We start from the raw sequence: 115,343 nt of genomic DNA on the forward strand, positions 1-115,343 counted from the left end.
TTAATCAAAGCGATTTATTGGCGCGACCTTTGGCCCGCTGGCTAGGCTGCGATTATCATCCTGACAGCCTAAAACGTCTGTCTGCCACGCCACCGCAGCGGCAGTTGACCGCCAGCGCGCGCCGAAAGAATCTAAGGGGAATATTTCGCCTTACCGAAGATTTTTGCGGTCAGCACGTCGTATTACTGGATGATGTTGTGACGACGGGCAGCACGGTTGCCGAGATAAGCGCTATGCTGCGGGAACAGAAGGTAAGCTCATTGCAGGTCTGGTGTATTTGCCGCACCTTGTAGTCACGGCGTCAATGGGCGTATTATAACCGACAAGAGCAGTCAACTATTGAGCTAATGCCATGATCAAAATAACAGATGCAGCACAATCTCATTTTGCCAAATTGCTGGCAAATCAAGAAGAAGGCACCCAAATCCGCGTATTTGTGATCAACCCAGGAACTCCAACGGCGGAATGCGGCGTGTCCTATTGTCCGCCGGATGCGGTTGAGGCCACAGATACCGAGCTGAAATTCGAGCAATTATCCGCCTATGTGGATGAATTGAGCATACCTTATCTGCAGGATGCAGAAATCGACTTCGTTACCGATCAGTTAGGCTCGCAGTTAACCCTGAAAGCGCCTAATGCCAAAATGCGAAAAGTGGATGATTCTGCACCGCTGATGGAGCGGGTAGAGTACGTTTTACAGTCGCAAATTAACCCACAGCTAGCTGGCCACGGTGGTCGCGTTACGCTGATGGAGATCACCGATGACGGGCTGGCAATTCTTCAGTTCGGCGGCGGTTGTAACGGATGTTCGATGGTCGATGTGACCCTGAAAGAAGGCATCGAAAAAGAACTGTTACAGAAATTCCCTGAATTGAAAGGGGTAAGAGACCTAACCGAGCATCAGCGCGGCGAGCATTCTTACTACTGATTCCGTTGTCTTAAACTAGCAATGGCAACTCTCACTGCCGTTGTGCTCATTGAGTAACGCAGGGAAATAAAGGGGAGTCGACTCATCATCGGCTCCCCTTTTTAATTTCTATCCTTCAACCAATGGCATCGGATAAACGCGGATGATTAACTTGCAGAGACATTCTTACGCCGCTTATCCAAATCCTTCAAAAGACGGTTAACCCGCTGATCGGCAAACATCTCCTCTAAAGAATGAGTCAGTTTACGACGCCAGTTCGGATACTCGTCGCTGGTACCGGGAATATTGACCGGCGCTGCCATATCCAGCCAGTCTTCTGGCTGTAATCCTAACAACGCGCTGGCACTATCTGCCACATAGCGTTGCAGACCTCGATTTAACGTTGGACTCATCGCTAATAGCGCCGCCTTGCGGCCAACTTTCTTCGGTACGCAGCCATAATGGTGCAAACCTTCCAGCAGGCCTTGCTTGGCTCTTTCCCGATCCGCATACAACTGTTTGAGAATCTGCTGGTCTGGGTACAAACCCAGCTTATTGCCCAAAGTCAGATCGTCACTTTGCCAGTAGCCACGCAGCGTCGGTAAATCATGAGTAGTAATAGTCGCCATCGCCTGCACCGGATAAGACTGAGGCGCACGGAAAGTGTTTTCGCTATCTCTTTCAAAGTAGAGCACTTTGTAAGAATAAACACCGCTATCCCGCAGCTTGCTGACAATCTCCACCGGCACCGTCCCCAAATCCTCTCCGATCACCATACAGCGATGACGCTGGCTTTCCAGCGCCAGTACTGCCAAAAGATCGTCAACCGGATACTTCACATAAGCGCCCTGATCTGCGGTTTCACCATAAGGAATCCACCACAGGCGCAGCAGTGCCATAACGTGGTCAATCCGCAATGCACCACAACTGGTCATATTGGCGCGCAGCAAATCAATAAATGGCTGATAGGCTCTGGCTACCATCACGTGAGGATCCATCGGCGGCAACCCCCAGTTTTGACCCAAAGGGCCAAGAATATCTGGCGGCGCACCAACGGAGGCTTTCAGGCAATACAGTTCGCGATCGCACCAAGTTTCCGCGCCGCCTTCGGCTACGCCAACCGCCAAATCCCGATACAAACCTATCGGCATTTTTTGCTGCTGACTGTGGCGGAAACACTGGGAAAACTGGCTGGCTGCCAACCACTGCAACCACAGGTAGAAAGTTACCTCATCACTATGCTGCTGGCAAAACTCCGCCACACCTTCGCCCTGCCCATCGCGGTATTTTTGTGGCCACACCGGCCAGCCCCACAGAGCAGAATCCTGTTGGCTTAAATGAGCATGTAAGGCATCGAAAGCCGCCTGCTGCTGCAAACTTTTACCGCCCTGTTCCACAAACTGCCGAAAGTCCTGCATTTGCTTATCATTGGCTGAGCGCGCCAAAAACAGCGGAAAAGACAGGCGTAAACCGGCCAGTTTCAGCGCCGTCACTTTGGCGTAATCGACCCATTCGGCAGTGCGAATCGCAGCCAGCGTGCTTTGGGTTTGTGGCAGATGCCACCAGCGCTGAGCCGCTTCACTCTGCTGAAACTCCTCCACGCTGTTCACGTCGATATAAATCACATTCAGCCAACGGCGGGACGAAGGGCTATATGGGCTGGCACTATTGGGATTGGCTGGATACAGCGCATGAATCGGATTTAAGCCGATAAATGCACCGCCACGCTCACCGACCTGCTCAACCATTCGGTCTAAATCGCCAAAATCACCGATGCCCCAATTACGTTCCGAACGTAAAGTGTAGAGCTGTACGCAGGCACCCCACAGTTTTTTGCCGGTCAACAACGCGTCTGGCTCATAGCAACGTTTCGGCGCTACAATGATTGAACATCGCCATTGCTGCGTACCTTGCTCCAACGCTAGGTGATGGTAACCAAGGGGTAACGATGCCGGCAACGTCAGGGTTTTTTGGGCGCTAACGCGCCCTTGATGTGAGACTCCCTCTTCTGTCACCAGTTGCCAGTGATAATCACCTTCGCCACCGATAGCCAGAGTCATCGGGTTTGCGTGGGTAAAGACTTTCACCACCGGTAATGGCGTTTTCTCACCCCGCGAAGGCTGAACAGAATCCGGGCTTCGTCCCATGGCTACCAGCAGTTTTTGCTTGGTTTCCATTGGTATAGCCTGCTGTTTACCGTGGGCATTGATGTAGCTGGCGGCTATCCCTGCCAGCGTAGCTGCCTGATCGAGCGATTTACGATCCATGCAGTCTCCTTAACGTTTGGCTTGCCAAATTCGCTGCTGATAATCGCGAATCGAACGATCGGAACTAAACATTCCTACCCGAGCGGTATTAAGAATGGTGCGACGAGTCCATTCATCTTTATCACGATACAGCGCATCAATCTGCTGCTGTGCCTCACAATATGAAGCAAAATCAGCCAGTACCAGATAAGGATCGCCCCCTTGACGCAGGCTATGCAGCATCATATCGAAAGCGTGTTTATCACCGTTGCTGAAGGCACCGCTGGCCAGTTCGTCCAAAATACTCTTCAGATGCGCATCGGCTTTCAACACTTTCAGTGGCTGGTAGCCCTTCGCCAAAATAGCTTTAACCTGCTCGACGGTGTTACCAAAGATAAAGATATTCCCATCACCGACCTGCTCGGCAATTTCCACGTTAGCGCCGTCCAGCGTGCCCACGGTTAAAGCACCGTTCAACGCCAGCTTCATGTTACCGGTACCCGATGCCTCTTTACCGGCAGTGGAAATCTGTTCAGAAACGTCTGCCGCCGGAATCATCAACTCGGCTACGGAGACTTTATAGTCAGGTATAAATACAACTTTCAGACGATCTTTGACGATCGGATCGTTATTGATCTTCTCCGCCGCCTGGTTAATGGCGTAAATGATATTTTTCGCCAGGTAATAGCCCGGAGCCGCTTTCGCACCAAACAGGAATACCCGCGGGGCGATATCCAGATTAGGATTATCGCGAATCTGGCGATACAGCGACAGAATATGCAGTAAATTCAAATGCTGCCGTTTGTACTCGTGCAGGCGCTTAATCTGCACGTCAAAGATAGCATCTGGGTTCAGCGTAATTCCCATAGTGCGATGGACGTATTCGGCAAGTTTTACCTTGTTGTCGTACTTAATCTGCTGATAGCGCGCACGGAATTTTTTATCCTCGGCGTAAGACTCCAACCCTTCCAACACATCCAGATTATTCGCCCATTCCACTTTTAACGTTTCGTCGATCAGCGAAGAAAGCGCCGGATTACACTGTTTTAGCCAGCGGCGTGGCGTAATACCGTTAGTCACGTTATGGAATTTTTCTGGCCACAGCTGGAAATATTCCGGGAACAAATCTTTCACCACCAAATCCGAATGTAGCTGGGCCACGCCGTTAACCGCGAAACCGCTGACCACACACAGGTTTGCCATACGTACTTGTTTATCATGATGTACGGCCAGTTTTGCCCACACCGTTTTATCTCCAGGCCATTGTTTTTCGACCTGTTTTTTAAACTGAGCGTTGATTTGCTTGATGATGGCAAAGTGGCGCGGCAACAGACTACGCACCAATTTTTCATCCCAACATTCAAGGGCTTCCGGCATCAGCGTATGGTTGGTGTAAGCGAAGGTTTTACTGGTAATAGCCCAGGCAGCATCCCAACTCAGCTGATGTTCATCCAACAGCACTCGCAGCATTTCAGGAATAGCGATGGTTGGGTGAGTATCATTCAGCTGAATCACTTCATATTCAGGCAGATCGGCCAGCGCACGTCCAGCGGTGTGATGTTTGCGTAAAATATCCGCCACGGAACAGGCGCACTGGAAATATTGCTGCATCAGACGCAGGCGCTTTCCAGCCTGGTGGTTATCGTTGGGATACAGAACCTTAGTCAGTTTTTCCGCATCAATGCCGTTTTGTTCGGCTAGCAAGAATTTACCGTCGTTAAATTTAGTCAGATCAAACGGATGAACGTGAGTTGCCTGCCATAAACGCAGGGGCTGAGTCACCCCATTGCGGAAGCCCAATACCGGTAAATCCCAGGCTTCACCGCGCAGCGTAAAATCTGGACGCCAGAGCTGACGACCATCGGCCTGTTTTTCCAGCTTGCCACCAAAACTCACGTCCACCGCCAGCGCCGCATTATGACGGAACCACGGGTAGCTCTCGCGCTCCCAGTTGTCTGGCGCTTCCTGCTGCTTTCCTTCGCTAAATGACTGACGGAACAGCCCATATTGATAGTTTAGGCCATAGCCAGTCGCCGGTTGCTCCACCGTTGCCATCGAATCAAGGAAACAGGCCGCCAGACGTCCCAGACCACCGTTACCCAATGCCGGATCGGTTTCCTGCTCCAGCAAGTCGGCCAGATTGACCTGTTGCTCTGCCAGTAGTTTTTCAACGGTTTCATACCAGCCGAGGTTGATAAGATTATTTGCCGTCAAGCGACCAATCAGGAATTCCATTGAGATGTAATTCACATGGCGCTGCGTCTTTTTCACTTTAGTCGGCGCCGACTGAGCCGCCAACTGTTCGGCCAACGCCGCGCTGACCGCCTGCCACCATTGGTGCGGGGTCATCTGCTGGGCCGAACTGAGGCCAAAGCGCTGCCACTGACGGGTCAGTGCTGCCAGAAAATCATCCTTCTTTAGCATGGGCTGTGACATAGGGAAGTCTCTATCCTGTGAGTGGGGTAATTTTACCCTTATCCTGCCGAGGAGAACCGGCAAGAGCATCATCCCGGTAAGGGATTAGCTGGGGATGAGTCGCAGGGCGTAGCTAAAAATGTGATCAGGTGCAACTTACGACCATAGGAAGTATTAACGTTATTGCAATAATTTGGCCGTTATCAGACCTTAACAGGGCTGATTAATTACGAGGCTTAAAATAATTGTCCTTATGAATCCGCCGGTCTGTCGTTGCCATTTGAGTCTGGAATAATATGCTGATCCCTTCAAAACTGAGCCGCCCGGTACGGCTGCAAAATACCGTTGTGCGCGATCGCCTATTGGCCAAACTTTCTGCGGCGGCGAACTATCGCCTGACGCTGGTTAATTGCCCTGCGGGATACGGTAAAACTACGCTGGTTGCCCAATGGGCGGCGGGGCAATCCAACCTCGGCTGGTATTCACTGGATGAAAGCGACAATCAGCCTGAACGTTTCGCTACCTATCTGGTCGCGGCGGTGCAACAGGCTACCGGTGGACATTGCAGCAAGAGCGAAGCCCTCAGCCAAAAACATCAATATGCTAATCTTTCGGCGCTATTCGCCCAATTATTTGTGGAACTGTCCGACTGGGACGGGCCGCTGTATCTGGTGATTGATGACTATCATCTGATCACCAACGACGCCATTCATGAAGCCATGCGCTTCTTCCTGCGCCATCAGCCTGAAAACCTCACGCTGCTGATTTTATCCCGCACGCTGCCGCCTCTGGGCATCGCCAATCTGCGGGTGCGCGATCAGTTATTGGAATTGGGTATCCAACAGCTGGCGTTTAATCATCAGGAAGCGCAGCAATTCTTTGATTGCCGCTTGCCGGTACCATTAGATCAAGGAGATAGCAGCCGCCTGTGTGACGAAGTGGAAGGCTGGGCCACGGCCTTGCAGCTTATCGCCCTTTCCTCTCGTCAACCCAATTCATCGGCGCAGAAATCCGCTAAACGTCTGGCTGGGTTAAATGCCAGCCATCTATCCGATTATCTGGTAGATGAAGTATTGGATCAGGTTGATGCCAATGCTCGTGCATTTTTGCTGCGCTGTTCGGTGTTGCGTTCAATGAACGATGCGCTGATTGTGCGTCTGACCGGCGAAGACAACGGCCAGCAACGACTGGAAGAATTGGAACGACAAGGACTATTCATCCACCGAATGGATGACACTGGCGAATGGTTCTGTTTCCATCCACTATTTGCCACTTTTCTGCGTCAGCGCTGCCAGTGGGAACTGGCGTTGGAGCTACCGGACCTTCACCACGCCGCGGCTGAGGGCTGGATGGCGCTAGGTTATCCCGCTGAAGCCATTCACCATGCGCTGGCGGCTGGCGATGTGGGGATGCTGCGGGATATTCTGCTACAACACGCCTGGTCACTTTTCAATCACAGCGAGTTGGCGCTGTTAGAACAATGTCTTAGCGCACTACCTTATTCTTTACTGATACAAAATCCTGAACTGGCGCTACTGCAAGCCTGGCTGGCGCAAAGTCAGCATCGCTATAGCGAAGTTAACACTCTGCTCGGTCAAGCCGAAACCGCGATGCTGGAACGTAAAATTCCGATTGATGCAGCCCTCAGCGCCGAATTTGACGCACTGCGAGCGCAGGTGGCTATTAACGCAGGCAAGCCGGATGAAGCGGAAAAACTGGCAACCGATGCGCTGAAATATCTGCCGATGGCCAGTTACTACAGCCGCATTGTGGCAACCTCCGTCACAGGTGAAGTGCATCATTGCAAAGGTGAACTGACTCGCGCACTGCCAATGATGCAGCAAACTGAGCAAATGGCGCGCCGCCACCAGGCCTATCACTACGCGTTATGGGCGCTACTGCAACAAAGTGAAATTCTGATTGCCCAAGGCTTCTTGCAGGCCGCGTTTGAAACTCAGGAAAAAGCCTTCGAGTTGATACGTGAACAACACCTTGAGCAATTGCCGATGCATGAATTCTTACTACGTATTCGCGCGCAGGTACTGTGGTCGTGGTCGCGGCTGGATGAAGCAGAGGAAGCCGCACGTCAGGGCATAGCTATTCTCGCCAACTATCAGCCACAGCAGCAGTTGCAATGTCTGGCCATGCTCTCCAAATGCTCGCTGGCACGGGGCGATTTAGATAACGCCCATATGTATATTCAACGCTGCGAAGCCTTGATTCACGGCACTCAATACCATCGCGACTGGGTAACCAATGCGGATAAACCCAGAGTGATTTACTGGCAAATGACCGGTGATAAAACGGCTGCGGCTAACTGGCTGCGTCAGGCAGAAAAGCCGGGCATGGCCGATAACCATTTCCTGCAAGGCCAGTGGCGTAATATTGCCAGAGTGCAGATTATGCTCGGTTATTTCGATGAGGCCGAAGTGGTTCTTGATGAACTCAACGAAAATGCCCGTCGCCTGCGACTGACCAGCGATCTCAACCGTAACCTGCTGTTAAGTAATATTCTTTACTGGCAAACCGAACGGAAAGGCGAAGCACAAAAAGCGCTGATAGAATCTCTGACGCTGGCAAACCGTACCGGTTTTATCAGCCACTTTGTGATCGAAGGAGAAGCAATGGCACAGCAGTTACGTCAGCTTATCCAACTGAACGCGCTGCCGGAACTGGAACAACATCGTGCTCAACGCATCCTGAAGGACATCAACCAGCATCATCGCCATAAATTTGCTCATTTTGACGAACGCTTTGTCGATAAGTTACTGACTCACCCGCAGGTGCCTGAATTGATTCGTACCAGTCCGCTGACTCAACGGGAATGGCAGGTTCTAGGGTTGATTTACTCCGGTTACAGTAATGAGCAAATAGCCGGTGAGCTGGACGTAGCCGCCACCACAATCAAAACCCATATTCGTAATTTGTATCAAAAATTGGGCGTGGCTCACCGTCAGGAAGCGGTTCAACAAGCGCAGCGATTGCTGCAAATGATGGGATACGGCGTTTAACCAACCGCTGATTTTATCTGGCGGAAATTTATCCATACCAACCAATGGGTCTTTATTGGCATAAAATTGATTACAATAGCGGCATAACCAGTTTAATCGCCAATAAAAGGGTGTCAGCAGTATGGAACAATTTGAAGCAATTGACGTTGAGCAAGCCTACTCCCGCTGGAAAGAGGGGCAGGCGGTTCTCGTGGATATTCGCGATCCGCAGAGCTATGAATCCGGTCATGCGCCGGGCGCATTTCATTTGACCAACGGCAGTTTGCAGACTTTTATGCAACAAACCGATTTTGACCAGCCGGTGATGGTGATGTGTTACCACGGCAACAGTAGCCGCGGTGCCGCTCAATATCTACTGGAGCAAGGTTTTGACGCAGTTTATAGCATTAATGGTGGTTTCGAAGCCTGGGCCAGAAGTTACCCGCAAGATGTTGCCACAGACAAAGCCTGATTTACCCTTTTTCCAATGCAAGAGGCCACCCTTGGCCTCTGCCTTGCGCCATATTACATCATCCACAAGAATGATATTAAGCCGCCATATTCACCAGTATCGGCGGTTTTCGTTGTTGTGGACTCTGGCTTTTTTTAAACAACAGATGACATCCCTACAGCGAAAAGGGAGAATCAGTTTGCTAACATGCTCAATTGCTACGATAAAGTTTAAGATGTTTTATAAATCATAACGTTAGACGGTAAATTATAAATATGATTCGTGTGATAGTAATTTCTAACCTACGTCTGGCGCAGGCCTTTGTGGACTATATGGCCACGCAAAAGGTGACTTTGGAACTCCGACACCACAGTCAAGATGCAGAAATCTGGCTAAATGAGGATGAAAAACTTCCTCAGGTTCAGCATGAGCTAGAACAATTTTTACTAGACCCGCTCAACCCGCGCTATCAGGCGGCGAGCTGGCAATCGGGCAATCTTCACACCGATATGCCTTATCAGCGTGTTTCGCTGTTGCAGAATTTACGTAGTCAGGCTGGCCCACTCACCCTCAGCCTGATGGTGGTATGTATTGCAGTCTATATTCTGATGCAAATCGTCGGTGATAATGCCGTCATGAGCTGGCTGGCCTGGCCGGTAAACAGCAGCCAGTATCTGGAAATCTGGCGTTGGGTCAGCCACGCTGTTCTACACTTTTCGCTGATGCATATCCTGTTTAACCTACTGTGGTGGTGGTATTTGGGCGGCCAAATGGAAAAACGCCTCGGCACGGGAAAACTCGTGGTATTAACCATTGTTTCCGCCGTATTTAGCGGCTGGGGGCAATCCTTATTCAGCGGCTCAAACTTTGGTGGCTTGTCCGGCGTAGTCTACGCCCTGATGGGTTACGTTTGGCTGACAGGCCAACGAGCACCGGAGCGGGGAATCTCTCTACCTAACGGGTTGATGGCTTTCTCTGTTCTGTGGTTAATCGCCGGATATTTCGATATTTTAGGTCTGTCGATCGCCAATGCCGCTCACGTTTCTGGTCTGGTCATTGGATTACTGATGGCATTTTGGGATACGCGTAATAGCACCCGAACCACACAATAACGGTCCGTAAACCGGGCAAATTAGGGGATTATCGTGAAGCAAACGCAGCGACATGATGCGATTATTGAACTGGTACGCCTTCAGGGTTATGTCAGCACTGAAGAACTGGTAGAACACTTTGCCGTTAGTCCGCAAACCATTCGGCGTGACCTGAATGATTTGGCCGATCAAAATAAAATTCATCGCCATCACGGCGGCGCCGCGCTGCCCTCCAGTTCGGTCAATGCGGCCTATAACGATAGAAAGGTCATGTGGTCTGAGGAAAAAGCTCGTATTGCCCAACGAGTTGCCAGCCAGATTCCCGATGGTGCAACGCTGTTTATCGATATCGGCACCACGCCAGAAGCCGTGGCTCACGCACTGCTCAATCATAAAAATCTGCGCGTCGTGACCAATAATCTAAACGTTGCGACCTTACTCACCGCCAAAGAAGATTTCCGCCTGATTCTGGCCGGTGGCGAAGTGCGAACCCGTGACGGCGGCATTATTGGCGAGGCCACGCTGGATTTCATCTCCCAGTTCCGTCTGGATTACGGCATTTTAGGTATCAGTGGTATCGATATGGACGGCTCTTTGCTGGAGTTCGATTATCACGAAGTACGCACCAAACGCGCGATTATCGAAAACTCCCGCTGCGTGATGTTGGTCACAGACCACTCCAAATTTGGTCGTAATGCGATGGTAAATCTGGGAAATATGAATTTAATCGACTATCTGTTTACCGATCAGCTGCCTCCTGCCAGCGTGATGAAAATTATTGAGCAGCATGATGTTCAGCTAGAACTGTGTTAATTCCCGCGCTCTGGCTCACCCAATAAGACTCGATCTACAATCGGGGGCTTCGGCCCCTATTTACGATATTTACCCACACTTTTACCGCTGTTCCTCGCCATTTTTCTCAAGTTATAAACTTGACACTCTGCCTATAAGACGGCAAAGAATCTTCCCGCAGAGGAAGTTTGCTTCGCTGTATTGATTACATCTCTAAAATGAATCCGCAACAAAACTGTTACCTTCATCACGCATAAATGTTTTTCTTTGGTTAACTCTTGGCTTGTTTGTTTGTTTTTGATTACAATCATGAGCGAAAACGAACATTAAAGAGCTGTTTCGAACATCTGGAGGAAGGTTACATGGAAACCAAAGACTTGATCGTGATCGGTGGCGGCATTAACGGTGCCGGTATCGCTGCGGATGCTGCCGGACGTGGCCTGTCAGTACTGCTGCTGGAAGCGCAAGACTTGGCCTGTGCTACGTCTTCCGCCAGCTCCAAACTTATCCACGGTGGCCTGCGCTATCTGGAACACTACGAATTCCGTCTGGTTAGCGAAGCTTTGGCCGAGCGTGAAGTGCTGCTGAAGATGGCACCGCATATCGCCTTCCCAATGCGTTTTCGCCTACCACATCAGCCCCATCTGCGCCCAGCTTGGATGATTCGCGCCGGTTTGTTCCTGTACGATCACTTAGGTAAACGTACCACTTTGCCTGCCAGTAAAGGCCTGCGTTTTGGCGCAGATTCCGTGCTAAAACCTGAACTGGTGCGCGGTTTCGAATATTCCGACTGCTGGGTAGATGATGCTCGTCTGGTGGTGCTTAACGCTCAGGAAGTGGTTGAACGCGGTGGCGAAGTACGTACTCGCACCAAAGTGACCCGCGCCTGGCGTGAAAACGGCCTGTGGATGGTAGAAGCGACCGACGTCAATACCGGTAAAACCTTCACTTGGCGTGCCAAAGGTCTGGTTAACGCCACAGGTCCTTGGGTAAAGCAGTTCTTTGACGATGGTCTGAAACTGAAATCTCCTTACGGTATCCGCCTGATTAAAGGCAGCCATATCGTTGTTCCTCGCGTACATAACCAGCCGCAGGCTTACATTCTGCAAAATGAAGATCACCGTATCGTGTTCGTCATTCCTTGGCTGGATGATTACTCCATCATTGGTACCACCGACGTGGAATACCACGGCGATCCTAAAGATGTGAAGATCGACGATCAGGAAATCGATTATTTGCTGAAAGTGTATAACGACCACTTTAAGAAACAGCTTGGCCGTGACGATATCGTCTGGACATACTCTGGCGTGCGTCCGCTGTGTGACGATGAATCCGACTCTCCGCAGGCCGTTACCCGCGATTACACGCTGGACGTGGCTGATGAACAGGGCAAGGCCCCATTGCTATCGGTATTCGGCGGCAAACTGACCACTTATCGTAAACTGGCAGAACATGCGCTGGAAAAACTGACTCAATACTACCCGAAAGTCGGCCCAGCTTGGACTAAGAACGGTTCGCTGCCGGGCGGCGATATCGGCGGCGATCGCGACAGTTATACCGTTAAACTGCGCCATCACTATAATTGGCTGCCGGAAGCGCTGGCGCGCCGTTATACCCGCACTTACGGTAGCCATAGCGAGATTATTCTGGCCAATGCCACCAGCCTTAACGATTTGGGCGAAGATTTCGGTCACGGCCTGTACGAAGCCGAGTTGCGCTATTTGGTTGAGAAAGAGTGGGTTGTCGAGTTAGACGATGCCATCTGGCGCCGAACCAAACTGGGTATGTGGCTGGATGAGGCGCAGAAACAGCGCATTGCCGAATGGCTGGCGGCGGTTCATGCCGAGAAAATGGATACGCTGTCACTGGTTTCTTGATGAAATAGACGCGCCACAATGAAAAATAACCGCCAGCTTCCTGATAGAAGCGGCGGTTTTTTCTTAGAGTTTTATCGGTTTAATATGCCAAATCTCATCGGCATATTCCTGAATCGTCCTGTCAGACGAGAAATACCCCATATTGGCGATATTTAATACCGTACGACGAGTCCATTCATCCGGTTGCAGATATAGCTCATCCACCGCGTCCTGCGTATCCACATAGCTACGATAGTCAGCCAATAACTGATAATAATCGCCCAAATTAACCAACGAATCGAACAGGTTGGTATAGCGATTGGGTTCTTCCGGGCTGAAAGTTCCGGTGGCGATCTGCGTCAACACTTGATGAAGCTCAGGGTCTTCATCATAGTATTTCCGTGGGTTATAACCACTGCGGCGTAATGCTTCAACCTGCTCAGCGGTATTACCAAATATGAAAATATTTTCCTTACCGACGTGCTCTCGAATTTCCACGTTAGCGCCATCAAGCGTGCCAATCGTCAGCGCACCGTTCAGGGCAAATTTCATATTACTGGTACCAGAGGCTTCGGTTCCGGCTAGTGAAATCTGCTCGGATAAATCCGCCGCCGGGATAATCATCTGCGCCAGACTAACGCCATAGTTCGGAATAAACACTACTTTCAACAAGTTGTTCACTCTAGGATCGTTGTTGATCACTTTAGCGACATCATTGATCAAGCGAATAATCTGTTTAGCATTGTAATAGGCCGATGCCGCTTTACCGGCAAAGATCATCACTCTTGGTACCCATTTCGCGTCTGGATCCTGCAAAATACGGTTATAGCGTGTGATCACATGTAAAACATTCAGCAGTTGCCGTTTGTATTCATGAATTCGCTTTATCTGCACATCAAACAGCGCCGCCGGATTGAGCACAATATTCAGGTTTTGTGCGACATAAATTGCCAGCCGCTTTTTATTTTCCAGCTTGGCTTTCTGTATCGCCTGTAAAAAACTCGGATAATCAATATTGGGTTTGATATCGCTCAGTTGGCTAAGATCGGTACGCCAGTTATGGCCAATGCTGTCATCCAGCACCGCCGCCAGCGGACGATTCGCCAGCCCAAGCCAGCGACGCGGCGTCACTCCGTTGGTTTTATTACAGAAGCGCGTCGGGAAAATGCGGGCAAAATCAGCAAACAGAGACTGAACCATCAGCTCAGAATGCAACGCCGATACGCCGTTCACTTTATGGCTGGCAATCACGGCCAACCACGCCATGCGCACCCGCCGCCCATGCCCTTCATCGATAATTGACACTCTGGACGGTAATTCATTATCGTCTGGGAAAGCTTCCTGCACCTGTTTGAGGAAGTGATCGTTAATATCGAAAATAATTTGCAGATGGCGCGGCAAAATCTTACCAATCATATCGATCGGCCAGGTTTCCAGTGCTTCAGCCATCAAAGTATGGTTAGTGTAAGAGAAAATGGTTTCCACCATTCCCCAGGCTTTGATCCAAGTAAATTTATGCTCATCAATCAGTAAACGCATTAATTCAGGGATAGACAGTACCGGGTGCGTATCATTTAGATGAATGGCAATCTTCTCTGCCAGATTATCGAAGGTATGATGGAGCGCCCAGTGGCGGGCTAAAATGTCCTGAACGGTGGCTGAAACCAGGAAATACTCCTGCCGTAGACGCAGTTCTCGTCCCGAATAGGTCGAATCATCGGGATACAGCACTCGCGATACGTTTTCCGAATGGTTCTTATCCTCTACCGCCGCAAAATAATCCCCCTGATTGAATTTACCCAAATTGATTTCATTACTGGCGCGCGCCGACCATAAACGCAATGTATTAGTCGCGTCGGTATCAAAGCCGGGAATGATTTGATCATAGGCGCAGGCCAGAATCTCCTCAGTTTCCAGCCAGCGGGTTTTTGTCCCTTCCTGCTGGATACGACCACCAAAACGCACTTTATAACGTGTGTTATGACGCGGGAATTCCCAAGCATTACCGTATTCCAACCAGTTATCTGGGGATTCTGCCTGCTGCCCATTGACGATTTTCTGGCTAAACATGCCATATTCGTAGCGAATGCCGTAGCCGCGCCCCGGCATGCCTAAAGTCGCCAGTGAATCCAGAAAACACGCTGCCAGGCGCCCTAAACCACCGTTTCCCAGCCCTGGGTCACTCTCTTCGGCTAGCAACTCATTGAAATCGATACCCATTTCATCCAACGCGGCTTTGATATCATCATAAATACCCATCGACAACAGCGCATTGGACAATGTACGACCTAGCAGAAACTCCATCGACAGGTAATAAACCTGCCGCACATCTTGAGATAATTGTGCCCGATTGGAGCGCAGCCAGCGTTCTACCATACGGTCACGCACCGCGAACAGCGTGGCGTTCAGCCAATCGTGTTCTGTGGCGATTGAAGGATCTTTACCGACAATAAACATCAGCTTATAAGCAATAGAATGTTTCAGTGCATCCACACTGACTACGGGTGAGGTGTAGCTAAAGGGTGACGTCATTAGCGATATTTCCCTAATTTGTGGTTACAACAAGTGTTGATAAAGCGACCGGTAGTCTGCTGCAGCTACCTGCCAACCAAAATCAAGCTCCATCCCATGACGCTGTACGTGGCGCCAATGTTTTGGACGAACCCAGAGCACAAAGGCACGGCGAATTGCCCGCTCCAGTTCCGTTGCTTCACATTCATCAAACACAAACCCCGATGCGCTACCATCGGCCAGATTTTCTAAAGCACAATCTACTACCGTATCCGCCAGCCCACCGGTATGGCGCACTAATGGCAGAGTTCCGTATTTCAAACCGTATAACTGCGTCAGGCCGCAAGGCTCAAAGCGGCTGGGAACCAGTATCACATCGGCACCGGCAATAATCCGGTGCGAGAATGCCTCATGATAACCAATCTGAACGCCAACCTGATCTGGATAATCCGCCGATGCGGCCAGAAAAGCTTCTTGTAGCACCGCATCCCCCGCGCCTAGCACCACTAACTGGCCACCCAGCCTAAGTAACTCGGGTAATGCCTGTAGTACCAGATCCAGACCTTTTTGCGCCGTTAAGCGGCTAACTACCGCGAAAACCGGCTTTTTATCAGTAACCTGTAGCCCCATGGCTTTCTGCAAATGGGCTTTGTTGACCGCTTTGCCTCGCAAATCTTCAGAATCATAGCGCTCAGCCAACAGAGCATCGGTGGTCGGATCCCAAATGTCGTCATCCACACCGTTGAGAATGCCGCTCAATCGCCCTTCCCGCGCTCGCTGTTGCAGCAATCCCTCCATTCCGTATCCAAAGGCAGGCTGGGTAATCTCTTTAGCGTAGGTCGGGCTAACGGTTGTCACATGATCGGCGTAAAACAAACCGGCTTTAAGGAATGAAATTTGACCGTAAAATTCCAAACCGTAGATATTAAAGAAGGACGGCGGAAGCTGTAGCTCAGCCATATGGTGAGCGGAGAATAGCCCTTGGTAGGCCAGATTATGTACCGTAAAGACCGAGCGGGCTGGACGTCCGCGCGCCGCCAAATAGGCGCAGGCCAGACCCGCGTGCCAATCGTGAGCATGCACAATATTGGGACGCCAGTAGCTATCCAGCCCGCAGGCCAGTTCGCAAGCCATCCAACCCAGTAGCGCAAAGCGCCGATGATTATCACCGTAAGCATTCAGCCATTGATCGTGGTAAGGGCTACCAGGGCGATCGTATAAACCAGGCGCATCAATCAGGTAGACCCCAACGCCATTGTAAGTGCCATAACTCAACTCCACCCGCCCGGCGAAGGTATCAATTTCTTTGACTAATATTCTACGGGGAATGCCATTTTTCAGGTCGGGGAACGCCGGTAAAATCACCCGAACGTCAGTGCCATCGGCAATTTGAGCCGCAGGTAAAGCGCCGACAACGTCCGCTAATCCTCCGGTCTTCAGTAAAGGAAACATCTCAGAACAGACATGTAAAACCCGCATCATTACTCCTGGTATCTCATCAGCTACCAATAGGTTTACAGACAACAGACGGCTTCGGCTAGCGTCAGGCTGACGTTAAATTACAACTGAGCCAACATCTCCCTTGTGACGAGTACAATTCCGCCTTCCGAACGGTAGAAACGGGCGCTATCCTCTTCCGCATTCTCACCGATCACCATCCCCTCTGGAATTTGGCAGGCGCGGTCAATAATGCAGCGCCGTAAACGGCACGATCGGCCCACATTAACGTCTGGCAGCAGTACCGCTGAATCTATCGTACAGAACGAGTTAACCCGCACCCGAGGGAATAGCACCGAATGCACCACCACGGAACCAGAAACAATACAGCCGCCAGAAACCAGTGAGTTCATGGTCATACCGTGGCTACCAGAGCGATCCTGCACAAATTTTGCAGGCGGCAACGGTTCCATATGCGTGCGAATCGGCCAAGAGCGGTCGTACATATCCAGCTCCGGCGTTACCGAGGCTAAATCCAGGTTAGCGCGCCAATAGGCATCCAGTGTCCCAACATCACGCCAATAAGGTGGTAAGTCGCCGTTGGAAGTCACGCAAGACAGGGTAAACGGATGCGCCCAAGCCTCTCCCCGCTCGGTAATTTTAGGTATCAAGTCTTTCCCAAAATCATGGCAGGAACCCAGAGTATTCATATCCTCGAGCAATAATTTATACAGATAATCCGCATTAAAAATATAGATCCCCATGCTGGCTAGCGCCATATCGGGATTTCCAGGCATTGATATCGGAACTTCCGGCTTTTCTGTAAACGACTTTATCTGATAGTCCGGAGACACTTCCATAACACCGAATCCCGAGGCTTCGCTCAGCGGCACCGGAATACAAGCCACGCTACATTTCGCCCCTTTTTCAACGTGGTCAATCAGCATGCGTGAGTAATCCATTTTATAAATGTGATCACCCGCTAGAATGACGATATATTCCGCATTATATCTGTGAATGATATCCAGATTCTGATACACCGCATCCGCAGTTCCTTTGTACCATTCTTCAGTGCTAAAACGCTGCTGAGCCGGCAGCAAATCAACAAACTCGTTCATTTCTTCGTTGAGAAACGACCAACCGCGCTGGATATGCTGAACCAGAGAATGGGACTGATATTGGGTAATGACGCCGATCCGGCGAATGCCCGAGTTTAGACAGTTAGACAGGGCAAAATCGATAATGCGAAACTTACCGCCAAAATGTACCGCCGGCTTGGCACGAGCTGCCGTCAGGTCTTTCAAGCGCGAACCGCGCCCTCCGGCTAGAATCAGAGCTACCGATTTAAGCGGCAGCAGTCTGGCTAACATCAATGGATCTCTATTTTCGAATTTAACCATGGCGAATTCCTTAGATTTTTTGTTCAAACACACGCACTGAAAATGCGGCGCTATGCCCCGTAAGTAATTCTGTCTGTTGCAGCTCAGCGATATCGCGCGAAGCAAAAGGAGGTACAGACAGCCATTTTCCTGCGGGTAAAGTAAATTCACAGGCTTGGTCGGAAGCATTAATCACCACCAGCCAACGTTGAGATAAACGAATCTGGAGCCTTCTTTGATCGCCCTGCTCCCAGGCTAAGGCAGTCATTTCCTGCCCCTGCATGTTCAACCATTGCACACTGCCATCGCCTTCCTGCCACCAGCGGTCTTGCGTAAGCGCCGGTATTTTTTGCCGCAGGCGGATAAGTTCGGCAGTAAAGTTCGCCAGATCGCTATCTGCCTGTGTCCAATCCAACCAGGTCATAGCGTTATTCTGACAGTAGGCGTTATTGTTGCCTTGCTGACTGTGACCGTGCTCATCACCGGCCAGCAGCATTGGCGTACCTAGCGAAAGCAGTAACGTGCTGAGTAATGCCCGCTGGCAGGCCTTGCGCCTATGCCACACCGCTTCATCCGCCGTTAATCCTTCATTTCCGAAGTTATTGCTGTAATTACTATCCGTACCGTCGCGGTTGTCCTCACCATTAGCCAGATTATGTTTTTGGTTGAAACACAGAAGATCCAGTAAGGTAAAACCATCGTGTGAAGTGATCATATTGATACTGGCGGAAGGCAAACGCTCCCGCTGAGCATAGATATCAGCAGAACCGGAAAAACGTTGGGCAAATTGCCCCAAAGAGAATTGATTGTGTAGCCAGAAACGCCGCATTCCATCACGATATTGGTCATTCCATTCGCTAAAATCGCGAGGGAAATGACCTACCTGATAACCGCCCCAGCCGATATCCCAAGGCTCTGCAATCATTTTGCAGTGAGCCAGCCGCGGCTCCGCCTGTAACGCTTGGAAAAAGGGTGCGTCCTGATGAAATTCAGGCGTGCGCCCCAATATCGCGCCGAGATCGAAGCGAAAACCGTCGACGTGGCAACTCTCAACCCAATAACACAGGCAGTCGATTACCCAACGAACCACTTCTGGATGATCTAGCTTGAGTGCGTTACCGCAGCCGGTTTGATTCTCATACTCACCCTGCGAGTTCAGCCAGTAATAGCTGGCATTATCGATCCCTCGCAGCGATAGCGTTGGCCCTTCAGCGTCCAATTCGGCGCTGTGGTTAAACACCACGTCCAGAATGACTTCAATACCTGCGCGATGCAGGGCTTTAACCGCATCCCGCAGTTCCCGCAGCGGTGAAAAACCTTCCCGCCCAGAGGCATAATCCGGCTCTACCGCATAGGGCGCTAATACGTTGTAGCCCCAATAGTTGGTTAGCCCCAGTTTCTGTACTCGAGGTTCATCCACATGATGCTGAATCGGCAGCAATTCCAACGCGGTAATACCGAGCTTTTTCAGGTAATCAATCATCACCGGATGAGCCAAAGCGCCATAACTGCCGCGTAGCGTCTCGGGAATGTCGGGGTGTAGTTGAGTTAATCCGCGAACGTGAGCTTCATAAATCACCGTATTGCCCCAAGGCACCACCGGCGGGCAATCGTCCTGCCAGTCATATTCCTCATGTACCACCACGGATTTTGGCATCGCATCGGCGCTATCCTGCTGATCGGCATGCTCCCTTCCGCCGAACAGGCGCGGATCGTCATCAACACGTCCCTCCACCGCACGCGCACAGGGATCGAGTAAGAGTTTCTGCGCATTAAAACGATGTCCCGCCTGGGGATCAAACGGCCCGCTAACGCGAAATCCGTAACGCTGACCAGGCTGACCGCCGGGCAAATATCCATGCCAGATATCGCCGCTGCGAGCGGGCAACGGTAGGCGAACCTCACGCCCCACTTCGTCAAACAGGCACAGTTCTACGTCATAGGCATGAGCCGAAAACAGGGTGAAATTAATCCCTGAACCGTCAAAGTGCGCGCCAAGAGGAGTAGGAGAACCAGTCTGTAGCGTGGTCATGCTATCTCTCCCGCAGCAGATAAAGGGTGGCGAGCGGCGGTAGAGTCAGCAATAAAGATTGACCGTGGTTATGGCTGCCAATCTGTTGAGTATCAATCGCGCCCTGGTTACCCAAATTACTGCCGCAATAATAGGTTGAATCGGTATTCAGCACTTCGCGATACCGTCCGGCACGGGGCACGCCTACTCGATAGTTATGGCGCGGCACCGGGGTGAAGTTACTGATAGCGATCAGTTCATTACCTGCCGCATCACGGCGAAGGAAAGCAAAAACTGAGTTTTCATGATCATCCACCACCAGCCATTCAAAACCTTCCGGCTGATAATCCAGCTCGTACAGCGGCGCATTATCTTGATAACAATGGTTAAGATCTCGAACCAAACGTTGAACGCCGCTGTGCCAGCCGTTTTCGTCATCGAGCAAGTGCCAGTCCAGACTGGTGTCAAAATTCCACTCCCGCCCTTGAGCAAACTCGCATCCCATAAACAGCAGTTTTTTGCCGGGATGCGCCCACATAAAGCCGTAATAAGCGCGGAGGTTAGCGAATTTCTGCCAGGCATCGCCGGGCATCCGATCCAGAATCGAGCGTTTGCCGTGTACCACTTCATCATGGGAAAGCGGCAACACGAAATTCTCGGTATAGGCATACAACATGCCAAAAGTCATTAGATTATGGTGGTATTTGCGGTGAACCGGATCGAGCTGCATGTAATTAAGCGTGTCGTGCATCCAGCCCAGATTCCATTTGTAATTGAAACCTAAACCATTGGCTTCTGGCGGCAAGGTTACACCGGGATAGTCGGTGGATTCTTCCGCTAACGTCACCGCGCCGGGTCGTTCTACGCCGAGGGTATGATTGGTGTAACGCAGGAAAGAGATAGCTTCCAGATTGTCTCTGCCGCCATATTGGTTAGGCACCCACTCGCCTTCGGCCCGGCTGTAATCTCGATAAATCATCGAGGCAACCGCATCTATTCGCAGACCATCAATACCAAAACGCTCCAGCCAGTAAAAAGCGTTTCCTGCTAAATAGTTGCGAACTTCATTACGTCCGTAGTTATAAATCAGGGTATTCCAATCCTGATGATAACCTTCACGCGGATCGGCATATTCGTACAGCGCGGTACCGTCAAACTGAGCCAGACCGTATTCATCACTAGGGAAATGACCCGGAACCCAATCCAGAATCACGTTTAGCCCTGCCTGATGGGCTTTCTCAATGAACTGCCTGAAATCCTGTGGCGTTCCAAAGCGGCGGGTCGGTGCATACATGCCCAACGGTTGGTAGCCCCAACTGCCGTCAAACGGATGCTCACTAATTGGGAGTAATTCGATATGGGTAAAACCCATGTATTTGACGTAATTAACCAGTTGCTCAGCTAGTTCGCCGTAGCTCAGCCAGAAATTGTTTTCGGTATGTCGCCGCCAAGATCCCAGATGAACTTCATAAATAGAAACTGGCGCATTGAGCGCATTGGCTTTTTGTCGAATGGGAGAGTTTTCAACAATATCTGGCAGTGGGCTAATCAGAGAGGCCGTTTCTGGTCTCATTTGCGCCTCAAAAGCGTAGGGGTCTGCTTTTAGGCGAATATTTCCATTACTATCGATAATCTCATATTTATATAGCTGTCCTGCCTGTACACCCGGTAAAAAAACTTCCCAAATACCGTTTTCTTTTCTAAGCCTCATCGGGTGACGGCGCCCATCCCAGAAGTTAAATGCGCCAACAACCGATACTCGCTTGGCATTAGGTGCCCAAACCGCAAAACTGACGCCTTCGACCCCGTCTAAAGACATCAAATGAGCACCTAAACGTTCATACGGGCGCAAATGTGTACCTTCTGCCAATAACCAGCTGTCTATATCCTGCAATAAGGGGCCAAATCGATAAGGATCATCGATAATTTGGGCACTATCTACCCAAATAACAGCTAACTGGTAGCGAAATGGATTTTTACGACGAGGAATGACAGCGGCAAAGAAGCCTCTGGAATCGATACATTCGAGCCGAGTGACTTTCTTATTGGTCTTGCAGTCAACGACCCATACTTCTTTAGCATCGGGCAACAGCGCACGCACTTGCAGCGTATCTGCAACTCTATGCATACCAAGAATGGAGAAAGGGTCTGAATAATTACCACAAATAACCTGATTAATCACATTCTGCTCTGGAAGTGCTGACATTTTATTCTTCCTATGACTAATAGCATGATTTATAAGAATCAATTATTAAGACAAATAAAAATTCAACTTATCTATCATGCAATCCATTTACCGTATAAATCATGACGACGATCAAAATGACGATTTTTTTAGCTTAAAATCACAAAAAACCACCCTAATTAATTTCAATCCCGACGCAGAGTTACCCCTGTGACAATGCCCGCCCCAAGGTATAAGCATAGTCAAAGGTGAGTAAAAAAATGGTTAAGCAAACAAGGAAATCCCTTTACAGCACTAAAAGGTATAATCCGGTTACTTTTTCTCGGGTTAGCGGGAGTTATTCACCCCAATTGGCACTTTGGTAGCAGATCTCACGGTCTGTGTTTTTTTATATTTAGTTGTTCGAGTTAAAATTTTCTCACTCATGCCTTAGTTATAATGGCTTCGGAAATAACGGAGGCAATACAGCATGGGCGTTAGCCAGACCGAATTGATTTTTTCATTACTGCAACAAATGTGTGTTTATCTGGTTATCGCATACCTGCTCAGTAAAACACCGCTTTTCATCCCATTGATGCAAGTCACCATCCGCTTACCGCACAAGCTGGTGTGCTATCTCACCTTTTCCATGTTTTGCATCATGGGAACTTATTTCGGCCTGCATATTGATGATTCCATTGCCAATACACGTGCTATTGGTGCGGTCTTAGGCGGCGTGCTGGGTGGGCCATCCGTCGGTTTTCTGGTCGGTTTAACCGGTGGATTACACCGTTATTCTATGGGAGGGATGACCGCGACCGCGTGTATGCTCTCCACGGTCGCGGAGGGTCTGATCGGCGGCTTCCTTCATAACTACCTCATTCGTAGGAATCGGCTGGATTTACTGTTCCAACCTTTAGTGATTGCTGGCATGACATTAGTGGCGGAAGTGCTACAAATGCTGATTATTCTGGCGGTTTCGCGCCCCTTTTCCGAAGCGGTGGAACTGGTTGAAAATATTGCATTGCCGATGATGATCACCAACACCATTGGCGCAGCTATGTTCATGCGCATCCTGCTGGATCGGCGGGCTATTTTCGAAAAATACACCACGGCATTTTCGGCTAAAGCCTTACAGATCGCCGCCAGAGCAGAAGGACTACTGCGACACGGATTTGATCAGCAAAACAGTATGCGAGTAGCGCGGATTCTGTATGAGGAATTAGGCGTTGGGGCGGTGGCGATTACCGATAGAGAAAAGCTTCTGGCCTTTATCGGCACCGGCTCAGATCATCATATTGTCGGCTCTGCAATTACTTCACACCACACTCATCGAGCCATCGGAATGGATCAGGTGGTTTATGCCGACGGCAACGCGGTGCCCTATACCTGTTCGATTTCACCCACTTGTAAACTAGGTTCTACGCTGGTTATTCCTCTGCGAGGAGAAGAGCATCGCGTCATCGGCAGCATTAAACTGTATGAACCGAAAACCAAGCTGTTTTCCAGTATCAACCGCACGCTGGGGGAAGGCATTGCTCATCTACTATCGGCACAAATTATGGCGGGCAGATTTGAGCAGCAAAAACAATTATTAGCCCAGTCTGAGATCAAACTCCTTCACGCACAGGTCAATCCACATTTTCTATTCAATGCCCTCAATACCTTATCGGTTGTCATTCATCGCGATCCCAATCACGCTCGCAAACTGGTGCTTTCGCTTTCCACCTTCTTCCGTAAAAACCTGAAGCGCAGCCACGATGTAGTGACTCTGAGCGATGAAATTGAACATGTGAATGCTTACCTTGAAATTGAAAAAGCGCGCTTTGCCGATCGATTGAACGTCACTATCGCCCTGCCAGATAACATTCTGGATGCTCGCCTGCCGGCGTTCTCTTTGCAGCCAGTGGTAGAAAATGCCATTAAACACGGAATTTCTCAGATGTTCAGCAATGGAAAGATTACCCTGCGCGGCAATATGCAGGATGGAATCCTGACGTTGGAAGTAGAAGATAATGCGGGATTGTATGAACCCAAGCCCGATGGAGACGGATTGGGCATGAATCTGGTCGACAGACGAATCAAGGTGCGTTATGGCCAGCAGTACGGCGTGACCGTGACCTGTGAGACGGAAATATTTACCCGTATCTCGATTAAATTACCGTTCCATACCGCAGAGGAAGGTTAAATTAATCCTTTGATATTTAGCAATAAAAAAGGTTGCCGGCATCGCAACCTTTTTTATTTTAGCGAGTTCAGAACGACAGCGATTACGCCAGAATCCGCAACATACGGCGTAACGGTTCTGCCGCGCCCCAAAGCAACTGGTCGCCAACGGTGAAGGCGGATAAATACTCCGGCCCCATATTCAGCTTACGCAAACGGCCTACCGGCGTATTCAACGTGCCGGTCACGGCGGCTGGCGTCAACTCGCGCATCGTCAGCTCGCGATCGTTAGGAATGACTCGCACCCAATCATTGTGGGTTGCCAGCAATTGCTCGATTTCAGGTAGCGGAACGTCTTTTTTCAGTTTCAGAGTAAATGCCTGACTATGGCAGCGCAGAGCACCAACACGCACACATAATCCATCTACCGGAATAACGCTGTTGGTATTCAGAATTTTGTTCGTTTCCGCCTGACCTTTCCACTCTTCCCGGCTCTGACCGTTATCCAAGGCTTTATCAATCCATGGAATCAGGCTGCCAGCCAATGGTACACCGAAGTTATCGGTTGGCAACGCGCCGCTGCGGGTCGCCGCCGTCACTTTACGCTCAATATCCAAAATGGCAGAAGCCGGGTCCTGTAGCTCTTTGGCTACGCCAGCGTGCAACATACCCATTTGAGTCAGTAATTCACGCATATGACGAGCGCCGCCGCCGGATGCAGCCTGATAAGTGGCGACAGACGCCCACTCGACCAAGTGATTGGCAAACAGGCCACCCAGTGACATCAGCATCAGGCTAACGGTGCAGTTACCGCCAACAAACGTTTTGATTCCCTGATTCAATCCTTGCTGAATCACATCATTATTTACCGGATCCAAAATAATAATGGCATCGTCTTTCATGCGCAGAGAAGAAGCCGCATCGATCCAATATCCCTGCCAGCCGCTGGCGCGCAGCTTAGGATATATTTCGTTGGTATAATCCCCGCCCTGACAACTAATGATAATATCCAGCGCACGCAGCGCGTCGATATCATAAGCGTCTTGCAAGGTGCCCTGCTGACCGGTAAAGGTAGGCGCAGCCTGACCATGCTGTGAAGTAGAGAAAAAGACCGGGCGGATGCCGTCAAAATCGCGTTCTTCGATCATGCGCTGCATGAGCACAGAGCCGACCATACCGCGCCAGCCGATAAAACCAACGTTTTTCATGTTTACTGTCCTGCCTTGGAAGAGGTGACAACCGATTAAGGGATGCCTGTCTTGTGGCGCTGCGCCGCCGAAAATGGCATGGCAGACTGACTCTAAGAGAGACCTAATACCACCTTACAAAATATGTAAAAAGTGGCAAGTTAATTTAATCGATGCCGGAGGAATTCACAGTAATCCTCCTAATACCCGAGTGTCTCTGGTTTGATATACCGGAAACTTTTAGCCCGTTGAGGTCACAATGACAGAAATGATTGCGGCAACCGTGTTGCTGTTTTTGATAATGGATCCTTTAGGCAATTTGCCCATTTTCATGTCGGTGCTCAAGCATCTGGAGCCGAAGCGGCGACGGGTAGTGCTGATTCGTGAGCTGCTTATTTCGCTGATCTTAATGCTGATTTTTTTGTTCGCGGGCGAAAATATTTTGGCGTTTTTGAATTTACGCACTGAAACCGTTTCGATTTCCGGCGGTATTATTCTGTTCTTAATCGCCATCAAAATGATTTTCCCTTCCCGTGAAGGTAACTCGACCGATTTACCTGCTGGAGAAGAACCATTCCTAGTACCGCTGGCAATTCCGCTAATGGCTGGCCCATCAATATTGGCTACGTTGATGCTTCTTTCTCATCAATATCCAAATCGCATGAGTCATTTGGTGTTGGCGCTGCTGATTGCTTGGGGTTTATCCGCAGTTATTTTGTTGATGTCAGGCTTATTTTTACGTCTGCTGGGAGATAAAGGCGTCAGCGCATTGGAACGACTGATGGGATTAATTCTGGTGATGTTATCTACCCAGATGTTTTTAGATGGCGTCAGAGCCTATCTCACCACCTAATCTATTGGCCGGGCGACAATAAAAACACACTAAGGGCCGCGATTGGCCCCCGATTGCCAAGCGGTGCCGAAGCTAGATTTTATGGCTCAGCGCCGCCACGCAGCGACGTACCACTTCATCAATATCGGCATCGATATCCACGCAAATCACGTCTTTCTCGTCTGCCAAAGGCTCTTCTAGGGTTTCAAACTGGCTTTTCAGTAGATCGGTGGGCATAAAATGACCCGAACGAGCTTTTAAGCGCTCCATAATTACGTCGAAGCTGCCTTTCAGATAGAGAAAAACCATATCTTTATTGCCTTCCCGCAGGCGATCGCGGTAACGACGTTTTAAAGCAGAACAGACAATAATACCGATTTCGTTTTTATGATTCAGGCTGTAGGCCGCGTCGCTCAAACGTTCCAGCCACGGCATTCTGTCGTCATCATTTAACGGATGCCCGCTGGCCATTTTTTGAATATTGGCGCGCGGATGCAGATCATCACCGTCAATAAATTTAGCGTGAATTTCATGAGCAACGGCTTCACCCACCGTCGTTTTTCCGCTGCCCGATACGCCCATCACAATGATGCTATGTCCTGCCATAAGTTTGATCTCTATCTCAGAATGGGAATTTTACCCTGTTCGACGGTTCCGTATTTTAACATGTTACCGGTATCATGATACCGGTAACAAATGGAGATGTGACTTTTATCACAAAGGGAAGAACATCGGGTTTTGTACTCAATCGCGCAATCACGCCGGCCTGTTTAAAGACTGAGCGTAATAATAAAACGAAGGTTCTTATCCCGTTACCTGTCCTGGATAAGCACCATACCCTACTCATTTCGAGCTGCAGCAAAGTGAGCAATATCAATACCTATAGCTTTCAGATTACAGCCAAACGGCAATTGGCCTAAATCCGAGGAACTTAACCCGTTAAGTGAATCGGGATAGCCAAAACAGCCGATGTCGCTGCAACGGGAAAAGAGACAAGGTACAAAGTCAGAAAACGCCGCGGCGGCGAGAAAAAAGCAGGGTAAATAAATCATAACGAAAAGCGATAAATAGGTTGGAGAAATGCTATGCCATTAGTCATTGTCGCGGTTGGCGTTGCCATGCTGCTGTTACTGATGATCCGTTTCAAACTGAACGGGTTTATCTCGCTGATTCTGGTCGCTCTGGCGGTCGGAATTATGCAGGGAATGCCGGTTGATAAAGTGGTCGGCTCGATTAAAGCCGGGGTTGGCGGCACGCTTGGCAGTCTGGCGCTCATTATGGGCTTTGGCGCCATGCTGGGTAAATTGTTGGCGGACTGCGGTGGTGCTCAACGCATCGCTACCACGCTGATTGATAAATTCGGTAGACAACATATCCAATGGGCCGTGGTACTGACAGGTTTTACCGTCGGTTTCGCCCTGTTTTATGAGGTCGGTTTCGTACTATTGCTACCGCTGGTATTCAGCATTGCGGCTTCTGCGCGCATTCCTTTGCTGTATATCGGTGTGCCAATGGCTGCTGCACTCTCGGTCACTCACGGCTTTCTGCCTCCTCATCCCGGCCCAACGGCGATTGCGACCATTTTCCACGCCGATATGGGTAAAACCTTGCTGTACGGTACCTTGCTGGCCATTCCAACGGTCATTTTAGCTGGCCCGGTTTATGCTCGATTCCTGAAAGGCATTGATAAGCCGGTTCCTGAAGGTTTATATAACCCGAAAACCTTTACCGATGAAGAAATGCCGAGCTTTGGCGTCAGTGTTGCGACCGCTCTGGTACCGGTTATTCTGATGGCGCTACGTGCCGTAGCCGAGATGATTTTGCCAAAAGGCCATCCGGTTCTGGCTTATGCCGAGTTCTTCGGCGATCCGGTTATTGCGACCCTTATCGCTGTATTAATCGCCATTTTTACCTTTGGGTTAAACCGCGGACGCTCCATGGAATCGGTAATGGAGACCGTTACCGACTCCATTAAAATCATCGCTATGATGTTGTTGGTTATTGGTGGTGGCGGCGCATTCAAGCAGGTGTTGGTGGACAGTGGCGTTGAACAATATATTGCCGGCATGATGAGTGGCAGCGGCGTATCACCAATTCTGATGGCTTGGTCTATCGCGGCGCTGTTGCGTATCGCACTGGGTTCCGCCACGGTCGCGGCCATTACCGCAGGTGGTATTGTTGCCCCATTGATTGCCACCACCGGCGCCAGCCCAGAGCTGATGGTTATTGCCGTCGGTTCCGGCAGCGTGATTTTTTCTCACGTTAACGATCCGGGCTTCTGGCTGTTTAAGGAATATTTCAATCTGACCATTATGGAAACCATTAAATCCTGGTCAGTGCTGGAAACCATCATTTCAGTATGTGGATTAGTCGGCTGCCTATTATTGGCGATGGTGATTTAATTCGCTGAGTTTGAAGATAAGTGCATACAAAAAAGGCCTGCTGCCGAAAGATAGCGGGCCTTTTCTTTAACGCCATCATGCGTCACGCCATTATTCAGATGCTGCCACCGGGCAAAATAGTGAAGCCGACATCGACCATTGTGGGTGACACCGGTTCGCCACGCAGTCTGGCAATCAGGCGTTCTGCACCTATTTGCCCCATTTTTTCGCGGGGAGTCAGTACGCTAGCCAAACGAGGCACCATCGACTGCCCAATATCATGGCCGTGGAAACCGGCAATCGCCATATCCTGCGGGATAGATAATCCCTGACGTTGGCATTCGAAAAACGCGCCAATAGCCAAATCATCATTGGTACAGAAAATACTGTCGATCTGCGGATAACTAGCCTGTGCTTCACGCAACAGCTCACCACCGGCAGAATAGGAAGACGAGCGGCTGGTCATAATACTGACCGGCTCCAAACCTGATTCTCTCATCGCCTGTTCGTAACCCTGCTGCTTAATCACCGTTCGCTCATCCTGACGCGCACCGAAATAGACTACGTGACGGTGACCCTGAGCGATAATTTGCTGAGTCATCTGGCGAGCGGCTTCAAAATTGTTAAATCCAACCGCCAGATCGATGCAGGGGGAAATACAATCCATCAATTCAATCACCGGAATACCGGCCACCTGAATCATTTTTAAGGTACGGGGAGTGTGATCCCGTTCGGAGAGAATCAGACCGTCGATGTTATAAGACAGCAGCGAGGTCAGGCGCTGTTCTTCCCGCTCTTTCTGATAGCCATAGTGAGCCAGCATGGTTTGATAGCCGTGAACGTCCGTGACGCTCTCAATTCCGCGTAAAACCTCGGCAAATACCTGATTAGTTAATGACGGTAATAATACGCCAATCGCCCGACTGGTGGCGTTTGACAGAATATCCGGTGCACGGTTGGGGATATAGCCCAACTCATCCAATGCCACCGCAATTTTCCCCTGTAGCACGGCGGAAACCTGCTGCGGATTACGCAAATAGCGGCTAACCGTCATTTTCGTGACGCCAACCATATCAGCTACATCTTGAAGCACTGGCCTTTTTTTCTTCATTATCAATGAACTGGCGCAAGAGAGACGGGCGGGGATTTTAACAAAAAAAAGGGTATAACGCGATGCGCATACCCTTTTTAGCCAATAAATGCAGGTTAAACCGGCGGCAGATCAAATAACAATATCTCACTGTCTTCATCGGCATGAATCGACAATGCGGTTTCATCCCAAATAGCCAAGGCATCGCTGGTGCCTGCGTGATGACCATTGATAGCAACCTTGCCACGGACTACCTGAATCCAGATTCGGCGCTCTGCCTGAATCTGATAAACAGATTGTTCATCTTTCTTCAGCGCCCAGCGCGACAGCGTCATATCCTGGAAAACTTTCAGAGAACCGTCGCGAGCATCCGGAGACAGCACCAACTGGCGCCCCTGTGGATTATCAAAGCGCTTTTGTTCATAGCGCGGTGGCAAGCCATTGGTCTCAGGAATAATCCAGATTTGATAAAGGTGCAACGGCTGGTCACCACGACCATTGTATTCAGAATGGCGCACACCGGTACCGGCACTCATAATCTGGAACTCACCCGCATGAATCTGCTCTTTATTTCCCATGCTGTCCTGATGTTCCACGGTACCCGACAGTACATAGGTTAGAATTTCCATATCCTTATGGGGATGAGTACCGAAACCCTGCCCTGCGTCGATCACATCTTCGTTAATCACCCGCAGCGCCGAGAATCCCATAAAGTTAGCATCATAGTAATCGGCGAATGAGAAGGTATGCCAGCTATCTAACCAGCCGTGATTAGCGTGACCACGTTCTTCTGCTTTGCGTAGATAAATCATATTCAATTCTCCTCAACGTTTTCTTTAGTCTAGATGTCGCAGGAAAATATGAAAGCGCAAAAAACTCATCCCTCTGTTCAAATAATTCGACAAAGAAAAAAGCATAAAAATAACTAGTTTGCAGATGAAGAAAATACGGAAATGAAACAGGTCGTTGCGACTATTCCATCTAGAAAAGGCAAAAAAAAAGCCAGCACCCGGCTGGCTAAGTAAACACTGGAAGCAATGTGAGCAATGTCGTGCCTTCGTCATGTGAACACCTAAACTTTGATGGTCTCACTTGAAAGCATGGCAATGATAATCATTATCACTCTCAACTGTAAAGCATTATTTTTAATCAATGCGAATATAATTGACTGTGATGAATAAACCGATAGTTTGTTAGGTTATTCAAACACTAATCAATAGGAAAGGCCCTATGTCTCTTGTGCAAATACGTCCAGTAGAACCTTCTGATTATTTGGCTCTGCAACAGCTATATGCACATCCGAAGGTGTATCGCGACACCTTACAGCTTCCGCTACCTGCCCAAGATTTGTGGGCAAAGAGGCTGGAGACTCTCGCACCAGGTATCTATAAATACGTTGCCTGTATCGACGGACAAGTCGCTGGTCAACTCAGCCTTGAGACAATACAAAGACCGCGCCGCAATCACGTTGCCACCTTCGGCATTGCTGTAGACGCAGGTTTTTTTGGTCAGGGCGTTGGCAGTGCGTTGATGAAAGCCATGATTGATTTATGTGATAACTGGTTGAACATCAACAGAATTGAACTTACGGTATTCGTTGATAATGATATTGCCATCGCGCTATACCAGAAATTTGGTTTTGAAATCGAGGGAACCAGTAAACGCTATGCCTTACGCGATGGTAAATATATCGACGCTTATCATATGGCCAGGATAATAGATCCAAAATAAATCACCTGAACACCGAATTAGCGGAATTTTCTTCTCATGTAACCTTACATTAGCCCGAAGATCGTGACCGATCGCGTCACGATCTGTTTCCATCTTCCCCCGAAATAAAACACGACAGAGATCACACTCCGCTGCCATAAATCAGAGAAACAGCGTAGAATACGCTCGCTTTTAATGGACAGATTTCCGACAGAATAGTCGCTCACAGCGTGAATTGATGATGAGGTTGTTGTGTTTGAGAGTTATGGAGTACTCAATCTTTGGACGTATGTCCTGGGTGCCATTTTCATTATTATCGTGCCGGGGCCAAACACCCTGTTCGTTCTGAAAACAGGCATTACCCGCGGTGTTAAAGAAGGCTACAAGGCTGCACTGGCAGTGTTTATTGGCGATGCGGTACTGATATTTTGCGCCTATGTGGGAATTGCTTCCCTGATCCGCTCTTCGCCTTTCCTGTTTACGCTGGTCAAAATGCTCGGTGCCATATACCTCTTGTATTTAGGGCTTAAAATCCTCTATACCACTTTGGTGAAACAAGGCCAGAGCGAAGCAACCGAAGTCGTGGAACACACTTTCCGCAAAGCGCTGACCCTGAGCCTGACCAATCCCAAAGCCATTTTGTTCTACGTTTCGTTTTTTGTGCAGTTTATCGATCAAAGTTATGCCCACACCGGCCTGTCCTTCGTGATACTGGCGGTGATTCTGGAGATGATTAGCTTTGTCTATATGTCGCTGCTGATTTTTGCCGGCGCGGCACTAACCCACTTCCTGAGTGAGAAAAAACGTCTCGCCAAGCTGGGTAATTCGATGGTTGGGCTGCTTTTCCTCGGTTTTGCCACCAAACTGGCTACCGCAGCCTAAAAACTGCCGATATAACGTTATAAATAGAAATGGCACCATCTTCAGGTGCCATTTTTGTTTTTATCCATCGGTACTTTTAGATGCGCATCTAGCGGGCTATTTGCTCGCCAGTGCCTGTGCGCACGCCCAAGCGGAGCTCCATGCCCACTGGAAGTTGTAACCTCCCAGCCAGCCAGTCACGTCCACCACTTCTCCGATAAAATACAGCCCCGGAACTTTATGAGCTTCCATAGTTTTTGAAGACAGCTCCTGCGTATCTACACCACCGATGGTAACTTCTGCGGTGCGATAGCCCTCAGTACCATTAGGTTGCACCTGCCATTCCTGCAAAATCACCGCCAGCGCTGCTTGCTGAGGCACATTAAGCTGTTTTAAGGTGACATCAGGTATCTGACCTAGCAGCTGTAAGCACTCCACCAAACGTTTCGGAAGCAGCTGCGCCAGCGTATTCTTCAAACTTTGATTCGGATGTACCTGACGCTCGCTATTCAGGAAAGCGTCCAAATCAGTATCAGGAAGTAAGTTAATGCTCACATATTCGCCAGGCTGCCAATAGCTGGAAAGCTGAAGAATTGCCGGGCCAGACAGACCACGATGAGTAAACAGAATGCTTTCGCGGAAACTGATGCCATTTTCAGCCGTCACTACCGCGGGCACTGAAACGCCGGACAGGGTTTGTAAATGCTCCAGCAGAGGTTTATGCAGTGTAAAAGGCACCAACGCGGCGCGGGTTGGCAAAATCTTCAGGCCAAACTGTTCGGCGATTTTATAACCGAAAGGCGTCGCGCCCAGCCCCGGCATCGACAAGCCGCCAGAAGCGATAACCAGTGAGGAAGTGCTCACTTTATGTTCATTTATCTGTAATTCAAAGCCCGCATCGATTTTCTCGACCGCCAGAATTTCGCTGCGTAAACGGATAGTGACCTGACCGGATTCGCACTCTTTCAGCAACAGTTCCACCACATGCTGCGCGGAATCATCACAAAACAGCTGGCCGAGGGTTTTCTCATGATAGGCAATGCCGTGGCGATTGATCAGATCAATGAAATCCCATTGGGTGTAGCGCGCCAGCGCAGATTTACAGAAATGAGGGTTTTGCGAAAGATAAGCCGCAGGTTCCACGTAAAGATTGGTGAAATTACAGCGCCCGCCACCAGACATCAGGATTTTACGCCCAGCCTTTTTGCCGTTATCCACCAGCAATACCCGACGCCCTAATTGCCCTGCCTGAGCCGCGCAAAATAGTCCTGCGGCACCCGCGCCCACCACCACTACGTCAAACTGTTCCACTTTCGGCCTCTCTCTGTAAAATCATTATCGCCGCAAAATTACTCATATTTCGCAATTTTACCGCAGTGTTCACCACAAATAACCGAATAATCAGCGGCGGAGGATTGTAAGGCCCTAACCGAAAGATCGCTATAGTAAGAAAATGTTAGATTCAGTAAACCAGAGTAACTTGCTGATATCTCATGGTTATGTTCATGGTTATGATGCATCTATCCGCATTTATATCAAAGAAAGGTCATTTTTTCCTTTTCCCCAACCCCTATTGTCACCGATAATGCGCCGCGTTCATGTCCACAAACTGGCGTAACGCTTATGCTACATCTTTTCGCTGGCCTGGATTTCCATACCGGCCTTATGTTAGTTCTTGCTCTTTTGTTCGTGCTGTTTTACGAAGCCATTAATGGTTTTCATGATACAGCCAATGCGGTTGCTACCGTAATTTACACCCGTGCCATGCGTTCACAGATCGCTGTGGTTATGGCGGGGGTATTCAACTTTCTTGGCGTGATGCTGGGCGGTTTGAGTGTGGCCTATGCCATCGTTCATTTATTGCCTACAGATCTCCTGTTGAATGTCAGTTCGGCTCATGGGTTGGCGATGGTCTTCTCCATGTTGTTGGCGGCAATCATCTGGAATCTGGGAACCTGGTACTTCGGTATTCCGGCTTCCAGCTCACATACGCTGATTGGTGCCATCATTGGGATCGGCCTAACCAACGCGCTGATGACTAGTACATCCGTGGTGGATGCACTGAATATTCCGAAGATGATACAAATCTTCCTGTCACTGATTTTGTCGCCGTTAGTGGGCTTAATCATTGCAGGGTTGATGGTATTCCTGCTGCGTCGTTACTGGAGCGGGACCAAAAAGCGGGCTCGTATTCACTTAACGCCTGCTGAGCGTGAAAAGAAAGACGGTAAACGCAAGCCACCGTTCTGGACCCGTACAGCTCTGATTTTATCGGCTATCGGCGTGAGTTTCTCTCACGGCGCTAACGATGGTCAGAAAGGTATCGGCCTGATTATGTTGGTGCTGATTGGCGTCGCACCGGCCGGTTTTGTCGTTAATATGAACGCGACTGGTTACGATATTGCCCGTACGCGGGATGCCGTAACTCATTTGCAGCAATATTATCAACAACACAGTGAAGCCTTGCCGCACGCTATCGCGTTGAAACCTTTGGTCCCTGCACCAGAGATGCTGCCTGATACACCGGCACAGTTCCATTGTGACAGCTCTCGCGCCATGATTGCTATCGACCATGCGCAAGCACTGTTGGCTAACCTGCAAAGCTACGACGACCTAAATGTGGAGCAACGCAGCCATATGCGTCGCTTGCTGATGTGTGTTGCCGAAACTGCTGGCACGGTTGCCAAGTTACCGGAAACCAGTTCTGCAGACAGCCGTTTCCTGAACAACCTGCGTAAAGATTTGCTGGAAACCGTGGAATACGCACCGACCTGGATTATCGTTGCCGTTGCTTTGGCGCTCTCTCTGGGCACCATGGTTGGCTGGAAACGTGTTGCAGTGACCATTGGTGAGAAGATTGGTAAGAAAGGAATGACCTACGCACAAGGGGTTTCGGCCCAGATGACCGCGGCGGTTTCTATCGGTATTGCCAGCTACACTGGTATGCCGGTTTCCACGACCCAGGTTCTCTCCTCAGCCGTTGCCGGTACTATGCTGGTCGATGGCGGTGGTGTACAGGGTAAAACCATTAAGAGCATCATGCTGGCTTGGATTCTTACCCTGCCAGTATCGATTCTTCTTTCCGGTTCACTGTACTGGATAGCGTTGAAATTCATCTAAGCCTAGCTGGATGACTCCACGTTACCGCAAATAAAAAGGCGACCTCATCGGGGTCGCCTTTTTTAGTTGGCTATCATCAAAAATCATCTTAGTACCATAGAGCCAGCGCCATCAGGCTGACAACGACCAAGCCGCACAGGGCGCTGGTGAGAATGAACTGACCGCGCAGTCTTTCACAGCGACGGATAAATTCCGGATCGTGGTGGTCGGTATAACGCTGGGCGTAGATATAACGCACCAGCCGAATTTGTTTACTGGGTTGTCCGTGAGAAGTGAAAAAGCCGCCCCCATCCACATATTGATACAGCAATGGATCACAGCCGCGTAACACCACTAATAGCGCACGTAGAGACGAATAATAACGCGCCATATTCACCATGCATACCACACATAAAGCCCAGAAAAGCGCGACGGTACTGATCATGATTTCCCCCTCCAGCGATATTTCGCGTTAACGACACCTTGATTCACCGTTACGCCATCGCCCGCTCTAGCCATTACAACCATCCCCGAGGCTCAGAAACATGCCTCTCTATCACCCTTTTTTATATATGAGCCGACGCTACCGCTAAAATTTTGCCTAACCCATTTACCAGTGTAGGAAATGAAATCAGAAATAGCCTGATAATCTCTGATTTATCCGGTCACATTTTGTACGCAACTGAAGCTTTTAGGTGTGAATTTCAGTGAAAAATCGCCAGAAATAGCTCAAAATAGTTAGTCTCTCTTAACTTAAATGCAGAGATAAAACCTAGCCAACCGGCGATTTTGGTCAATACTCACCGCTTTATCAGTACTATAATTATGGATATAGCGAGCTAAATCATGGTCGGATAATCAGCCAAATATTTGACAACAGCGGTCTGAGCAATAGGATTAAGCCGTCTGTTGGTGTAAAACAGTGACTTAAGCTTTAAAGCGTAAAATTAAAAGCCTGCGTTGTGATCGGTGAATCACTTCGCTTATGGATCATAGTGATAGTATCTAGACATAGCCTTAGCGCCCGTTCAGTTACCTGAATGATTGCTTACCCATTAATTAGCATTATGGAAGGAGTTTACTTATGGCTTACAAACACATTCTGATTGCGGTAGACCTGTCTCCGGAAAGCAAGGTGTTGGTTGAGAAAGCGGTCTCTATGGCCAAACCATACAATGCCAAAGTGTCCCTGATCCATGTGGATGTTAACTATTCGGATCTCTATACCGGCCTGATCGATGTTAATTTGGGCGACATGCAGAAACGTATTTCTGAAGAAACCCACAGCGCGTTGACCGAGCTATCCCAAAATGCAGGTTATCCAATCACTGAAACCTTAAGCGGTAGCGGCGATTTGGGTCAGGTTCTGGTCGATGCGATTAAAAAATACGATATCGATCTGGTGCTGTGTGGCCACCATCAGGACTTCTGGAGCAAGCTGATGTCCTCTGCTCGCCAGCTGATTAATACTGTTCACGTCGACATGTTGATCGTTCCGTTGAAAGACGAAGATGACGACGAATAAACCAAGATTGAATTAATATACACTTAAAACGCCTGCCTATGCAGGCGTTTTTCATGATATAACCCCAAAACCCTTTGTCCCCCACCCAAATAACTTCGTTATATTTCAGTGAGAAAACCCTTGCGGTATAAATAGAAAGCGGTGATATAGTCAAGAAAGACACAACATCGCCCTCTCACTATTTCGCCATACTCATTCCAATAAGAAGTCGTTAGCGGGGCTCTACCATGTACAAAGGAATCTTTTTTGATGAATGATTTAGCCTCTCTGGAGTCGTTTCTAGAATCTTTACAACAACGTGACACCCATCAACCGGAATTCCTTCAGGCAGTCCGTGAAGTTTTCACCTCCCTATGGCCATTCCTGGAACAGAATCCGCGTTATCGCGAGCAAAGCCTGCTGGAGCGTCTGGTTGAACCTGAGCGCGTAATCCAGTTCCGCGTATCATGGGTTGATGATAAAGGTCAGGTACAGGTTAACCGCGCGTGGCGGGTGCAGTTTAGCTCCGCAATCGGTTCTTACAAAGGCGGGATGCGCTTCCATCCCTCGGTCAACCTTTCGATTCTGAAATTCCTCGGCTTTGAACAAACCTTCAAAAACGCGCTCACCACTCTGCCAATGGGTGGCGGCAAAGGCGGCGCCGACTTCAACCCTAAAGGGAAAAGTCAGGCTGAAGTCATGCGTTTCTGTCAGGCATTGATGACCGAACTCTATCGTCATCTTGGCCCAGACACCGACGTGCCAGCCGGTGATATCGGCGTTGGCGGTCGTGAAGTTGGCTTTATGACGGGCATGATGAAAAAGCTGTCCAACAACACCGCCTGCGTGTTCACAGGCAAAGGTTTGTCTTTCGGTGGCAGTCTGATTCGCCCAGAAGCTACCGGCTACGGTCTGGTTTATTTCACCGACGCTATGCTGAAACGCCACGGTTTGGGCTTTGAAGGCATGAAAGTAGCAGTATCCGGCGCGGGTAACGTAGCGCAGTACACCATTGAGAAAGCGATGGAATTGGGCGCGCGCGTGATTACCGTTTCCGATTCTGGCGGCACTCTGGTGGATGAGGCTGGCTTTACGCCAGAAAAACTGGCTCACCTATCTGAAATCAAAAACCAACGTTATGGCCGCGTGGAAGATTATGCCCGCGAGCGCAATCTGACCTATCTGGCGGGTGAGCAGCCTTGGAACGTGCCGGTCGACATCGCTCTGCCTTGCGCTACCCAAAATGAATTGGATCTGCCCGCCGCTCGTCAGCTTATCGCCAACGGCGTGAAAGCCGTCGCGGAAGGCGCAAATATGCCCACGACCATTCAGGCCACTGATGCTTTTATCGAGGCTGGCGTGCTGTTTGCTCCGGGTAAGGCTGCCAATGCTGGCGGCGTTGCCACGTCTGGTTTGGAAATGGCGCAGAATGCGGCTCGCCTGAGCTGGAAATCAGAGAAAGTGGATGTACGTTTACGTCACATCATGCTGGATATTCATCAGTCTTGCGTGGAATTCGGCGGAGAAGGGAAACAGACGCAATACGTTCATGGTGCCAATATCGCAGGCTTTGTGAAAGTGGCCGATGCTATGCTGGCGCAGGGCGTACTTTAAGTTAAGGCCGGATAATAAAACCCCATTCTGGCAAAAACGTCGTGCTGGAATGGGGAGTTTAGGCAACGAATTTAAACGATATTGCCTAGGGCAAATAAAGATCGAAGCGGTGACTTTTCGTCGTAATGGCTGCCTGAGCGGGCACGCCAGCCAAAGGTTCAGCGTAGTCAGGCCGCTTCACTACCACTCTTTTGGTTGCCAGTGCGCGCGCCGGTGCCAATAGTCCATCAGCATCCTCATCCGCGCCAACCAATGACTGAAACACTCGCATTTCTTTCTTCACCAGCGCGCTTTTCTGCCGGTGCGGATACATAGGATCAAGATAAACCACTTCCGGACGCGGATCGATATCGGCCAACGCCGTCAGGCTGGAAGCATGTAGCAAAGTCATACGTTCTTGTAACCAGCCACCGATTTCAGGGTCCTGATAACCCCGCCGTAGGCCATCATCCAACAACGCAGCCACTACCGGGTTCCGCTCCAGCATCCGGACTTTGCAGCCCAAAGCCGCCAAAACAAAAGCGTCGCGCCCCAAACCGGCGGTTGCATCTACCACGTTCGGCAAATAGCCTTTTTTGATCCCAACGGCTTTCGCCACCGCCTCACCGCGTCCGCCGCCAAAACGACGGCGATGAGCCAGAGTACCGGAAACAAAATCGACAAAAATCCCGCCGAGCTTGGGTTCATCCAACTTACGCAGCTCCAATTGCGTTGGCGTTAACACCAGCGCCATTGTCGCCTGCTCGTCAGAAATCAAACCCCAGCGTTCAGCCAGAATAGATAAGGTGCCGGGATCGGCACCTTCTTCACAAATTAAACGAATACTCACGCGGGATAATGCCCTTCAAACTTAACCTTTAATACCGTAGTGGCGCAGCATAGCATCCAACTGCGGCTCGCGCCCACGGAAGCGTTTGAACAACGTCATCGGCTCCTCGGAACCACCGCGAGATAAAATATTGTCGAGGAAGGACTGGCCTGTTTCTGCGTTGAAAATCCCTTCTTCTTCAAAGCGGGAGAACGCATCCGCCGACAACACTTCAGCCCACAGGTAGCTGTAATAACCCGCCGCATAACCACCAGCAAAAATATGGCTGAAAGCATGCGGGAATCGACCCCAGCTTGGTGATGGTACTACGGCAACCTGTTTCTTCACTTCCTGTAAGGTTGACAGAATCTGCGCGCCTTTAACCGGATCAAACTCGTAATGCATACGGAAATCAAACAGTCCGAATTCGAGCTGACGCAGGATAAACAGCGCCGCCTGATAGTTCTTCGCCGCCAGCATCTTATCCAGCATTTCCTGCGGTAAAGGCTCATTGGTTTGATAATGACCAGAGATAAACGCCAGCGCCTCCGGCTCCCAGCACCAGTTTTCCATAAACTGGCTCGGTAGCTCGACCGCATCCCAAGGCACACCGCTGATACCGGAAACACCGGCGGTATCAATTTGGGTCAACATATGGTGCAAACCGTGGCCAAATTCATGGAATAGAGTAGTGACTTCATTGTGGGTAAACAGCGCCGGTTTATCACCGACCGGGCCATTGAAGTTACACACCAGATAAGCCACCGGTTTTTGCAGCTCACCGTTAGCCAGACGCAGACTGTCGATACAATCGCCCATCCACGCACCGCCACGTTTGTGTTCGCGAGCGTACAAGTCCAGATAGAAACTGCCGCGCAGTTCGCCCTGAGCATCAAACAGATCGAAGAAACGCACGTCCGGATGCCAAGTATCCACGCCCTGCCGCTCTTTGGCGGTAATGCCGTAAATACGTTTCACTACCTCGAACAAACCTTCAACCACCCGCTGTTCCGGGAAGTAAGGGCGAAGTTGCTCGTCGCTAATGGAGAATAAATGCTGCTTTTGTTTCTCGGAATAGTAAGGAATATCCCACGCAGCTAACTCGTTGACGCCGAAGTGTTGCTTGGCAAAGGCACGCAGCTGCGCCAGTTCTTCCTCTGCCTGCGGGCGCGCTCGTTTAGCCAGATCATTCAGGAAATTTAGCACCTGCTGCGGATCTTCAGCCATTTTGGTCGCCAATGAATGATCGGCATAGCTTTCAAAACCTAATAACTGAGCCAGTTCGTGGCGCAGAGTCAGGATTTCAGCCATGATTTCGCTGTTATCCCATTTACCGGCGTTCGGCCCCTGATCGGAGGCTCGGGTGACAAACGCGCGATACATTTCTTCACGTAGCGCGGCGTTATCAGCGTAAGTCATCACCGGTAGATAGCTCGGCATATCCAACGTCAGCAGCCAGCCATCCAGCTCTTTGGCTTCGGCCATCGCGCGAGCGGCAGCCAGAGCGCTTTCCGGCAAACCAGCCAGCTCTTTCTCATCGGTAATCAGTTTGGTCCAGCCCATAGTGGCGTCCAGCACATTATTGCTGTAGGTCGAACCCAGCTCGGACAGACGCGCCACAATTTCACCGTAACGTTTTTGCTGTTCTTCCGGTAAACCAATACCGGACAGTTGGAAATCACGCAGCGCATTCTCCACCGCTTTACGCTGCGGCGGAGTCAATTCGGCAAAGCCCGGACCTTCTTTCAGACTGACGTAAGCCTGATATAAACCTTTATGCTGGCCAACCCAGGTGCCGTATTCAGACAGCAGCGGCAGACTTTGCTCGTAGGCGGTGCGCAGTTCCGGGCTATTTTTTACCGCGTTTAAATGGCCGACAGGCGACCAGATGCGAGAGAGACGGCCATCGGATTCTGCCAGCGGCTGGCACAGATTATCCCAGGTGAAAGGACCCGGTTGGGCCACAACCCGTTCCACCGATTGACGACATTCATCTAAAGCGGATTGCACCGCAGGCACGATATCTTCAGGGCGAATAGCCGAAAACGGCGGCAGGGAGAACGGAGTCAACAGCGGATTTGTCATAGGGTGTCCTGATTATAGTTGTCGTCCTGACGATGGTTTACTCATGATTTTCCTACCGTCAGGCGATAAATGCGGATGAACATTTAACATGAGGTCTGTCGCGCGGAAAATCAATGGCTGGCGGCATCATTCCCTTTGATAGATAATGCTGCCTAAGCCGCAGGAGAAGCCGCAAATGTTAAGTTATCGCCACAGTTTTCACGCAGGCAACCATGCCGACGTACTCAAACATACTGTTCAAAGCCTGATTATTGAGTCTTTGAAAGAAAAAGAAAAACCTTTCCTTTATCTGGACACCCACGCTGGCGCAGGTCGCTATCAGCTAAGCGGCGAGCACGCCGAACGCACTGGGGAATATCTGGAAGGTATCGCCAAAATTTGGCAACGAGATGATTTACCCGCTGATTTAGCCCCGTATATGAGCGCCATTAATGCGTTGAATCACGGTGGGCAGCTACGTTATTACCCTGGTTCGCCGCTGATCGCGCGTCATTTACTGCGTGAATATGACAAAATCAGCCTGACCGAGCTACATCCCAGCGATTACCCGATGCTGCGTAAAGAATTTGCCAAAGACGAACGGGCCAAAGTGCAACGGGCCGACGGTTACCTGCAGCTGAAAGCTCAGTTACCACCGCAGTCTCGCCGCGGTTTTGTACTAATGGACCCGCCCTATGAAATGAAAACCGATTATCAGGACGTGGTAAAAGGAATTCAGGAAGGTTATAAACGCTTTGCGACCGGTACTTACGCTTTATGGTATCCAGTCGTATTACGCCAGCAAATCAAACGATTACTGCGTGAACTAGAAGCCACGGGCATCCGCCGGATTCTGCAAATCGAACTGGCAGTCCGTCCGGATAGCGATCAACACGGTATGACGGCCTCTGGCATGATCGTAATTAACCCGCCGTGGAAGCTGGAAAAACAAATGACCGATCTGCTACCTTGGCTGCATAAAGCGCTGGTACCCTCGGGTCACGGTCACACCTTAGTAAAATGGGTCGTACCGGAATAACCGCCACGCCTTTCGCTCTTGGCCGGGCTGCATTCCATGCTGTCCGGCGCATTCCGTATTACTCCTCATTTTTATCACCGTTTAGCGCAAAATTTCTCTCGTCTTCCAACACCTATCACAGCCATTGATGCAATCTTTGCGACAAAGTGGGATCTGGCGTTAAACTCTTTGCTTCTATAAAACTACACTCATGGAAATGACCCTGATGACCAAACATTACGATTATCTGGCAATTGGCGGCGGCAGTGGCGGGATCGCATCGATCAACCGGGCAGCCATGTACGGTAAAAAATGTGCGCTGATCGAAGCGAAACAGCTCGGTGGCACCTGCGTCAACGTCGGCTGTGTGCCGAAGAAAGTGATGTGGCACGCGGCACAAATCGCCGAAGCGATTCGCATGTACGGCCCGGACTACGGTTTTGATACCACGGTGAATCGCTTCGACTGGAAAACCCTGATCGCCAACCGTACCGCCTACATTGATCGTATTCATCAGTCCTACGAGCGTGGTTTAGGCAATAACAAAGTTGATGTGATTCAGGGCTTCGCTCGCTTTGTCGATGCTCATACCGTTGAAGTCAACGGCGAGAAGATCACTGCGGATCACATCCTGATCGCCACCGGCGGTCGCCCTAGCCATCCGAATATTCCCGGCGCGGAATACGGTATCGATTCCGACGGTTTCTTTGACTTAGATGAAATGCCAAAACGCGTTGCCGTCGTTGGCGCGGGTTATATCGCCGTCGAAATCGCTGGCGTACTGAACGGATTAGGCACCGAAACTCACCTATTTGTACGTAAACACGCGCCGCTGCGCAGTTTCGATCCGCTGATCGTGGAAACCCTGGTGGAAGTCATGAACACCGAAGGGCCAAAACTGCATACCGAATCCGTGCCAAAAGCCGTGATTAAAAATGCTGACGGCAGTCTGACGCTGCAACTAGAAAACGGCACAGAAGTGACCGTTGACCATCTGATCTGGGCGATTGGCCGCGAGCCTGCAACCGACAATTTGAATCTGGCTGCCTGCGGTGTGAAAACCAATGAAAAAGGCTATATCGTCGTCGATAAATTCCAAAATACCAATGTAAAAGGTATTTATGCCGTTGGTGACAACACAGGTGCAGTGGAGCTGACTCCGGTTGCCGTGGCTGCAGGTCGCCGCCTGTCCGAGCGCCTGTTTAACAACAAACCGGACGAGCATCTGGATTACAGTAATATTCCTACCGTGGTATTCAGCCACCCACCAATTGGCACTATCGGTTTAACCGAGCCGCAGGCGCGTGAGCAGTTTGGTGACGATCAGGTAAAGGTCTATAAATCCTCCTTTACTGCGATGTACAGCGCCGTCACTCAACATCGCCAACCGTGCCGTATGAAGCTGGTGTGCGTGGGTGCAGAAGAGAAAATCGTCGGTATCCACGGAATCGGCTTTGGTATGGATGAAATTCTGCAAGGTTTCGCCGTAGCAGTAAAAATGGGCGCAACCAAAAAAGACTTCGACAATACCGTAGCTATCCACCCGACCGCCGCGGAAGAATTTGTCACTATGAGATAATCATTTAGAGATTAGTTTCTCTATTTGAATCATGGAACCTGAAGCCGAAATGCAAATTTCGGCTTTTTTTCTAGGTACTCAGCCTCGCTACGCTCCCTTTCCTTCTTAGTGCTATATCACCAGCGTCTATATCCCGCGATTAAATAGATATGATGATAAAAAAGAAGCGTTGAGTCACTTACCGAGTCTAAAAATCACTGAAAATTATTACATGTTACAAAGTAAAAATTTGATGAATACATAAAGACAGCGTATAAAAATTGACATGTAAGAATTATCAATACTTACTGATGCGCCAATCAAATTGCATTTATTCTTATTTGTTATATTTAGCTGGCTTTAAGACATTAAACAGGCCAAAAAATAAAATTAAATATCCTTTAAAATCATCATCATAAAGAAGCAAGCCTTAGGAAATCAACAAGCTTAAAGAAACTGTCACTTATATAAAATAATATGAAAATAAAAAAATAATTAAGCTAATCATCATTCACAAGATTAATTGATTGATGCAATACTTTATTTCTAAATTTATCCAACGCGAATCCGATAACTTTATTTTCTTTTTATTTCCATGCTCAATGTGAATAAATAGCACATGAAAACACATTCACCATTCGCAGCGGTTAATTTAGAACCTACATTCATTTAAAATATAAAAAGGAACATCTATGAAACCTATCAATTGCAAAAAAAATCTGATTACGATTCTGACGCTATGCACTCTGTTTGGTTTTTCTCATTCGTCCGCGTTTGCCGCTCCGGTTGTTAATGATGACGCGTCCGTTATGCCAAGCTTGGTAAATAAAAAAATCATGGCGGGTTTCTGGCATAACTGGGACAGCCAAGAAAGTATTGGCTACCAAGGTGGTTATCCAAAGAATATAAAAATAAATGAAACGCCCGCGGCCTTTAACGTTGTAATTGCCTCCTTTATGAAAGGTAGCGGTATTCCAACCTTTAAGCCGTACAACGCAACGGACGCAGAGTTTCGTGCACAAATCGGTGAGTTAAACAAACAAGGCCGTGCTGTACTCATTTCATTGGGCGGCGCTGACGCACACGTGGCATTGAATAACGGTCAGGAACAGGCTTTCGCAGACGAGATTATTCGTTTGGTTGAAACCTATGGTTTTGACGGGCTGGATATCGATCTGGAACAAACGGCTATTAATGCGGCTAATAACACCACCGTTATTCCCGCCGCATTGAAAATTGTTCGGGCACATTACGAACAACAAGGTAAACACTTTATCATCAGCATGGCGCCGGAATTCCCTTATCTGACAACCGGCAGACCATACACTACCTATATCAACGCCTTGGATGGTGTGTATGACTTTATTGCCCCTCAGCTCTACAATCAGGGCGGTGACGGCGTATGGGTCGAAGAAGTAAACCTGTGGTTGGCGCAAAACAATGACGCCAAGAAATATGAATTCCTGTATTACATGGCCGATTCAATTGTTAATGGCAAACGCGGCTTCATTAAAATCCCAGCCGATAAATTAGTATTGGGTTTACCAAGTAACGTTGACGCTGCGGCATCGGGCACGGTAAAAAATCCGCAGGATGTTTATCGCGCCTTTGCTGATTTAGAAAAAGCGGGAACGCCAATCAAAGGCCTGATGACCTGGTCGGTCAACTGGGATCAGGGTAAAGATAAAGCAGGGAATGCTTATAATCAGGCATTCGCTAAGGCTTATACCGACTTGATTCACGGTCAATAATATTAACCGCTAATAAAGTTATTCCGTAAGGCAGTTTTATTAACCTGAGGGGACAAATCTACAGCCGGAGCTCTGGTTCCGGCTGCTTTATATCAATAATCTTCAATTTGCCTGAATACGCAAATAAATATCAGCCAATTAATCGATTGAAGCCGGCGTCCAAATCGGCAATTAAATCATCGACATTTTCCAGTCCAATATGGACACGTACCAGAGTGCCCTCAAAACCTACGCCGCCTACCGGACGAATTGCGTCCAGTTCTTCCGGCTGATTAGCCAGAATCAGAGACTCAAATCCACCCCATGAATACGCCATGCTGAAGTGCTCAAAATTATCCAGATAATTAGCCACTTGCTCATCGCTGAGACGAGATTTCAACACAAAGGAGAACAACCCGCAGCTCCCAGTGAAATCACGTAAATAAAATTCATGGCCGGAGCAAGATGGCAGTGCCGGATGGTTAACCTGCGCCACTTCCGGACGAGCGGCCAGCCATTTGGCGATCTGAATACTGCTGGTTTCATGCTGCTTCAGCCGTACGCCTAAGGTGCGCAGGCCGCGGCTAGCTACGTAAGCGGTGTCTGCATCAACCATTTGTCCCAGCAAATACGAATGTTCCCGCAATTGATCCCAACAGCGCGCATTAGATACCGCTGTGCCCAACATTGCGTCTGAGTGACCGACGATATATTTGGTTCCTGCCTGAATGGAAATATCGACACCAAACTCCAAGGCGTTAAATAGCACTCCGGCAGCCCAGGTATTATCGATCATAATCACGATATCCGGGTTAACTGCCCGAATAGCCTGCACCATGCCGGTAACATCCTGAACTTCCATTGTGATGGAGCTGGGAGATTCTAAAAATACCACTTTGGTATTTGGCTGAATAAGCTCCGTAATGCCAGCGCCGATCAGTGGAGAATAATAAGTGGTGGAGACGCCCAGTTTGGACAGCACTTTATTGCAAAAATCCTGCGTTGGCTCATAAGCCGCCCCAGTCATTAATATATGATCGCCGGTGGCAACAAAAGACAGAATGGCATTAGTCACCGCCGCTGCGCCGCAAGGATAAAGCGCACAACCTGTGCCACCTTCCAATTCCACCATCGCTTCCTGGAATGAAAAGTGGGTCAGCGTACCACGGCGACCATAAAACAATTCGCCTTTTGCCCGGTTTGCTGTGGCAAATTTTTTCGCCTTTACGGAATCAAACACTAAGGAAGAAGCTCGTTGAATGATGGTGTTAACCGATCCTTGGGTAAATTTTTTCGCCCGACCGGCAGTCACTAGCGCTGTTTCTAATTTTTTAGATGTCATTATTTTTTCCTTTTCTGGTGCTGGCATACTCAAATATTCACAGCGACTTACGGGCAATCCGCCACGCTGCGTCGTTATGTTTTAACAAGTAGGTTCATTCACCGCAGGAAGCTCAACCTGCCGCTCGGAGGATTTCTTACCGGTAAATCTTTCGATAATTTGGGCTGCATTAAGGTCATGAATGACGTTAATTAGCGTTGCAGGTGCATCGGTAATGGTGCCAATAACTACCAGCATTGGAATAGTTTCAACTGGCAGCCCCAGCGTGGTGACAATAAATATTTCGCCGAGGAAAGCGCCGCCCGGAACGCCGCCGACAATAATGGCGGAGAGCACCGAAATCAGCATGGTCAGGAAGAAAGTTTCGGTGGTGAAATCCAATCCCAGCACCGAGAAAATAAAGACGATTTTCAGTGCGGCAATCATCGCCACGCCGCCTTTATTTAGATTGACCAACAGCGGTAGAGAAATATCTACGATTTCCGGATTAATGCCCATCGCTTTGGCCGCTCGAATCGTCACTGGCAGCGATCCTAATGAAGAGCAGGTGCCTAATGCGGTAGCAGAAGGTTCAATAGCATGTTGCCAGAAAGCCCGAACCGCTTTCATGCCGCCGCCAATCCAAGAATAAAAGATAGAGCCGAAGACGTAATACAGTAGCGAGGCGATAAAGAATAAGCCGATGGCTCTGGCGAAAGTCATCAGTAATTGTGGGTCCTGACTGGCCATCGTCGCAGCGAAATAACTGCCTAAACCAATGGGTGCCGCTTTCATAATGATTGAGACAATCTTCATAATTACGGTATTTAAGCCCAACAAAGACTGGGCAATTTGTTTACCCTGGTCGCCCGATTGCCCAATCGCAATGCCGGCGATAACTGACATAATAATCAGCGCCAGAATATTGGATTTTGACAATAAGCCAACAAAATCATTTGTGGTAACCATATTCACAAAGTTCATTTCGCCACTGCCGGCCTTGAACTCCTGGGTTAATTCAATAGTGACGCCCTGAGCCGGATCAAATAAGGTCGCTAGCCCAACGATTCCTGCCGCCGGAATGAGCGCCATAATGATAGAGACTGCGAAAATTAGCCCCATTATGCGCCCCAGTTTTTTCAAATCCGTCATACCGGCAATGGACGACATAACGCTTACGCTCACCAATGGAACGATAATCATGAACAGCAAATTCAGGAAAATTTTTCCGATAGGTTGTAATTTGAGAGCCAAAGAAGGGGCATAAATACCTATAACCCCACCGAGAGTCAGTGCAAATAAAAGAATAATAGAGGACTTGTAGGGTTCCAGACGTTTCCACATAGGATTTTCCTTGGTGTGTTATTTAAATTTCATGTGACTTCAGTCACCTTTTATTTTTCTTTCGGTAAGCAAATATCTTATTTGTGATTAAGCTCACCTTTTTTATTTCTTATTCTTAATACGAATAACATATCGCTACTGGTAATAAATGATTACATTTGTAGTCAGCAAATGAAATACGACATTGATGCCATTTACTAAAATCACTAATGAGCTGAAGGAAAGAATGAGTAATATCGCATCGCTAAAACAGCTGGAAATACTGGTGAAAATCGTGGAGTGTGGCGGGCTGTCTGAAGCCGCAGCTCAGCTGAACATCTCGCCTTCTGCGGTCAGCAAGAGTCTGTCTCACCTGGAATCACAGCTAGGCACTATGTTGCTAAAAAGAACGACACGTAGCCTGACGTTAACCGACGCGGGGAAATATCTTTATCATCGGGCAACTAAATTATTATTAGATTTTGACGAATCTCTTAATACTACCGCAGGATTTTATAACCACCCGCAGGGTGAATTGCGTCTTACCTGCTCAATTGCCTTTGGTTATTCTCACCTCATCACTTTGGTTAATAAATATCGAGAGCGTTATCCTGATGTTGATTTATATATAGATCTAAACGATAACTTTGTTAATTTAAATGAGAGTAACTTTGATATCGCTATTCGCGTCGCATCGACTCCTCCAGATAATTATGCATTAAGGAAACTGTCGACTATCCACTGGGCTTATTGCGCTAGCCCCACCTATCTGGAAAAAATGGGGACACCAACTTCCGTCCAACAATTATCAGACCATCAGTGTTTGTTATATCCTGGGTTGACACCGGTATTAAAAGATACCGACGAAAGCGGCAGCGCTCATTTACTTAAGTTACGCTCACCGATTCAGGCAAATAGCAGCCTGGTATTGCTGAAAGCTGTGCTGGAACATCAGGGTATTGCCTATTTGCCTACTTATTTGCTCGGTGACGCGATTCAACGAGGTGAAATTACTCCGCTGGCGCTTGATGGGGAAATAACCCACGCGACTCATGGCCTGTACGCCTTGTATTTCCCCAGCCGTTATAGCAATCCCAAGGTTCGTTCTTTTATTGATTATCTGGTGGAAACTTTGCAGCCCGTACCGGTATGGGATAATTGGATCACCCGAAAGCCCTGATATTCATTACACATTAATGATGCAATCAGGATGAATTAGGCTGGCGGCAAGCCCGCTTGTCGCTCACTTTATCTGCCTTAGCCGCCGTTTGTGATAAGCCATGACTCTGCTATCATCAACAGAGTTAGCCGTCTTTGTAGGATATTCTGTAGGATAATCATCTGCATAAGGCATGAATTTAGGCCATGAGGAATATTATGCCGAACTCATTCAAGGATAATCAGACATCATCCAGCGCAGATACTGATTCGCAGCAGAGCAAAGCCACGCCGTTAAGTGCAGGAATTGAAAACGGAAAAAAAGCGCTTTCCGTCTTAACCCATCTGAGCAACCGGATTAAAAACTATCCCAGTATTGCGCATATTATTCGCGCTACCGATCGCTTTAACGATCGATTAGGCAGCCAGTTTGGCGCAGCTATCACTTATTTTTCATTTTTATCGCTTATTCCCATTTTGATGGTTTCTTTCGCCGCCGTGGGTTTTGTATTGGCATCCAATCCAGATTTGCTGGCCAAGTTGATCAATAAGATCGTTAATAGCATTAGCGACCCCAGCCTAGCAGCTACCTTAAAAAATACGGTGAATACCGCTATTCAGCAGCGTACTACCGTTGGATTAACCGGCTTGGCTATTGCGCTATATTCCGGCATCAGTTGGATGGGAAATTTACGAGAAGCAATTCGCGCTCAATCCAGAGACGTTTGGGAGCGTAATCCGCAGGATCAGGAGAAATTTTATGTGCGCTACACCCGCGATTTTATTTCGCTTACCGGTTTGGTGCTGGCGCTGATTATTACTCTCTCTCTCACATCAATTGCTGGTTCTGCGCAGTCTGTGATTGTGAATGCGTTAGGGTTGGGCGATATTGAATGGCTACGACCAGCCATGACGCTAATTGCGCTGTCTATTTCCATCGCAGCGAACTATTTATTGTTCCTATGGATATTCTGGATTTTGCCGCGTCATAAACCAAAGAAGAAAGCTTTGCTGCGGGGAACTCTTATTGCCGCTATCGGCTTCGAAATCATTAAATTCATTATGACCATGATGCTTCCACGTCTTGCCAGCTCGCCTTCGGGCGCGGCTTTCGGTTCTGTCATCGGGCTCATGGCCTTCTTCTATTTCTTCGCGCGTTTAACCTTATTTTGCGCCGCCTGGATCGCCACGGCGAAATATAAGAATGACGAAACTTTACCTGAACGCCACGCCTAATCTGCGGTCAGATATACCCGCCGTCAACGTGCGGTAAGTTATTCACCCATCGGTGATGAAGCCTTTGCCGTGCGCTGGAATTTAACCCTATACTGCTGGCGACTTAATCGATCATGGAGGGTCAGTTAATGCCATTTTTATCTTATCGTCGATGGATTACTTTGGGTGTATTGGTACTGATCGCCGCCATTACGGCGTATGCACTGCAACCCAAAATCCGGAATCCAGATGCTCTGTGGCAAATTGTTAGCCAGCAGTGCGTTCCCCATCAGCGCCAGCTGAATTCCCCTAAACCTTGCGTCGAAGTGAATACTCAGGCTGGTTTTGTGGTGTACAAAGACCGTAACGGAACGCTGCAATACTTGTTAATGCCAACTGAAAAAATTACCGGTATCGAAAGTCCCGAGTTGTTATCCGCTGCAACGCCTAACTATTTTGCTCAGGCATGGCAAGCCAGGCATTACATGGCGCTAAAATACGGTCATCCGATTGATAACCAAAATATCTCTCTGGCGGTGAATTCAGAATTGGGTCGCAGTCAAAATCAACTGCATATTCATATTTCCTGCCTATCGGCAAAAGTGAAAAAAGCGCTCGCAGATCAAAGCGATTCGTTCCGCCCAAGCTGGCAGCCGTTGCCAAAAGGATTACTCGGTCATGATTACCTAGCAAGACAAATCACCCCCAGTGAACTCACGGAACAAGGTGCGTTCCGCCTGCTAGCCAATGGCGTACAGGGCGCTGCGGAAAATATGGGCAAATACGGCTTGGCCATGACCTCTCTGCCCAACGGCGATTTCTTACTATTAGCCACTAAACGCGATCTGACCGACCTGAATCTTGCCTCAATCGAGAGTATCCAGGACCACAGTTGCAGTGTGCTGCCCGCGCCGCCTTACTGAAACTTACTTCTGCTTCATACTTTTCAGCAGCGGCGCGCATTGGTTTTCTTCACCTTCACTCGGCGAAATCAATGCCAGTAAGGCCGCCGCTGGCGTTAAAGCCACGCCCAACACAGCCGCAACCGCACCGCGAGCAATTAACGGCCCGGTCTTCACACCTGCATCCGGATTTTTAAACGAGCCCTTAACGTACAGGGGCGAACGTAACGTCAGAATACGTAACCCTTTGCTTTCCGGATCAATTGAGAGATCCAGTCGTTCGGTGGCGAAATTAACATTACCGGTAATATTGATGATGGCATTTTCCGTATCGAAGACGAACAGCCGCGGCGTAGCCAGACCGTTACGCATCACGATATCTGCGGCGGCACAGTTAATTTTTACTTCGTCATCACCGAAGAGTTTTGCCACGATGTAGTTACCCACGTTCAGCCCCAATAATTCCATCAGGCTGCGGCTGATTAGCCCCTGATTCAGCAATATACGTAGGCTACCGTTACTGGTTCCCAACAGCGCCGACACCGAGTTACCCCGAGCAGTGAAGGAAGCATCGCCATTAAGCTGCCCCAGACTATTACGCATCGACTCGACTTCCGGCAGCAGCTGTTTTAACTGAAATCGACGCGCGTGAAGGTCGATACGCCCTTGCATCGGATTTTTATTACCATTCAGGCGTAAAGTGGCGTTTAGATTGCCACCGGCAATACCAAAGCGCAGCGGATCGAGTAATAACTCACCGTTTTTCATCACCATATGAGTAGAAAGATCGCTGATAGGTAAGGCTTTATCACGCTCAATACGCTTGGCGGCGTAGGTCACATCTGCATCCATAACGTTCCAGCTTTTGGTTTCAAAAGCCTCTACCGGCAGAACTTTATCGGATGGCTGGCGACTTTTCTCACCGCGCCCTTTTTTTTGTTGATTAGAATCAGCGCCGATTAAAGGAGCCAGATCGGCAAAACGTAGTTGATTGGAGACAATCTTTCCTTGCAGTTTGGGCCTTGGCTCACTGGCGGTATAGGTGAGATCGCCATGAATGTCGCTATCTCCGATTTTACCGTTGAATTTTTGATACTGATAAACCGCGCCGCCCGATTGACGCAACCGAGCAATCAAATGCCCATCGGTGGCATAAGGTGGTGTATTCGGTAAAAGTACCCCAATCAACGGATATAAATTCCCCAGACTATCCCCGGAAAATTTCAGCCGTAGGTCGATATCCGCCAGATGGCTCGGGTCATTGAGCGTACCGACGATAGCCACTCGCGTAGAGCCGGAGCGTACGTCTGCCTGAATGGGGAAAGGAATATCAGCGTTAGTCAGAGAAAGCATACCCCCGATTTTTCCGCTGCCGCTCAGCGGTTGCCCTTGGTATTTCCCTTCTACCTGCCAGCCGAAAATATAATCCACCGACGTATTTTGAACCTGACTGTCCTTCACCTCACCCTTTTCGCCAATCACTTCGGAAAAAGGAAGAGGCTTGCCCAAAGGGTCGATTTTCGCCCGTAGATCCGCTTTCAATAACGAATCTTTAAGCGAAATCTGGCCGCGATCGAACACAATATCGCTGATATTCACCGACCAATCGGAAGACGCTTCACCCGTAGCTTTGTCGCTATTGGCTAGAGTAAAGGTCCAGTTGTTTCTACCATTGGCTAGGCGCTGTAAATTAGCATCGGGTTCCGTCAGCCAAATTCGGGGAATGCGAACCTGCTTACCCAGCAATGCCAGCGGAGACAAATTGGCCTCAACTCGCTTTAGGGTAATCATATTATCTCCAGGAATATCTGGCGGGTTACCGAGAACCAAATCTTCTGCATGAATCTGCGGCCAGGGAATCCAGGCACGCCAGCCGCGATCGTCCGTTTTGCGCGACCAGTCAACGCCCAGATCACCACGAATGGAAAAGGGGCGCTGTAATTCATCACTAACTTTTTGGTTTATTGTGGGTTTTATGCGATTCCAATCGAATGTAAGAACGAAAATCACTAAAACAGCCAGCAATGCCAGCACAATTCCGGCCATCCAAAGCAGTACCTTCCCGGTTTTTGTCATAATCGCTCCACAAAATTGATCAGAAGCTAAATCCGGTTCGGCAATAAACAAAACGGCTATGGGTACTACCGCTCAGCCTGTCAAGGTAGACAAAAAAGAGTTAATCGATGGGGAACACGGACTTAGACGCTTGTATTAACCATAGTTGAGGATCAAGTAACGTCCATTATTATTGGCCTGATGAAAAGCAGCCAATAGATATAAACGTCAATTTATCTGACGGTTAATAATCAAACAACTCATCGGTTTTGACGATTATTTCACCTAGGCATTACCCGGCGAATAACAGGGGAAGTGACTGTAAAGTATCAAAATGTGCGGGTCTGGAAAGGTAGTAACCTTGCGCAGCACAGGCATCAGATCGTTTAACCAGCGCCCATTCCTTGTCGGTTTCCACGCCTTCTACAATCACGCCTTTACTGTAGCGGCTCATCAAGGTTACCAGCGTAAAGAACAGCTGCTGCCCGACCTCACTTTGCTGTAACAGAATAAATAAATCGCGAGCTATTTTGATGTATTCATAGCGCCAACTGACAAAAGACGAGAAGTTAGCCACGCCGCTGCCAAAATCATCCAGCCATAATCGATCGGCCTCAGCGATTTGAGCAAACGGAGTAATGCAGGCGGTATCCATATGTTCGACCAGTTCAAAACGCACATAAGGCATAGAATCAATAAGCTGCCGCGCTTCGGGATCGTTTTGCATCTCCATCAATGCCTGACCGTCGATATTGATCGATACCAGCATCGAGCGATGGGTAAAAATACCGTGCCATTGCTTCACTAATTCCAACTGTTCTAACACCACGTTCAGGCGTGCCCGAATACTGATAGAGGAAAAATAATCCTCTGGTGAGAGTCGGGTTTCCGGCGAGGAGGGATGATAAACAGCCGTCAATAATTCTATCGCCAGTAACTTCCCTGAAGTGCGATAAATCGGTTGGAAAGTATACCTACGCTGACATTGCCGCCAAAAGCTGAATCCCTTATTACAATCTTGAGCGGCAAGGGATGGCGCAAGTAAATCTGATATTTTGTTAGTTAGCATCAGTTTTGTCGCCATATGTCGGGGTATCAGGCAGTCAAAGCTCATACTATGCTTACTGCCATAAAGACGCTCCCCAATGAGAGCGTTCCTCCTTCTGGAGATGTTATCGACTCGTTCGACCAGAACTTTATATGTGAGCCAGGCAGATTCTCAAAACTGCGAAATCGCATTTAACTGAGCGAGGAACGACAAACCAGCAAACGTGATTGAGTTAACGCTAACATTAAGATAAATGGAGAGAATAATGCCATATGTAAATATTAAAATTACCCGTGAAGGTGCCACCGCCGAACAAAAGAAACGGCTGATTGCCGGTGTGACGCAACTGTTAGTCGATACCTTGGGCAAAAACCCGGCGACCACCGTCGTGGTCATTGATGAAGTTGATACCGATAACTGGGGTATTGGCGGGAAATGCGTAACCGAACTGCGAAAAGCCCCCTAATTTCGACGGAACAAACGGGAAACCTGTCAGTTTCCCGACCTAGGTCATAAAAAATATAAAACACCATTTTAATTCTATTGACTCACGCAGAACCAGCAGAGAGACTAAGCCTATATCCCTCATATCGAGTTTTCTTTAGAAATAGGCCGCTTTCCATGACCAGCAAAAAGATTGCCGTTATCGGCGAATGCATGATTGAACTGTCGCAAAAAGGTAACGATTTGAACCGAGGCTTTGGCGGCGATACGCTAAATACTGCGGTTTATATTGCCCGTCAGGTTGCCGAAGAGGCACTGGAAGTCCACTACGTTACTGCCTTAGGTACTGACAGCTTCAGCGAAGAAATGCTGGCGGCATGGCAGAAAGAAAAAGTTAAAACCGATTTGATTCAGCGTATGGATAATAAGTTGCCAGGCCTTTATTTTATCGAAACCGATGATACCGGTGAGCGTACTTTCTATTACTGGCGCAATGATGCCGCCGCCCGCTTTTGGCTCACGGGGCCGCAAGCCGATAAAATTTGCCAGAAGCTGGAAAACTTCGATTATCTCTACCTCAGTGGTATTAGCCTAGCCATTCTGGACGCCTCCAGCCGCCTGCGCCTGTTGAAACTACTGCAAGCCTGTCGTGCCAATGGAGGTAAAGTTATCTTTGATAACAACTACCGCCCGCGCCTGTGGCAAAACAAAGAAGAAACACGGGAAGCCTATCGCGCTATGCTGTCCTGCACTGACACCGCGTTTCTGACGCTGGATGATGAAGATATGCTGTGGGGTGACATGACACTGGAACAGGTTATCGATCGTACTCAAGCTTTGGGCGTTAACGAAATCGTGATCAAACGAGGTGCAGATTCCTGCATTGTCTGGAATCGAGAGCCCGGTAGCCAACAGCCCGCGGATCAACATGTGGTGCCCGCCGTAGCCTTGCCAAAGGAAAAAGTAGTCGATACCACCGCTGCGGGGGATTCATTTAGTGCAGGTTATCTGGCCGTTCGCTTAACGGGAGGCACACCTCAGCAAGCCGCAGCGCGTGGCCATTTGACGGCCAGTACTGTGATTCAGTATCGGGGAGCTATTATTCCCATAGCGGCAATGCCAAAAGTCTAAGCCAAACGAGCTGCATTGACGGTATAGATAGAAACAATATTCGGGACCAGAGCGGCCCCGAATATTTGATTTGAATACACGGTTTTACTGAGCGGCCGAACCTTCCGGCGGCGTCCCTTCTGGCGTGGTGCCTTCTGGAGTCGTTCCTTCTGACGCAACACCTGGCGCCGCTTCCGGTTTCACTTCTTCCGGCGCGGCCATTGGCGTACTCGGTGTCATAATGCTGTTATAACTTTTCTGCAATGACTGCACACTGACTTCAGGCTCGCCCTTCGGTTGAACCAGAACCAAAGTGGTATCTTGCGAAAGCTGTTGTTTTAGCTCCTGATTCAGATCGGCTAACGTTAAGCCAGACAGGAAGGTTTGACGCAGCTTCTGATATTGCTCAGGCGCGATATCCACCACACCGCTCTGCTGAGAACGCAGGCGCTGACTCATCAACACATCGGTATCAGTACGGGCATAAGTCGCGAACAGCTTACTTAACTGATCGTTTTTCTGCGCCATCAGCCCATCAAATTCAGCCTGACTCAGCCCATTAGTACGAATACTAGCTAATTCATTGGCAATAAACGTCATGCCGGAATTCAAATTTTCCGTCGGCGTATTCAGATGAATCGCACACTGAGCACGCTGATATTGCACTCGGCAATCAAAGCCCAGCTTCATATTCTTCTGACTGCTTTTTTCCAACGCCTGCTGCATATGCCAGAACAGCGCCTCTCGCGCTAGATCACTGCGCCAATAGCGGCTAAGCGCCCGAGAGTCCTGTATCGGATGCCATGGGGTATCCCACATCAGCGACAAGGTATCCTGCGTCGCCTGCTCGCTCATCAGGCTCACCGGCTGAGGCGGTAAAGGAGCCAGCATCGCGATAGAAGACGGGGTCTGTCGCTTACTTTCCAACGAAGAGAAGGTTTTACTGATTTGCGCCACCAAACTACGGCTATCGACATTGCCCACGACATACAGCGTCATGGCATCTGGCGTGTACCACTGTTTGTAGAATTGCTTCAGTTTTTCCGCATCAACCGGACGGTTTACCGGCTGCCCAGGATCGTGACCCAGCAGCGAAGACCCTTTTAGGCGGTAGCGCCACCAAGTGTCCTGTACATTTTGCGGGAAAGTCGCAATGGGATCATTAGGAAGATTCAGCGCGGCATTCACCGTTTGCTCGCTGATGGCCAGCTTACCGCTGGTATCAGATAGCCAGGCAAAAGCCTCTTTAATCAAATCAGGGCGATTGTTTGGCAGACTCAGGCTGTATAGCGTGAAATCATAAGAAGTAATCGCTGGTGGTAAAGGGCGCTCGTTATCGACTCCTTGCTGCCACAGCGATTGGAGTTGCGCAGGCGTAAAACTCTGGCTCCGAATAAGCGCCAAACGAGGTAACAGATGGGCAAAACCAACCTGCTGTGCGCTTTCCGAAAGCGATCCGGTATTGACCACCAGCCGCATCTCGACTCTATCGCTTGGGCGCTGCGGCGTTGCCAGCAGCTGCCATGTAAACCCGTTGTCTAACTTTCCCTGCTGCCAGGCAGGGTCGGGTTGTAGTGCTTCAGCCTGCACATTGCCGCTGGCCGCCGCCAACAACAATCCACCAACCATAAGACGAATTCTGGTGCCCTGCATGTGAACCCCTACTTAATAACTATCCAATTTAAAACTATCCAACTTTCAAAGAAATTACACGCTCAAAACAGCCCAATGATACGAAATCCATCGGCGTGTGCTTATGTTGGATAAAAAACTACGCTCATCACAGTTATGACAGCGGAAAAAGGAAGTGTACCATTCTGTTAGACCGCATGCTTTTGCCGATATCACCCATCACTGCGAAAAATAATGTTCAACGGGCAATACGAGCGAAAAATGGTAGTGATTTACTATGCAGAAACCACCGGTAACGATGAGCTACCGGTGGTTGATTGACTGATCTGGCGACCGAAAAGAATCAGGAAGAGGAAATCTGCCCTTCTGATTTACCTGCCGGGCTCTTGTTCGACAATGTCGCCTGCAGTTGATCGTTATCCAACTGGTTACACCATTTCGCAACCACAATGGTCGCTACGCCGTTACCGACCAGATTGGTCAGCGCCCGCGCCTCGGACATAAAGCGGTCAATCCCCAGAATCAGCGCCAAACCGGCCAATGGTAAATGTCCAACAGCGGAAATAGTCGCAGCCAGAACGATAAAGCCGCTACCGGTCACGCCAGCCGCGCCTTTCGAGGACAGCAGCAATACCACCAGCAGCGTCACCTGATGCATGATATCCATGTGAGTATTGGTCGCCTGAGCAATAAATACCGCCGCCATGGTGAGGTAAATGGAAGTCCCATCGAGGTTAAATGAATAACCTGTCGGAATAACCAAACCCACTACGGATTTTTTACAGCCCGCACGTTCCATTTTCTCCAGCATTCGCGGCAATACAGATTCTGAGGAAGAGGTTCCCAGAACAATCAGCAATTCTTCTTTGATATAGCGAATAAATTTGAAGATATTGAAGCCGTTAGCACGCGCAATGGAGCCCAGCACCACTACCACAAACAAAATACAGGTAACGTAGAAGCAGACAATCAACTGACCCAGTTGCAGCAACGTACCCACGCCATATTTACCAATAGTAAACGCCATCGCACCGAAAGCACCCAGTGGAGCCAAGCGCATAATCATGTTGATGATACCGAAGATTACGCGGGAGAAGCTTTCAATCACGTTAAAGATAAGCTGACCTTTTTCGCCTAAACGATGTAAGGCAAAACCAAACAGTACAGCAAATAACAAGACTTGCAGAATATTACCGCTGGCAAAGGCACCAATCACGCTTCCGGGAATAATATCCAACAGGAATGGAATGATTCCTTGCTGAGAAGCCTGATCCGCGTACATGGCAACCGCTTTAGCATCCAAAGAGGCTGGATCGATATTCATCCCTGCCCCAGGCTGCACCACGTTCACAATAACCAGGCCAATCAGCAGTGCTATCGTACTAACAATTTCAAAGTAAAGTAGAGCAATAGCACCCGTTCGCCCGACCGCTTTCATACTTTCCATGCCGGCAATACCGGTCACGACGGTACAAAAGATAACCGGAGCAATAATCATTTTAATTAATTTAACAAATCCATCGCCCAGAGGTTTCATCTGAGCACCGATGTCAGGATAAAAATGGCCTAACAGGATACCTAACGTGATTGCCGTTAGGACCTGAAAGTAAAGGCTTTTAAAGATGCTGGTTTTCATATCAATGTCCTTTTGGAGAATGCACGGCAATGTGTCGTTATGGTCTCCGCAAATGAAAGGGACGCTTCATTTTTCTATCCGCGCTAGCGCGAAAAATAACACCCCCATAACAATATGTAAGTCATTTATTATCGTAAATTGTCCCATTAACACGAAACTAAGAACTGAAACGCTTCAAGAAAAGGTAACTGACGTAGCGCAGCGAAATATTCTTTGCTGCCGAGCCGGTCTGAGAGACCGGATAAGGGAAAGGATAAAGAGGAAAAGGTGGGGATATTGCGAACAAACGTTGACCGGACAAACCCGATCAACGTGGCAGAAAACTGGCCTCAAACTCTTCGCGCGGTACCGGACGGGAGAACAGGAAACCCTGCCCGCTAGTAACACCGTGGTCTAGCAGCCATTGACGCTGAGCTTCATTTTCTACGCCTTCGGCCATCACGCGTAGTTTGAGCACGTTGGAGATACTGCCGATAATTCGTGCCATCGCATCGTCCTGCGGTAGCGTATGGACGAAACTTTTATCGATCTTAATCATATCGATGGGCAGGCATTTCAGGCGATTGAGATAATGTAGGCTGGAATAACCCATACCGAAATCATCCATTGCTATGGAAACGCCGAGTTCATGCAGCTCACGCAACAATAGCAGTGCCTCATCCAGATCGGGAATACGTGCGGTTTCCGTAATTTCCAGCATTAACTGGCTAGCATCAATTTTGTAATGACTGAGGATAGTTTTGAGATGTGGTAGAAACGTCTCATGCTGCACCTGCAAACCGGAAATATTCACCGCCAGTGGCAATTTAATGCCCTGTCGCTGCCAGTCTGCCAGTATTCGGCAGGACTCTTCCAATACCCAATTCCCCAGCGGTACCATGATGCCTTTTTCTTCCACCAGCGGAAGAAAATTCACTGGCGAGAGGTAAGTACCATCGGCCTGATTCCAACGCAGCAGCGCCTCCGCGCCGATGACTTTTTCAGTGCGCATGTTCCACTGCGGCTGCAGGTGCAATATAAAATCACGTTTTTCAATGGCTCGAAGAATGTCATTTTCGTAAGTCAGATGCTTTTGCGTTTCTTCTGACAAATGCTCTTCGTAATAGAGAATTTGATTTTTACCCTGATGGTGGGCAGCCACCATGGCAGAGCTAGCACTACGCATTAAATCTTCAGCGCTTTCATGCTGATTAAGATATTGCACGATGCCAATACTGGCTTTCGGACGCAACTGCATGTTTTCAAAGGTCAGAGGAGCGGTAATCTGCGCCATAATACGCCGGGCAAGCTGCATCGCAGGGAAAGATCGCGATATCTCTTTCGCCATAACGGCGAACTCGGTTTTACTCAAATGGCCAAGCAAGCAGTTCTGGTCAATGCACTGCTCCAGCTCCTGCACTATGGTCAGCAACAGTTGCTCATGCTGCTGTTCCGTCATCACGCCGGACGCTTCATGCAGCGTTTCTATGCCAATAACCAAGAGGTGAAATTTTTCTGGTCGAACGGGGGAATCAATGTGCTCATTCAGCATGGCTAAAAACAGCCTGCGATTCGGCAATTCAGTCACCGGATGGCGGGTGCTGATACGGCTCATTTCCGCATAGGCTTTCGCTAACAAATGCTGGTTACGATTATAATTTCGCGCCAATACCCCTAATTCATCATCAAGATGACGAGCGGGCATGGAAAGCTGATGATCTAACACCTGATCCTGAGAGATATTCTCCAGTTCACGAGCCATTGAACGCAATGGATGCACGATTAACCGGTTAATACACCATGTAATTGAAACGGAAAGAATCAATGCTAACAACAGATAGGTTGAAAGCATGGTGGATAAGGTATTAAGAATAAACTGATAAATGCGGTAAGAATCAGCCTGTAGCACCAAATAAGCCAGGGGCTTAGGGTTGGCGGGGACTCTTTCTAATGAATAGAGCGGAACGGTAATTTGCACCGGCAGATTAAATACCCGGTTAACCCAATGGGGTACCGGCTGCTCTGGCTTAAAATTAGCGTGTAATACCTGTAGTTCATTAGGCAATACCACATCTGCCCGACTCAAAATCCCAATCGGCAATGTGCTATCCAACACCCGTTTAGCGCCGGGAATATCAACGCTGAGTATGGCGGAAGAAAGGGGGTTTTTAATGGAGTACGCGATACTCTCCAACTGTTTGGCGTAGTCATCTTTGCGCTGCTGCACAAAATGGAACAGTTGAATGACGATAAAGATACAAATCGTCACCAGCGCCACACCGGACACCGTTGCCATTTGCTTTATCGTTAACGAATGCCTAACCCGCAAACTTATTCTCCGCCTATCGAACCTGTAAAAAAGCGGCTTAATCATCAAGCTAACCGCCAACTCAGTCTGAGTATACTCGATCGTCTGCCGATTTTATCTTGCGAGACCAAACTGATGGGCAAGAATATCGCGGGTTCTGGCGTTTTCCTATCAGGATCCTGCTTTTTATAGCGCAAAAATCATTTTTAGAGCAGTTTTTAACCCGTTAAACCGCCCCGAAAGATTATTTAAAATCAGCGTAAGGCACCAACGGCTGCGGCGGCATATCCAAATCGCCCTGCCAGCCCGCCATTGAGTAACGAAGATACACCAGTGCATGACTTGGGGTGTAGTCTTTCGCCTGCTGAATATCAATACCGGCACCCAGCGTCCAGTGAGAACTGAGTCGCCGCTCAATCAGCGCTCGCAGGGTATAACCGACGCCGCTGCTGCTGCTCCCGAACTCGGTATCGTTACGATCTCTGATTTCCTGCAAGCTTGGCGACAATAAACCTTTCAGCGGATAACGCGGCTCATCGCTGGTTGCCGAATGAGAAAGAGAAATCGAGCCACCCAGTTCCCATGACCAGTTTTCCGTGCGCTGGCGATAATTCACCGGAATAGCCACAGACAGGTATTTTTGTGGACTGTAATAGCCTCCTTGTCCCAAGGTGTAGCCGCTGAGATCTTTTTGATAGTGCCACCACATTCCGTTCAGACCCACGGAGAGGCGGCGGTTATCTTCGTTAATCAGCTTGTAGTAGTAGCCGGTCATCAAACGCAGGCGTTGGTTATCCGCAACGTTCTGACCCGTCAGATAGTGGTAACTGACATCGCTCCAGACTCCGTGCGCTTCGCCACGATCGTAGCTGGTACCCAAACTGACGCCGTTGGCGCGAACGCCGCCCCAGGTCACATTGGTATTGGGGTCTTTTGTTCCGGCAAACGCCAGTAATGAACTGGAAATCGGGCGGCGAGATGCCGTTGCTGTCCAGCCAATATGGTTCCAATCGCTGCTATAGCTGACGCCACCGACCACATCAACCACATCAAAACCCATCGGAGTGGTACCGATATCCGTTTCCCAGCGATCGTTTTCCCAACCGGCGGCAATACTGGTACCGGTTGCCCGCTGGTGCATGTTAGCTACACAAGGATTTTCAACGTCATAGCAGGTACCAGCCTTATAGCGTTCATTGGCATGGAAAGTACCAGCATCCATTTGAATAGTATCAGCGCGGAAGAACGCCCGACCGTCAGACAGCGACGTATCCACCTGTAGCATGGTGTTATGGGCATTCAGATCGGAAATACCTTCTGTTCCGCTGGAACGAACATAATCATGATCCAGCGTGACTCGCGTATCTTGTTGACGATACAAATCGGCGGCATCGGAACGAATACCGCGTTTCAGCCAGTCATCCGTAGCCTGATTACGCGTAAGGAGCGTGTAGCTGTCGTTATCCGCTGGCAGCGTTGGCGTAATGCCGCTACCAACCATGGCGCGCTTATAATCCTCTTGCGCCAACTGTGGATCGCCCAGTTTTTGCGAAAGACGCGCCGAATCACGGAACAGTAACGCGTTAGCCTGAGATGGGCCTTCTTTCTCAGCCTGTGGTTTAAGCTGCTGGAAGATGGCCGATGCCTTTTGTGGATCGCCCACACCGCTCCAGGCATTGGCTACGCGCCGCTGGGTATTCAACGTTGCATCCTTCGCCACCAGAGAATTGCCTTGCAGAAGCTGGCGCGCATCGTCGGTTTTCCCCTGAGCCACCAGCGTTTCGATTTCACCCAAACGAGCGTCTGGATTATTGGGTTCACGAACGCGAATACCGCGATAACCGGCCAGCGCCTGCGCGTAGTCGTTACGCTCCAGCGCCCAGTCCGCCAGCGTCATATCAATACGCGTACTCGGCGGCTGCTGACGTAATAAAGCTATCGCCGACGGTTCATCCCCGCCAGCGCGTAGCCGTTGGGCATTTTCCAATACTCTGTCGAATTGCAGTCGTTGATCCAATTCGCGAATATCATCATTCCATTGGCCCTTAGGAAGCGTGGCCAAGTGGCTAAGTGGCTAAGTGCCTGATTGTCTCGATCGGTGCTAGAAAGATATAGTGCATAAGCATAAACCTGCTGGGGATCGGCCGGTTTGCGTGCCGTCAGCCCGGCGAATTCCCTGTCAGCCTGCTGCGACTGCCCGCTTTGATACAGCGCCTGCGCCAAACGATAAGTCAGCCAGACATCGTCCGGCGCCATTTTCTGAGCCTGTCGGTATTTTTCCGCCGCCTGATGCCACTGTTGCCGTGCCGCAAGTTGCTCGGCCTGCTGTTTCAGCATATCCAGCTTCAGCCCATTCAGCGTGTCGCGCATTTTCGCCTGTTGCCCCGGCGGTAAACCGTTGAGGTAAGCCAGCGCACTTTCCGGAGACTGCCGCTGGTAGATTTTTGTCAGACCGCGCACCGCACTGCCGTTACCGGGTTCCAAACGCAACGCCTGCTGGTAAAGCTGTTCAGCCGTTTTATCATCATGGCGCGCTATGGCCACGTCGGCTAAACCCAGTACCGCATAGCTGTCGCTGCTATCAATCTGGCGCGCCTGCTGATATTTCTGCTGTGCCAACTCCGGGTTACCCGCTTTCAGGGCTTTATCTCCCTCATCCGCGAGTAACCAATAACTGTTGGTTTTAATCAGACTGGTCCATTTAGCGCTGTTCAGTCCATTTTTATCGGCTTTCTGCGCCTGTTCAAACAAACTAGCGGCCTTTTGCCGATCTCCGGCTCGCGCATAGGCGATACCTAATGCGCCCAAAACGTCGGCGTCATTGGGTTCGGTAGAAAGCGCCTGTTTCAAATCCGGAATGGCATTGCGACTCTCGCCACCATCCACTTGGGATAATCCGGCCAAGCGTGCCTGATAGCTAGGATCGGCTAGCATTTTTTCCTGCCGAGCCAATTCAATGCGCGCTTTATCACTCGCAGTACCGGTGGAGAAAACATCGAGAAAACGATTTAACAGAGATACACTCTGCGAGCTAACAGGCAACGCTTTGATTTGATCCATCCACAAATCGGCAGCCGGTGAGTTACCCGCAGGATCCGCAGCCATTTGTTGAAGTAAAACATAGGCCTGATCATCCTGCTTTTGACTAAACAGCATTCTGGCTAACGCCATACGCAGCGGAATATTACCGGGGAATTGCTGATCCAAGCGCTGCAACTGCTTCATCGCAGTCGGTTCTTGCCCCGGCAAACGCGCCACCAGCCGCCAGTATTCCACCGCTAAATCCAGCGTTGGCAGCTCACCTTTCAGCAGCAGATCATATTGGACTTTCGCTTCCTGAACGCGACCAGCGGCGGCAAGCAATCGCGCCTGCTGTAATTTCTGCATAACTTCTGGCTGTGTAAGCGCCAGCGCCATTTTTGACTGGCGATAAATATCAGAATTCGGGGCAAGCTGTTGCAACCTATCCAGCTGTTTTTTCGCCTCTTCCGTGTTCCCTTGTCGCAGTGCCTGACGTATTCCCGCCGCCGCAACTTCCGGGTTATTTGGATCCATCAGGCTTAGGCGATACAAAGATTGGCGCACCAGTTCATCTTTATGGGTCGCTTCCCCCAGACGAACCTGTTCCAGAAGAAATTGAGCGGGAGCAACGGCCTCTGCGCCTTTAGCCTGCGGCAATAACGCCAGACTAAAAGGAAATACGCTTAGCCAGTTTAATTTGAAGTTACGCATTGACTGCCCCAAGAGGGTAATAGCTCACCCTGCCGATTAAAACGATAACGATTCTGTGCCCACCCCTGACCATAAAGCGTCAAAACGGAACTGTAATAAGCATCGGATCCGAGAGGAGATTCTTCCACCCGCTGCGTCTGTTTTTTCAATATTTCTGAGCCACTTGCCGTTGCGCTAGCGCTTAACAGTGGCAATAGGGCGGCCGAGAAACCTACAGGCCCGTTGCCAGTAGTTTTGCCACTGGCAGTATCGGTTTTCTCCGGTGGAAGTCCTTGCTGCTGCGTCACTTCAACCATCGGCTGAAAACGTTCGATTAACGCCGCTTTCTGCGGGCTGTCGTCCGCTAACATACCGGCCCAGAGATAAACCCGAATGGCATCGTAGCTGCCGATATTGGGTTTGACCTTATCCGGCTGCCAGCCGTTGGTTTTGTGCCACACCACCCAATCCGGCGAGAATCCTTTCGGTGCCGTTTGCAGCCAGAGTCGCTGATTTACCGACTCCATTGCCTGCCACGGCCTTTTTTTAATACTGGCAAACCGCGCCAATAACTGCGGCGGTTGATAGCTGGGATTCAGGCGCCAAGTATCTTCGTGAACAAAACCGACTTTTCCCGGTAAAAGTATTCGGCCTAAACCGGGAATATGCGCCACCTCTTCTTTGGCAATTCGCTGTAATAGCAAAGTCCCCATTGTCGTGTAGCGGCGGCTATTCCACAGCCGCCCGGCTTCCAGCAGATCGTAGGCAATCCACAGATCTGCATCGGAAGCGGAATTGCTATCCAGTACGCCCCAAGTTTTGTCCTTTTTCTGCCCCCAAGACCAAGCCGGCAGGCGAGCGGTTAAATCTCCCGCCGCCAGATTGTTTTCCGTCCAGTCCAACAACAGGTTGAAAGTCGGGCGATCGTTAGCCACTAGCGCAAAAAATAGTGCATAGCTTTGGCCTTCCGAAGTGGTCAGCATTTCGGGGACGCTAGCATCAATAACGCGTCCCCCTTGGCTTATATAGTGTTGTTTGAACTGCTGCCATGCGAGCCAATGACATTCTGCCGCTGTTGCCCCGCTACAGGCCAACAGCAACAGGCTGCATATCAGTCGGTTAAACATCACAACCATAGAACCTAGTCCCTCTCATCCGGAGATAAACGACGGCGGCTCACTACGCGCAGGACCCGCCACAACATCATGGCAATCAGCACGACAACCAGCACTGCAACCCCCGCCAACAGCACTGGATGGGTCGATAAGGCGTACCAGATGCGTTCCCACCACGGCAGATGACCGACGCTGTAGGTATCGCCAACCCGCAGGCTATTAACGCCGGAATCACGAATAACCGCCACTGAACCGAACACTGCCGCACGTTTGCCAGTATCCAGTAAAGCATCGTTCAGCAATTCATAACCCTGCGGGCTATCAGCCAGTAATGCGACGATGCTGCGTTGCTCGTGATAAGGAGATTGGACTCCGATAATCGCCGACATGGCACCTTCGGAGCTGATAGTCGTTTTACTATCAGGCACAGAATCCATTGGATCGATGGTTGCCGCCGCGACAATCGACTGGCGATTCGGCATTTTCACCCAACTTTGAGTCGCATCGACCAACAGGTTGATTTTCTTATCATCCCGTAGTTCTGGCGGAATAGAGCCAATCATCAGAATATCGGTATCTTTGTTCTTCGCCTGGCTCCAATCATCGGTAATGCTGATGCCCACCGCAGGATAACCGACCTGCGCACCGATATTCCCCACCGTATTCAACAGCGCGGTAACCTGGGCTGGCTGCGGCTTAGGCTGTACCAAAACCAAGGTTTGGGATAAATCGGCCAGACGGCTGAATGGGAAGCCCGCATTGGCAAATGAACGCAGATCCGGCATTTCCATAAAGTGGCGATAACCGGAGAAGTCGATAGTGGAGTTTCCGTCGATCACCACATGGTTAAGCCCGGTGGTGAAGGTTTCACAACGCCCTCCGGCATTGCTGGCAATAAGCGTGCTGTAATCGAAATCAAAGCGCAGTTGATTGGTCATACCCAATTTCAGCGCAGGGATCGTCACCGCTCGCGTGCCGTCTTGCAGACCCTGAATCAACGGTAAACGCAGAATTTTGGTGCTTTCCTGACGATTAGGCACTAACGGATAATCGGTAAAGAACTGATCATTCAGGCTAACGCTCAGGCGTGAACCGTCTTTTAGGATTGGCGCGGTATAACGATATTTCAGCTGCATATCGATACCGGCACTGCGCAGCAAGAACAGATCCGGCGGCAGATTCATGGAAAGCAAGATCGGCGGCGGCAGCAATCCATTGCTTTGTAACTGTTCAGGATATTGCTGTAGCTCGGCAAAGGTCATCGGCCTTTCGGTACGCACCCAGTTTGGCGCATCGTAAGGCACACGAGGAGCCAACTGCTCAACTTTGTCTACGGTCACATTTTGACCGCGGAACAGAATATTGCCTTGAGCAATACCCGTTGCCGCCACAATCAGATCCTTGTCATCCCGCCCGAGCACCAGCAGTAGCTTCACGTAAGGATTATTCGGGTGACTGATCATTTCCACCGTTGGTGCATTGACCGCCGGATAGTCTTTCAGGAAATCAGGCCGTTTGTCATTAGTCGCAAAAATCACCCCGTGACGATCGGGGATCTGATTGAAAACGGCCGGGAAGTGTTGACCTCGCCATTGGGCTTGTTCACCAAACCAAGAGGCCAGAATTGCGGCCGCTTTTTGCTGAGCCACGTCAGGAGGCGCAGCAAAAACAATTGGCAATGTTAGCGGGCGATTATCTCGCGCATCGAAGAAAGGCTCAGGGAAATGAGACAAATCATTCTTCAGCGGCAGTGACTGATAGCGTAAGTCCAGCGAGCTATTCTTCCCGATATTCAGCCACAGCGTACTGTTTGCTGGATTTTCACAGGCATTCGGATAATGCCCGATAAATACCAGCCGCAGACGGTTGAAGTCGGTAATGTAACGAGGATCGATCGATAGCTGGATGCGATTCGGTTTACCCAATTGTTCGCGGGTAATAGCCGTCACGTTCATTAGCTCATCGTTCAGATAGACTTTGAGCTGCGATTCGATCGGCGTTAGCGACGGTGACGGGGTAAACTCCAGATTCAACGTTGCCTGTGTCACCACTTCATCGCTACGTACGCCAAATTCTAACTGACCGTCCGGCTTAACTCCCCCTAGGGAGAAATTGCCCGGCGGCGGAGCCAATTTGGCAAAAGGATGCACCACATCCCGTACCGGTGCGGGCTGCGGTATAGCCGTATCCGCAGGCGTAACAGCCAACGAAGGATCGACAGCCGCGGGAGAGACCAACGTCGGCTGTTCGGACACCGTACCGGTTGGGGTCGTTTCGGCATGAGACAGTGTCGTTAGCCCCAAAGCCATTGCTGTAAACCAGGTTATTTTTCTAATCATCATATCATCATCAATGTTGAGCCACTGTCTGGTCCTGACTCCGCAGAGTCTGGCCCTGTCCTACGCCATGAGGAACAAATGACGCTACCCACGCAAGCAAAGAGGTAAATCCAACCAGTACATTACGAATAAGCGGTGGCGCGTAATTCGCCATACGAACATAACCCCGGAAACCCAGCGCCAGAACATCGCGCAGACTTTCGATAGGCTTATCTTCAGGGAAACTGTCTTGCCACAGCGCCCAAGTATCGGCGCGGGCAAAAGTACACTGGATAAAGTCAATGTGCTGAGCCACGCTCAGGTCGTCCATACGCATCCCGACTTTTCTGCCAAATGCCCGAGTGACCTTGCACGGGAAAATGTACTCCTGCTGACCGCGTTTCAGCAGCAAATTGACCGCCTCGCCGTCCTGCAATAGCCCTTCATCACGCATTTCAATCCCTACGCCACCGTCGGAATAGTCACGCAAAGTACAGGCAAACAGGTGACCGTCTTTCCGCTCAACCGCCGCTGGCAGAGCAATTTCCACCCGGTGTGCCTGACGAACCTGTTTAGCTTCAACCGCAACGGCCACGGCCCCCCCCAGAATCGTCATGTTGTAAATAACCCACACCAGACTGATTATCACCGTCATGATTTCGTTGGTCGGTCCATTCCCCAAACGCCACAACCCGGCAATCAATCCCGCTAGATTGAGCAGCACCAGTGCGATATAAGGACGAGTAATAACCCAATCCACATGTTGCTCTTCTACCAAACCGCCTTTGGCCGTTACGTTAAACTTCCCTTTATGCGGACTCAGCAGCGCGACCGTGGTTGGCCGGGCGATATACCATGCCAATACGGTTTCGTAGATTTCGCTCCAGAACGAGTGGCGATATTTGCCCTGCAAGCGAGAGTTCGTCAGGCTGGCGTGAATCATGTGTGGCAAGACGTACAACGCAATCGCCAGCGCCGGCGCAAAAATGATGTACGCATGCATCAGCAAGAAGGCCAGCGGTGCGGTCAGGAAGATCAGGCGTGGAATACCGGCCAAAAAGTGCAACATGGCGTTGGCATAACACAACCGCTGAACAAACTTCAGCCCCTTGCCCAACAACGGGTTATCCAGCCGGAAGATCTGCACCATGCCTCGCGCCCAACGAATACGCTGGCCGATATGCGCCGAGAGGCTTTCGGTCGCCAACCCCGCCGCCTGCGGAATACGGATATAAGCCGAAGTATAGCCCTTACGGTGAAGTCGCAATGAGGTGTGGGCATCTTCAGTGACGGTTTCAACGGCAATGCCGCCCACCTCATCCAGCGCGCTGCGGCGCAAAACGGCGCAAGAACCGCAGAAGAAGGTCGCGTCCCACATGTCATTCCCGTCCTGCACCAAACCGTAGAACAGCGTGCCTTCGTTTGGCGTCTGACGGAAACGTCCGAGGTTGCGTTCAAAAGGATCCGGTGAGAAGAAATGGTGCGGCGTCTGCAACATACCCAGCTTCGGATCTTTGTAGAACCAGCCCAGCGTTAGCTGTAGGAAAGAGCGTGTTGGAACGTGGTCGCAGTCGAAAATCGCCACAAACTCGCCTTTAGCCTGTTTCAACGCATGGTTGATATTACCGGCCTTGGCGTGCTCGTGGGTTGGGCGAGCGATATAATTTACGCCAACCTGATCGGCAAAGGCTTTAAACTCCGGTCGATTACCATCATCCAGAAGATAGATATTCACCTTATCTTTCGGCCAATCTATGCCTAACGCCGCGTAAATCGTTGGTTTGACGACGCCCAGATCTTCGTTGTAGGTCGGCACCATAAGATCGATAGTCGGCCAGGTCGAAATATCCTCCGGCATCGGTACCGGCTGGCGATTAAGCGGCCAGATAGTCTGGAAGTAACCCAGAATCAACACCACCCAAGCGTAGGTTTCTGCCAATAACAGCAGTAAACCGCAGATCAGGCTCACCGGGTCGTCCCAATTTAGTGTTTCGGTATAGCGCCACCACAGATAACGGCAGGAAACGGTAAGCGATAGCACAATCAGCATTAGGGTAGGTAAACGCCCTGGAATACGCCGAACCACCATGGCGATCGCCCATAGCAGCAGAACAAACACAAACTGCGCCATCAACCCAAAAGGCTGGGAAATACAAATCAGCGCCAGAATTCCGGCAAAAATGCCCAATGAGATAAACAGAATGCGTCGGGTTCGTTGCTGTAAACGACCGACCCACGCCACTAATGCCTGTTCCCAGCGACTTTTTTTGACCTTTTCCGGCAGTGCGCCCAACCAGGAGCGATAGCTCAGCTTTTTGGTGTGAACCCAGCCTGGAGCCGTATCGACGGGCTTCGGTTTTTTCTCCCGCGGCTGAGGCGAACGCGTCAACACCAGCCATAGGCCTTGCAACAGATAACGCACCGCATCTGCCAAGCGTGGACGGCGATTAGCGATATGTGGGAACCAGTAACGACGATTCTGAATCACATTTTGCCAGCTCGGAGATTCAAGACGCAAAAATAGCCACCCCAGCGCCACCGCGAACGTGGTCAAAAAAGCGGTCAGAATCGTGCAGCCTTGGTCCAGATATTGGTGATATCGGCGCTGTAGCCCCTGATAGACCGGAGGCATAAAAAGTCCCCGAATTAACAGGCTCATAGATTTTTTTCCGCGCCGTGAATCAGACACCAATTTGCCAGCGTATTCATTTCTTCTGCGACCAAACTTTGCGGCGCATATTCACCCAACGGCTGTTTCGCCGCTAACGCTTCCGCAACGGCTTCATCACGATGAATAAATAGCGGCAATAAATTACGCAAACTTTGTAGCCACAATTGATGCATATCTTGTTGTAAGCGGCTAGCGGCAGAGAATTGACTCAATAGGAAGTGACAGCCAACCGGCAGCGCCTGTTGGTGCAAACGAGCATGAATCGCAGCATCGGCGGCGATCAGCACTAGCACATGATCCGCCAACGCCAGCGCTTGCTGAGTGAGCGGGCTATCTCCTGCGGGAACATCCAGCAAAATCCAGCGGTGATCGCCAGCGGCCTTGAGGTCGGCCAGCTTTTCCTGCCAATCGAACGAAGATAAAGAACCGGACAGGTGGCGCTGCTCATTCATATTGAGCTGGCCAAAAGGCAGGAAATCCAGCAAAGGCATATAACGCATGGCTTGCTGCTGCCAGCTATTACCATCCACTGCCGCCCGCGCCCAGCCGTTCGCCTGCTCGTAAGGCATATTAAAATGGAGACGTAATAAATTATCAGGCGAGAAATCAATAACCAGCACCGATTCCTCAAGCTGTTGTAATGCCCAAGCGAGTGCAGCCGTAATGGATGTCGCACCAATACCGCCTCTTAGCCCTTGCACCGCAATCACTGGCATAAGCTATTTGCTCCTCAAGGTTTGCGCCAGTTCGGCTAATAATGGCCATCGCGCCATCATTTGCGCCATACGTTCCTGACGGACAATATCAATATAACTTAATTTAGGTAATGCGAATGCTCGGCTTAATGCTAGTAGATCGTCCTGAACTTCGGGAGATAAATGCACATAAAACCGATTTATTGGAGTATTCATTCTGCTGCCCTTGAAAAATAGGCTAGTGTAATTAAGTATTTCGATTATTAGAGTATACTTTGCCTAATAAGATAAGTCTTAATTTAATATCCTAGTACAAAGTTGGTTAATGTCAGGTGCGATGATACAATTGAAGCATAGCATTTCTTTTTACATTGACCTGTAGAACTTCAACCCAATTAGAAGCATAAAAATCTATGTTGAGAACATTCTCATTAGGTATTGATAAAATTTGGGATGAATTAGCCGTTGTGCAGGCTTCTGGTCTCTATTGGATCAATATAGACCGCGAAAATGACGCTAATCTATTCTGCCAACAGATAATTAGAAACCAGCCCAAAGATACCCGCTCGGCATTGATTTGCTCAGGCCAAAATCCCTCGAATTTACTGGGAAATATTGTCGGTTACGGGCCGGAAAAACTCCCTTTATTTACTCTGCCGGAAAAAAAGCCGCCGTTAAAAATCTCGCCAATGATTTGATGCGCTCATTAAGACCGCAGCGACGTTTTTTTATTTTATTGGCCCATGCCAGCTTATGGCAAACATTTACAACGGAAGAAATTCAGCGTTGGGTGCAGGAATTAAATGACTGGCTGGAAAAATACCAAGCCACATTAGTGATTCTGAGTCATGGCAGCGGCGTCAGTAAACTCAAAACGCAATTAGTTAACCAGCATCGAGCATTGCAAGGACTTGCCAACCTGCAATGGCAGCACGATCACGCCCAATATATGATTTCTTGGTGGAGTACCATCAGCGGCGTTACCGCAAACCAATTGGTAAAATTGCAGCCAAGCCCAGAAGGCTGGCAAATGGCGGAAGAGAAAGAACAGCAGTCATTGGCGCAATCTCGTAACGACGAATATATCTATTTGGCTGAAGCCAGCGTGCTGGAAGGCGCTCCGCCGCTCTCTACCAACTGGCAACTATTTGAAAATAATCTTTTATTGTCTGAGAAAGCCTTTAATGCTCACGCCGCAACGCTGATTTTTTCGCTTCACCAAAGCGATCAAATAGATGAGCTGGCACACCAGATACACAGCCTGCGCCGCCACCGTGGCAATGCGTTAAAAATAGTGGTGCGGGAAATGGATTCCAGCCTGCGTTATAGCGATGAACGTCTGTTACTCGCCTGCGGCGTCAATCTCATTGTGCCACATGTCGCGCCACTATCCCGCTTTCTGACCATGATCGAAGGTATTCAGGGCCAGCGTTTTTCTCGTCATGTACCTGAAGATATTAATAATTTACTGGCTTCTCTACGCCCATTGCAGCTAAAGGGCTATCTACCACCTGAGCAATTCTGCCAGTCGGTGCTAGCCTTGATGAATAACACCTTACTGCCAGAAGACGGCAAAGGCGTGCTCGTAGCATTACGTCCGGTTCCAGGTTTATCGGCGCGTCAGGCGCTAACTCTGTGCCACATGCGTCGCTTTGGCGACATCGTCACGTTGGCTGGCGATCGGTTGGTCGTATTCTTATCCACGTGCAGAATCAATGATCTGGATACCGCCCTGAACTTTATTTTCCACCTTCCGGTGAATGAAACTTTCAGTAATCAGCTGGTGTGGTATCAGGATCAGGAAGTCATTTCTGAAATCAATAAGATGAACAATCCAGACTATTTACAAAGCGTCGGAGAAAATAAAATCCATAAACTGAACAAAACTCAGCAGAAATTAGCACCGTCAGCGCGCAGAACCCCCGTAGCCTTGACGCTGAATCTGGGTAGCCGCAAGGAGAACGTTTAATGAATCTCAGCGATATTTTTCAGGTTATCTTACTGGCAGCCATCGTCTTTTTCCCACTGGGTTATTTTGCTCGCGGTCGCCTGCCCGCATGGTGGGCAAAGAAACAACACCTTTTTCTCTCAGCACGCTATCTGAAATCAGAAGGGATCTGGTTGCGTGACGGCTCTTCCTCACATATTAAGAAATAACCATGAACCTGAAAAAAAATGCGCAAGAATCGCAGGCGCCATGGCGTTATTGGCGTGGCCTGGGCGGCTGGAACTACTATTTTCTGCTGAAATTGGCCCTACTCTGGTTTGGCTACCTTAACTTTCATCCATTAGCCAACTTGGTATTCGTCGCTTATCTGGTTTTCCCTATTCCTTCTGAACGGCTACATCGTTTGCGTCATTGGATCGGTATTCCTATCGGTCTGGGGCTTTTCTACTACGATACTTGGCTGCCGGGCATCAATAGTGTTCTCAGCCATGGCTCGCAGGTTGCCGGGTTTAGTTTGCGTTATTTCATCGAGTTAGTTGAACGCTTCATCAACTGGCGCATGGTCGGCGCAGCCTTCGTGATGCTGGTTGGCTATCTGTTCATTTCCCAGTGGATTCGCGTCACCGTATTTATCGTAGCGGCAATGATCTGGCTAAACGTGCTGACCATCGCTGGCCCTGCGTTTTCGCTGCTGCCGAGTACCACAACAGCCGCTGAGACCACGGCGTCCACGAGTAATACCAATGCGTCGGGTGCCACGACCAGCGCGCAGCCCGCAGCTAATGCGCCGCCAACCAGCGCAAACCTGACGGCGTACTTAAACAGTTTCTACGAACAGGAAAAAGGTCGCGTCACTCAATTCCCGACCACACTGCCAGCAGACGCTCAACCGTTTGATTTACTAGTGATTAATATCTGTTCTCTCTCTTGGTCAGATATAGAGGCCATTCAGCTAGAAAAACATCCGCTGTGGAGCAAGTTCGATTTAGTGTTCCAGAACTTCAACTCGGCCACCGCCTATAGCGGCCCAGCATCCATTCGCTTGTTGCGCGCCAGTTGCGGTCAGGAATCCCATCACGACCTGTATCAACCAGCCGAGCAGCAGTGCTATCTATTTGATAATTTAGCTAAATTGGGTTTCAGTTCTCAATTGGTTATGGATCACTCCGGCGTATTCGGCAACTATCTGCAAAATCTGAGAGAAGATGCCAATATGCGCGCGCCGCTGATGTCTCAAAAGGGTATCAGCAACCAGTTGATTTCCTTCGATAATGAGCCGGTTTACAACGCTTTAGAACTAATGAACCGCTGGCTGGAGCAGCAAAAGAACGAGGCAGGAAATGCGCGTAGCGCTACTTTCGTCAATATTGTGCCGCTACACGATGGCAACCGTTTTACTGGAACAAGTAAAACCGCCGATTACAAAACCAGAGCACAAACCTTGTTCGATCAGCTAGATAGCTTCCTGAATGAGTTAGAAAAATCTGGCCGTAAGGTCATGGTCGTTATGGTTCCTGAGCACGGTGCAGCGCTGACCGGAGATAAAATGCAGATGTCCGGTCTGCGTGATATCCCAAGCCCGAGCATTACCCACATTCCGGTTGGCGTGAAGCTGATCGGTATGGCAGCGCCACAGCCCGCTAGCCCGCTGGAAATCAAAGCGCCAAGCAGCTATCTGGCCATTTCAGAGCTGGTTTCTCGCATCGTAGACGGCAAAATATTTACCGCGCCGAGTGTAGATTGGCAAACGCTGGTTAAAGGATTACCAGAAACCGCCATCGTTTCAGAGAATGATAATGCGGTTGTTATGCAATATCAGGGTAAAAGCTATATTCGTCTGAACGGCGGGGATTGGGTGCCATACCCGCAATAAATCTGATGCGGTATACAAACTAAAAGGGGCGTAATAATACGTCCCTTTTTTATTTCGTCGGGACGAAAAATCTATATTCCCTGATTAGCATTACGCTATCAAAGATGAATTTACTGATTTATTTAATCAATACCAGACTATTGAAGTGAATAACTATCTCAATCAAGTGAATATGCCAGAAGTGAATAGATTTATACCTTCAACTCCCCCCGATGTTTATTTACGACAGACAATAAAAATCATTCGCTTATAGAATTATTCATCTTATATCGATTCTTTATTTGTTTTTGTTATAAAAAAAACGCCGGTAGTAACATCACCGGCGTTGTTATTAACTTCCGCAGTCCATATTAACCGGCCGCTTCGGCTTCATCCTGATCGACAGCAAAACATGCCACCATTTGATCGCCATACTGTTTAAGCTGCGGCTGTAATTGGCTACAGGTGCCAAAGGCCCGACGGCAGCGAGCATTAAACGCACAGCCCGGAGGCGGATTCATCGGACTGGGTAGCTCGCCAGTTAGCTTGATTCGTTCCCGGCGCATATCCGGATTCAATCGTGGCGTAGCCGATAGCAGCGCCTGTGTATAAGGATGACGCGGATTATTAAAGATGGCCTCTTTGCTGCCTTTTTCCACGCAGCGACCGAGATACATCACCATCACTTCGTCCGCAATATGTTCAACCACCGACAGATCATGGGAGATAAAGACATAAGACAGCCCCATTTCCTGCTGTAAATCCATCATCAGGTTCAATACCTGCGCCCGCACCGACACATCCAGAGCAGAAACCGGCTCATCGGCGATAACCACATCCGGATTCAACATCAACCCTCTGGCAATCGCAATACGCTGACGCTGCCCACCGGAAAACATATGAGGATAACGATCGTAATGCTCAGTTTTCAGGCCAACTTTCGCCATCATTGCCAACGTTTTCTCACGGCGCTCCTGACGGCTTAACGTCGTGTTGATTTGCAAAGGCTCTTCGAGAATCTGCCCCACTTTTTTACGCGGATTAAGCGATCCATAAGGGTTTTGGAAAACGATCTGAATCTTTTGGCGACGCAGTTTCTCTGCGCTTTCATCCGGCTTCAGCAAATCCTGCCCTTGGTAATACAGTTCACCGCCGGTGGGTATTTCGATCATGGTCAGCAAGCGGCCCAGCGTTGATTTACCACAGCCAGACTCACCAACTACCGCCAGCGTTTTGCCACGTTCCAAAGTGAAAGAGACACCGTCTAGCGCTTTTACCAAGCGTTCCGGAGCAAAAAAGCCTTTCTTCACCGGATAGTATTTTTTCAGGTCCATCGCCTGCAAGAGCGGCTTGGTCACTTGGAATTCTGGCTTCATTTCAGTTTCATTGTGGTTCATAGGGTTGGCCTCCCCGCATCATCCAACGGTGTATGGCATTTAACCTGACGTCCCGGCGGGCCGAGCAGTTCGGGTTCTTCGCTGCGACAACGTTCGTTGGCATATGGGCAACGAGGATTAAGCAAACAGCCGTCGGGACGATCATATTTACCCGGCACCACGCCCGGCAGTGATGCTAATCGTGCTTTATCCTGTGCGAATTCCGGCAGCGCACGTAGCAGTGCCTGAGTGTAAGGATGGCGCGGCGCACGGAAGATTTCCGAGGCTTTACCGGTTTCCACTACCTGCCCGGCATACATCACAATAATATGGTGCGCCGCCTCGGCTACCAGCGCCAGATCGTGAGTGATCAGCAACAGAGCCATATTTTCCTGCTGCTGCAACTCCAGCAATAGTTCGATGATCTGCGCCTGAATCGTCACATCCAGCGCGGTAGTCGGCTCATCGGCAATCAACAGTTTAGGACGACAGGCAATTGCCATAGCGATCATCACGCGCTGGCTCATCCCGCCGGAAAGCTGATGAGGATAAACATCCAGACGTGAAGCCGGATCGGGAATACCCACCAACGTTAGCAAATCTACCGCTCGCTGATGACGAGTACGACGATTGCCGCCCTGATGCACCTTCAGCGCTTCCATAATTTGGTAGCCCACGGTGTAACACGGATTCAGGCTGGTCATTGGGTCTTGGAAAATCATCGCCACTTCTGAGCCAACCAGTTGGCGGCGTTCGTTTTCCGAAATTTTCGTCAGATCGCGACCGTTAAATTCCAGTTTGTCGGCCATGACTTTACCGGGGTAATCAATCAATCCCATAATCGCCAGAGAACTAACCGATTTACCGGAGCCAGACTCACCGACAATACCCACAACCTGACCTTGCTCAATGCTATAGCTGATACGGTCTACGGCTTTAAACGGCGCTTTTTCATCACCAAAATGCACCGACAATTTATCTACTTTTAAAAGTGCCATCTCTCTCTACCTCTACTGCTTGAGTTTGGGGTCGAGAGCATCACGCAGGCCGTCCCCCATCAGGTTAAATGCCAGAACCGTCAGCAGAATTGCCACGCCGGGGAAGGTCACCACCCACCAGGCACTCTGCGCGAACTGCAACACATCGGAGAGCATGGTGCCCCACTCCGGCGTTGGTGGTTGCGCGCCCATGCCCAGAAAGCCGAGTGCTGCCATATCCAGAATGGCATTAGAGAAACCGAGAGAGGCTTGTACGATCAAAGGTGCCAGGCAATTTGGCAAGATATTGATAAACATCTGACGCAATGCGCCAGCACCGGCAACGCGAGAGGCGGTCACATAGTCGCGGTTGACCTCCACCAGCACTGCCGCGCGAGTCAAACGCACATAGTGCGGCAATGCCACAAAAGTCAGCGCCAGAGAAGCATTCACGATTGACGGCCCAAATACCGCAACCAACACCAAAGCCAGCAACAGGCTCGGCAGTGCCAGCATGATATCGACGAGACGCATGATAATAGCGTCAACTACGCCGCCAAAATAGCCCGCTAACAAACCTAAAATCACGCCCATCACCAGCGATAGCGTAACAACCAGGCAGCCAACCAACAGGGATAAACGCGCGCCATACATCAGGCGAGATAGCACATCACGCCCTACGTCATCGGTGCCAAGAATGAATTTCCAGCTGCCACCGTCCTGCCACACCGGCGGTTTCAGCAAGGCATCGCGAAACTGTTCTGCCGGCAGATGCGGAGCCAGCCAGCCAGCGCCAATCGCGACCACCAGCATGATAATAATATAGAACAGGCCAGCAACGGCCCCTTTGTTGCGCTTGAAATAGTGCCAAAACTCCTGCATCGGGGTCATTGGCTTCGGCGCACTTTTTACTGCTGACTCGGTAAGTTGAGACATTCTGCGCCCCTTATTTCTTATGGCGAATACGCGGGTTAACCACGCCGTAGAGCACGTCTACCAGCAGGTTAACAACAATAATCATGATCGCGACCAGCAATACACCGCCCTGCACCACCGGATAATCGCGGCGTTGCAACGCATCCATCAGCCAACGCCCCAGCCCCGGCCAGGAGAAAATGGTTTCGGTCAGAATCGCTCCAGCCAGCATGGTGCCAACCTGTAAGCCAATTACGGTGACAACCGGCAGCAAAGCGTTACGCAGGGCATGTACCACAATCACACGCATCCGGCTCAATCCCTTGGCACGCGCGGTACGAATGTAATCTTCCCCCAGCACTTCCAGCATGGATGAGCGGGTCATTCGAACGATAACCGCCAACGGAATAGTGCCCAGCACGATGGCAGGTAGGATCATATGCATCACAGCGTCTTTGAAATCGCCTTCTTCACCCCAAATCAGGGTATCTATCAGCATAAAACCGGTGAGAGGATGACTGTCGTCGAGGAAAATAGTATCGCTGACTCGCCCGGATACCGGCGTCAGATTGAGCTGCACCGAAACCAGCATAATCAGCATGATGCCCCACCAAAAAATCGGCATCGAGTAACCCGTTAGAGAAATCCCCACGGCGGTATGATCGAATATTGAACCCCGTTTGACTGCGGCCAAAACGCCAACCGGAATCCCGACGCTGATGGCAAATAGCATCGCGCACAACCCCAGTTCCAGCGTGGCTTTAAAGCGTGGCACGAATTCTTCCCATACGGAAATACGGCTTTTAAGGGAAATCCCCAAATCACCGTGCAACACGCCGTTAACGTAATGGAAGTATTGTTGATAGAGAGGCTTGTCCAGCCCCATTTCTGCCATGATTTGCGCATGACGTTCTGCGGATATACCGCGCTCCCCAGCCATGATGGTCACCGGATCGCCGGGGATCATATGGACAAAAGCAAAGGTCAGCAATGTGATGCCGATAAACGTTGGGATCACTAATCCCAAACGTCGGAGTATGAACTGAAACATATCCCGAGCTCTCTGTGTAAAGTGCCCAACAGCTCATAGGCCGTCAGGCTTATTAAAAACCCGGCCCCGGAGCCATCCGCACAGGCTCTGCTCTCAGGGATGGGTTTAAGGCTCACATCTGAAACGATGTCTTAACTATCTGGAATGCCAGACAAACGAGGGCACCGTAGCGCCCTCATTCATAAACCGCATTGACAGGTTATTTATCGATATCCACTTGCTGGAAGTAGTGGCCACCCAGTGGATCGACGATATAGTTTTTCACTTCTTTACGCACAGGTTCGTACACGGTGGAGTGAGCCACAATCAGCGCCGGAGCCTGATCGTGCATAATCACCTGAGCCTGTTTGTAAAGTTCGGCACGTTTAGCCTGATCGGATTCGGCGCGCGCAGGCTGGATCACGTCTTCAAACGGCTTGTAACACCATTTGGAGTAGTTTGAACCTTGCTTGGCCGCATCACAGCTAAACAGCGTAGCGAAGAAGTTATCCGGATCCCCATTGTCCCCAGTCCAGCCCATCATCACGGTCTGATGTTCACCTTCTTTGGCGCGCTTCAGATACTCGCCCCACTCGTAGGTAACGATTTTGGCTTTCACGCCAACTTTCGCCCAGTCAGACTGGATCATCTCGGCCATACGACGAGCATTCGGGTTATACGGACGCTGTACCGGCATCGCCCACAGATCGATAGAGAAACCGTCTGGCAGACCCGCTTCTTTCAGCAACTCTTTCGCTTTTGCTGGGTCATAGGCGTAATCTTTGATTTCATCGTTGTAGCCCCACATTGTTGGTGGGATCAGGTTTTTAGCCGGTTGACCAGCCCCCTGATAAACGGCTTTGATGATCGCGTCCTTGTTCACGGCCATAGTCAGCGCCTGACGAACCTTGACGTTATCCAGCGGTTTTTTCTCTACGTTAAAGGACAGGTAACCCACGTTCAGGCCAGCCTGCTCCATCAGATTGATTGATTTGTCTTCTTTCATGCGGGCAATGTCAGCCGGATTCGGGTACGGCATGACCTGGCATTCGTTTTTCTGCATTTTGGCGTAACGCACAGAGGCATCTGGCGTAATAGAGAAGACTAAACGATCGATTTTTGGTTTAGTGCCCCAATAACCGTCGAAGGCTTTATACAAAATGCGTGAGTCTTTTTGATACTGCTGTAGCTGGAACGGACCAGTGCCAATTGGGTTCAGATCGACTTTCTCCGGCGTACCGGCTTTCATCATGTTATCCGCGTATTCAGCAGACAGGATCGAAGCGAAGTCCATTCCCAGATCGGCCAGGAAAGGCGATTCCGGACGAGTCAGCACGAAGCGAACGGTATGATCGTCCACTTTCTCAATATTGCTGATTAACTCCCCCATCCCCATCCCCTGGAAGTACTCATAGCTGCCGCCAGAGACTTTATGGTAAGGATGGTTAGCGTCTTTCTGACGCATAAAGGTGTAGATCACATCATCTGCGTTGAAAGTGCGGGTAGGTTTGAAATCTTTGCTGTCCTGCCACTTCACGTCTTTACGCAGATGGAAAGTGTAAGTTTTGCCGTCTTCGCTGACTTCCCATTTCTCAGCCAGCGCCGGCTGAATTTCGGTTGTACCAATCTTGAACTCAACTAAACGGTTATAGATGGCACGAGAGCTGGCATCGTAAGTGGTGCCAGAGGTGAACAACTGCGGGTTAAAGCCTTCCGGCGAGCCTTCTGAGCAATACACCAGTGTTTTTGCCTGAATACCGGCAGAAACAGCCAGCGCAACCAGCCCAATACCGAATTTTACTATCCCTGCTTTTCCCAAGGAAATCGTCATCGCTTGTGCTCCATTGTGGTGATGTGTGTTGTGTGTACAGCCAGACCCTATAATTTTTTAGTCCGCGGTCTGTGCTGTTTTGGCCTGATGGCCGCAGGAATGGTGGAATGAGATGCCGAATAGAAACCTATTCAGGCGGTCGGTTTGAAGAGGTTAAAACCTCAAAACTTCTCTCGCTAACTACCCCTGAGGGTACCAATTTGGCAACAGTTAACAGCAACGTCAATATGGCTGATGGGGTTTTATACAGAGTATGAGAAACAGCGAGCAAACATAAAAAAAACTTTTCGTTAACATAATTAGCATTAAAAATTATGCTACTACTAATTAGTCAGTGTTATCCACTGGGTAGAATTCATACACCAGTGGTAACATCCAGAGATAATCAGAAAAACTTTGTTGCTAAATGATGAAAATCTGCCCAATTATTTTTGTGATCTCACAGCAAAGCAGGATGAAATGCTGCCTCATACCCATAAATAGGTAATATTCAAACTCACTTCATACAAGGTTAATTCATCTTTACCGGCTGGCTCGTGAAATGAATAAGATCCGTTCCATCAAAATGAGATTTGAGATCGTAGGGCGTCTAGCCTTCGCGCACCAATGTAAAGCACCAAAATAGTGCGTCAGGGTGGACCGCTGTAATCACCACGCATTGGCCGCATAAAAATATGTCTTTGCACCGCCATAAATCACTCCGCGCTTCAGGAGAATGAAAATAGCCTTCCCTCAAGGTCTAAACGTTTTCTTCATCCCTAAACCACCTTGGATCAGACCCGAATTGTGAGTATCCCAGCTTGCGCTACGCATAAAACCGATAGACCAGCTCTGATTTAACGCTTCAGGCGCAGCCAGCTGTGGTGGATGACGCACCTGTAGATGCAAACAGTCAATCCGGTGTAAGCGCTTGTGGTTCCAAACGTGCCCCTGCTGACGAAGCACCTGAAAAAGCTTTTTAAAGCCGTCGCGGGAATAGCACCCGGCATTCCAGACTCAGGGCAACAAACATCTGCTTCAGACGACGGTTTTTGTCCCTAAGATCTTTCATCTTTTTGATATCAGAGGCTTCCCAATGGGTCGGGCTTTTCGTAGGTGATCTCCTTAAAAGACATATTCAGTATGTCGGGAGAGCTTTAAAAGTGAATGGTTTGTTTTGCAGGGATACTTACAATCGCACGGGAACAGACGGAAAATTTATCGTAGAAAGAAGGCTGGAGTCTTGGAGTCTTGGAGTCTTGGAGTCTTGGAGTCTTGGAGTCTTGGAGTCTTGGAGTCTTGGAGTCTTGATAATATTGAGGGCTATAAACGAAAAAACCCCGGCTAAAAAGCCAGGGTTCTTAAATGTGGTCGGCGAGAGAGGATTCGAACCTCCGACCCACTGGTCCCAAACCAGTTGCGCTACCAAGCTGCGCTACTCGCCGAATCGGGGCGCATCTTACTGCTACGCTCCTGGGGCGTCAATCACTTTTTAACAACCCTGCGCCAAGTGTTGATAAAACCACCGTCGCTGACTAAAAAGTGACTTACCCCCCCTTTCTACCTCTTTGATCAGGCGTTGGCTTCAACCTGACGCGGTGACTGTGCACGTAGGAATGGCAACAGGAACAACGCGGACATACAGGCGGCAATAGAGATAACCATGAAGAAGCCGTTCCAGTGCCACACTTCCATGATGCGTGCAATTGGATAGCCAGACAATGCGGCTCCCAGATAGGCAAACAGGCCAACAAACCCGGTAGCCGCACCAGCAGCGTCTTTATGGGAGCATTCTGCCGCCGCCATACCGATTAGCATCTGTGGCCCGAAAATGAAGAAGCCAATCGCGAAGAAGCAGCCGGCCTGAAGCACATAGCTGATGCCCGGCATAATCCACAGGGACGCCACGGACAGGAAGATACCGATAGAAAAAATCAGGTTCATTGGACCACGGTTACCACGGAACCATTTATCAGAACCCCAACCAGCGACCAGAGAACCGATAAAACCGCCGACTTCAAACAATGAAATCGCCGAGTTTGCGGTCATCAGGGAGTAGCCTTTTTCCTGCGTCAGATACAAGTTGCCCCAGTCATTAATCGCGGTACGCACGATGTAAACCAGCACATAAGATACCGCCAGCAACCAGATGTATTTGTTCGTCAATACATAGCGTTTCACGATTTCTTTGTTGGTCAAACCCAGACCTTCAGATTCCTGTACCAGTTCCATGGCGTCATTACGCCATTTACCGACGCTCGGCAGCCCCATGGTGCTTGGCTTATCACGTAGACGCCAGCACATCAGCAAACCAATCACTACACCAATAATACCGGGAATGATCATGCCGTAACGCCAGCTGAAATGCAGAGAAATACCGCCCACCAGTAGTGGGATTAAAGCACCACCAAAGTTATGGGAGGTATTCCAGATTGCCCACCAGCCGCCGCGCTCAGAGCGGGAGTACCAGCTAGTCAGAATTTTGGAACACGGCGGCCAGCCCCAGCCTTGGAAGAAGGCGTTTAAAATCCATAGCGCACCAAATACCAACAGGGAAGAACTCATACCAAATAGGATATTAATTATCCCCGTCATAATCAGACCGATACCCATAAAGTAGCGCGGGTTGGAGCGGTCACTGATCATGCCGGAAATAAATTTGGAGCAGCCGTAGGTAATATAAAACAGCGTGCCTAAAATGCCGACGTCAGACATGGTCAGGCCTAAATCGCTGAGCATTGCTGGCATGATGAAGTTGAAACTTTTGCGAGTGAAGTAAAAGGCGGCATAGCCAATGTACATCGTCCACATCAACTGAATACGCCAATATTTGTAGGTCGCATCAATTTCTTTTTGATCCGTTACCGGCGGCACGTTATCGCGGCTTTTAAAGAAAGACCACATGTTGAACCTCAGACATTAATAAAAGTGTGGTCATCATGACGCGCGCGCGTAGGAAAGAAACGGGGTACTTTCCCACCGGCACCGAGAGTATTTCCTAGTTTTGCTTAGTTAGCAAAGGAACTGTGGGCAGGATCACACTCAAACAGGTGCCGTTATCCACCTGTAATTTGAAGTGCCCGCCTAGCGCGCTAACCCGCTCCTGCATCCCACGTAAACCGTAGCCAGGCGTGAACTTCTCCAGATCGACCCCTTTTCCGTTATCGCGAATAGTCAGATGTACCTGCTGCTTAACCTGTCGAGCATCAACCTCAATACGACTAGCTTCGCCGTGGCGATAAGCGTTCGTCACGCCTTCCTGACAGATGCGATACAAGGTGATTTTCAGGGTTTCATCCAATTGCCCATCGCTCAGTTGCCATTGCAATACGCCAACCACAGATTCATCCTGCGGAATAAGCTCGCGCATCAGCGCCGCCACCGCCGCAGAAAGCGGCAAATTATTCAGCGCCGCTGGCCACAGCTGCTTCAGAACGTCATGAACTCCGTCATAAACCCGTAATGCCAGAGTCTCAATCACGTCAGAACAACTCACTACCGGTGCCTGATCTGTCAAACGCCGGATGATCGTCGCCTGAGTGCGTATGACAGTAATACTTTGTCCCACTTCATCGTGCAACTCTCGCGCGACTTCGCGCCGGGTTCTTTCTTCGGCAATCACTAAGTCTCTGGCTAACCGGCGATTTTCGCTCAGACGCGCAGAAAGTTGCTGATTCAGTTCCCGCTGACGTTGAATACCCGCCCCCAACAATAAGCCAGTCAGACTTTGCGCCAACAGAGAAAGCAATAAATCCCGATGAGAATCAAGCTGGGCGGGTTCATTAACCATCAGCGCGACACCGTTTAGCAAGGTCGCCACTAACGCCCCCTGCCAGCCATAGCGATAAGACATAAAGACAATAGGGATAGCCAGACAAAATGGTGCAAAGCGCCTTAATTCCGCTTCGCTAACCTGATGTTGCAGCCAGATACTCAGGGCAAACAGCAGCAAATACCAAACCAGATGGCGCAAACGCAGGTTAATTGGCTTGTGAATCAGCCCCGGCTCCAGTGGCAGCCAGATTTGGCGCGCCAGATAGTGCCACAGCAACAGACAGGTGGGCGCGATGGTAAATCCTCCCGCCAGTCCTAAAAGTAGCGCCATCGCACCCTGCCCGGTGGAAAGCTGCCATATCAACGCCTGAATCAACGCGGCAATGGCAACCACCGAACCTTGCATCAACGGCCACTGCCACTCGCTATCGCTCTGCTGGTGACGCAATAACCAAGGAGAGGCAAACACCGCCAGCAACGTGGTAAACAGCAATACGGGTAAGGCAGTCCACAGTAATATCAGACTATCGAATTGATCTGCCAGCAACCATAGCAGTAAAGTGTCGGCCAATAAGATTCCCGGCCAGTAACCGCGCGGACTTTGCAGTAAAATGCCTAAACGCAGCCCGAAGGGGAAGAGCAATAATGCCTGTAACGGCTGTTCGACCAGCAGCGTCCCTATGCTCCACAGACAAAATGCAGCGGCAAAATAGATAAAAAACAACGCTAATAGCGTAATCAGGCGCTGCATCATAAATTCAAAACTCGCTTCGCCAATTCAACGTTATTACTGACGCCTAATTTGGCGAACAGATTCGCCCGATGCACATGTACGGTTTTAGGGGATAAACCCAACGATTCGGCAATTTCCCTCACTTCCATCCCCTGAGCCAGTAAAATAGCCACCTCTCGTTCACGGCGTGTCAGCGGATCGACCGCTACTTGCACCAACCGCTGGGCAATTTCCGGCATTAGATAAACGCCACCGCCGCCCACGGTGCGAACCGCCGTAATCAGGTCATCCGGTTTGCAGCGCTTGGACAAAAAGCCCTTGGCACCGCGTTCTAGCGCCATTTCAACCAGCGCCGGACTGTCGTGCATCGACAGCATGATCACGCCGATACCGGAGGGAATGTCATTCAACAAATCCAAACCGCTTTGATCGGGCATGGAAATATCACAAATACAAATATGTGGATTCAACCCCGGCAAACCGGCGCGCGCCTGCTCTGCCGAACTGAATTCCCCAACCACCTGGATATCGTCCTCCATGGATAACAGCTGCACAAAGCCCGATCGCACAATGTCATGATCGTCAATAAACGCCACGCGATAAGTCATGGAGGTCTCCAGTTATTGGGGGGAAATATGGCGAGGAGTATACAACAAGCGATGCTCAACTGCGGAAGGAAACAGGATTAACGCCGGATAGCAGAACTAGCCGGCGTGGATGATTAATTAGCGTGGCGAACTTTCTTCTCGGGTGCCTGACACCAGTTATTTTTCTGCGCAATCCCCCCGTCTGGCGAGGTATAACCCAGACAACCCAATATGGAATCAAACAGCTCTTCATGACGATGTTGGGTTCCCAGGCGTTGTTGGGCCTGTAAATTCTCAAACGCATGTTGGTGCTGCGGTTCCGCGAGGAATTTATCGGAAGCCCACACCATCAGAGGAACGCGGAATTGCTCTACTGGGGCCATTTCACGAGGAGTACCGTGGAAATGAGCGTTGGCGGCAATGGATTCCCCATGATCGGCGGCGTAAAATACCAACGCTTTCTTATCTCGCACCTGATCGATAACGTTAGCAATAAAGGTATCCGTATATAACACGCTATTATCAAAGGCATTGACCAATTGCTGACGAGTACAGGAATCGTCTACGCCCATACATTCCGGCGTGTAGCGGGCGTAACTGCGGGGATAACGTTGCGAATATAAATAATGAGAACCTTTGGTATGTAATACCACCAGATGTTTTCCATCCGGATAGCGGCCCAGAGACTCTTTCAGCTCATCCACTAACAACATGTCATCCACCGGTTTGCCGTCGTTGCGTTTCTCAGAGGCAATGATTTCGCGGAATGAGTAATTATCCGCATTGGCATTGTTGTAGAACCACACTTCGCTTTGCATCGCGAACAGTTCGGAGCTGAAGCCTAGTGATTTCAGCACGGAGAAAATATTCTGCTCCTTCAAAGTACGCTGCGGATTGTTTGCCGCTCCGCCTTCCCGAACGAACATGCAGCGCAGAGAAAGTTTTGTCGAGGTATCGCAAGACGTCCCTTTGAAAGCCACCAGATTCTTCTCTTTACTCAGGCGCGGCGTGGTATCACGCGGATAGCCCAAAATTCCCATATGATCCCAGCGGGTCGTTTCGCCAATAATAAAGACGACATAAGTTTGATCGATATCTGCGGGGGCAACATAGGTAAATTCTTTGGTGGGATCGAGTAAGGTCGCTGCATCGTGGCTTTCGTCATATTGGGTGTAAGCATATAAACCCAAGGCTGCCAGCCAGTTAGACGGTAAGTAAGAGTGAGCTACCACGCCACCATAACTCGGTAAATCTACCGTTTTTAGCTGTTCATCCAGTTTTTGTGCCTTATCCAAATAGCGTAAAGGCAACCACACCAAAGCCACCACGGCGACCAGTAATAACAATGGCTTAATACGCTGGCCCGGCGTGCGACACTGCTCTAGCAACGTTAATCGCAAAGAGTTCTTCCAAATCAGCAGCAGCGGTAAAGCACTGACCAACACCATCCATAGCACGAAATGCAGACCAATGACCTCTTTCGAGAGGTCGATATCTGTCGTCATCACCGAAACCACGATGCCGTAGCCAATCACTACGTTGAAGAACGTCATGTAATAGCTGGCAGCAACGGAAATCAGTACTAATAGGCTGGCAGTAATGCGGTAAAACAAACGGCCACCCAGCGAAATCAGGCGCATCACAAAGAAGGTAAACAGAATAATGGCCACCACCTCAGTGACGGCGGAAAGCACCTTTATGCCTTGAATACCTTGGGAAAATGAGTCGAATCTACGGTAAAAGACCGAAATATTCAGGAAAATACCAATATAGATCGCCAACAACAAAGAAATGTTTTGCTGCGATAAAGACTTAACTCTGTCCATAAAAAATGGGATCCCGGGAGCAAACTATTTACAACTTGAATGTCTCAGACAGTAATCATCACTGCTGGTTCAGTTTACAGGTGATAAGCACGCTATTGATTTCACCAGCAATAAATATCTTATGGATTATCACGCGAGCAGACATGCGTCGGAACAAAGTTATAGCGAGAAAATCAGGAAAAACAGAGGAATGGCGAGAAAAAGGGTACATAAAAGAGGGAAATAGATAAATCACCCATAAAGGACATTCCGCCCTTTATGGGTGTATAAAATACAGACGATTCTATTACTTCAGGTTCAGCGTCACGTCGATATTGCCGCGAGTCGCGTTAGAGTAAGGGCAGACAATGTGGGCTTTTTCCACCAACGCTTCCGCTACGCTGCGCTCAACGCCCGGCAGGCTAATATCCAACTGGACTTCAATGCCGAAACCAGTAGGAATAGCGCCGATACCGACGGTTCCTTCGATTTGTGCATCATCAGGAATTTTCACTTTATCCTGAGCGGCGACAAACTTCAGCGCGCCAAGGAAGCAAGCAGAATAACCAGCAGCAAACAGTTGCTCTGGGTTGGTGACTTCACCGCCAGCGCCACCCATTTCCTTTGGCACACCCAGCTTAACATCCAGTACGCCGTCAGAAGAGGTCGCACGGCCATCACGACCACCGGTAGCTTTAGCTTTTGCACGATAAACAACTTTCTCAATAGACATAATATTTTCCTTTTTAGGTACTTATTGGCCTTGTTTATGTTTCAAGAAATAACATTTAAATACGTTACGATTAAATCGCACACTACTTAAATGGTTTTACAATAATAAGTGTAGAACAGATTGGAGCCATGCCATTGTGGCTCTCATCTATGGAAATCAGACTTCCTGTAACAACTTCGCTCGCAATGACTCGAGCTGTTGTTTTATATCTACTAACTTTTCAAGATCACAGTCTGTGGCGCACATCACCGCTTCTGGAATACCCTGAGCCTGTTCGCGCAACGCACGGCCTTGCTCGGTCAAACGGATGATCACCTGCCGCTCATCATTGGATGCGCGGGTGCGGATCAGCAGCCCGGCGTTTTCCATGCGTTTTAACAATGGCGTAAGAGTCGCAGAATCCAAAAACAGCCGTTGTCCAATATCCGATACCGTCACTTCATCCCTTTCCCACAGCACCAACATCACCAAGTATTGCGGATAGGTCAGACCCAGCTTCCCCAGCAGCTTACGATAAACTTTATGCAACGCCAGATTGGCGGAATACAGAGCAAAGCACATTTGCTGGTCAAGCAGTAACGGGTTCTTCAACGTCAGGCGTCCAATTCAAAAATTATGCCTTCAATATATATAGTGCACGATGTAATCGCAAGCAATTTTAGCTCAAATAAAAAGCCCCCAGGAAATGGAGGCTTTCTGCGCTTACCTTACTTAGTCACTTAGTCACTTAGTCGGTGCGTCTATTTTGGCATCGATGCGTTCCAGCATATACGGATAGAACGGATTAGAAGAAATACGCATCAGAGAGTCTAATCCCACCACCAACACCGCTCGCTCCCCGCGCGCTGCAAAGGTGCCCAAGCTGATACCGTACTGATCCCGAGGTTCCGGATAGCGGCCATACAGCGAATCGCTCATTGGGAAAGGCAAAGCCACGTGAGACAGCGAGAAAATGTCCGGCGGATAAATCAATCCGGTCGGTACTGACGTTTCCTTAGTTTCACCGGCCAGAGTGGTTATCGCCAAAGTGTCGTTACTTTCCGGTGACACATTGGTAATGACCGTGGTGTTGTAGTTACGCGGCGGCGGCGGCAGCAAACGAGCCAACGCGGTGTAAGACGATGTGCGTAATAACGGGCCAAAGCTAGCGGCACGGTTTAAATCAAACAGCACCACTTCGCTGCCATTTTTTGGCAGGTGATTGTACAACGCGGTAACCACTGCGCGGGTACTCACGGTGGAATCCATCAGCGACTGGAAGGTGAGAATCGGCGGCAGGTTTTCTAGTTTGTTATCTCGTGCATCGCGGGAAATCTGCTGCTGCAGCGCCGCCGTCAACAGGTAGGATTGTCGAGCCGCATTAACCGGGAACGAATTGTATTTAAATGGATTAAACTCCGGCACTATGCCCAACCAGGACGCTTTAGCAAACGCAGGGAAAATAGCTGGCCAGCCAGCGATACCGGCAAAGCGGGCAAAACTGGTGACGCCAATCATCGGCGAAATCAGGATCACTCGTTCAGGTTTCGCTAACTGCGGATCGTCCAGAGAATCCAGCGCATACTTCATCGCCAGCGCACCGCCGTTGGAAAAGCCTACAACATGCAGCGGCAAATCTTTTCCGCTCAATATCTTGGCTTCACGAACCGCCAAACGGGTAGCGGCCATCCAATCCTGCCAATCCACATCCGTCAGCGCCGCAGGTACAGAACCATGAGCCGGCAAACGAATACCGATAGCCACGTAGCCGCGTTGACGATAATTTTCGGCAATATGACGCAGGCTGTATGGCGTATCGGTTAAACCATGTAATAAAACCACCGCCCCTTTCGGCGTGCCTTCCGGCTTCAATATATAAGAACGGTTCCAGTCATTGGCAAAATGCGGGGAATAAATAGGGCTGCCGGAATAGTAACGGTTTAACGGCACCTCAACTCTGGGTTCCAGTTTATCCGTCACATTAGCTTTAACTTCGGCAAAAACATTGTCTTCTGCTTTAAGATAATCCGCCCAGTTGGCTTTATCTATTTCTGCCGCGCGCATTTCATGGGGAACAAAGGTATGCCAAAGCTCAAGTTTAGGGCCTCTTTGCGTATCGTAAATTCGCACGGCCAACAGGGTAACGGCAATCACCACCACTACCAGTACAATTCGTTTAATCCACCGCGTAATAGCTCTGGTAGGCATGCGCCGTTACTCCCGACCTGTATTAGGAATCAATATAACTTTGAGTTTATCACCATTCGGTAATCCCAGTATCTTAACCGGATTCCATTCGGCTAGAACAGAAGTTAACGTTGAATAAATAAGCGATTGATTGAGCAGCTAAAACAACCTGCACTATTTTCCACTAAGGTAAATAAAGACCCTAGTTAAAATTGAATCTCCCAATTCACGATATGGATAAAACATATGAATAGCTCTCAAACTGAGCCAACGACTCAATCAGGTAGCGGTTCGCGTCGTGATTATCTTCGTTTCCACCGCACTCACGAGCATCTGTCCGGCCCCTTTGGCAACGGCTGGTTTGCGCTAAAAGCTGAGGCTTTCGCCCGATTTTTTGGCACTCCGCTATTTCTGGGAGCACAAACGCTGATTGTTGTTCTGTGGATCGGTGCCAATGTTCTGGGTTTCACCAAATTTGATATCTATCCCTTTATCTTGCTGAATCTCGCGTTCAGCTTACAGGCAGCCTACGCTGCGCCGCTTATCCTGTTGGCTCAAACTCGTCAGGCCGAACGTGATAAAGCCAATGCCGAAGCTGACGCACAGCACCGGGAAGCGCTGGCTATCGCCAATGAAGAACGACAGAAAATGGCCGCGACCATGGCCGAACAAATGCTGGAATTATTGCGCCAAAATACCGAGTTGACGAAGTTAACTCATCAGCTGGCAGCGAAAATTAATGCGTCAACAATGGGGAAATCAAAAGAGAGTTAGAACGAAAGTGAAGTCGTGAAGTCGTGAAGTAAAACAGGCTGCACTAGGCAGCCCGTTCATTCATTTTCTCACGGTCGTTTAAGACTCGCTACGCTCCGTCAGATCAACCGGTGTTGCCGACGCTTTTCGCGCCCAAATCCACCATGCCAGCGTCATTAATATGATCCAGCCTAATCCTACATACATCGCAATCCGAGTATCCGGGAAATAGCCCAACACCATAATAATAAAGCCCATAAACAGAATGGCCAGCATTGGCGCTACCGGCCAGAATGGTACCGGGAATGCCAAGCGAGAGGCACTTTCCTTACTCATGGAGCGGCGCATAGCTACTTGCGAAATCAGAATCATCAGCCATACCCACACGGTAGCAAAAGTGGCGATAGAGGCAATAATCAGAAATACATTCTTCGGAATCAGATAGTTGAGAACCACACCGCATAACAAAGCCACCGACATCACTAAAATCGTCATCCAGGGCACACCGTTACGCGTCAGGCGGCTAAAGCATTTAGGCGCCAATCCTTCCTGAGACAGACCAAACATCATACGCCCCGCGCCATAAATATCGCTGTTGATCGCGGATATTGCAGCAGTAATCACCACCAAATTAAGGATGTTCGCTGCAGAACTGATACCCAGACTGCTGAAAATCTCAACAAAAGGACTCCCATTCTGACCAATGCTATTCCACGGATAAATCGCCATCAGCACCAATAACGTCAGAACGTAAAACAGTAAAATGCGCACCGGTACCGTGTTGATGGCCTTCGGGAGCACTTTTTCAGGATTCTTCGCTTCGCTGGCGGTTACCCCAATAATCTCAATACCACCAAAGGCAAACATCACAACGGCAAATGAAGCTATCACTCCACTGATGCCATTCGGCATAAAACCCTGATGCGACCATAAATTACTGAGCCCAGTGCTTTCATGTCCAGCACCAAAACCAAACATCATAATGCCCAAACCTGCGGCGATCATGGCGATAATTGCGGTGACTTTAAGCAATGATAGCCAAAACTCCATTTCACCAAACACTTTAACGCTGCACAAATTCAGCGCGCCGATAAAGAAGATAATGCTGAGCACCCATACCCACTGCGGCGCATCTGGGAACCATAACCCCATATAGATGCCAAACGCGGTAACGTCGGCCAGCGCCACGATGACCATCTCGAAAGTATAGGTCCAGCCGGTCAGAAAGCCGGCTAACGGCCCGATATAGCGACCGGCATAATGCCCAAAAGAGCCCGCCACCGGATCGTGTACCGCCATTTCACCCAACGCTCGCATCACCATGAAAACGGCTGCGCCACCAATTAAGTAGGCCAGCAACACCGCTGGACCAGCCAGACGAATCGCCTCTGCCGAACCATAAAACAACCCGGTGCCAATGGCCGAACCTAACGCCATAAAGCGAATATGCCGCGCGCTAAGCCCGCGTTTGAGCGTGGATGAATCATTTTTCATGGTGCATTCTCGCAATGTTTAGCCCTTTCAGGCAGGAGTTCAGAGAGGGTGATACCAATATTTAGCATCACCCATAAAATCTGTTTTTATTATTTTATGAAAGGCTTGGAAGCAATCCGGCAGGCATCAACGCATTTAAATGACGCTGAGACAGCAGTTGACTGGCGGCTTCAATATCAGGAGCGAAGAAGCGATCTTTATCATAATAGGCCACCTGTTCTCGGAGCAGATGGCGCGCAGACTCCAGCGTATCAGACGTTTTTAGACCGTTGCGTAGATCCAATCCCTGACAGGCCGCCAACCACTCAACCGCCAGAATCCCGCGCACGTTTTCGGCCATTTCCCACAGGCGTTTACCGGCTCTCGGTGCCATCGAAACGTGGTCTTCCTGATTCGCAGAGGTCGGGATGCTATCCACACTGGATGGGAAAGCCAGCCCTTTATTCTCACTGGTCAACGCCGCGGCGGTCACCTGTGCAATCATAAAGCCGGAGTTAACACCGCCGTTATCCACCAAGAACGGCGGTAACTGGGACATATGTTTATCCATCATTAACGAGATACGACGCTCGGACAAAGAACCTATCTCGGCGAGCGCCAGCGCCAAATTATCTGCCGCCATCGCCACCGGTTCCGCATGGAAGTTACCGCCAGACAGCACGTCGCCCTGCTCGGCAAAGACCAATGGATTATCAGACACTGCGTTCGATTCAATCGCTAGGACTTCGGCAGCCTGGCGCATTTGGGTCAAGCACGCGCCCATAACCTGCGGCTGACAGCGCAGAGAATACGGGTCCTGCACTTTTTCACAGTTTTTATGGGAATCAGAAACCGGGCTCTTTGCGCCGAGCAAGTGACGGTAAGCATGGGCGGCGTCAATTTGGCCTCTCTGGCCACGCACCTCATGAATACGAGCATCGAACGGACTACGCGAGCCCAACGCCGCTTCAACCGTCAGACCGCCACATACCGTCGCAGCTGCATACAAATCTTCCGTTTCAAACAAGCCACGCAGCGCATATGCGGTAGAAACCTGAGTCCCATTGAGCAGCGCCAGCCCTTCTTTCGCTGCCAGCGTCAGCGGTGTCAGTCCGGCTTTTGCCAGCGCATCGGTGGCTGACAACCACTCACCCTGATGACGAGCCTTACCTTCACCCAACAGCAGCAAACTCATATGCGCCAGAGGTGCCAAATCGCCGGAAGCGCCGACGGAACCTTTTAATGGAATATGGGGATAAACCTCGGCATTAATCATCGCAATAAGCGCCTGAATCACTTCCAGACGAATACCGGAAAAACCACGAGCCAGACTGTTTACTTTCAAAACCATAATCAGACGCACGATAGCGTCATCATTGGCTTCACCGACGCCAGCCGCGTGAGAAAGTACGATTGAGCGCTGTAAGTTTTCCAAATCTTCCGTCGCAATACGGGTTGAAGCTAGCAATCCAAAACCGGTGTTAATACCGTAGGCGGTGCGTTTCTCGGCCAAAATTGCCTGCACGCAATCCACACTTTTCTGAATTGGCCCATAGGCTCCATCATCCAGAGTGATATGTACCGGCTGCTGGTAAATATGGCGCAGATCGGCCAGCGTCAGCTGGCCCGGACGCAGTGTCAGAGTTTTCATACTTTTTTCCCTTGAGTGGCGGCAACCATCGGCAAGTTAAGCCCTTGTTGTTGTGCGCAATTGATCGCAATCTCATATCCCGCATCGGCATGACGCATCACGCCGGTGGCCGGATCGTTATGGAGAACTCTGGCAATACGTTCTGCGGCCTCATCGCTGCCGTCGCATACGACGACCATACCGGAATGTTGTGAGAAGCCCATGCCAACGCCGCCGCCGTGATGCAGAGAAACCCAGGTCGCGCCGCTGGCGGTGTTGAGTAATGCGTTAAGTAACGGCCAGTCAGAAACTGCATCGGAACCGTCCTGCATCGCTTCGGTTTCCCGGTTCGGACTGGCGACCGAGCCGGAATCCAAATGGTCGCGGCCAATAACGATAGGGGCAGACAGTTCGCCACTGCGAACCATCTCATTGAAAGCCAATCCTAATTTTGCCCGCTGACCTAAACCGACCCAGCAGATACGCGCCGGCAATCCTTGAAAACTAATACGTTCTCGCGCCATATCCAGCCAACGATGTAAATGCTCATCATCTGGAATCAGCTCTTTTACTTTGGCATCAGTTTTATAAATATCGTCCGCCTCACCAGAGAGTGCAGCCCAGCGGAATGGTCCAATACCTCGACAGAATAATGGACGAATATAAGCAGGAACAAAGCCTGGGAAATCAAAAGCGTTACTGACACCCATGTCTTTAGCCATTTGGCGTATATTGTTGCCGTAATCGAAAGTCGGAATGCCCATTTTTTGGAAAGCCAGCATGGCTTCAACGTGCTCAGCCATAGAGGTTTTAGCCGCATTGACGACCAAAGTCGGTTCGCTTTGCGCACGCTGACGGTACTCTTCCCAGCGCCAACCTTTCGGTAAATAGCCATTAAGAGGGTCATGGGCGCTAGTTTGGTCAGTCACCATATCCGGGCGAACGCCACGGCGTACCAATTCCGGCAAGATTTCAGCGGCGTTACCGCACAGAGCAATAGAAACGGCTTCGCCAGCGGCGGTATATTTTTTGATTCGCGCTAACGCATCATCTAAATCCGTCGCTTGCTCATCCACATAGCGAGTTTTTAAACGAAAATCGATACGGCTTTGCTGGCACTCAATATTCAACGAGCAAGCGCCCGCCAACGTGGCCGCCAGTGGCTGCGCACCGCCCATCCCGCCTAAACCGGCGGTGAGAACCCAGCGCCCTTTCAGGCTACCGTTAAAATGCTGACGACCTGCTTCCACGAATGTCTCATAGGTGCCCTGTACGATGCCCTGACTACCGATGTAAATCCAGCTGCCGGCGGTCATCTGACCGTACATTGCCAGCCCTTTCGCATCCAGTTCGTTAAAGTGCTCCCAATTGGCCCAATGTGGCACCAGATTGGAATTGGCGATCAACACTCGTGGCGCGTTGCTGTGAGTTTTAAACACGCCAACGGGTTTTCCGGACTGAATCAACAGCGTTTCGTCATCATTAAGCTGTTTCAGACTTTCAACAATTTTGTCGTAACATTCCCAGTTACGAGCCGCTCGGCCAATTCCGCCATAAACTACTAATTCCTTTGGATTCTCAGCCACCTCAGGATCAAGGTTGTTCATTAGCATGCGTAGTGGCGCTTCGGTAAACCAGCTTTTGGCATTCAGTTGCGTACCACGCGGGGCGCGAATTTCACTATCACGAAATCTGTTTTCAGCAGTCACGGCAATTTCCTTCAACAGTGTTTCTGAGTGCCAATAGGCACTGCTCGCTTTGGATGTTTATTAACATATACTCGTATAGACAAGTACAAGCAAGCGAAGGAATAACAACTGACTTTTGAAGGTGAATGACGATATAAAATTATAAAAACCATTTATAATCAATTATTTAATTTTATATCCACATTGGTGTATATCGATTCAAAAGAATATTAGACGTGATATCACTAACAAAACCAGCATAAAATTGGTCTATTTTTGCGCACAAAATCACATATATTTCACATTGAATTTACATAAATCATTGCGGGAATTAACGCAAATGATAATTATTCACAATGGTACGTCATTCCATCGACAGAACATTTAACATAATATCACTGGCAGTGGACAACCTTCGGCGGTAATTGGAACAACCATGATGGCATCGACTGTTGCGGATTTATGTCCAAAGAATGGCGCTGGCGAAGACCATCCGAGTCAACCTTAAAAGCCTTATCTCGCTGGCTTTGTGGCCAAGGCTCCTGCATATTTTCTCTGAAAAAATTGGCTGTGGTATTTTCTCTTTGCGACAAGGTTTCGAGCAATCCGAGAAACCCCGGCGTTAAAGCGGCTGATTTTCCCTGATAGTGGTTAATCTGTGGCCCGTTCTCACTCATGCTCAATACCGCCTGAGCCGGGCCAGCTAAAAAATCTGATACATACTGCCACGCCAACGCCTGCTGCTCATCGTAGCTCAGCCCTTTCCCATTCTGGTTCATTGGCTCCAATACCTGATCTTCCCACTGTTTCTGAACCCAACAACCAGTACAGCGAATAGCATGGGCTAATAGAAAATCACCGTCGCTTTGATACAGCTTCCAAACTGCATTTATGCCCAAATCCTGCGTATGATGACCGGCTCCTTTTTGCAGTTCGATATAACGTTGAAACAGCCGTTGCAGCGGATTACTCGTCGTTTCCTCCTGTTGCTGGAACAATCCTTCGGTCAATTTACGGCTATCCTGCGCAGTCCTGATGCTTTCTTCAACCGCAAAACTTAATGCCTCTCGCCAGGCCTGCCATGCGCGGAGCGACACTTTAGTTGCAGCTGCCGCCGATTGGGGCTTCGGCATCAGCCACCGCTCGATACGCTGCCGCCATTGTTGTTTTATTTCATGCGGATACCCCATCATCGGTGATCGCGTAATATATTGATCGAGAATGATTAAACGCCGGTGTTCTTGTAACCAAGGCTGGCTCTGTGATTCGGAAATATCAGATAATTGCAGATTCATTTGTCTGGCAAATTCCATCGACGGACTACTACCCCGTCTGATACTTAACAAGCGATCTTGCCACTCCTGCGCGCTCAATGGCGGAAAATCCTCATTCACCACGTTAAATAGAAGCTGTAGCCAGTTCTCCTGCCGCATGGATGGCCATTGCTGGCGAAAAGCGGTGAGCGTGGTCAGGGCAATATCATCGCCAGCCGCCTGTTCAACGATATCCAACCAATCATTGACCTGCTGTACGCGGACTAACGTCCAAAGATCGGGAAAATCGTCCATAGACACAGAGTGGAGCCAGATGTTAACTGCAGGCTTTACCGAAGCATTGGATTCACTGGCCAGTAACCAGCGCCATTGGGGATCGCTTTCGACTAACTGAGCCAATAATTGTCGTAGCTGAGTTAACTCACTTTTTTCAGGTTGTAATCGCCATTGCGCACGCTGCAAAGCTAAGTGGATGTAAGGCAATAAAATAGGAACGGCAACATCAGAGACTGGTTTTTTGACATAACGTAGCTGCTCAAAAGAACCGGCAAGATAATCGTGCTCGAAAAGCCTTTGTTTAACCAAAATATACTGTGCCAACGCCAATATCATTTCACGCTGCCGTATTGGTGCTTCAGTGCGGAAGCGGTCATAATGACGGCGAACTTCCTCTGTGATATTTCCCAAATCAGCAGGAGCGCTTTCCAATAGCGTTGTTTCAAGAATTTGATGCTGCCATTTCAATAGGGGTATAAACGGGAGATAACTCAGCGGCGAATCTTGCCAGCGCTCGTTGATCTGTAATTGAGTAACCAACGCATTTGGGTCGAGATTTTCTATTTTAAAAGTAATTAATGATCCACTCCGCCATCCCCAAAAAACCGTTAATCCGAATAGCATGGCTAACAATCCTATTCTGACCTTTTTATCGCAAAATCCTCGCCATCGTGTATTGAACATACGCAAAGCTAAAGACCGGTGAGCCGACATTCCCTCCCCATGGAGAAGCGTTACTTTCTTAATCATAGATCCAGTCTATAAGCATCACAAAAACTCAACCCATGAAATAGCCAAGAAAAAAAAGAAGTACAATAATAGACGCTGAGCATTTTTTATTAATAAACCGATTCAATATCAACTTCATCATTGATTTTTTCCTGGCACGCATCAATTTATGGCTAATATCAATTAACTTGAGATAATAATACTCAGGCAAGGATTTTTCTTCATTGGCAATAGTTTTATTCAGAAAAACACCATTATCCTTATTATACTTTCCATGAAACCCTAACCGCAGGCAAAGCAAATAAAGCATTCTCAGTTCATTTTCATTTTTATCCATTTGCTCTAGCTGGTTGAAAAAAACATCTCCACCGCTAGTGGTCTGAAATAATTGTGTTTGCAGCAAAATATCTTTCCATTGCTTAGCATAAGAGAGCGAGGAGGATAAAATAAACTCATCAAACCAGACCATGACAGCCAATAATGCCCGATCGCATTCAGAATCACTATAACCCTGCGACTCGGCAGCTTTCGCTGCTATTTCAAAAACCTCTGTGGTTTTTTCACGAACATACTGATAGTTATGGTTAAAATCAGGCTGCTTTTCCAGAATCAAGGCAAAACGAAAAACATCCACATAACAATCAATTAATGTCTTCATAATGCCACCGAGCATATAATCTCATCTTCCTGAGTTAATAATGCGCTTAACAAATAAGGCATAATCCATTGCCTTTCGAAATACATGTTAATTCACCCCCTGCTTATCCTTGATTCACCCTGCTGAAAGCAGGAAGTAACATAATATCTCATAACGCAACGGGACTTATCTGGATTAATAAATAATATTAAAAGTGTACATCATTGCTAGATATTCGACAGGTTAATTATCATTAAAATACATGCATAAACATTAAATACATATGTAATGCTTAATAATTTAACAAAATGAGAAAATGAGAAAATGAGCATTAGAATAAAAAATTCATTACTCATCATGAAGATATGGCAATGGAATTCTTATAAAAAACGGTAATTTGATTTATTAATTATCTCACTAAAATTATTATATAGGCCTTAAGGGGAAGCGGCGGAAAACAAGGATTATTCCCAGTTTCGTTAGCCGCTAAAGCCAAAGGGTTAGGTTTTAGTACTGAGACGTTAAAAAATACGCAGTAAATACGGAGTGAGTTACATTCACTAATATAACTGATTCTAAATGACGTCCTGTGCCGGATGGAGAGCATCATGGTAGCCGGTCTGGTAGACATTTCCATAATAAGTTAATTGCTGATTTAGAAGGTGCAATGTCTAAAGCTGATGCTAAGAAGATAATAGCGGTGACCTGCTCCCCGTTGATTAGTACACCACTATGTTAGTAACGTCTTCATAAGCCATGTGAGGACATCCCCATGAAGAAGCGTTTTTCCGACCAACAGATCATCAGTATTCTCCGCGAGGCTGAAGCCGGGGTATCCGCCAGCCTGCCGCCAGCGGCGTGATATTGAACAAATAAACGATAAAGTAAAACTTCGGCACCGCGTTCCAACCCGGTGCAGTTAGTGAGATTGTATTGACCAAGATGGCGCCGCCAACAAAAACCGCGCCATACGAAAAACCGGACAACGCCAGACTGATCGCTGCACCCGGAACAGAACCGATTTCCAACACCATCGTCATGATTATCATCGAGAAAACTTGCACGATCAGACACAGTATCAAAGAAAACTCTGGCTTCATAAAACGGGGGATCGTGAACTGCACGCCACCGGCTACCAGCAATTATCCGGTAGCGATATAGCCAAAGTAAGCGAGTGACTGGAGCCCGAAGACATCAATAGCCGTCGTTGTGCCCAATGACAGGATCAGCGCAGTATACGACCAGGAAATAAACACGCACAGCGCAAGCAGGTAAAACAAGGGGTTACTAAAACCTGTGTCATTTTCAGCTGTTTTTACGCCTGCAACGTGGGCGCTAAGCGGCGTATTTTCGGCCAAAGCAGAACGATGGCGATCGCAGATAAAAAACAACCGCCGCCGGCGAGGCGAGCGGGCAAAACGCAAGCTGGGAGTAAACACGGCTGATCATCGACCCGAGCGCCAGACTGCCCAGCAGTGCTGCGCGTTTGGCACTGTCGCCATGACTGAAGTTAATCAAGAGTATGTTAATGATTGCATTGGCCGTTCCGGCACCCAAGCTGGAAATAAACCTGAAGGAACAGAGCGCAAGCAACGACGTGCAAACGGAAAAACATAATATAGGTACCACCACCATCAGCGAAGTAACCACAGTAACCTGGCATTTTTATCGGTTATGGTGAGTCTGCGAGATAAAAACAAAGCCAGCAATACGCCAAACCCGTACGAAGAGAAGATCAACGTCAGGTCGATATTACTCAGCCTGATATAAAGGATATAGCGGCGTAGGGGAGCCACTATTCAATAAGATAAAAACAACGCGATTGTCAGCGCAGCCAATATGTTCACCTGGCTGCGGTTTGTCTGGGAAGAAGTTATTATGACTCCATCATTGAAAACCCCGATGGCAGCACCCTGCAAGATCGCGAACTTTCGCACTCGCACTTTTTTTCTTATCGTTCGGTCAGTACGGAGGGATAGCCTGTACACCTGCTACTGCCTCCCTCATAATGCTTCTACCCCGCAGCGAAACTGGGGGGGTTGTACAGGCCTGGCAAATAAGCGGCTATTATCTACAGTAAACGCGTCAGACAAGCAGGTAATGATGGACCCGTTATCCGATATTGTTTCCAGGTTAAAAATCAGCAGCCAGAAAATTGTCACGTTTGACATGACAACCAATACCAAAGCGCTGTTCCCCGAATATTCCGGAATGAAGATCTACATCGCCAAGGGTGGATCTTTTTTCATTAAAATGGCAGACGACGCAACCGCTTATCCGGTTGAGCAAGGTGATGTGCTGATCTTATCCAGCGGACGTGAATTTAGCATTTTCGATAACCCCCATGCGCCAGCCATCGACATAAGAAAGATTCACGTGATGAAAGACAGATCGTCCTGCTTTACCAACGGCGGATGCGATTTCTCATTTGTGGGTTGTCGATTCGTTTTTCAGATAAACGATACCTTCCGTTTTATCACTAGCCTTCCTGAACCCATCGTGATCAAAACACAACGAGAAGAAAACGAAGGCATTAAAGATTTTTTGAGCCGACTCTCATCTGAGATAGAAAAACCGGGCCCAGGTAGTGAGCTTATCACTGAGCATCTTCTGCAGATCATTTTGACGCAGGCGCTGAGAGTACTGCTGTCTTCCGGCGCGCTTGGCCGTGGCGAAGGCTGGTTTTACGCAATGGCGGACAAAAATATCGGCCTAGCGCTAACCAGCATACACGATCAACCGGGAAGGAAATGGCGTCTGGACGAGCTCGCCAGCATTGCCGGCATGTCACGCACCGCCTTTACCACAAAGTTCAGAAAACTGGCCGGCTACAGCGTCAACGAATACATTCGCGTCTGGCGTTTTAGCCTAGCCATCGAACGAATGATCGCCAATAAAGAAAAAATATCCCAGATCGCCTTTGACCTGGGATATGAATCGGAAAGCGCCTTCAGCACCGCGTTCAAGAAAAGCATGGGCGCGTCGCCAAGGAGCTATATCGGCAGCCATACCCCCTAAAGCGGCCAAAGGGGGCACATCTTTGTGCCAGTCTTATCCTTATTCTGCAAACCAGGCCGCGGGCAGATCCGTCTGCAGCGTGATGGTTTTTATTTGCGTGTAGGCATTGAGCGTTTCTTTGCAGAACTCGCGACCGATCCCGCTGTTCTTGTAACCACCGAACGCGGTGCCATCGGTAATGTTCGAGTAGCGGTTGATCCAAACGGACCCGGCTTCCAGCCGGTCTGCGGTCGCTAGGGCGTTTTTCAGACTGTGGGTGTAAATCCCTGATGCCAGACCATATTCGCTGTCGTTAGCCTGGGCGATCATCTCGTCGTAGTCTGACCATTTGATCAGCGTCAGCACCGGCCCGAAAATTTCTTCCTGGCAAATGCGCATACCATTTTTCGCGGCAAAAATCGTTGGCTCAATGAAGTAGCCGTGCTCGCAGCCGGCGACAGTGCGTCGTTTGCCGCCAGTCAGCAGGGTTGCTCCCTCCTCGAGACCGGTCTGAATATAAGCCAACACCCGCTCGCCCTGCTTCTCAGAAACGAGACAGCTGACCCGGGATTGCTCGGCCAGCGGTGAACCGACGTGCACCCGTTCAAAAGCCGCCACCAGCCTGGCGCTGAAACGGTCGTAAATGTCCGCGTGGACAAACAACCGGGTGCCCGCCAGGCAGGACTGACCGTTATTGTGGATAGCGGCAAAGGTCACGTTGTCCACCACCGCATCCATGTCCTCAATATCCGGGAACACAATATTGGGGCTCTTCCCGCCCAACTCCAGCGTGACGGGCACCAGCCGCTCTGCGGCGGCCTTGGCGACCAGCTTGCCCACCTCCGTACTGCCGGTGAACGAGAGCTTGCGTACCTTTCGGTTGCCGGTCAGCGCCGCCCCCGCCACGCTCCCCAGCCCGGTAATGATATTGACGACGCCGGCAGGAAAAATGTTGGCGATCATCTTGCCCAGCTCCAGCGTGGAAAGAGAGGCGTTTTCATCGACCTTCAGCACCACCGTGTTGCCGGTCACCAGCGCCGGCGCCAGCTTGAACGCCGCCATGATCGCCGGCGCATTCCAGGGGATAATCTGCCCGCAGACGCCAAGCGGCTCGCGTTTCGCCAGGCTGTAGCCGTCCGCGATGCTTCTGCCGCGGTCTTCGTGCCCCATGACAACCGCGGCGAAATAGCGATAGTGTCTGACCGCCGTTTGATAATCGCGGCGCACTTCGCTGATACAGCGGCCCACATCCTGCACGTCGATTTGCGCCATTCTTTCCAGATCACTCTCCAGCACATCCGCTAGCTGTGCCACCAGGCGTGCGCGGGCCTGCTGCCCTAACGCCTTCCAGGCGGGGAAAGCCGCTTCCGCCGCCAACACGGCGCGCTCGACGTCCCGTTCGTTGCAGTAATGCAAATCCGCCAAGCGTTCCCCGGTCGAGGGGGAAATAACGGGGTGAATGTCCGTGCCATCCAGCTCGAACACGCCGTTAATCAGTGGCCCGTAGGCTTTATCTAATGTCATGTCTGTTCCATTCATAGCAAAATTAATGCAAACCGCCGCCGACGATCAGGCTTTCGCCGGTCACCCAACCCGCCTCGCCCGAGGCGAGATAGGCCACTGCTGGGGCGATATCCTCCGGCGTGCCGATGCGCCCCAGCGGGGTGATGGATTCAATGTGCATTTTAAAACCGGTGTCGAAAAAGCCGCTGTCATGCACGCCTTCCGTGATGACCAGGCCAGGGTTGACCGCATTGACCCGGATCTTGCGCCCACCAAGCTCGTTGGCCAGCGTCTTGGTGATCGAATCCACCGCGGCCTTTGAAGCGGTATAAACCAGCGAATTGGTCGGCGTAAACGAGGTCACGCTGGAGCTGATATTGACGATGCTACCGCCCGATTCAGGCATGGCGGCAACCGCCGCCTTGCAGCAATAAATCAGCCCTTTGACATTTAAATTGAAGTGCCTTTCATATTCCGCGTCGCTAAATGCTTCCAGGCTATTGGTGGCATAAACCCCGGCGTTATTGACCAGCACGTCTACTCGACCGTACTGCTCAACAATGTTTTGAATCAGTCCGTTGACTTCGGCCTCAATCCCGACGTTGGCCTGCAGCGGAAAAGCGACGCCGCCCTGCTCATTGATTTCTTTAACCAACCTGTTGGCATCTTCACGCCCGCGGGAATAGTTAATAAAAACCACGGCGCCTTCCGCCGCCAGGCGTTTAGCAATGGCCGCGCCAATTCCCTTTGAACTGCCCGTCACCAGAGCAACTTTATCTTCAAAGCGTTTCATTAGTCATTCTCCTCAGTGTTTGTGCAACTCAAGAGGAGATTACGGGAATTTCACACCATGCTGGATAGCGGTGCGAACATAAAACCTTATCTATCGAACAACGTTGCCAACCTGCGTATTTAAGACCCTAGAATGAACGCGAAGCCAAAATGGCAATGGCCAACACCAGAATGACGGTGCCAAAAAACTTATTAATATAGATGGCGATGGTAGGCCGAATTTTTATTTTCATTGCAATTTTACCTGCCAGAAACACCAAGGGAATTTCAATCAAGAACATAATGAAGATTAGCTCAATGCCCAATATCAGCATCTGCATACCCGGCATTCCCGCTTCAACCCGAATAAACTGCGGGATAAACACCAATGAAAAAATGATGGCCTTAGGGTTCAGCAAGTTGGTCAGTAATCCTTGCGAATAAAGTTTATGGAGGCTTTTCCGCTCGCTGTTGTTTTGAAAGCTGATCGCGTTTTTGTTGTTAAAAATGCCAAAGCCTACCCACATGATATAGAGTGCGCCGCCAACGACAAAAAACTTATACAACACAGGTGAAGAGGCGATCAGTGCCGTAACGCCGGCAATCGCGAGGCCGATGTGACACGTCACCCCGGTGACAGCGCCCAATAAGGTAATCAGCCCCGCTTTCGTTCCCTGGCTTATGGCATTAGACAGTGCGCAAAGCATGTCGGCACCAGGGATAAGCGTTAACGCAGCGGCCGAAAGAGCAAATAAACCCAGCGTGGAAATATCGATGAACATGTTTTCCTCCCGTCGTCAAAAAGGCACATTGTCAGCCTCTCTTAGTCGACGAGATAGAACGATATTGCTCAAATGCTCCGGTCGCGATAGCTACGCGGCGTGACGCCGTAAGTCGACTTAAATATCCTGCCCATATGCGATTGATCGGCAAATCCGCAGGCGCTGGCGATTTCCGCGATGTCGCCGCCTCGGGAAAGCAAGGCCTTAGCCTGTTGCAATCTGAGCTGTCGTTGATAGCGGCTCGGCGATAAACCGAATTTTGCCGAAAACTGGCGACATAGGTGGAACTTCGACATGCCGACAGCCTGCGCCAGTATATCCAGACGCACCTCCTGGGCATGATGATCGTGCAGATATTCTTTTGCTCTGCTCAAGCCTGGCGAGATGTCGCTGGCCACCGTAAATGACTGCCACGGGGAAAACACCTGAAGCAGATCCGCCACGCAGTGGCTCCATATCACTTCACGGTCAAAGTGACTGGATTGCGTATCGGTCAAGACCATAGCGGTTTCACACAATTTCTTGGCGAAAGTCCTATGTTCGATGCGCTTCCCCTTGATCGCGGGTAAATGCATTGCCATGCTTTCCGCTGCACCAAGCAGCATCTCGTTGCTGGGATAAAACATGACATAGTGACAGCCTTCATTACCCAAAGTGGTGCCGGCATGCATCTGCCCTGGCGCGATGATGCTGATTTGCCCACGGCAGACAATACCGTCGGCATCGCCTTTAGCGCTGTTGTTATTGGCACCGCGCAGAACAACACCAATCGACCAGGTATCATGCCAATGCACGTCAAATCGATGGTCTGAAAAGTCCGCGACGAGTAGTTCAAGCCCGTCCAATGAGTCAAAACGATGCATAAATGCCGAATTTCCCATCACCTTTACCCGATTACTGGTTATCCACGCCGGCCAAAATAACACACAAAGTACGGCGTGAAAGCCCTTCGCTCGGTATGGAAGCGGCTTTCTGAACATCATAGAAAAGGGGCCGTCTGGCCCCTTCACATTCTGTTCACCTGCCTTCTTGCCTCACTCTCATGTCGATTAATGTTGATTAATCGCGCCATAGTTCAACGGCTGCCAGTCATAACCCTTCCCCTTTTTATTGGTGTTTCGGTGTCAGATTATTCAGGGACTCATGAGGTCGCTCGCTGTTATATTCAGCCAGCCAGCGATTTGTGATCAGTAAAATTCCTAACTGGATTCTTAAGAGCAAATTTTCAATTTTTATATAAAGAAACTATTTGCATCAGTGTTTTTGATGGAGATAAAGAAGGTAGTGATGAGCGGCAAAATATTCAAAGTTTTATAAGAGGAAAACTCCAAATACCTTTCGAACCTAATCGTGATTTCATATCTATAAGAAGTGGGTTTGCTGTAGAAGGATTATTTCCCGATGAATGGATTAAAGAGGCATACGCACAAAGCCCTACATGGTTTGATAATTACTCTGTAGATGCAGCTAATACTGTTGAACCATTCAAAATAAATGATACAAAAAAGAGATCATTCCTCAATTTTGTGTGTTCCCACGAACGTGATACAGAAAAAGAATGGGCAATACATTGGATAGCTGTATGTAATGCTTTAGATAACGCCATAGTAAAAAAATACAAATCTATTAATTAATTTAGATATGAGACAACCGAAATTGCCCCATATTATTATGGGGCAAGACAGTCTGAATACCACTGCAGCATATCTCTACGCTTTTCAAGATACTGCGCATGGTTATAAGTACCGCGAATACTATTCTTATCAACGTGAGCTAATTGTAGCTCTATCCATACACTATCATAGCCTTGCTCATGCAATATCGTTGACATGGTATGTCTAAATCCGTGACCCGTCGCACGGCCTTTATAACCCAGTAATTCAATGACCTGATTGACTGTTTCTTTACTTATAGGCTTTTTACGGTCATTTCGTCCAATGAAAATATAAGGATAATGCCCGGTGATGGGTAAAAGCTGTTTAAATAGCGCTATCACCTGCGTAGACAACGGCACGATATGAGGGCGACGCATCTTCATTCGTTCTGCGGGAATCTCCCACAACCCGTTCTCAAGATCAATTTCCTGCCAAGTAGCAAAACGCATTTCCTTAGTTCGTACACCCGTTAACATCAGTATCTTCGCGGCGTTCTTGGTTATGATGCTGCCGGTGTAACCCTCTAAGTCACGAATAAAATATGGCATCTCTTCAGCAGACAGGAACGGGTAGTGCTGTTTCTTCGGCGTACTTAATGCGCTGGCAAGGTCAGGGGCGGGATTATATTCAGCCCGACCAGTAATAATGGCATAGCGAAATACTTCCCCGCAGCGCTGACGTACTTTGCGCGTTTTTTCTAAGGCTCCGCGCTTTTCGATACGTTGAAGCACATCAAGTAATTCCATCGGTGTGATTTCTGCAATTGGCCGTTTACCAATATACGGGAATATATCTGCCTCAAAGGTACTCATGATTTCTTCCCTATATCCCAAAGACCAACGATCCGCTTTAGCTTTATGCCACTCGCGGCTAATGGCCTCAAAAGAGTTTTCCGATGAAAGCCGCTGCGCTAACTTATCAGCCTTTTTCACCTCTGCGGGATCTGTTCCATCTGCAACCTGTTTACGTGCCATATCTCGCTTAGAGCGAGCTTCAGCAAGGGATATCAGGTCATAAGTTCCTAATGACATTAATCGGGCTTTACCGGCAAAACGATAGCGAAAGCGCCAACCTTTACTGCCGTTAGGTTCAATTAAGAGTGATAGCCCTTGCCCGTCACTCAGGGTATAGGCTTTTTCTTGTGGTTTAGCACGGCGAATCTGGATATCTGAAAGTGGCATGTGTATAGCTCAAAAAGGTATAGGGTAATTCTATACCATTTACTATACACATTCGTTACGGATTTAGAGAGATTAACTCGAACACTCACGGACAATAACACGCTCTATCTATTGTTTTTACTGGGGTTTTAGGACTTTTGGGGAGTAATACGGAAGAGCTTTGGCGGAAGATCACAGGAGTCGAACCTGCCAGGGACCGCTGGCGGCCCCATCTGGATTTGAAGTCCAGCCGCCCCACCGGGAGCGATGATCTTCCATAGATAGTCTTTATGTAAGCTAGCGATTATAACGCGTTTATTCAACAAGGTATTAGAAATCAGTCAGGCATTTTCAACATTGTTAATGTTGAGCAGAAATCTGCGTAACCCTTGATAAAAGTGAGCTTCACTCAGTATGGCAAGCATACAAAAACCTACGGTTGACAGCCTTCAGCCATTAACCACAGTGACAGGCTACCCAAATATTGCCCCAATTGGATTGCTATCTTATAAACCAGAGGCAATCACACGACAAATTGTTCCGTGACAGCTAAAGCTCAATTCTGGATGAGCACCATAATCATTGATATAAGTGATAACCGGTGAGGGGTGATTTTCTGAAACCAGTTCACTGCTGGATAGAGGTGCGACCATTACTGCAGGAAAATCCTCTTTTGCCGCAGCTCCGCTTCTGGCCGCTAACCCGATCACCGTCAGATAATAGGGCGTCGGATTCTCGAGCCGATATCCTTGAGAAGTTTTATGCAATATGACTCGCTGCTGCCAGATTTCATCGGGCTGAGGCACAATGCTTAGCGGGCGGTAAAACAGTTTTATTTTGGTTTGCAGCGCTACCTGTATCGCATCGGGAATATCGCTACGCGGCGGGATTTCTCGCAAAGTGTAATAAAACAGCGATTCACGATCCTGAGGCAATGTTTTCGCATTTGGTGTGGCATAAATGCGGACGATATTTTTTTCACCCGAATTAACCCTCTGTATTTCCGGTGAAACCGCCAACGGCGCAGAGACGCTCTGCGGAGCTACATTTTCGATCCACGATTGAGCCAGATAAGGCAGCGTTTTATTCTCATTCCGAATACTCAGGTTAACGAATCCGACATCAGCCGTATAAATAACCCTTGTACGATCCAGCACGATAGCGGCATTCGTCTTGTAACCAACGAATATCAAACAGGTCAAGAGCGCCATTAATCGTATTTTTTTCATAGCGTGCCCATCCTTGCTTCAAGTCACACATAACAGGACGCTATATCATTCATCATATCATCAGTAACTAATCCGCCGTTCAGAATACTAATTGCAGCTTATATCCGTTAATACGAGGTTATTTTTCATTAGCCTCGGAATAACCTGATGTAAATAAGGATAAAGAGATGAATAAGTTAACGAAAGCGAATTGTTTTTTGATGACCGGAACTGGTCTGTGACATGTTTAAAAACAGCAATGAGGCAGAAAAAACATTTAAAACAATAAATTACTTACACTAACGCATTCAGATGGCGATTTTATAATGCTGTGAACCCGGCAGACTCTCTAGCCCGCAGTTGTCTACGGGCATCGCTTGATCAACTGACTAATCTTCTTTTATCAATACGCTGTAACCCTATAGATAACAACATGCTACCACCCAATGCCAAAGCAAAAACGTAGAAAACATCCAGCACCGGATAGGCGGTAAAATCAAAGTGGTGGGTGCGGATAAAGTGAATGATCAGCGCGTGGAAACCATAAATCGCGAGAGAATGACCCGAAAGCCAAGTTAACCAAACTCGGGGTTGGGAAAGACAGTTTTTAAACCAGATTAGCAGAGACACCGTCGCAATAAAGACCAGAGGGCTACAATACATGTAGAAGGTATCAGCGAAATTTCCATTGATAATACTTTGTTTTTTCGTCGAAATGACGATCAATCCTACGCTCACAATAAAAGCAAACGCTGCTGCCCAACTTATCGATTTTCCGTCCGTATTCAGCATACCAATCGCCCGCCCTAACATTGCATATAGCAGGTAATAGAAGGTATCTCCGTAGATATACAGGTTTACAGGCAGCAAATGGAAACCACCGAGAGAGAATTTACTGGTATAAGGATTGGCAACCACTGCCAGCAACAGTATCACTGCGGCAACGTAACGGCCTGATACAGGCTTGACGTTAATCAGCGGGGAAACCAGATACACCACGATAATGGCGTAGAAAAACCACAGGTGATAAAACACCGGCTTTTGCAAAATATTTTTTAATGAAGCCCAGCCGCCAATCGGCGTCAGTATGGATATATAAATCAGAGCAATAGCACTATAAAAAGTCAGGCATAGACCGATGCGTAAAAAATGCTTCTTACCGGCACTTTTTTCACCCAAAAACAGATAACCCGAAATCATAAAGAACAAAGGGACGCCAACCCGAGACATGGAATTCAGTAAGTTAGATAAATCCCAACTGAATTCACCGACCGCTGCTCCGCTGGTGAGATAGTAAGTGGTGGCATGAATCATAACCACCATAATGCAAGCTACAGCCCGCAAATTATCAATCCATCCAATTTTATTGGTCATGCCTATTCTCTGTTGCTCATGCATTTGGGCCAAAAAAGTTAACAATAAGTTATATACTAAGGGCGCTAACAGTAACTCAAAAAGAAATACTCGCCCAAGGTAATTAAGAATCTACCTGCATGTAAATCGTTGCCATTATTCATTATTGACGGCAAAATAGCCGTCCTAACTCGTCTCGACAGCGTTTCTCGCTGAGGCAGTTCCACTTTTCTTATTAATCATTAATTACTTAATCTATGCAAACTACGTTAACACCCGCGAAACCTTTAGGCCGCCGGGCGCTGTTGTTTCCCCTGTGTTTAGTACTATTTGAATTCGCAGCCTATATTGCCAACGATATGATTCAGCCCGGTATGCTGGCAGTCGTCGCTGATTTCAACGCCAGCATAGAATGGGTTCCCACATCCATGACCGCCTATTTAGCAGGCGGTATGTTCCTGCAATGGTTGCTAGGGCCGCTCTCCGATCGCCGTGGCCGTCGTCCGGTAATGCTGGCGGGCGTGGCTTTCTTTGTCGTTACCTGTCTGGCTATTCTTTTGGTCAATACCATAGAGCAATTTATTGCTATGCGCTTCCTGCAAGGCATTGGTCTGTGCTTTATCGGCGCCGTAGGTTACGCCACCATTCAGGAATCATTCGAAGAAGCGGTATGTATTAAGATCACCGCGCTAATGGCAAACGTAGCTCTGATCGCCCCGCTGCTTGGCCCGTTGGCCGGTGCAGCCTTGATTCACGTTGCGCCGTGGCAAAGTATGTTTGTGCTTTTTGCGGTTCTGGGTGCAATTTCATTCATTGGCTTATGGCGAGCAATGCCAGAAACGGCCGTGTTGAAAGGTGAAAAGCTCTCGCTTTCAGCCATGTGGCGTGATTATAAGCAAGTGCTGGCTAACCGTCGCTTTCTGTGCGGAGCATTGGCATTAGGCTTTGCCAGTCTGCCATTGTTGGCCTGGATTGCACAATCGCCGGTTATTTTGATCAGTGGCGAGCAGCTATCGACCTTTGACTATGGTTTATTGCAAGTGCCTATTTTCGGCGCATTAATCATTGGTAACCTGACGCTGGCGCGTTTGAGTGGTAAAACCCGCATTCCTCAACTGATTAAACTCGGCGCAGGGCCGATGATCGGTGGGTTGATACTGGCCGCTGTTTCAACGCTTTATTCATCTCACGCTTATTTGTGGATGACAGCGGGTCTCAGTTTATATGCTTTTGGTATTGGTGTAGCAAATGCTGGTTTAGTGCGCTTGACCCTATTTGCCAGCGATATCAGTAAAGGTACGGTTTCTGCCGCAATGGGGATGATCAGCATGTTTGTCTTCACCTTGGGCATAGAGTTGGCGAAAGTCGCCTATCTGTGGGGAAACAGCGGTATCTTCAATCTTTTCAATTTAATCAGCGGCCTGCTGTGGCTATCGCTGGTAGCAATATTTATTCGTAAACAGCCTGAAGCTGTAGCTGCGAAATAATAAAAACCTAGCGCTGATGATGTGAACAGATGGGTTCGGCTAATGCTGAACCCATGTTTAATAGTTATTAAATCTATAAAGCATCGGTAGGAATGTATTCATCACAAAATACATCACAATTGATATGGAATCAGGTATTTACATCAGCGCTGATGCACTAACAAAACATACCTCGGTCGCGCAGAATATGGTCGTTGCCACGGCGGCGGGTAAAGCCGCTGCGATCGAAAAATTCCAGAATCTGAATCGCTAACTTACGGCCGACACCAAGGATGTCGCGGAAATCCGCTGCGCTGGCGCTACCTTTGCTGGCATCCAGAGTACGAATCAAATCGGCAAACTGATAGATTCTACGGTTCAAATAGTAGCGGTCAGGCACAATCGCGGTGATATGACCCAAACGCGCCGCTTTACGTAATAGTCCACGCATCGACTCTTCATCCATTTCCAGCGCTACGGCCAGATCCCGTACCCACCAAGGGTCACTTTCAAAATATACTCGCGCACGCAGCCACTCTTTTTCCTCTTCAGCGGTAAACGCCAGACTGTGTTCAGGCAAATGAAGCCAGCCACGCGTATTCGCCAATTCGCCGTCAGCAACTAATTGATCGATAACCCGATTAACCAAAGCCTCATCAAGCGTCGGTAAAGCCATGCGGCGCAGACGGGCACGGCCCAATCCCAACTGATCGCTGTGCTGCTGATGGTAACTGGCGAGTACTTGCAGCAGGCTTTGCCGGGCATTTTCGGCCATCGCTGAGGAAAGTACGCTATCGCCAGCCACTAACTGTTGGCTATCTGCCAATAGCTTATCGAGTTGTCCCTCGGATAATTGGCGTGCCCAGGCAAACTGTTGAACCGACACCGGCCCTTTATCCAATTGAAGGTTAAGCACTTCCGCATCTGTCGTGGCCTGCGCCAGCGCAGTCAGCCACGCCAAAAACGCCGGCTGCCGCTTACCTCTTTTCGGGGATGACAGAGCAATAACTCGCGCGCCACCTAGAGTATGTTTTGCCGCAATGTCACGCAGGATAAAGCGATCGTTCTCTGCTAGATACAACGGTGTATCCAGCAACAATTCGGCCAACATCGGGGTTTCTGTGCCATTCAACATGGAAACTCGACCGGTAATATGGCTCGCACCTTGATGTAAATGTAGAGATTGCCAATGATGCATCGGCGCATCCGTTGTGACTTCCACCAGCACCCGATCCTGCGCTTCCGGCGGCTGTCGCTCCAATAGCCAATCGCCGCGAGAAATTTGCTGTTTGCTAGTATCACCGGTGATATTCAGCGCAATCCTTTGGCCTGCCTGCGCATGAGTGACTGGCTCATTCTGCGAATGAATACTTCGTACCCGAACCGGACAATCGCTGCCGGTTAACCACAGAGTATCGCCAACGGCTACTTGCCCCGCCAGCAGCGTTCCCGTCACGACTAGCCCTGAACCTTTCAGACTAAAAGCCCGATCGATTGCCAGACGGAATCGCCGTTGAATACGTTGAGCATTGCTATCCAGCTGGCTAAGCTGCGCCAGATGAGCGCGCAGTTCGTTGATACCGACTCCGCTGTTAGCGGCGGTGATAAACAGGGAAATCTGATCGGCAGCCCAACCTTGCTGCGCCAGTTCGCTCAACACCTGCTGGCGAACCTGCTCAATCTGTTGCTCATCGACACGATCGGCTTTGGTTAACGCCACGGTCAGTTTTGGGTGGCCACTGAGACGTAAAATGGTCAAATGTTCATGT

Annotated in this window: 82 protein-coding genes, 2 tRNA genes and 5 pseudogenes (2 of these 89 running past the window's edge); 30 read left to right on the plus strand and 59 right to left on the minus strand. The window is 49.3% G+C overall.

All coding sequences use genetic code 11. The features are described from left to right. Nucleotides 1-293: the 3' end of a DNA utilization protein GntX gene (gntX, locus tag AD970_RS05345; RefSeq protein ID WP_049597289.1), read on the plus strand. 394 nt of this gene lie to the left of the window's left edge; only the last 293 of its 687 coding nucleotides appear in the window; its start codon lies beyond the left edge, outside the window; its stop codon occupies nt 291-293. A gap of 59 nt (nt 294-352) precedes the next feature. Further along, nucleotides 353-928, plus strand: coding sequence for a Fe-S biogenesis protein NfuA (gene nfuA, locus AD970_RS05350; RefSeq protein ID WP_049597290.1), 576 nt, complete (start codon nt 353-355; stop codon nt 926-928). 146 nt (nt 929-1,074) lie between these two features. Here the strand turns inward: nfuA and malQ are convergent, their stop codons facing one another. Next, on the minus strand, nt 1,075-3,174 hold the full coding sequence (gene malQ, locus AD970_RS05355) for a 4-alpha-glucanotransferase (protein WP_049597291.1): 2,100 nt from the start codon (nt 3,172-3,174) through the stop codon (nt 1,075-1,077). A 9-nt stretch (nt 3,175-3,183) separates the two neighbouring features. Then, entirely contained in the window at nt 3,184-5,589 is a 2,406-nt protein-coding gene (gene malP / locus AD970_RS05360) for a maltodextrin phosphorylase (RefSeq protein WP_049597292.1), read from the minus strand. A 275-nt stretch (nt 5,590-5,864) separates the two neighbouring features. On the opposite strand from malP, the gene malT reads away from it, so the two are divergent. From malT to glpD, 5 genes are all read left to right on the plus strand, one after another. Next, the gene (gene malT, locus AD970_RS05365) at nt 5,865-8,579 is read left to right on the plus strand and encodes an HTH-type transcriptional regulator MalT (RefSeq protein ID WP_049597293.1); all 2,715 of its coding nucleotides are present in this window, start codon (nt 5,865-5,867) and stop codon (nt 8,577-8,579) included. Between the two features lie 121 nt (nt 8,580-8,700). Next, nucleotides 8,701-9,030 (plus strand): thiosulfate sulfurtransferase GlpE, encoded by a 330-nt coding sequence (gene glpE, locus AD970_RS05370; protein ID WP_049597294.1) that lies wholly within the window; start codon nt 8,701-8,703, stop codon nt 9,028-9,030. 254 nt (nt 9,031-9,284) lie between these two features. Next, a complete protein-coding gene (gene glpG / locus AD970_RS05375; RefSeq protein ID WP_049597295.1) occupies nt 9,285-10,121 on the plus strand; it encodes a rhomboid family intramembrane serine protease GlpG in 837 nt (278 codons plus the stop codon). A 33-nt stretch (nt 10,122-10,154) separates the two neighbouring features. Then, a complete protein-coding gene (locus AD970_RS05380) occupies nt 10,155-10,913 on the plus strand; it encodes a DeoR/GlpR family transcriptional regulator (protein ID WP_049597296.1) in 759 nt (252 codons plus the stop codon). A 341-nt stretch (nt 10,914-11,254) separates the two neighbouring features. Beyond that, the gene (gene glpD, locus AD970_RS05385) at nt 11,255-12,769 is read left to right on the plus strand and encodes a glycerol-3-phosphate dehydrogenase (RefSeq protein ID WP_049597297.1); all 1,515 of its coding nucleotides are present in this window, start codon (nt 11,255-11,257) and stop codon (nt 12,767-12,769) included. 63 nt (nt 12,770-12,832) lie between these two features. On the opposite strand, the gene glgP is transcribed toward glpD, so the two are convergent. The 5 genes from glgP to glgB all read right to left on the minus strand — a co-directional run bounded on the left by glgP (nt 12,833) and on the right by glgB (nt 22,292). Then, nucleotides 12,833-15,280: a glycogen phosphorylase gene (gene glgP, locus AD970_RS05390; RefSeq protein ID WP_049597298.1), complete on the minus strand. Its 2,448-nt coding sequence runs from the start codon at nt 15,278-15,280 to the stop codon at nt 12,833-12,835. Nucleotides 15,281-15,304: 24 nt separating this feature from the next. Next, on the minus strand, nt 15,305-16,738 hold the full coding sequence (glgA, locus tag AD970_RS05395) for a glycogen synthase GlgA (RefSeq protein ID WP_049597299.1): 1,434 nt from the start codon (nt 16,736-16,738) through the stop codon (nt 15,305-15,307). Between the two features lie 80 nt (nt 16,739-16,818). Further along, on the minus strand, nt 16,819-18,096 hold the full coding sequence (gene glgC, locus AD970_RS05400) for a glucose-1-phosphate adenylyltransferase (RefSeq protein WP_049597300.1): 1,278 nt from the start codon (nt 18,094-18,096) through the stop codon (nt 16,819-16,821). Nucleotides 18,097-18,106: 10 nt separating this feature from the next. Then, nucleotides 18,107-20,107, minus strand: a complete 2,001-nt coding sequence (glgX, locus tag AD970_RS05405; protein WP_049597301.1) for a glycogen debranching protein GlgX — start codon at nt 20,105-20,107, stop codon at nt 18,107-18,109. 1 nt (nt 20,108) lies between these two features. Then, nucleotides 20,109-22,292 carry a 1,4-alpha-glucan branching enzyme gene (gene glgB, locus AD970_RS05410; RefSeq protein WP_049597302.1) on the minus strand — a complete coding sequence of 728 codons (2,184 nt, stop codon included), beginning with the start codon at nt 22,290-22,292 and terminating at the stop codon, nt 20,109-20,111. 448 nt (nt 22,293-22,740) lie between these two features. Between glgB and AD970_RS05415 the strand changes: the two genes are divergently transcribed. After that, entirely contained in the window at nt 22,741-24,438 is a 1,698-nt protein-coding gene (locus AD970_RS05415) for a sensor histidine kinase (RefSeq protein ID WP_049597303.1), read from the plus strand. Between the two features lie 82 nt (nt 24,439-24,520). On the opposite strand, the gene asd is transcribed toward AD970_RS05415, so the two are convergent. Then, nucleotides 24,521-25,624: an aspartate-semialdehyde dehydrogenase gene (gene asd / locus AD970_RS05420; protein WP_049597304.1), complete on the minus strand. Its 1,104-nt coding sequence runs from the start codon at nt 25,622-25,624 to the stop codon at nt 24,521-24,523. 238 nt (nt 25,625-25,862) lie between these two features. Here asd and AD970_RS05425 point away from each other — a divergent pair, with 238 nt between their 5' ends. Beyond that, nucleotides 25,863-26,456 carry a YhgN family NAAT transporter gene (locus AD970_RS05425; RefSeq protein WP_049597305.1) on the plus strand — a complete coding sequence of 198 codons (594 nt, stop codon included), beginning with the start codon at nt 25,863-25,865 and terminating at the stop codon, nt 26,454-26,456. Between the two features lie 72 nt (nt 26,457-26,528). On the opposite strand, the gene AD970_RS05430 is transcribed toward AD970_RS05425, so the two are convergent. Next, nucleotides 26,529-27,041 (minus strand): gluconokinase, encoded by a 513-nt coding sequence (locus AD970_RS05430; RefSeq protein ID WP_049597306.1) that lies wholly within the window; start codon nt 27,039-27,041, stop codon nt 26,529-26,531. A 479-nt stretch (nt 27,042-27,520) separates the two neighbouring features. Here AD970_RS05430 and gntT point away from each other — a divergent pair, with 479 nt between their 5' ends. After that, entirely contained in the window at nt 27,521-28,837 is a 1,317-nt protein-coding gene (gene gntT / locus AD970_RS05435) for a gluconate transporter (RefSeq protein ID WP_049597307.1), read from the plus strand. Between the two features lie 94 nt (nt 28,838-28,931). Here gntT and gntR read toward each other — a convergent pair whose 3' ends face one another. Further along, entirely contained in the window at nt 28,932-29,927 is a 996-nt protein-coding gene (gntR, locus tag AD970_RS05440) for a gluconate operon transcriptional repressor GntR (RefSeq protein ID WP_049597308.1), read from the minus strand. Between the two features lie 95 nt (nt 29,928-30,022). Further along, nucleotides 30,023-30,718, minus strand: coding sequence for a pirin family protein (locus AD970_RS05445; protein WP_049597309.1), 696 nt, complete (start codon nt 30,716-30,718; stop codon nt 30,023-30,025). A gap of 418 nt (nt 30,719-31,136) precedes the next feature. Between AD970_RS05445 and AD970_RS05450 the strand changes: the two genes are divergently transcribed. Further along, on the plus strand, nt 31,137-31,637 hold the full coding sequence (locus AD970_RS05450; RefSeq protein WP_049597310.1) for a GNAT family N-acetyltransferase: 501 nt from the start codon (nt 31,137-31,139) through the stop codon (nt 31,635-31,637). Between the two features lie 231 nt (nt 31,638-31,868). Beyond that, nucleotides 31,869-32,498, plus strand: a complete 630-nt coding sequence (gene leuE, locus AD970_RS05455) for a leucine efflux protein LeuE (RefSeq protein ID WP_049597311.1) — start codon at nt 31,869-31,871, stop codon at nt 32,496-32,498. Between the two features lie 96 nt (nt 32,499-32,594). Here the strand turns inward: leuE and AD970_RS05460 are convergent, their stop codons facing one another. Further along, complete coding sequence (locus AD970_RS05460; RefSeq protein WP_049597312.1) at nt 32,595-33,788, minus strand: BaiN/RdsA family NAD(P)/FAD-dependent oxidoreductase; 1,194 nt, start codon at nt 33,786-33,788, stop codon at nt 32,595-32,597. A 312-nt stretch (nt 33,789-34,100) separates the two neighbouring features. Here AD970_RS05460 and pitA point away from each other — a divergent pair, with 312 nt between their 5' ends. Next, nucleotides 34,101-35,597, plus strand: coding sequence for an inorganic phosphate transporter PitA (pitA, locus tag AD970_RS05465; protein ID WP_049597313.1), 1,497 nt, complete (start codon nt 34,101-34,103; stop codon nt 35,595-35,597). Between the two features lie 88 nt (nt 35,598-35,685). On the opposite strand, the gene uspB is transcribed toward pitA, so the two are convergent. Further along, the gene (gene uspB / locus AD970_RS05470; RefSeq protein ID WP_049597314.1) at nt 35,686-36,021 is read right to left on the minus strand and encodes a universal stress protein UspB; all 336 of its coding nucleotides are present in this window, start codon (nt 36,019-36,021) and stop codon (nt 35,686-35,688) included. A gap of 639 nt (nt 36,022-36,660) precedes the next feature. On the opposite strand from uspB, the gene uspA reads away from it, so the two are divergent. Further along, nucleotides 36,661-37,101, plus strand: a complete 441-nt coding sequence (uspA, locus tag AD970_RS05475; RefSeq protein ID WP_049597315.1) for a universal stress protein UspA — start codon at nt 36,661-36,663, stop codon at nt 37,099-37,101. A 249-nt stretch (nt 37,102-37,350) separates the two neighbouring features. Beyond that, the gene (gdhA, locus tag AD970_RS05480; RefSeq protein WP_049597316.1) at nt 37,351-38,694 is read left to right on the plus strand and encodes an NADP-specific glutamate dehydrogenase; all 1,344 of its coding nucleotides are present in this window, start codon (nt 37,351-37,353) and stop codon (nt 38,692-38,694) included. An 85-nt stretch (nt 38,695-38,779) separates the two neighbouring features. Here gdhA and rsmJ read toward each other — a convergent pair whose 3' ends face one another. Together rsmJ and prlC are read right to left on the minus strand one after the other, a co-directional pair. Continuing rightward, a complete protein-coding gene (gene rsmJ, locus AD970_RS05485) occupies nt 38,780-39,523 on the minus strand; it encodes a 16S rRNA (guanine(1516)-N(2))-methyltransferase RsmJ (RefSeq protein ID WP_049597317.1) in 744 nt (247 codons plus the stop codon). Between the two features lie 21 nt (nt 39,524-39,544). After that, the gene (gene prlC / locus AD970_RS05490) at nt 39,545-41,587 is read right to left on the minus strand and encodes an oligopeptidase A (protein ID WP_049597318.1); all 2,043 of its coding nucleotides are present in this window, start codon (nt 41,585-41,587) and stop codon (nt 39,545-39,547) included. 175 nt (nt 41,588-41,762) lie between these two features. Between prlC and AD970_RS05495 the strand changes: the two genes are divergently transcribed. The 3 genes and pseudogenes from AD970_RS05495 to AD970_RS05505 all read left to right on the plus strand — a co-directional run. Further along, the gene (locus AD970_RS05495) at nt 41,763-42,605 is read left to right on the plus strand and encodes a 23S rRNA (adenine(2030)-N(6))-methyltransferase RlmJ (protein WP_049597319.1); all 843 of its coding nucleotides are present in this window, start codon (nt 41,763-41,765) and stop codon (nt 42,603-42,605) included. A gap of 205 nt (nt 42,606-42,810) precedes the next feature. Next, complete coding sequence (gene gorA, locus AD970_RS05500; RefSeq protein ID WP_049597320.1) at nt 42,811-44,163, plus strand: glutathione-disulfide reductase; 1,353 nt, start codon at nt 42,811-42,813, stop codon at nt 44,161-44,163. A 788-nt stretch (nt 44,164-44,951) separates the two neighbouring features. After that, nucleotides 44,952-45,887, plus strand: a pseudogene (locus AD970_RS05505) (chitinase); the annotation flags it as partial. A gap of 136 nt (nt 45,888-46,023) precedes the next feature. Here the strand turns inward: AD970_RS05505 and metC are convergent. Together metC and AD970_RS05515 are read right to left on the minus strand one after the other, a co-directional pair. Beyond that, nucleotides 46,024-47,214: a cystathionine beta-lyase gene (metC, locus tag AD970_RS05510; protein WP_049597321.1), complete on the minus strand. Its 1,191-nt coding sequence runs from the start codon at nt 47,212-47,214 to the stop codon at nt 46,024-46,026. 81 nt (nt 47,215-47,295) lie between these two features. Further along, a complete protein-coding gene (locus AD970_RS05515; protein WP_049597322.1) occupies nt 47,296-48,537 on the minus strand; it encodes a dicarboxylate/amino acid:cation symporter in 1,242 nt (413 codons plus the stop codon). 226 nt (nt 48,538-48,763) lie between these two features. Here AD970_RS05515 and AD970_RS05520 point away from each other — a divergent pair, with 226 nt between their 5' ends. The 3 genes from AD970_RS05520 (at nt 48,764) to AD970_RS05530 (ending at nt 51,812) form a co-directional block, all read left to right on the plus strand. After that, the gene (locus tag AD970_RS05520; RefSeq protein WP_049597323.1) at nt 48,764-49,696 is read left to right on the plus strand and encodes a LysR family transcriptional regulator; all 933 of its coding nucleotides are present in this window, start codon (nt 48,764-48,766) and stop codon (nt 49,694-49,696) included. Nucleotides 49,697-49,893: 197 nt separating this feature from the next. Further along, nucleotides 49,894-50,910 carry an inner membrane protein YhjD gene (gene yhjD / locus AD970_RS05525; protein ID WP_084728118.1) on the plus strand — a complete coding sequence of 339 codons (1,017 nt, stop codon included), beginning with the start codon at nt 49,894-49,896 and terminating at the stop codon, nt 50,908-50,910. Nucleotides 50,911-51,038: 128 nt separating this feature from the next. After that, a complete protein-coding gene (locus tag AD970_RS05530) occupies nt 51,039-51,812 on the plus strand; it encodes a CDP-diacylglycerol diphosphatase (protein ID WP_049597324.1) in 774 nt (257 codons plus the stop codon). Between the two features lie 3 nt (nt 51,813-51,815). Here the strand turns inward: AD970_RS05530 and AD970_RS05535 are convergent, their stop codons facing one another. Further along, complete coding sequence (locus AD970_RS05535; RefSeq protein WP_049597325.1) at nt 51,816-53,867, minus strand: AsmA family protein; 2,052 nt, start codon at nt 53,865-53,867, stop codon at nt 51,816-51,818. A 271-nt stretch (nt 53,868-54,138) separates the two neighbouring features. Further along, nucleotides 54,139-54,915: a cyclic-guanylate-specific phosphodiesterase gene (gene pdeH, locus AD970_RS05540; RefSeq protein ID WP_157045456.1), complete on the minus strand. Its 777-nt coding sequence runs from the start codon at nt 54,913-54,915 to the stop codon at nt 54,139-54,141. A gap of 244 nt (nt 54,916-55,159) precedes the next feature. Between pdeH and AD970_RS05545 the strand changes: the two genes are divergently transcribed. Together AD970_RS05545 and kdgK are read left to right on the plus strand one after the other, a co-directional pair. After that, nucleotides 55,160-55,360: a 2-hydroxymuconate tautomerase family protein gene (locus AD970_RS05545; protein ID WP_049597327.1), complete on the plus strand. Its 201-nt coding sequence runs from the start codon at nt 55,160-55,162 to the stop codon at nt 55,358-55,360. A gap of 155 nt (nt 55,361-55,515) precedes the next feature. Beyond that, the gene (kdgK, locus tag AD970_RS05550; RefSeq protein WP_049597328.1) at nt 55,516-56,469 is read left to right on the plus strand and encodes a 2-dehydro-3-deoxygluconokinase; all 954 of its coding nucleotides are present in this window, start codon (nt 55,516-55,518) and stop codon (nt 56,467-56,469) included. An 84-nt stretch (nt 56,470-56,553) separates the two neighbouring features. On the opposite strand, the gene AD970_RS05555 is transcribed toward kdgK, so the two are convergent. The 9 genes and pseudogenes from AD970_RS05555 to bcsR all read right to left on the minus strand — a co-directional run bounded on the left by AD970_RS05555 (nt 56,554) and on the right by bcsR (nt 72,729). Continuing rightward, nucleotides 56,554-58,101 carry a M16 family metallopeptidase gene (locus AD970_RS05555; protein WP_049597329.1) on the minus strand — a complete coding sequence of 516 codons (1,548 nt, stop codon included), beginning with the start codon at nt 58,099-58,101 and terminating at the stop codon, nt 56,554-56,556. Nucleotides 58,102-58,423: 322 nt separating this feature from the next. Further along, nucleotides 58,424-59,716 carry a dicarboxylate/amino acid:cation symporter gene (locus AD970_RS05560; RefSeq protein WP_049597330.1) on the minus strand — a complete coding sequence of 431 codons (1,293 nt, stop codon included), beginning with the start codon at nt 59,714-59,716 and terminating at the stop codon, nt 58,424-58,426. Nucleotides 59,717-60,023: 307 nt separating this feature from the next. Then, nucleotides 60,024-62,024: a biofilm formation regulator HmsP gene (gene hmsP, locus AD970_RS05565; RefSeq protein WP_209429062.1), complete on the minus strand. Its 2,001-nt coding sequence runs from the start codon at nt 62,022-62,024 to the stop codon at nt 60,024-60,026. A gap of 223 nt (nt 62,025-62,247) precedes the next feature. Beyond that, a pseudogene (gene bcsC, locus AD970_RS05570) lies at nt 62,248-65,735 on the minus strand (cellulose synthase complex outer membrane protein BcsC). Further along, the gene (bcsZ, locus tag AD970_RS05575) at nt 65,717-66,850 is read right to left on the minus strand and encodes a cellulose synthase complex periplasmic endoglucanase BcsZ (RefSeq protein ID WP_049597332.1); all 1,134 of its coding nucleotides are present in this window, start codon (nt 66,848-66,850) and stop codon (nt 65,717-65,719) included. The pseudogene bcsC and the gene bcsZ overlap by 19 nt, the downstream one beginning before the upstream one ends. A 5-nt stretch (nt 66,851-66,855) precedes the next feature. Next, a complete protein-coding gene (gene bcsB / locus AD970_RS05580; protein ID WP_049597464.1) occupies nt 66,856-69,168 on the minus strand; it encodes a cellulose biosynthesis cyclic di-GMP-binding regulatory protein BcsB in 2,313 nt (770 codons plus the stop codon). 10 nt (nt 69,169-69,178) lie between these two features. Then, nucleotides 69,179-71,806 carry a UDP-forming cellulose synthase catalytic subunit gene (gene bcsA / locus AD970_RS05585; protein WP_049597333.1) on the minus strand — a complete coding sequence of 876 codons (2,628 nt, stop codon included), beginning with the start codon at nt 71,804-71,806 and terminating at the stop codon, nt 69,179-69,181. Further along, nucleotides 71,803-72,534 (minus strand): cellulose biosynthesis protein BcsQ, encoded by a 732-nt coding sequence (gene bcsQ, locus AD970_RS05590; protein ID WP_049597334.1) that lies wholly within the window; start codon nt 72,532-72,534, stop codon nt 71,803-71,805. Before bcsQ ends, bcsA begins: the two co-directional genes overlap by 4 nt. A 3-nt stretch (nt 72,535-72,537) precedes the next feature. Further along, nucleotides 72,538-72,729 (minus strand): cellulose biosynthesis protein BcsR, encoded by a 192-nt coding sequence (gene bcsR / locus AD970_RS05595; RefSeq protein ID WP_049597335.1) that lies wholly within the window; start codon nt 72,727-72,729, stop codon nt 72,538-72,540. A 197-nt stretch (nt 72,730-72,926) separates the two neighbouring features. Between bcsR and bcsE the strand changes: the two are divergent. The 3 genes and pseudogenes from bcsE to bcsG all read left to right on the plus strand — a co-directional run bounded on the left by bcsE (nt 72,927) and on the right by bcsG (nt 76,334). Continuing rightward, a pseudogene (gene bcsE, locus AD970_RS05600) lies at nt 72,927-74,482 on the plus strand (cellulose biosynthesis protein BcsE). Continuing rightward, nucleotides 74,482-74,670, plus strand: coding sequence for a cellulose biosynthesis protein BcsF (gene bcsF / locus AD970_RS05605; RefSeq protein WP_049597336.1), 189 nt, complete (start codon nt 74,482-74,484; stop codon nt 74,668-74,670). The pseudogene bcsE and the gene bcsF overlap by 1 nt, the downstream one beginning before the upstream one ends. A gap of 2 nt (nt 74,671-74,672) precedes the next feature. Continuing rightward, nucleotides 74,673-76,334: a cellulose biosynthesis protein BcsG gene (bcsG, locus tag AD970_RS05610; protein ID WP_049597337.1), complete on the plus strand. Its 1,662-nt coding sequence runs from the start codon at nt 74,673-74,675 to the stop codon at nt 76,332-76,334. 350 nt (nt 76,335-76,684) lie between these two features. Here bcsG and dppF read toward each other — a convergent pair whose 3' ends face one another. From dppF to AD970_RS05675, 14 genes and pseudogenes are all read right to left on the minus strand, one after another. Beyond that, the gene (gene dppF / locus AD970_RS05615; RefSeq protein WP_049597465.1) at nt 76,685-77,689 is read right to left on the minus strand and encodes a dipeptide ABC transporter ATP-binding subunit DppF; all 1,005 of its coding nucleotides are present in this window, start codon (nt 77,687-77,689) and stop codon (nt 76,685-76,687) included. A gap of 17 nt (nt 77,690-77,706) precedes the next feature. After that, nucleotides 77,707-78,687, minus strand: a complete 981-nt coding sequence (gene dppD / locus AD970_RS05620) for a dipeptide ABC transporter ATP-binding protein (protein WP_049597338.1) — start codon at nt 78,685-78,687, stop codon at nt 77,707-77,709. Nucleotides 78,688-78,699: 12 nt separating this feature from the next. Beyond that, nucleotides 78,700-79,602 (minus strand): dipeptide ABC transporter permease DppC, encoded by a 903-nt coding sequence (gene dppC / locus AD970_RS05625; RefSeq protein ID WP_049597339.1) that lies wholly within the window; start codon nt 79,600-79,602, stop codon nt 78,700-78,702. A gap of 10 nt (nt 79,603-79,612) precedes the next feature. Continuing rightward, the gene (gene dppB, locus AD970_RS05630; protein ID WP_049597340.1) at nt 79,613-80,632 is read right to left on the minus strand and encodes a dipeptide ABC transporter permease DppB; all 1,020 of its coding nucleotides are present in this window, start codon (nt 80,630-80,632) and stop codon (nt 79,613-79,615) included. Nucleotides 80,633-80,831: 199 nt separating this feature from the next. Further along, the gene (gene dppA, locus AD970_RS05635) at nt 80,832-82,442 is read right to left on the minus strand and encodes a dipeptide ABC transporter periplasmic-binding protein DppA (RefSeq protein WP_049597341.1); all 1,611 of its coding nucleotides are present in this window, start codon (nt 82,440-82,442) and stop codon (nt 80,832-80,834) included. Between the two features lie 801 nt (nt 82,443-83,243). Beyond that, nucleotides 83,244-83,514, minus strand: a pseudogene (locus tag AD970_RS19535) (hypothetical protein); the annotation flags it as partial. A gap of 275 nt (nt 83,515-83,789) precedes the next feature. After that, nucleotides 83,790-83,866: transfer RNA gene (locus tag AD970_RS05640), tRNA-Pro, on the minus strand. Nucleotides 83,867-83,993: 127 nt separating this feature from the next. After that, entirely contained in the window at nt 83,994-85,325 is a 1,332-nt protein-coding gene (gene uhpC, locus AD970_RS05645) for an MFS transporter (RefSeq protein ID WP_049597342.1), read from the minus strand. Between the two features lie 94 nt (nt 85,326-85,419). Further along, entirely contained in the window at nt 85,420-86,949 is a 1,530-nt protein-coding gene (gene uhpB / locus AD970_RS05650) for a signal transduction histidine-protein kinase/phosphatase UhpB (protein WP_049597343.1), read from the minus strand. Then, nucleotides 86,946-87,536, minus strand: a complete 591-nt coding sequence (gene uhpA / locus AD970_RS05655) for a transcriptional regulator UhpA (RefSeq protein ID WP_049597344.1) — start codon at nt 87,534-87,536, stop codon at nt 86,946-86,948. Before uhpA ends, uhpB begins: the two co-directional genes overlap by 4 nt. Before the next feature lie 113 nt (nt 87,537-87,649). Further along, nucleotides 87,650-89,341: a kdo(2)-lipid A phosphoethanolamine 7''-transferase gene (eptB, locus tag AD970_RS05660; protein WP_049597345.1), complete on the minus strand. Its 1,692-nt coding sequence runs from the start codon at nt 89,339-89,341 to the stop codon at nt 87,650-87,652. A 286-nt stretch (nt 89,342-89,627) separates the two neighbouring features. Continuing rightward, nucleotides 89,628-90,053, minus strand: a complete 426-nt coding sequence (locus AD970_RS05665) for an organic hydroperoxide resistance protein (RefSeq protein ID WP_049597346.1) — start codon at nt 90,051-90,053, stop codon at nt 89,628-89,630. A 156-nt stretch (nt 90,054-90,209) separates the two neighbouring features. Continuing rightward, the gene (locus AD970_RS05670) at nt 90,210-90,614 is read right to left on the minus strand and encodes a MarR family winged helix-turn-helix transcriptional regulator (RefSeq protein ID WP_049597347.1); all 405 of its coding nucleotides are present in this window, start codon (nt 90,612-90,614) and stop codon (nt 90,210-90,212) included. A 162-nt stretch (nt 90,615-90,776) separates the two neighbouring features. Then, nucleotides 90,777-92,240, minus strand: a complete 1,464-nt coding sequence (locus AD970_RS05675; protein ID WP_049597348.1) for an alpha/beta hydrolase — start codon at nt 92,238-92,240, stop codon at nt 90,777-90,779. A 225-nt stretch (nt 92,241-92,465) separates the two neighbouring features. Here AD970_RS05675 and AD970_RS05680 point away from each other — a divergent pair, with 225 nt between their 5' ends. Continuing rightward, a complete protein-coding gene (locus tag AD970_RS05680) occupies nt 92,466-92,993 on the plus strand; it encodes a DUF1003 domain-containing protein (RefSeq protein WP_049597349.1) in 528 nt (175 codons plus the stop codon). 78 nt (nt 92,994-93,071) lie between these two features. Here the strand turns inward: AD970_RS05680 and AD970_RS05685 are convergent, their stop codons facing one another. The 7 genes from AD970_RS05685 to AD970_RS05715 all read right to left on the minus strand — a co-directional run bounded on the left by AD970_RS05685 (nt 93,072) and on the right by AD970_RS05715 (nt 102,118). Further along, on the minus strand, nt 93,072-94,466 hold the full coding sequence (locus AD970_RS05685) for an amino acid permease (RefSeq protein ID WP_049597350.1): 1,395 nt from the start codon (nt 94,464-94,466) through the stop codon (nt 93,072-93,074). Nucleotides 94,467-94,560: 94 nt separating this feature from the next. Next, complete coding sequence (gene hutH, locus AD970_RS05690; RefSeq protein WP_049597351.1) at nt 94,561-96,096, minus strand: histidine ammonia-lyase; 1,536 nt, start codon at nt 96,094-96,096, stop codon at nt 94,561-94,563. Continuing rightward, complete coding sequence (gene hutU / locus AD970_RS05695; protein WP_049597352.1) at nt 96,093-97,784, minus strand: urocanate hydratase; 1,692 nt, start codon at nt 97,782-97,784, stop codon at nt 96,093-96,095. Before hutU ends, hutH begins: the two co-directional genes overlap by 4 nt. Before the next feature lie 374 nt (nt 97,785-98,158). Beyond that, nucleotides 98,159-99,937 (minus strand): hypothetical protein, encoded by a 1,779-nt coding sequence (locus AD970_RS05700; protein ID WP_049597353.1) that lies wholly within the window; start codon nt 99,935-99,937, stop codon nt 98,159-98,161. A gap of 154 nt (nt 99,938-100,091) precedes the next feature. Then, nucleotides 100,092-100,715 (minus strand): DotU family type IV/VI secretion system protein, encoded by a 624-nt coding sequence (locus AD970_RS05705; RefSeq protein ID WP_049597354.1) that lies wholly within the window; start codon nt 100,713-100,715, stop codon nt 100,092-100,094. Between the two features lie 767 nt (nt 100,716-101,482). After that, nucleotides 101,483-101,779, minus strand: coding sequence for a hypothetical protein (locus AD970_RS19815; RefSeq protein WP_162199316.1), 297 nt, complete (start codon nt 101,777-101,779; stop codon nt 101,483-101,485). A 42-nt stretch (nt 101,780-101,821) separates the two neighbouring features. Beyond that, entirely contained in the window at nt 101,822-102,118 is a 297-nt protein-coding gene (locus tag AD970_RS05715) for a hypothetical protein (RefSeq protein ID WP_049597356.1), read from the minus strand. 89 nt (nt 102,119-102,207) lie between these two features. Here AD970_RS05715 and AD970_RS19540 point away from each other — a divergent pair, with 89 nt between their 5' ends. Further along, nucleotides 102,208-102,360 (plus strand): hypothetical protein, encoded by a 153-nt coding sequence (locus AD970_RS19540; RefSeq protein WP_157045458.1) that lies wholly within the window; start codon nt 102,208-102,210, stop codon nt 102,358-102,360. Nucleotides 102,361-102,779: 419 nt separating this feature from the next. Next, entirely contained in the window at nt 102,780-103,697 is a 918-nt protein-coding gene (locus tag AD970_RS05720) for an AraC family transcriptional regulator (RefSeq protein WP_235786910.1), read from the plus strand. A 39-nt stretch (nt 103,698-103,736) separates the two neighbouring features. On the opposite strand, the gene AD970_RS05725 is transcribed toward AD970_RS05720, so the two are convergent. The 9 genes and pseudogenes from AD970_RS05725 to AD970_RS05760 all read right to left on the minus strand — a co-directional run bounded on the left by AD970_RS05725 (nt 103,737) and on the right by AD970_RS05760 (nt 112,129). Next, on the minus strand, nt 103,737-105,200 hold the full coding sequence (locus tag AD970_RS05725; RefSeq protein WP_049597358.1) for an aldehyde dehydrogenase family protein: 1,464 nt from the start codon (nt 105,198-105,200) through the stop codon (nt 103,737-103,739). A 22-nt stretch (nt 105,201-105,222) separates the two neighbouring features. Beyond that, nucleotides 105,223-105,972, minus strand: coding sequence for an SDR family NAD(P)-dependent oxidoreductase (locus AD970_RS05730; RefSeq protein WP_049597359.1), 750 nt, complete (start codon nt 105,970-105,972; stop codon nt 105,223-105,225). 127 nt (nt 105,973-106,099) lie between these two features. Further along, the gene (locus AD970_RS05735) at nt 106,100-106,732 is read right to left on the minus strand and encodes a LysE family translocator (protein ID WP_049597360.1); all 633 of its coding nucleotides are present in this window, start codon (nt 106,730-106,732) and stop codon (nt 106,100-106,102) included. Between the two features lie 68 nt (nt 106,733-106,800). Beyond that, nucleotides 106,801-107,595, minus strand: coding sequence for an AraC family transcriptional regulator (locus tag AD970_RS05740; protein WP_084728119.1), 795 nt, complete (start codon nt 107,593-107,595; stop codon nt 106,801-106,803). A 244-nt stretch (nt 107,596-107,839) separates the two neighbouring features. After that, nucleotides 107,840-107,920, minus strand: a pseudogene (locus tag AD970_RS19545) (integrase core domain-containing protein); the annotation flags it as partial. A 481-nt stretch (nt 107,921-108,401) separates the two neighbouring features. Then, on the minus strand, nt 108,402-109,568 hold the full coding sequence (locus tag AD970_RS05745) for a tyrosine-type recombinase/integrase (protein ID WP_049597362.1): 1,167 nt from the start codon (nt 109,566-109,568) through the stop codon (nt 108,402-108,404). 161 nt (nt 109,569-109,729) lie between these two features. Next, nucleotides 109,730-109,824: transfer RNA gene (locus AD970_RS05750), tRNA-Sec, on the minus strand. A gap of 229 nt (nt 109,825-110,053) precedes the next feature. Next, nucleotides 110,054-110,776, minus strand: a complete 723-nt coding sequence (locus AD970_RS05755) for a fimbria/pilus periplasmic chaperone (protein WP_049597363.1) — start codon at nt 110,774-110,776, stop codon at nt 110,054-110,056. A 360-nt stretch (nt 110,777-111,136) separates the two neighbouring features. Next, the gene (locus tag AD970_RS05760; RefSeq protein WP_049597364.1) at nt 111,137-112,129 is read right to left on the minus strand and encodes an acyltransferase; all 993 of its coding nucleotides are present in this window, start codon (nt 112,127-112,129) and stop codon (nt 111,137-111,139) included. 236 nt (nt 112,130-112,365) lie between these two features. Here AD970_RS05760 and AD970_RS05765 point away from each other — a divergent pair, with 236 nt between their 5' ends. Then, nucleotides 112,366-113,595 carry an MFS transporter gene (locus tag AD970_RS05765; RefSeq protein WP_049597365.1) on the plus strand — a complete coding sequence of 410 codons (1,230 nt, stop codon included), beginning with the start codon at nt 112,366-112,368 and terminating at the stop codon, nt 113,593-113,595. A gap of 157 nt (nt 113,596-113,752) precedes the next feature. Here the strand turns inward: AD970_RS05765 and selB are convergent, their stop codons facing one another. Further along, nucleotides 113,753-115,343, minus strand: partial view of a selenocysteine-specific translation elongation factor gene (gene selB / locus AD970_RS05770; protein ID WP_049597366.1) — the 3' portion only. Its footprint extends 275 nt past the window's final position; 1,591 of the gene's 1,866 nt are visible here — the last part of the coding sequence; the start codon falls outside the window, past its right edge; it ends in the stop codon at nt 113,753-113,755.

It is taken from the genome of Yersinia nurmii (assembly GCF_001112925.1).
Lineage (GTDB): Bacteria > Pseudomonadota > Gammaproteobacteria > Enterobacterales > Enterobacteriaceae > Yersinia > Yersinia nurmii.

Excerpts from the sequence above, each read along its gene's own strand:
- malT (WP_049597293.1), top strand. The coding sequence starts at position 5,865 with ATGCTGATCCCTTCAAAACTGAGCCGCCCGGTACGGCTGCAAAATACC.
- AD970_RS05765 (WP_049597365.1), top strand. The coding sequence starts at position 112,366 with ATGCAAACTACGTTAACACCCGCGAAACCTTTAGGCCGCCGGGCGCTG.
- AD970_RS05520 (WP_049597323.1), top strand. The coding sequence starts at position 48,764 with ATGAGTAATATCGCATCGCTAAAACAGCTGGAAATACTGGTGAAAATC.
- AD970_RS05450 (WP_049597310.1), top strand. The coding sequence starts at position 31,137 with ATGTCTCTTGTGCAAATACGTCCAGTAGAACCTTCTGATTATTTGGCT.
- AD970_RS05730 (WP_049597359.1), bottom strand. The coding sequence starts at position 105,972 with ATGAAACGCTTTGAAGATAAAGTTGCTCTGGTGACGGGCAGTTCAAAG.
- glgP (WP_049597298.1), bottom strand. The coding sequence starts at position 15,280 with ATGACGTCACCCTTTAGCTACACCTCACCCGTAGTCAGTGTGGATGCA.
- AD970_RS05685 (WP_049597350.1), bottom strand. The coding sequence starts at position 94,466 with ATGAAAAATGATTCATCCACGCTCAAACGCGGGCTTAGCGCGCGGCAT.
- glpE (WP_049597294.1), top strand. The coding sequence starts at position 8,701 with ATGGAACAATTTGAAGCAATTGACGTTGAGCAAGCCTACTCCCGCTGG.
- metC (WP_049597321.1), bottom strand. The coding sequence starts at position 47,214 with ATGACATCTAAAAAATTAGAAACAGCGCTAGTGACTGCCGGTCGGGCG.
- AD970_RS19815 (WP_162199316.1), bottom strand. The coding sequence starts at position 101,779 with ATGAAGCCAGAGTTTTCTTTGATACTGTGTCTGATCGTGCAAGTTTTC.
- AD970_RS05545 (WP_049597327.1), top strand. The coding sequence starts at position 55,160 with ATGCCATATGTAAATATTAAAATTACCCGTGAAGGTGCCACCGCCGAA.
- bcsG (WP_049597337.1), top strand. The coding sequence starts at position 74,673 with ATGAACCTGAAAAAAAATGCGCAAGAATCGCAGGCGCCATGGCGTTAT.
- AD970_RS05415 (WP_049597303.1), top strand. The coding sequence starts at position 22,741 with ATGGGCGTTAGCCAGACCGAATTGATTTTTTCATTACTGCAACAAATG.
- AD970_RS05530 (WP_049597324.1), top strand. The coding sequence starts at position 51,039 with ATGCCATTTTTATCTTATCGTCGATGGATTACTTTGGGTGTATTGGTA.
- AD970_RS05430 (WP_049597306.1), bottom strand. The coding sequence starts at position 27,041 with ATGGCAGGACATAGCATCATTGTGATGGGCGTATCGGGCAGCGGAAAA.
- glgX (WP_049597301.1), bottom strand. The coding sequence starts at position 20,107 with ATGACCACGCTACAGACTGGTTCTCCTACTCCTCTTGGCGCGCACTTT.
- dppB (WP_049597340.1), bottom strand. The coding sequence starts at position 80,632 with ATGTTTCAGTTCATACTCCGACGTTTGGGATTAGTGATCCCAACGTTT.
- AD970_RS05495 (WP_049597319.1), top strand. The coding sequence starts at position 41,763 with ATGTTAAGTTATCGCCACAGTTTTCACGCAGGCAACCATGCCGACGTA.
- dppF (WP_049597465.1), bottom strand. The coding sequence starts at position 77,689 with ATGAAGCCAGAATTCCAAGTGACCAAGCCGCTCTTGCAGGCGATGGAC.
- glgB (WP_049597302.1), bottom strand. The coding sequence starts at position 22,292 with ATGTCAGCACTTCCAGAGCAGAATGTGATTAATCAGGTTATTTGTGGT.
- AD970_RS05760 (WP_049597364.1), bottom strand. The coding sequence starts at position 112,129 with ATGACCAATAAAATTGGATGGATTGATAATTTGCGGGCTGTAGCTTGC.
- glgC (WP_049597300.1), bottom strand. The coding sequence starts at position 18,096 with ATGGTTAAATTCGAAAATAGAGATCCATTGATGTTAGCCAGACTGCTG.
- kdgK (WP_049597328.1), top strand. The coding sequence starts at position 55,516 with ATGACCAGCAAAAAGATTGCCGTTATCGGCGAATGCATGATTGAACTG.
- AD970_RS05670 (WP_049597347.1), bottom strand. The coding sequence starts at position 90,614 with ATGTGCTTTGCTCTGTATTCCGCCAATCTGGCGTTGCATAAAGTTTAT.
- AD970_RS05735 (WP_049597360.1), bottom strand. The coding sequence starts at position 106,732 with ATGTTCATCGATATTTCCACGCTGGGTTTATTTGCTCTTTCGGCCGCT.
- AD970_RS05535 (WP_049597325.1), bottom strand. The coding sequence starts at position 53,867 with ATGACAAAAACCGGGAAGGTACTGCTTTGGATGGCCGGAATTGTGCTG.
- dppD (WP_049597338.1), bottom strand. The coding sequence starts at position 78,687 with ATGGCACTTTTAAAAGTAGATAAATTGTCGGTGCATTTTGGTGATGAA.
- uhpC (WP_049597342.1), bottom strand. The coding sequence starts at position 85,325 with ATGTGGTCTTTCTTTAAAAGCCGCGATAACGTGCCGCCGGTAACGGAT.
- bcsQ (WP_049597334.1), bottom strand. The coding sequence starts at position 72,534 with ATGCCAGTGATTGCGGTGCAAGGGCTAAGAGGCGGTATTGGTGCGACA.
- glgA (WP_049597299.1), bottom strand. The coding sequence starts at position 16,738 with ATGCGGGTTTTACATGTCTGTTCTGAGATGTTTCCTTTACTGAAGACC.
- bcsF (WP_049597336.1), top strand. The coding sequence starts at position 74,482 with ATGAATCTCAGCGATATTTTTCAGGTTATCTTACTGGCAGCCATCGTC.
- AD970_RS05700 (WP_049597353.1), bottom strand. The coding sequence starts at position 99,937 with ATGCTATTCGGATTAACGGTTTTTTGGGGATGGCGGAGTGGATCATTA.
- bcsR (WP_049597335.1), bottom strand. The coding sequence starts at position 72,729 with ATGAATACTCCAATAAATCGGTTTTATGTGCATTTATCTCCCGAAGTT.
- malQ (WP_049597291.1), bottom strand. The coding sequence starts at position 3,174 with ATGGATCGTAAATCGCTCGATCAGGCAGCTACGCTGGCAGGGATAGCC.
- yhjD (WP_084728118.1), top strand. The coding sequence starts at position 49,894 with ATGCCGAACTCATTCAAGGATAATCAGACATCATCCAGCGCAGATACT.
- AD970_RS05675 (WP_049597348.1), bottom strand. The coding sequence starts at position 92,240 with ATGCCTACCAGAGCTATTACGCGGTGGATTAAACGAATTGTACTGGTA.
- AD970_RS05515 (WP_049597322.1), bottom strand. The coding sequence starts at position 48,537 with ATGTGGAAACGTCTGGAACCCTACAAGTCCTCTATTATTCTTTTATTT.
- bcsA (WP_049597333.1), bottom strand. The coding sequence starts at position 71,806 with ATGAGCCTGTTAATTCGGGGACTTTTTATGCCTCCGGTCTATCAGGGG.
- AD970_RS05725 (WP_049597358.1), bottom strand. The coding sequence starts at position 105,200 with ATGACATTAGATAAAGCCTACGGGCCACTGATTAACGGCGTGTTCGAG.
- AD970_RS19540 (WP_157045458.1), top strand. The coding sequence starts at position 102,208 with ATGATTGCATTGGCCGTTCCGGCACCCAAGCTGGAAATAAACCTGAAG.
- uspB (WP_049597314.1), bottom strand. The coding sequence starts at position 36,021 with ATGATCAGTACCGTCGCGCTTTTCTGGGCTTTATGTGTGGTATGCATG.
- bcsZ (WP_049597332.1), bottom strand. The coding sequence starts at position 66,850 with ATGGTTGTGATGTTTAACCGACTGATATGCAGCCTGTTGCTGTTGGCC.
- gdhA (WP_049597316.1), top strand. The coding sequence starts at position 37,351 with ATGAATGATTTAGCCTCTCTGGAGTCGTTTCTAGAATCTTTACAACAA.
- AD970_RS05560 (WP_049597330.1), bottom strand. The coding sequence starts at position 59,716 with ATGAAAACCAGCATCTTTAAAAGCCTTTACTTTCAGGTCCTAACGGCA.
- bcsB (WP_049597464.1), bottom strand. The coding sequence starts at position 69,168 with ATGATTAGAAAAATAACCTGGTTTACAGCAATGGCTTTGGGGCTAACG.
- AD970_RS05555 (WP_049597329.1), bottom strand. The coding sequence starts at position 58,101 with ATGCAGGGCACCAGAATTCGTCTTATGGTTGGTGGATTGTTGTTGGCG.
- AD970_RS05680 (WP_049597349.1), top strand. The coding sequence starts at position 92,466 with ATGAATAGCTCTCAAACTGAGCCAACGACTCAATCAGGTAGCGGTTCG.
- hutH (WP_049597351.1), bottom strand. The coding sequence starts at position 96,096 with ATGAAAACTCTGACACTGCGTCCGGGCCAGCTGACGCTGGCCGATCTG.
- uspA (WP_049597315.1), top strand. The coding sequence starts at position 36,661 with ATGGCTTACAAACACATTCTGATTGCGGTAGACCTGTCTCCGGAAAGC.
- dppC (WP_049597339.1), bottom strand. The coding sequence starts at position 79,602 with ATGTCTCAACTTACCGAGTCAGCAGTAAAAAGTGCGCCGAAGCCAATG.
- AD970_RS05705 (WP_049597354.1), bottom strand. The coding sequence starts at position 100,715 with ATGCTCGGTGGCATTATGAAGACATTAATTGATTGTTATGTGGATGTT.
- AD970_RS05665 (WP_049597346.1), bottom strand. The coding sequence starts at position 90,053 with ATGTCTATTGAGAAAGTTGTTTATCGTGCAAAAGCTAAAGCTACCGGT.
- pdeH (WP_157045456.1), bottom strand. The coding sequence starts at position 54,915 with ATGCTAACTAACAAAATATCAGATTTACTTGCGCCATCCCTTGCCGCT.
- uhpB (WP_049597343.1), bottom strand. The coding sequence starts at position 86,949 with ATGATGCAGCGCCTGATTACGCTATTAGCGTTGTTTTTTATCTATTTT.
- pitA (WP_049597313.1), top strand. The coding sequence starts at position 34,101 with ATGCTACATCTTTTCGCTGGCCTGGATTTCCATACCGGCCTTATGTTA.
- glpG (WP_049597295.1), top strand. The coding sequence starts at position 9,285 with ATGATTCGTGTGATAGTAATTTCTAACCTACGTCTGGCGCAGGCCTTT.
- gntR (WP_049597308.1), bottom strand. The coding sequence starts at position 29,927 with ATGAAGAAAAAAAGGCCAGTGCTTCAAGATGTAGCTGATATGGTTGGC.
- asd (WP_049597304.1), bottom strand. The coding sequence starts at position 25,624 with ATGAAAAACGTTGGTTTTATCGGCTGGCGCGGTATGGTCGGCTCTGTG.
- eptB (WP_049597345.1), bottom strand. The coding sequence starts at position 89,341 with ATGGACAGAGTTAAGTCTTTATCGCAGCAAAACATTTCTTTGTTGTTG.
- prlC (WP_049597318.1), bottom strand. The coding sequence starts at position 41,587 with ATGACAAATCCGCTGTTGACTCCGTTCTCCCTGCCGCCGTTTTCGGCT.
- gntT (WP_049597307.1), top strand. The coding sequence starts at position 27,521 with ATGCCATTAGTCATTGTCGCGGTTGGCGTTGCCATGCTGCTGTTACTG.
- AD970_RS05740 (WP_084728119.1), bottom strand. The coding sequence starts at position 107,595 with ATGCATCGTTTTGACTCATTGGACGGGCTTGAACTACTCGTCGCGGAC.
- gorA (WP_049597320.1), top strand. The coding sequence starts at position 42,811 with ATGACCAAACATTACGATTATCTGGCAATTGGCGGCGGCAGTGGCGGG.
- AD970_RS05745 (WP_049597362.1), bottom strand. The coding sequence starts at position 109,568 with ATGCCACTTTCAGATATCCAGATTCGCCGTGCTAAACCACAAGAAAAA.
- dppA (WP_049597341.1), bottom strand. The coding sequence starts at position 82,442 with ATGACGATTTCCTTGGGAAAAGCAGGGATAGTAAAATTCGGTATTGGG.
- nfuA (WP_049597290.1), top strand. The coding sequence starts at position 353 with ATGATCAAAATAACAGATGCAGCACAATCTCATTTTGCCAAATTGCTG.
- AD970_RS05720 (WP_235786910.1), top strand. The coding sequence starts at position 102,780 with ATGATGGACCCGTTATCCGATATTGTTTCCAGGTTAAAAATCAGCAGC.
- uhpA (WP_049597344.1), bottom strand. The coding sequence starts at position 87,536 with ATGACTTATCGCGTGGCGTTTATTGACGATCATGACATTGTGCGATCG.
- AD970_RS05755 (WP_049597363.1), bottom strand. The coding sequence starts at position 110,776 with ATGAAAAAAATACGATTAATGGCGCTCTTGACCTGTTTGATATTCGTT.
- AD970_RS05425 (WP_049597305.1), top strand. The coding sequence starts at position 25,863 with ATGACAGAAATGATTGCGGCAACCGTGTTGCTGTTTTTGATAATGGAT.
- AD970_RS05445 (WP_049597309.1), bottom strand. The coding sequence starts at position 30,718 with ATGATTTATCTACGCAAAGCAGAAGAACGTGGTCACGCTAATCACGGC.
- malP (WP_049597292.1), bottom strand. The coding sequence starts at position 5,589 with ATGTCACAGCCCATGCTAAAGAAGGATGATTTTCTGGCAGCACTGACC.
- glpD (WP_049597297.1), top strand. The coding sequence starts at position 11,255 with ATGGAAACCAAAGACTTGATCGTGATCGGTGGCGGCATTAACGGTGCC.